This window comes from Streptomyces sp. CB02959, assembly GCF_002803155.1.
Taxonomy (GTDB): Bacteria; Actinomycetota; Actinomycetes; order Streptomycetales; family Streptomycetaceae; genus Streptomyces.
Genome location: NZ_NNBP01000009.1, coordinates 1 through 115,343 on the forward strand (window position 1 = coordinate 1; position 115,343 = coordinate 115,343).

The 115,343-nt window shown below is 72.0% G+C and carries 84 protein-coding genes, 1 tRNA gene, 4 pseudogenes and 1 riboswitch (1 of these 90 running past the window's edge); of the genes and pseudogenes, 38 read left to right on the forward strand and 51 right to left on the reverse strand.

Translation table 11 applies throughout. The features are described 5' to 3' along the window. Positions 1–58: 58 nt before the first annotated feature. Positions 59–1,381 (reverse strand): MFS transporter, encoded by a 1,323-nt coding sequence (locus CG747_RS16165; protein ID WP_100602440.1) that lies wholly within the window; start codon positions 1,379–1,381, stop codon positions 59–61. A gap of 201 nt (positions 1,382–1,582) precedes the next feature. On the opposite strand from CG747_RS16165, the gene CG747_RS16170 reads away from it, so the two are divergent. Continuing rightward, positions 1,583–1,945 carry a helix-turn-helix transcriptional regulator gene (locus CG747_RS16170; RefSeq protein WP_100602441.1) on the forward strand — a complete coding sequence of 121 codons (363 nt, stop codon included), beginning with the start codon at positions 1,583–1,585 and terminating at the stop codon, positions 1,943–1,945. Between the two features lie 90 nt (positions 1,946–2,035). Here CG747_RS16170 and CG747_RS16175 read toward each other — a convergent pair whose 3' ends face one another. Then, entirely contained in the window at positions 2,036–2,467 is a 432-nt protein-coding gene (locus CG747_RS16175) for a nuclear transport factor 2 family protein (RefSeq protein ID WP_100602442.1), read from the reverse strand. A 271-nt stretch (positions 2,468–2,738) separates the two neighbouring features. Here CG747_RS16175 and CG747_RS16180 point away from each other — a divergent pair. Then, positions 2,739–2,812: transfer RNA gene (locus tag CG747_RS16180), tRNA-Met, on the forward strand. Between the two features lie 177 nt (positions 2,813–2,989). Continuing rightward, the gene (locus CG747_RS47320) at positions 2,990–3,181 is read left to right on the forward strand and encodes a hypothetical protein (protein WP_146022092.1); all 192 of its coding nucleotides are present in this window, start codon (positions 2,990–2,992) and stop codon (positions 3,179–3,181) included. Positions 3,182–3,367: 186 nt separating this feature from the next. On the opposite strand, the gene CG747_RS16185 is transcribed toward CG747_RS47320, so the two are convergent. The 4 genes from CG747_RS16185 to CG747_RS16205 form a co-directional block, all read right to left on the reverse strand. After that, a complete protein-coding gene (locus CG747_RS16185) occupies positions 3,368–4,477 on the reverse strand; it encodes a polyprenyl synthetase family protein (protein ID WP_100602443.1) in 1,110 nt (369 codons plus the stop codon). Between the two features lie 266 nt (positions 4,478–4,743). After that, positions 4,744–7,392 (reverse strand): MFS transporter, encoded by a 2,649-nt coding sequence (locus CG747_RS49465; protein ID WP_257980453.1) that lies wholly within the window; start codon positions 7,390–7,392, stop codon positions 4,744–4,746. 187 nt (positions 7,393–7,579) lie between these two features. Continuing rightward, positions 7,580–8,446 carry an RNA polymerase sigma-70 factor gene (locus tag CG747_RS16200; RefSeq protein ID WP_100602688.1) on the reverse strand — a complete coding sequence of 289 codons (867 nt, stop codon included), beginning with the start codon at positions 8,444–8,446 and terminating at the stop codon, positions 7,580–7,582. A 17-nt stretch (positions 8,447–8,463) separates the two neighbouring features. Then, positions 8,464–9,063 carry a carboxymuconolactone decarboxylase family protein gene (locus tag CG747_RS16205; protein WP_100602444.1) on the reverse strand — a complete coding sequence of 200 codons (600 nt, stop codon included), beginning with the start codon at positions 9,061–9,063 and terminating at the stop codon, positions 8,464–8,466. A 185-nt stretch (positions 9,064–9,248) separates the two neighbouring features. On the opposite strand from CG747_RS16205, the gene CG747_RS16210 reads away from it, so the two are divergent. Continuing rightward, the gene (locus tag CG747_RS16210; protein ID WP_100602445.1) at positions 9,249–9,989 is read left to right on the forward strand and encodes a VOC family protein; all 741 of its coding nucleotides are present in this window, start codon (positions 9,249–9,251) and stop codon (positions 9,987–9,989) included. 175 nt (positions 9,990–10,164) lie between these two features. Here the strand turns inward: CG747_RS16210 and CG747_RS16215 are convergent, their stop codons facing one another. Then, positions 10,165–11,079: an endo-beta-N-acetylglucosaminidase H gene (locus CG747_RS16215; protein WP_100602446.1), complete on the reverse strand. Its 915-nt coding sequence runs from the start codon at positions 11,077–11,079 to the stop codon at positions 10,165–10,167. Positions 11,080–11,416: 337 nt separating this feature from the next. Beyond that, a complete protein-coding gene (locus CG747_RS16220; RefSeq protein ID WP_100602447.1) occupies positions 11,417–11,725 on the reverse strand; it encodes a hypothetical protein in 309 nt (102 codons plus the stop codon). A gap of 343 nt (positions 11,726–12,068) precedes the next feature. On the opposite strand from CG747_RS16220, the gene CG747_RS16225 reads away from it, so the two are divergent. After that, complete coding sequence (locus tag CG747_RS16225) at positions 12,069–13,595, forward strand: RICIN domain-containing protein (RefSeq protein WP_100602689.1); 1,527 nt, start codon at positions 12,069–12,071, stop codon at positions 13,593–13,595. A gap of 53 nt (positions 13,596–13,648) precedes the next feature. Here CG747_RS16225 and CG747_RS16230 read toward each other — a convergent pair whose 3' ends face one another. Next, complete coding sequence (locus tag CG747_RS16230) at positions 13,649–14,185, reverse strand: hypothetical protein (protein ID WP_100602448.1); 537 nt, start codon at positions 14,183–14,185, stop codon at positions 13,649–13,651. Between the two features lie 43 nt (positions 14,186–14,228). Next, the gene (locus tag CG747_RS16235) at positions 14,229–15,374 is read right to left on the reverse strand and encodes a hypothetical protein (RefSeq protein WP_100602449.1); all 1,146 of its coding nucleotides are present in this window, start codon (positions 15,372–15,374) and stop codon (positions 14,229–14,231) included. 409 nt (positions 15,375–15,783) lie between these two features. Between CG747_RS16235 and CG747_RS16240 the strand changes: the two genes are divergently transcribed. Further along, positions 15,784–16,503 (forward strand): hypothetical protein, encoded by a 720-nt coding sequence (locus CG747_RS16240; protein ID WP_100602450.1) that lies wholly within the window; start codon positions 15,784–15,786, stop codon positions 16,501–16,503. A gap of 67 nt (positions 16,504–16,570) precedes the next feature. Next, the gene (locus CG747_RS16245; protein WP_100602451.1) at positions 16,571–18,415 is read left to right on the forward strand and encodes an FG-GAP-like repeat-containing protein; all 1,845 of its coding nucleotides are present in this window, start codon (positions 16,571–16,573) and stop codon (positions 18,413–18,415) included. 204 nt (positions 18,416–18,619) lie between these two features. On the opposite strand, the gene CG747_RS16250 is transcribed toward CG747_RS16245, so the two are convergent. Continuing rightward, a complete protein-coding gene (locus CG747_RS16250; protein ID WP_100602452.1) occupies positions 18,620–19,396 on the reverse strand; it encodes a class I SAM-dependent methyltransferase in 777 nt (258 codons plus the stop codon). Positions 19,397–20,047: 651 nt separating this feature from the next. On the opposite strand from CG747_RS16250, the gene CG747_RS16255 reads away from it, so the two are divergent. Together CG747_RS16255 and CG747_RS16260 are read left to right on the forward strand one after the other, a co-directional pair. Continuing rightward, positions 20,048–20,755, forward strand: a complete 708-nt coding sequence (locus CG747_RS16255; RefSeq protein ID WP_257980454.1) for a M24 family metallopeptidase — start codon at positions 20,048–20,050, stop codon at positions 20,753–20,755. A 274-nt stretch (positions 20,756–21,029) separates the two neighbouring features. Continuing rightward, a complete protein-coding gene (locus tag CG747_RS16260; RefSeq protein ID WP_100602453.1) occupies positions 21,030–25,313 on the forward strand; it encodes a bifunctional nitrate reductase/sulfite reductase flavoprotein subunit alpha in 4,284 nt (1,427 codons plus the stop codon). 117 nt (positions 25,314–25,430) lie between these two features. Here CG747_RS16260 and CG747_RS16265 read toward each other — a convergent pair whose 3' ends face one another. Continuing rightward, the gene (locus CG747_RS16265; RefSeq protein WP_100602454.1) at positions 25,431–28,895 is read right to left on the reverse strand and encodes an AfsR/SARP family transcriptional regulator; all 3,465 of its coding nucleotides are present in this window, start codon (positions 28,893–28,895) and stop codon (positions 25,431–25,433) included. 618 nt (positions 28,896–29,513) lie between these two features. Here CG747_RS16265 and CG747_RS16270 point away from each other — a divergent pair. After that, a complete protein-coding gene (locus CG747_RS16270) occupies positions 29,514–30,485 on the forward strand; it encodes a TauD/TfdA family dioxygenase (RefSeq protein ID WP_100602455.1) in 972 nt (323 codons plus the stop codon). Positions 30,486–30,539: 54 nt separating this feature from the next. On the opposite strand, the gene CG747_RS16275 is transcribed toward CG747_RS16270, so the two are convergent. Then, the gene (locus tag CG747_RS16275; RefSeq protein WP_100602456.1) at positions 30,540–31,988 is read right to left on the reverse strand and encodes a cell wall metabolism sensor histidine kinase WalK; all 1,449 of its coding nucleotides are present in this window, start codon (positions 31,986–31,988) and stop codon (positions 30,540–30,542) included. Then, positions 31,985–32,725: a response regulator transcription factor gene (locus CG747_RS16280; protein WP_100602457.1), complete on the reverse strand. Its 741-nt coding sequence runs from the start codon at positions 32,723–32,725 to the stop codon at positions 31,985–31,987. The genes CG747_RS16275 and CG747_RS16280 overlap by 4 nt, the downstream gene beginning before the upstream one ends. 144 nt (positions 32,726–32,869) lie before the next feature. On the opposite strand from CG747_RS16280, the gene CG747_RS16285 reads away from it, so the two are divergent. From CG747_RS16285 to CG747_RS16295, 3 genes are read left to right on the forward strand one after another with little or no spacing between them, the layout of a single operon-like run. After that, a complete protein-coding gene (locus tag CG747_RS16285; protein WP_100602458.1) occupies positions 32,870–34,231 on the forward strand; it encodes a ferric reductase-like transmembrane domain-containing protein in 1,362 nt (453 codons plus the stop codon). A gap of 9 nt (positions 34,232–34,240) precedes the next feature. Beyond that, positions 34,241–34,681, forward strand: coding sequence for an FMN-binding protein (locus tag CG747_RS16290; RefSeq protein ID WP_100602459.1), 441 nt, complete (start codon positions 34,241–34,243; stop codon positions 34,679–34,681). Next, positions 34,674–35,435: an FAD:protein FMN transferase gene (locus CG747_RS16295; protein ID WP_374701779.1), complete on the forward strand. Its 762-nt coding sequence runs from the start codon at positions 34,674–34,676 to the stop codon at positions 35,433–35,435. Before CG747_RS16290 ends, CG747_RS16295 begins: the two co-directional genes overlap by 8 nt. Positions 35,436–35,514: 79 nt before the next feature. Here the strand turns inward: CG747_RS16295 and CG747_RS16300 are convergent. Further along, positions 35,515–36,282, reverse strand: a pseudogene (locus tag CG747_RS16300) (hypothetical protein); the annotation flags it as partial. A gap of 138 nt (positions 36,283–36,420) precedes the next feature. On the opposite strand from CG747_RS16300, the gene CG747_RS16305 reads away from it, so the two are divergent. Beyond that, on the forward strand, positions 36,421–37,239 hold the full coding sequence (locus CG747_RS16305; RefSeq protein ID WP_100602461.1) for a class I SAM-dependent methyltransferase: 819 nt from the start codon (positions 36,421–36,423) through the stop codon (positions 37,237–37,239). A 159-nt stretch (positions 37,240–37,398) separates the two neighbouring features. Here the strand turns inward: CG747_RS16305 and CG747_RS16310 are convergent, their stop codons facing one another. Continuing rightward, entirely contained in the window at positions 37,399–37,665 is a 267-nt protein-coding gene (locus CG747_RS16310; protein ID WP_180985566.1) for a hypothetical protein, read from the reverse strand. Between the two features lie 345 nt (positions 37,666–38,010). Here CG747_RS16310 and CG747_RS16315 point away from each other — a divergent pair, with 345 nt between their 5' ends. Further along, positions 38,011–39,138: an NADH:flavin oxidoreductase gene (locus CG747_RS16315; protein ID WP_100602463.1), complete on the forward strand. Its 1,128-nt coding sequence runs from the start codon at positions 38,011–38,013 to the stop codon at positions 39,136–39,138. Between the two features lie 517 nt (positions 39,139–39,655). Then, positions 39,656–39,829: pseudogene (locus tag CG747_RS16320) on the forward strand (GNAT family N-acetyltransferase); the annotation flags it as partial. Positions 39,830–39,980: 151 nt separating this feature from the next. Here CG747_RS16320 and CG747_RS16325 read toward each other — a convergent pair. Further along, positions 39,981–40,613: a TetR/AcrR family transcriptional regulator gene (locus tag CG747_RS16325; protein WP_180985567.1), complete on the reverse strand. Its 633-nt coding sequence runs from the start codon at positions 40,611–40,613 to the stop codon at positions 39,981–39,983. Between the two features lie 273 nt (positions 40,614–40,886). Between CG747_RS16325 and mtnB the strand changes: the two genes are divergently transcribed. From mtnB to CG747_RS16340, 3 genes are all read left to right on the forward strand, one after another. Further along, on the forward strand, positions 40,887–41,558 hold the full coding sequence (mtnB, locus tag CG747_RS16330) for a methylthioribulose 1-phosphate dehydratase (RefSeq protein WP_180985568.1): 672 nt from the start codon (positions 40,887–40,889) through the stop codon (positions 41,556–41,558). Beyond that, positions 41,555–41,692 carry a hypothetical protein gene (locus CG747_RS16335; RefSeq protein WP_257980455.1) on the forward strand — a complete coding sequence of 46 codons (138 nt, stop codon included), beginning with the start codon at positions 41,555–41,557 and terminating at the stop codon, positions 41,690–41,692. The genes mtnB and CG747_RS16335 overlap by 4 nt, the downstream gene beginning before the upstream one ends. A gap of 185 nt (positions 41,693–41,877) precedes the next feature. Next, a complete protein-coding gene (locus CG747_RS16340; protein ID WP_100602466.1) occupies positions 41,878–44,187 on the forward strand; it encodes a glycosyltransferase family 39 protein in 2,310 nt (769 codons plus the stop codon). Positions 44,188–44,322: 135 nt separating this feature from the next. On the opposite strand, the gene CG747_RS16345 is transcribed toward CG747_RS16340, so the two are convergent. From CG747_RS16345 to CG747_RS16355, 3 genes are all read right to left on the reverse strand, one after another. Continuing rightward, entirely contained in the window at positions 44,323–45,042 is a 720-nt protein-coding gene (locus tag CG747_RS16345; RefSeq protein ID WP_100602467.1) for a DUF4232 domain-containing protein, read from the reverse strand. A gap of 241 nt (positions 45,043–45,283) precedes the next feature. Further along, positions 45,284–46,132, reverse strand: coding sequence for an NAD(P)H-binding protein (locus tag CG747_RS16350; protein WP_100602468.1), 849 nt, complete (start codon positions 46,130–46,132; stop codon positions 45,284–45,286). Between the two features lie 178 nt (positions 46,133–46,310). Further along, positions 46,311–47,192: an SDR family oxidoreductase gene (locus tag CG747_RS16355; protein WP_100602469.1), complete on the reverse strand. Its 882-nt coding sequence runs from the start codon at positions 47,190–47,192 to the stop codon at positions 46,311–46,313. Between the two features lie 91 nt (positions 47,193–47,283). On the opposite strand from CG747_RS16355, the gene CG747_RS16360 reads away from it, so the two are divergent. Together CG747_RS16360 and CG747_RS16365 are read left to right on the forward strand one after the other, a co-directional pair. Beyond that, a complete protein-coding gene (locus CG747_RS16360) occupies positions 47,284–47,862 on the forward strand; it encodes a TetR/AcrR family transcriptional regulator (protein WP_100602470.1) in 579 nt (192 codons plus the stop codon). 567 nt (positions 47,863–48,429) lie between these two features. Next, entirely contained in the window at positions 48,430–49,077 is a 648-nt protein-coding gene (locus CG747_RS16365; protein WP_100602471.1) for a class I SAM-dependent methyltransferase, read from the forward strand. Between the two features lie 109 nt (positions 49,078–49,186). On the opposite strand, the gene CG747_RS16370 is transcribed toward CG747_RS16365, so the two are convergent. Beyond that, positions 49,187–50,635: an alpha/beta hydrolase family protein gene (locus CG747_RS16370; protein ID WP_219621466.1), complete on the reverse strand. Its 1,449-nt coding sequence runs from the start codon at positions 50,633–50,635 to the stop codon at positions 49,187–49,189. A 253-nt stretch (positions 50,636–50,888) separates the two neighbouring features. On the opposite strand from CG747_RS16370, the gene CG747_RS16375 reads away from it, so the two are divergent. Next, positions 50,889–51,659, forward strand: a complete 771-nt coding sequence (locus CG747_RS16375; protein ID WP_100602691.1) for a bifunctional 2-polyprenyl-6-hydroxyphenol methylase/3-demethylubiquinol 3-O-methyltransferase UbiG — start codon at positions 50,889–50,891, stop codon at positions 51,657–51,659. Between the two features lie 295 nt (positions 51,660–51,954). Here CG747_RS16375 and CG747_RS16380 read toward each other — a convergent pair whose 3' ends face one another. Further along, complete coding sequence (locus CG747_RS16380) at positions 51,955–52,698, reverse strand: cyclopropane-fatty-acyl-phospholipid synthase family protein (protein ID WP_100602692.1); 744 nt, start codon at positions 52,696–52,698, stop codon at positions 51,955–51,957. 390 nt (positions 52,699–53,088) lie between these two features. Here CG747_RS16380 and CG747_RS16385 point away from each other — a divergent pair, with 390 nt between their 5' ends. Continuing rightward, on the forward strand, positions 53,089–55,245 hold the full coding sequence (locus tag CG747_RS16385) for a polymorphic toxin-type HINT domain-containing protein (RefSeq protein ID WP_180985569.1): 2,157 nt from the start codon (positions 53,089–53,091) through the stop codon (positions 55,243–55,245). 5 nt (positions 55,246–55,250) lie between these two features. Continuing rightward, positions 55,251–55,715: a hypothetical protein gene (locus tag CG747_RS16390; protein WP_100602474.1), complete on the forward strand. Its 465-nt coding sequence runs from the start codon at positions 55,251–55,253 to the stop codon at positions 55,713–55,715. Between the two features lie 83 nt (positions 55,716–55,798). Here the strand turns inward: CG747_RS16390 and CG747_RS16395 are convergent, their stop codons facing one another. The 13 genes and pseudogenes from CG747_RS16395 to CG747_RS16450 all read right to left on the reverse strand — a co-directional run bounded on the left by CG747_RS16395 (position 55,799) and on the right by CG747_RS16450 (position 69,153). After that, on the reverse strand, positions 55,799–56,284 hold the full coding sequence (locus CG747_RS16395) for a flavodoxin family protein (RefSeq protein WP_100602475.1): 486 nt from the start codon (positions 56,282–56,284) through the stop codon (positions 55,799–55,801). A 51-nt stretch (positions 56,285–56,335) separates the two neighbouring features. After that, a complete protein-coding gene (locus CG747_RS16400) occupies positions 56,336–57,538 on the reverse strand; it encodes an NAD(P)/FAD-dependent oxidoreductase (RefSeq protein WP_257980456.1) in 1,203 nt (400 codons plus the stop codon). A gap of 97 nt (positions 57,539–57,635) precedes the next feature. Then, a complete protein-coding gene (locus tag CG747_RS50975; RefSeq protein ID WP_374701783.1) occupies positions 57,636–57,821 on the reverse strand; it encodes a hypothetical protein in 186 nt (61 codons plus the stop codon). Then, positions 57,793–58,812, reverse strand: a pseudogene (locus CG747_RS16405) (FAD-dependent monooxygenase); the annotation flags it as partial. The pseudogene CG747_RS16405 and the gene CG747_RS50975, both read right to left, overlap by 29 nt. Positions 58,813–58,885: 73 nt before the next feature. Then, positions 58,886–59,527, reverse strand: a complete 642-nt coding sequence (locus CG747_RS16410; protein WP_100602476.1) for a DUF1707 domain-containing protein — start codon at positions 59,525–59,527, stop codon at positions 58,886–58,888. A gap of 453 nt (positions 59,528–59,980) precedes the next feature. Next, on the reverse strand, positions 59,981–60,646 hold the full coding sequence (locus tag CG747_RS16415; RefSeq protein WP_100602477.1) for a maleylpyruvate isomerase N-terminal domain-containing protein: 666 nt from the start codon (positions 60,644–60,646) through the stop codon (positions 59,981–59,983). 95 nt (positions 60,647–60,741) lie between these two features. Then, positions 60,742–61,818, reverse strand: coding sequence for an iron chelate uptake ABC transporter family permease subunit (locus CG747_RS16420; protein ID WP_100602478.1), 1,077 nt, complete (start codon positions 61,816–61,818; stop codon positions 60,742–60,744). Then, a complete protein-coding gene (locus CG747_RS16425; protein WP_100602479.1) occupies positions 61,815–62,849 on the reverse strand; it encodes an iron ABC transporter permease in 1,035 nt (344 codons plus the stop codon). The genes CG747_RS16420 and CG747_RS16425 overlap by 4 nt, the downstream gene beginning before the upstream one ends. 22 nt (positions 62,850–62,871) lie before the next feature. Beyond that, entirely contained in the window at positions 62,872–63,912 is a 1,041-nt protein-coding gene (locus CG747_RS16430) for an iron-siderophore ABC transporter substrate-binding protein (protein ID WP_100602480.1), read from the reverse strand. Between the two features lie 506 nt (positions 63,913–64,418). Beyond that, the gene (locus tag CG747_RS16435) at positions 64,419–65,069 is read right to left on the reverse strand and encodes a GntR family transcriptional regulator (RefSeq protein WP_100602481.1); all 651 of its coding nucleotides are present in this window, start codon (positions 65,067–65,069) and stop codon (positions 64,419–64,421) included. Then, positions 65,066–66,550 (reverse strand): MFS transporter, encoded by a 1,485-nt coding sequence (locus CG747_RS16440; protein ID WP_257980458.1) that lies wholly within the window; start codon positions 66,548–66,550, stop codon positions 65,066–65,068. The genes CG747_RS16435 and CG747_RS16440 overlap by 4 nt, the downstream gene beginning before the upstream one ends. Positions 66,551–66,558: 8 nt before the next feature. Next, complete coding sequence (locus CG747_RS16445; protein WP_100602482.1) at positions 66,559–67,854, reverse strand: amidohydrolase family protein; 1,296 nt, start codon at positions 67,852–67,854, stop codon at positions 66,559–66,561. Between the two features lie 243 nt (positions 67,855–68,097). Next, entirely contained in the window at positions 68,098–69,153 is a 1,056-nt protein-coding gene (locus CG747_RS16450) for a YncE family protein (protein ID WP_100602694.1), read from the reverse strand. A 143-nt stretch (positions 69,154–69,296) separates the two neighbouring features. Here CG747_RS16450 and CG747_RS16455 point away from each other — a divergent pair, with 143 nt between their 5' ends. Both CG747_RS16455 and CG747_RS16460 read left to right on the forward strand, forming a co-directional pair. After that, positions 69,297–70,232, forward strand: a complete 936-nt coding sequence (locus CG747_RS16455) for a LysR family transcriptional regulator (protein WP_100602483.1) — start codon at positions 69,297–69,299, stop codon at positions 70,230–70,232. Positions 70,233–70,906: 674 nt separating this feature from the next. Then, positions 70,907–72,517 (forward strand): multicopper oxidase family protein, encoded by a 1,611-nt coding sequence (locus CG747_RS16460; RefSeq protein ID WP_100602484.1) that lies wholly within the window; start codon positions 70,907–70,909, stop codon positions 72,515–72,517. A 276-nt stretch (positions 72,518–72,793) separates the two neighbouring features. On the opposite strand, the gene CG747_RS16465 is transcribed toward CG747_RS16460, so the two are convergent. Continuing rightward, the gene (locus CG747_RS16465) at positions 72,794–73,321 is read right to left on the reverse strand and encodes a hypothetical protein (protein ID WP_100602485.1); all 528 of its coding nucleotides are present in this window, start codon (positions 73,319–73,321) and stop codon (positions 72,794–72,796) included. A gap of 316 nt (positions 73,322–73,637) precedes the next feature. Further along, a complete protein-coding gene (locus CG747_RS16470) occupies positions 73,638–75,053 on the reverse strand; it encodes a PLP-dependent aminotransferase family protein (RefSeq protein WP_100602486.1) in 1,416 nt (471 codons plus the stop codon). On the opposite strand from CG747_RS16470, the pseudogene CG747_RS49475 reads away from it, so the two are divergent. The 3 genes and pseudogenes from CG747_RS49475 to CG747_RS16485 all read left to right on the forward strand — a co-directional run. Continuing rightward, positions 75,025–75,729: pseudogene (locus CG747_RS49475) on the forward strand (glutamate racemase); the annotation flags it as partial. The gene CG747_RS16470 and the pseudogene CG747_RS49475 overlap by 29 nt on opposite strands. Next, complete coding sequence (locus CG747_RS16480) at positions 75,726–76,493, forward strand: YitT family protein (RefSeq protein ID WP_257980459.1); 768 nt, start codon at positions 75,726–75,728, stop codon at positions 76,491–76,493. The pseudogene CG747_RS49475 and the gene CG747_RS16480, both read left to right, overlap by 4 nt. Positions 76,494–76,562: 69 nt before the next feature. Then, entirely contained in the window at positions 76,563–77,240 is a 678-nt protein-coding gene (locus tag CG747_RS16485) for a DUF5701 family protein (protein ID WP_100602487.1), read from the forward strand. 124 nt (positions 77,241–77,364) lie between these two features. Here the strand turns inward: CG747_RS16485 and CG747_RS16490 are convergent, their stop codons facing one another. Continuing rightward, entirely contained in the window at positions 77,365–78,408 is a 1,044-nt protein-coding gene (locus CG747_RS16490) for an ornithine cyclodeaminase family protein (RefSeq protein WP_100602488.1), read from the reverse strand. Between the two features lie 227 nt (positions 78,409–78,635). Between CG747_RS16490 and CG747_RS16495 the strand changes: the two genes are divergently transcribed. Beyond that, positions 78,636–79,214, forward strand: a complete 579-nt coding sequence (locus CG747_RS16495) for a TetR/AcrR family transcriptional regulator (RefSeq protein ID WP_100602489.1) — start codon at positions 78,636–78,638, stop codon at positions 79,212–79,214. Positions 79,215–79,850: 636 nt separating this feature from the next. Then, entirely contained in the window at positions 79,851–81,491 is a 1,641-nt protein-coding gene (locus CG747_RS16500) for a SulP family inorganic anion transporter (protein ID WP_257980460.1), read from the forward strand. Positions 81,492–81,511: 20 nt separating this feature from the next. On the opposite strand, the gene CG747_RS48045 is transcribed toward CG747_RS16500, so the two are convergent. Both CG747_RS48045 and bla read right to left on the reverse strand, forming a co-directional pair. After that, positions 81,512–82,162, reverse strand: a complete 651-nt coding sequence (locus tag CG747_RS48045; RefSeq protein WP_180985572.1) for a hypothetical protein — start codon at positions 82,160–82,162, stop codon at positions 81,512–81,514. Positions 82,163–82,283: 121 nt separating this feature from the next. Next, a complete protein-coding gene (gene bla / locus CG747_RS16510; RefSeq protein WP_100602491.1) occupies positions 82,284–83,201 on the reverse strand; it encodes a class A beta-lactamase in 918 nt (305 codons plus the stop codon). Between the two features lie 147 nt (positions 83,202–83,348). On the opposite strand from bla, the gene CG747_RS16515 reads away from it, so the two are divergent. After that, on the forward strand, positions 83,349–84,359 hold the full coding sequence (locus CG747_RS16515) for a LysR family transcriptional regulator (protein ID WP_100602492.1): 1,011 nt from the start codon (positions 83,349–83,351) through the stop codon (positions 84,357–84,359). Beyond that, a complete protein-coding gene (locus CG747_RS16520) occupies positions 84,356–85,291 on the forward strand; it encodes a serine hydrolase (protein WP_100602493.1) in 936 nt (311 codons plus the stop codon). Before CG747_RS16515 ends, CG747_RS16520 begins: the two co-directional genes overlap by 4 nt. A gap of 57 nt (positions 85,292–85,348) precedes the next feature. Here the strand turns inward: CG747_RS16520 and CG747_RS16525 are convergent, their stop codons facing one another. From CG747_RS16525 to CG747_RS16555, 6 genes are all read right to left on the reverse strand, one after another. Further along, a complete protein-coding gene (locus CG747_RS16525; RefSeq protein WP_100602494.1) occupies positions 85,349–89,974 on the reverse strand; it encodes a peptidoglycan-binding protein in 4,626 nt (1,541 codons plus the stop codon). Further along, on the reverse strand, positions 89,964–93,206 hold the full coding sequence (locus tag CG747_RS16530; protein ID WP_146022094.1) for a hypothetical protein: 3,243 nt from the start codon (positions 93,204–93,206) through the stop codon (positions 89,964–89,966). Before CG747_RS16530 ends, CG747_RS16525 begins: the two co-directional genes overlap by 11 nt. Positions 93,207–93,324: 118 nt before the next feature. Further along, entirely contained in the window at positions 93,325–94,413 is a 1,089-nt protein-coding gene (locus tag CG747_RS16540) for a hypothetical protein (RefSeq protein ID WP_100602497.1), read from the reverse strand. A 176-nt stretch (positions 94,414–94,589) separates the two neighbouring features. Continuing rightward, positions 94,590–95,705: a M20 family metallopeptidase gene (locus CG747_RS16545; RefSeq protein WP_100602498.1), complete on the reverse strand. Its 1,116-nt coding sequence runs from the start codon at positions 95,703–95,705 to the stop codon at positions 94,590–94,592. A gap of 88 nt (positions 95,706–95,793) precedes the next feature. After that, positions 95,794–96,522: a polysaccharide deacetylase family protein gene (locus tag CG747_RS16550; protein WP_100602499.1), complete on the reverse strand. Its 729-nt coding sequence runs from the start codon at positions 96,520–96,522 to the stop codon at positions 95,794–95,796. Next, positions 96,519–97,922, reverse strand: coding sequence for a glycosyltransferase (locus CG747_RS16555; protein WP_107490311.1), 1,404 nt, complete (start codon positions 97,920–97,922; stop codon positions 96,519–96,521). Before CG747_RS16555 ends, CG747_RS16550 begins: the two co-directional genes overlap by 4 nt. A gap of 218 nt (positions 97,923–98,140) precedes the next feature. Between CG747_RS16555 and CG747_RS16560 the strand changes: the two genes are divergently transcribed. From CG747_RS16560 to metE, 3 genes are all read left to right on the forward strand, one after another. After that, positions 98,141–98,554 (forward strand): BlaI/MecI/CopY family transcriptional regulator, encoded by a 414-nt coding sequence (locus tag CG747_RS16560; protein WP_100602500.1) that lies wholly within the window; start codon positions 98,141–98,143, stop codon positions 98,552–98,554. Positions 98,555–98,558: 4 nt separating this feature from the next. Next, positions 98,559–99,560 (forward strand): M56 family metallopeptidase, encoded by a 1,002-nt coding sequence (locus CG747_RS16565; protein WP_100602501.1) that lies wholly within the window; start codon positions 98,559–98,561, stop codon positions 99,558–99,560. Positions 99,561–99,763: 203 nt separating this feature from the next. Further along, a riboswitch (cobalamin riboswitch) is annotated at positions 99,764–99,984 on the forward strand. A 190-nt stretch (positions 99,985–100,174) separates the two neighbouring features. Next, positions 100,175–102,484: a 5-methyltetrahydropteroyltriglutamate--homocysteine S-methyltransferase gene (gene metE / locus CG747_RS16570; RefSeq protein ID WP_100602502.1), complete on the forward strand. Its 2,310-nt coding sequence runs from the start codon at positions 100,175–100,177 to the stop codon at positions 102,482–102,484. Between the two features lie 129 nt (positions 102,485–102,613). Here metE and CG747_RS50705 read toward each other — a convergent pair whose 3' ends face one another. Then, positions 102,614–108,430 (reverse strand): TIR domain-containing protein, encoded by a 5,817-nt coding sequence (locus CG747_RS50705; RefSeq protein ID WP_100602503.1) that lies wholly within the window; start codon positions 108,428–108,430, stop codon positions 102,614–102,616. A 248-nt stretch (positions 108,431–108,678) separates the two neighbouring features. On the opposite strand from CG747_RS50705, the gene CG747_RS16580 reads away from it, so the two are divergent. Further along, positions 108,679–109,866 (forward strand): SLC13 family permease, encoded by a 1,188-nt coding sequence (locus tag CG747_RS16580; protein WP_257980461.1) that lies wholly within the window; start codon positions 108,679–108,681, stop codon positions 109,864–109,866. A gap of 22 nt (positions 109,867–109,888) precedes the next feature. Here CG747_RS16580 and CG747_RS16585 read toward each other — a convergent pair whose 3' ends face one another. Genes CG747_RS16585 through CG747_RS16595 form a run of 3 tightly spaced genes read right to left on the reverse strand, consistent with a single transcriptional unit; the run spans position 109,889 to position 112,340 of the window. Next, positions 109,889–110,731, reverse strand: a complete 843-nt coding sequence (locus CG747_RS16585) for an inositol monophosphatase family protein (RefSeq protein ID WP_100602504.1) — start codon at positions 110,729–110,731, stop codon at positions 109,889–109,891. Further along, the gene (locus CG747_RS16590; protein WP_100602505.1) at positions 110,712–111,371 is read right to left on the reverse strand and encodes a hypothetical protein; all 660 of its coding nucleotides are present in this window, start codon (positions 111,369–111,371) and stop codon (positions 110,712–110,714) included. Before CG747_RS16590 ends, CG747_RS16585 begins: the two co-directional genes overlap by 20 nt. An 18-nt stretch (positions 111,372–111,389) precedes the next feature. Beyond that, positions 111,390–112,340, reverse strand: coding sequence for a hypothetical protein (locus tag CG747_RS16595; protein ID WP_257980462.1), 951 nt, complete (start codon positions 112,338–112,340; stop codon positions 111,390–111,392). 862 nt (positions 112,341–113,202) lie between these two features. Here CG747_RS16595 and CG747_RS16600 point away from each other — a divergent pair. Further along, complete coding sequence (locus tag CG747_RS16600) at positions 113,203–114,606, forward strand: amino acid permease (protein ID WP_100602507.1); 1,404 nt, start codon at positions 113,203–113,205, stop codon at positions 114,604–114,606. Positions 114,607–114,813: 207 nt separating this feature from the next. Here CG747_RS16600 and CG747_RS16605 read toward each other — a convergent pair whose 3' ends face one another. After that, positions 114,814–115,343 carry the 3' portion of an antibiotic biosynthesis monooxygenase gene (locus CG747_RS16605; protein ID WP_257980463.1) on the reverse strand. It continues 460 nt past the right edge of the window, so the window shows 530 of its 990 coding nt (coding positions 461–990); its start codon lies off the right edge, out of view — the gene reads right to left on this strand; the stop codon is at positions 114,814–114,816.

The following is a 115,343-nucleotide window of genomic DNA, read 5'->3' on the forward strand; positions in this document are numbered from 1 at the left end:
AAGTCTGGCCCCGCCGCTCACGCGGCGGGGCCAGAACCCCAAGATCTTCATGAGCCTTCTAGGGCGTGTCCCCGCCCCGTACCGCGACCAGCGCCGCGCCCGCCGCGGCCAGGGCGGCGACGGCGAGGCCGAATGCGGTGGCGGCCGCGGGCAGACCGATGGCGTCGCTGAGGTATCCGTCGGCGACGGGGAGGACGCCGGCGAGGAGGTAACCCCCGGCGTTCAGGGCCGCGTTGGCCTCCGCGCGGCGGGCGGCCGGGACCTCGCGGCTGAGCAGGGTGAGCCCGCCCAGCTGGCCGGCGCCCTGCCCCGCGCCGGCCAGCACCACCGCGGCGACCAGGGGCGCGAGGGCGGCGGTGTGGACGGCGGTGACCAGCGCCAGGGTGGCGGCGACGGTGGCCGCACCGGAGGTCAGCAGGACGGTGCGGACGGCCATCCGCCGCAGCGCGAACTGCACGCCGGTGGCCGACAGGAACATCGCCAGCGCCATCCCGCCCGCCAGCGCCCGGTTCGCAGTGCCCAGCAGGCCGGCCAGCAGTGACGGGCCGAGCGAGAGCACGAAGGAGGTGGCGCTGATGCCCGGGGCGAACGCGGCCAGCCCGAGGACGAGATGGCGCCGGTTGGCCCTGGGCACGGCGGGCAGCCGCACCCAGGAGCCGGACGCGGCCGCGCCGGATCCCCGGTCCCGCCGGGGCAGCGGCATCCTGACCACCGACGCCAACGCGGTGACCAGCAGGAGGGCTTCCACGACGAAGACGGTGAGGGTCGGTCCGGGCGCGGTTTCCGACAGCACCCCGGCAAGTACGGGGCCGATCCCGGCGCCCAGGACCATCCCGGTGGACGCCAGCAGCGGCCCGCTGCTCCGGCCGGCCGCGATGTCCGTCACCGCCGCCATTCCGGCCGACACGGCGGCGCCCGTGGCCACGCCGGTCAGCAGGCGGGCGACGACCAGGGCGGCCACCGAGGGCGCGGTGGCGTAGACGAGGCAGGCGACCAGGCCCAGGAGCAGCGCCGGCACCAGGACCGGCTTCCGTCCGACGCGGTCCGAGGCGACCCCCGCCACCAGCAGCGCGCCCAGCAGTCCGACCATGTAGGCCGCGTAGATCAGCGTCAGGGTGCCGGAGCTGAAGGCGAGTTGGCGCTGCCAGACCGCGTACAGCGGCATCGCGGTGTTCGACAGGATGAAGAGGGCGACCACCGGCCAGGCGGCGAACCAGATCTCCCTGGTCGGCGGCGGCGCCGCGGCCCGCATCGCCGCGACCGGTCCGGGCGTCGAACCGGGCCCCGGCGGGAGCGTCGGCCGGGGCGCCGGCACCGCACGGGCCGCGGTCGGGCGTGGCGCACGGGTTCCGGGCTCGGGTGCCGTACGGGTTACAGGCATGGGTGTCCCCTCCTCATCCAGCCTGTACGAGAACTTTCGTACAGGCGGTACGAGAAGATTCGTACAGGCAACTACAGTACGATGCAAGTCGTACTAGGGTTGGACTCGCCGAACGGGAGGAGTGCCGGGATGAGCACAGGGACGTCGTCCACGACAGCGGGGCGGAGCGGATCGCGGTCCGACGGGGCGCACCGGGCCGGTATGTCCCGGCCCGACATCGCCGCGCTCCAGCGACCCGTACCGGCCGACGCACCCGAGCCGCTGCCGGAGCCCGAGCGGGACGCCCTGCGGCTGGAGGTCGTCATGGGCGCGCTGAGCGACCCACTGCGGATGGGGATCGTGCGCACCCTGCTGCTGGAGTCGGAGGACTTCGACCACACCTGCGGGTGGTTCGGGCTCGACCGCCCCAAGTCCTCGCTCACCCACCACTTCCGCGCCCTGCGGGAGGCCGGGCTGATCCGCCAGCGGCAGTACGGACTGGAGCGGCGCAGCCACGTCCGGATCGAGGATCTGGAGGCCCGGTTCCCCGGCCTGCTGGCTCTGGTCGCCGCCTGGCGGGAGTGACCGCGGGCCCGGCGCCGTCCGCCCGCACCGCCACGGGACTCCGCCGGGGCCGGAACGAAGGTCCCGGCAACCGGTTCGGGACGGCTACGGCTACGGCTGGCAGCGCGCATCGGAGGGATCGGCGACCAGGGCGCGCTCCCAGTGCTGGGTGTCGGCGTACTCGCGCATGTTGACGATCTTCCCAGCGCGGACGGTGAAGACGCCGATGTTCCGCTGCTGGTACGGCCTGCCGGTCTTGCCGGTCGCCCACGAGTCCCACTCCACAAGCACCTGCTCCCCCTCACCGAAGACGTTGGTGACCCGCACGCCGACCTCCCGGTCCGGGTCCAGATGAGCGAAGGCCGTCGCCAGGAATCCGTCGATCACCTGGTCCCGCCCCTGCCAGGTGCCCGAGATCGGCAGGTCGCCGCCGTACCAGCAACTGCCGTCCTCGGCCCAGGAGTCCCGGACCACGTCCTGATCGCCGGCCGCCAGCGCGTCGAAGTAGCGCCGCACCACGTCCCTGGGCTCCATGCTCGACATGAGGTACTCCTGTCACTCCGCTGAACCGGGCGGCCGTTCCGCCTGACCACAGTCAAGTCGCAGGCACCGCACCGACCAAGGCGCACTCCGCGAACACACCCTTCACGAAACGCGATCAATGGCCGCCGAAACCGGCCGGGCCCACCACCTCGGGAAGACAGGCACGGCCCATGCCGGCGATCCGCCGACGGCGCCCGCGGAGGCGACCGTCGCCCCAGGCAGAAGCCGATTCGGTTCAGCGGGATCGATGCCGTACAGTTCAACCTACCGACGCGGGGTGGAGCAGCTCGGTAGCTCGCTGGGCTCATAACCCAGAGGTCGCAGGTTCAAATCCTGTCCCCGCTACTCGTTCGAAAGTGAAGGCCCGGTGGATACCGGGCCTTCACTGCGTTCAGGGCGATGCCCGTCTGCCCACGCCGCCGCCATGGTGCCCGTACCGGCCGCGTGGGAACGCGATGCTCTCTGGCGCAGATGAGGGGAGGCCGTGTGGTGACGTCGCCGCCGTCGAATCGTTGGCAAACCATGACAAACACCCGCCGTACACTCACCGGTTTCGCGCTTGCCATGCTGCTGCTCGGCCCCGTGTCCGCACAGGCCGCGGCAGAGCCGAAGGACGACACCCCCGTTCAGGCCCACCTCAAGATGCCTCTGAGCGGCCTGTTCACGGACCACCCCCTCCCGGTCGACTGGAGCATCCTGGGCACCCGCCTCTGACCCGTCGGACGGGCTCCGCGGAAATCCCCGCGGTCCACACGGTCCATCGACCGTTTCGCTCCCCGGCCCGGCCGGGGAGCTTTTCTGTGCACCGGTCCGGGGTGATGCTCCGCGACGACCAGGCCGAATCCCGTGTCCGGCAGTCCGGGCCGCGGTGGCCATGGGACGTGGTGGCAGCGGCCCGGCTCAGGGGCGCGGGTTCGCGTCCTCGTCGGGGGCCCCGGCTATCTGGGCCATGCGCAGCGGCAGGTGCGTGAACAGTCCCACCGCCTCCTCCCGCCACCACTCGCCCCAGCCGGACGCCTCGGCGGCGGCGCGCTCGGCATAGCGCCTCAGGTCGGCGCGGAGTCGGCCGTCGGTGCCCTGGCGGCGGGCGATGTCCCGGACGCGTTCGATGCTGTCGGGCGTGCAGTGGGGATCGCCCAGAACGGCTTCCACGACGGCCCGGTCCGCCGCATCGGCCCGCTCCAGAATGGCGCGGAGGGCGTAGGTACGGCGGCCCGCGCGCAGGTCGCCGCCCGGGGGCTTGCTCAGGGCCGCGTCGTCGCCGAAGAGGTCGAGGTAGTCGTCGCGCAGCTGCCCGCAGACGCCGACCAGGGTGGCATAGCGGCGCAGGCGGGCGTCGTGGCGTTCGAGGTCCTCGCCCGCGGCGAGGAGTCCGAGGCGCAGCGGGGCCAGGACGGAGTACCGGGTCGACTTGTACTCGGTGACGGCGTGCAGGAGTTCTTCGTCCGGCAGGTCCTCGAAGTCCCGCTCCAGGTCGAGGATCTGGCCGGCGACCGCGTCCGTGGCCGCGCGGGACTGCACGTCGAGCATGGCCTGTCGCAGCGGGGCGGGGACGTCCGCCTCCAGCAGCACCCGCAGCGACAGGAACGCGGCGAGGTCCCCGGCCAGCACGGTCAGGCCCAGGGCGGTGCGCTCGTGGTCGGGGAACGCGGTGCGGTAGGCGTAGTAGGTCGAGGGGCCGCCACGGCGCACCGGCGAATCGTCGATGACGTCGTCGTGGATGAGTCCGTGCGTCTGGAGCAGTTCGATGCTGAGCGCGGCCTCCACAAGGCCGGGTACGTCCTCGGTGGTCACCAGGCGGGCCGCCTCGTAGAGCAGGACCACACGGAGCCGCTTGCCGCCGCGCAGGGACAAGTCCCTCAGCAGTTCCAGGCATTGGGGGGTGAAGCGCCCCCGCGGCGGGGTGTCGAAGGTCTCCCCCAGGCGCGTGAAGTACGTCTCGAAGGCCGCGTCGAAGCGGCGCCGGTGCGCGGCGAGGCGCTCTTCGGCGGCGGCTGCCAGGGGGTTCATGAAGTCCTTTCTCCGCATGGGTGCGTGCCCAATGTACGGGTGGGGCGACCGGGTCCCGCCGGGAGGGCGAGCAGGTCGGGTCCCACGGACCGGCAGCCGGCCGCACGCCCCGGGGGCCGCGAGGGGTGACCGCACGAGGCCGGAGCCTGGCGGTTGCCGACGCCGGTCGACGGCCATCGTCGGTGACCGTGACGGTGACGGCGGAGCGTCCGCGCACGCCCGTACGCGTGCGCGTGCGCGTCCCTCGTTGCCTCCGGGGCGTGCGGTCAGTAGGTGCCCTGCTGGTCGTAGGCCGGGAAGGTCGGTCCGGTGGGCTGGGGGGTGGCCGGTCCGGTGGACCTGACGAGCAGCGCCGCGGCCAGGACCGCGAGCAGCGTGACGCCGATCGAGCACCACAGGACGACGGTGTAGCCGCCGAGCGCCGCCTTGTCGACCACCTCCGCCAGCTGCGGCGGAAGCCCTCGCCCGCTGAGGATGCGGCCGTCCCGGGCCGCGCGGACGAAGGCCGGTGAAAGCCCGGGTACCGTCTGAAGTTGGGCGGCGAGCGCGGCGGTGAGGACGCCGCTGAACAGCACCGTGCCGAGCGCCCCGCCCACCTGGCCGGCCGTGCTGGTCACTGCCGCTCCCCCACCGGCGTCCGGCGCGGCGACGCCGGCCGTGGCGAGGTGGTACAGCGGCATCAGGGCCATGCCGAGGCCGAGGCCGGCGAGGAGCATGCCGGGCAGGAGCAGGGTGGCGTACCCGCTGTCGGACGCGAGGAAGGTCAGAAGCAGCAGGCCGAGCGCCGCGAGCAGCAGGCCCGGCACGATCAGGTTGCGCGGCGCTGTGCGGTGCAGCAGGCGGCCGGAGACCTGGGTGGAGCCGATGACGATCGCGGCGGCCGCGGGCAGCACGGCCAGGGCGGTGCCGAACGGGGAGTAGCCACGGTAGTTCTCCAGGTACGCCGTCAGCGTCGGGAACAGCGCGAGCGTGCCGGCACCGGCCAGGAACAAGGTGAGGAGGGAGCCGATACGGCTGCGATCCCTGATGACGTACGACGGGAGGAGTGGGGCGGGGGTGCTGAGCTGCCACCGTACGAAGCTCACCAGCAGGACGGCGCCGACCACGAGAAGCGCCGGCACCAGGAGGTCCGTCCAACCGCGCGTGCCCGCCTCCTGGAAGCCGTAGACGAGGGCGAGGACCCCGCCGGAGCCGAGCAGCAGGCCCAGGATGTCGAGGCGGGGGGCGGTACGGACCGGGCGGTCGTGCACCAGGGCGGCCACGGCGATCACAGCGATCACGGCGAGCGGGACGTTGGCAAACAGGCACAGGCGCCAGCTCAGGTTGAGCAGCCAACCACCGCTGAGCAGACCGACCGTCGAGCCGCCGGCGGCGATCGCGACGTAGACCCCGAAGGCCCTGCCGCGTGCCTTCGGCTCGGTGAAGTTGGCCGCCACCACGCCCAGGGCGGCCGGCGACAGCAGTGCGGCGAAGGCGCCCTGGAGGGCGCGGGCCCAGACCAGGACGCCGGGCGTGGGGGCCATCCCGCCGATCGCGCCGGCCACCGCGAAGCCGACCAGCCCGATGACCAGCATCCGTTTGCGGCCGACCAGGTCCGCGAGGTGCCCACCGAGCAGCAGCAGCCCGACGAAGGCCAGTTCGTACCCGGTGAATATCGCGCTCAGGTCGTCGCCGCGTACGTGCAGATCGGCCATGACGGACGGGATCGCGATGCGCAGGGACGCCGCATCGAGCACGACGAGCAACTGCACGAGGGCGACCGCCGCCAGGCCCCACCAGCGCTTGGGGTGCGGGAACGGCGAGTCCTGGGGGTGGGGCGGGGAAGTGGGTGTGGCCCAGGCGTGCGGGCCCATGCCCGGGGGTGGTCCGAAGCCCTGCGGGGGAACGACGTCCGCCGGGGCGGTGGGCGCGTACGCGGGCGGCGGAGGTACCGGGGGCTGCGGCTGCCCGGACGGGATGCCCGGGTCCGCGAGGGGCGTGGCACCGGGCGTGCCGGCGGTCGTTTCGGGGGCGAAGTCCAGCAACTTGGCGGCATGGCGGCCGAGTTGGGCGAGTACCGCGCCCGGCAGCCACTCCCCCTCGGCGTCCGTGCCGCCGTCCGCCGCCGTGCGGGCTGCGACCTGTTGGAGGGTGGGCCGCCCGGCCGGGTCCTTGTCGAGGCACTGGCGGACGAGATCGAGCAGCGACTCCGGTACGCCGGTCAGATCCGGCTCCTCCTCGGCGATCCGGAAGAGGTGGGCGTTCAGACCGGTCTCGGTGGCGCCGAACAGGAGGCGTCCGGTGGCGGCGTAGACGAGGACGGCGCCCAGGCAGAACACGTCGCTGGCGGGGGTGAGTTCGAGGCCGCGTACCTGCTCGGGCGACATGAAGCCGGGGGAGCCGATCAGCATGCCGGTGCGGGTGTGGAGGCTGTCTTCGGCGAGGCTGTCCATGGCCCGCGCGATACCGAAGTCGATCACGCGCGGTCCGTCCACGGTGGCCAGTACGTTGGACGGCTTGAGGTCCCGGTGGATCAGGCCCGCCCCGTGCACCGCCTCCAGGGCGAGGGCCAGGCGGTTGGCCAGCACTCGCACGGAGTTCTCCGGCAGCGGTCCGAAGTCGTGTGCCACCACGGTGGTCAGGTCGGGCCCCGGGATGTACTGGGTCGCCACCCAGGGCACCGCGGCCTCGGTGTCGGCGTCGAGCACGGCCGCCGTCCAGGAACCGCCCACCTTCCGGGCGGCCGCCACCTCGCGGGCGAAGCGCCGGCGGAACTCCGGGTGCTGTGCGTGCTCGGCCTGGACGACTTTGACCGCGACGGTCCGCCCGGCCTCGGAGCGACCCAGATAGACCAGGCCCATACCGCCGGCGCCCAGGCGGGCGATCAGGCGGTACGGACCTATGTGCGTCGGGTCTGAGGAGATCAACTGGTCCACGGGGGAAAGATAATCCACGGTATGGGCCCCGGTAGCGGCTTCCACACTTCCTTGCCGGAAAAGCACAAGGCCCCACCGCGGCCCCACGATCGCGCGCACCCGTCCGACGCCGTCACCCTGCGCTGATGGTGTCCCGGACGGTGCGCTCACCGTCCGGGACACCCACGACGCCACACCGGCAGCGGACTCACCTGGCGAGTTCCGCCAAGGCGTCCAGCCGGGTCAGCTTCCGCGGGTTGCGCACCACGTAGATCCGGGTGACCCGTCCGTCCTCCACCGCCACGCTCACCGCGGACGGCTCGCCGTCGATCTCGATCCGGCCCGCGGGCGCGCCGTTGAGCCATACGGCCGTCGTCTCGAACCCGGCGACCACCTGGTTCGCACGCGCCAGCAGCGGCGCCACCCGCTCGACCCCGTGGATCGGAGCCGGCGCCGCGGCCACCAGCCCGCCGCCATCGGCGATCAGGACCACATCCGGCGCCATGACCTCCATCAGCTCCTGCAACCGCCCGGTGCGCAACGCGACCAGAAACCGCTCCACCACGGCCTGCTGCTCCGACCGGCTCACCCGCGCACGCGGCCGTCGGGCCGCCACATGCTCGCGTGAGCGCCGCGCGATCTGCCGCACCGTGGCCGCGGACTTCCCCACGGCCTCGGCGATCTCGCCGTACGGCATCGCGAACACCTCGCGGAGCACGAACACCGCCCGCTCCGCCGGCCCGAGCGTCTCCAGCACGGTGAGCATCGCGATCGAGACGCTCTCCGCGAGTTCGACGTCCTCGGCGACATCAGGGCTGGTCAGCAGCGGTTCCGGCAGCCACTCCCCCACGTACTCCTCGCGGCTGCGCGACAACGTTCGCAGCCGGTTGAGCGCCTGCCGCGTGACGACCCGGACGAGGTACGCCCGCGGGTCGCGCACCTGCGAGCGGTCGGCGTCGGCCCAGCGCAGCCACGACTCCTGCACCACGTCCTCCGCGTCGGCCGCCGACCCGAGCATCTCGTAGGCGACCGTGAACAGCAGACTGCGATGGGCGACGAACGGGTCCTCGGTCATGACGAACGGGTCCTCGGTCATGACGAACGGGTCCCCGGTCCTGCCGTCGGTGCCACGCCGGAGTTCTCGGAGCGCGCGGCCAGCGGAACCTCACAGGCCGCGGAGAAGCCCTGCGACTGGATCCCGAGTGCCGTGTTGTTCCTGGTCGCCAGGTTGACGAAGGCGATGAAGGCGGTGAGTTCGATCAGCGCCGCCGAGCCGAGCCGGTCGAGCAGGCTCGCCGACAGCTCGTCGGTGACGGTCGGCGGCGTGCTCGTCATCGCCTCGGCATACTCCAGTACCTCCCGCTCCAGCGGCGTGAACACCTCCGACTCCCGCCACCGCGGCACCTGGCTCGCCTTGGCCAGGTCCAGATTCTGGTTCTGTGCCTGGAAGTAGCCGGTGTCGAGGCACCAACTGCACCCGACCTGCGCCGCGACGGCCATGTGCGCGAACGACTTGAGGCTCTCGTCGGCCGCGGCCCACTTGCCCACCTTGGCCCCGAACTCCAGGTTGTCCATGGCGACTTCGGGACTGTGCCACGTGACCTCGACCGGTTCGGGCACGGCACCGAGCTGCTTGGTCATGCTCTCCGCGAGCTCCGCGGGAAGCTCCGCCTTCGGAACGCGTAGCGCCATGATGTCTCTCCTTGTGCATCGGCTTGTGCATCGGCCGGTACGTCGGCCTGTTTGCCTGTCTGCCATGAAGACACCGCCGGGCCCGAGAATGTGACAACCACCGCGTCGACCTCGGCGGCGTTCGTCGATCTCCGTGCGGCGACGGTGCGGAGGCCGTTGCCGAACGGGCGCATAGGATCGCCGGCATGGCACTGCGACCTGTCCAGGTGAACATCAAGGCTCTTGACGGCTCGGCCGTCGGCCGGTTCTGGGCGGAGGCGCTCGGCTGGCGTGCCTACCACCCCGGTGTGACCACCTACGTCGGCCCCGGCGGCGGCCCCGTGTGGCCGGACCCGGTCTCCCTCTGCATCGACATCGTTCCCGTCCCGGAACCCAAGACGACAACCAAGAACCGGGTGCACCTCGATCTCGCCACCACCTCCGCGGCCCATCAGGCGGAGTTGGTCGCGCGCCTCCGGGCTCTCGGCGCGACGCCCACCCACGTGGGCCAGGGCGACGTGCCGTGGACGGTCCTCGCCGACCCCGAGGGCAACGAGTTCTGCGTGCTGGAGCCGCGGGAGACCTACCGGGACACCGGGCCGATCGCCGCGGTGGTGGTCGACTGCGCGGACCCGCGGGCCATGGCCGGGTTCTGGGGCGAGGCGACGGACTGGACCCTGCACGAGGTGACCGACGACCTTGCGGTGCTGCGCTCCGCCAAGGGCATCGGCCCGTATCTCGAATTCCTCCGCACGCCCGGCGTGAAGACCGGCCCGGACCGCGTCCATCTTGACCTGCTGCCGTACCCCGGTGACGACAAGGCAGCGGAGGTGGCCCGGCTGCGGGCCCTCGGCGCCACCGACCTCGACCTCGGCCAGGGCGACGTCCCGTGGACATGCCTGGCCGACCCGGAGGGCCACGAGTTCTGCGTCCTCGCCCCGTCCTGACACGCAGCCCTGAAGCGCAGCCCTTACGTGGAGCCCTTACGACGAAGAAGCGGCCGGGGAGTTGCCCACCTGGCGGCACTCCCTGCCGTCCGTGCGCAACCACCCCGGCCGCTACCCTCGCCTCGATCCGGCTCCGGATCCGCCGGTGATCCGCCGATGTGCTGTCGGATCGGCGTTACGGGGTGTAGACGGCGTCGCTGCCGTACAGCTCCTTGGTGAAACCGGAGATGTAGTCGTGCTGGTCGGAACCGTCCAGGTCGTAGGTCAGGTACACGCCATAGCCTTCACCCACGGTTCGCCGGGCAAGGTCGGCTGCGGTGCTCGGAGACGTGGCTCCGATCTGGACCGCTGCCGGGGACAGGTTCGCCTTGGGCAGCCGGATGCTCGGTACCTGCCACGACCCGTACCACGGGTTCCACGCGTAGTTGAACTTCGACGAGATGTCCACGCCGCCGTAGGACAGCCGGTCCGCCGACGGGCCGATGCTGTACAGGGAGACGAGCTTGTCGGGCATGTAGTCACGCAGCGCGGAGACCAGGTAGACGAAAGAGCTGTCGTTGGGCTGTCCCGTGCCGTTCTTCCCGTACTCGGCATACTCGTCGTCGAAGTCGATGCCGTCCAGGCCGTACTTGCCGACGGTGTCGGACAACTGCTTGGCGAACGCCGAGGCTGCTTCCTTGGACGGGAAGTTGGCGAAGCCCGCGCCTTCGTGGTTGCCGAGCACCGACAGCATCACCTTGATGCCCTTGGCCTGCAGCGGTCGGATCTCGGTCGCCGCGTTGTCGAGGACGCGCTGGACGTTCTCGTTGAAGTACAGGTAGGCCGACTTCTTGGTGGCGTCGTAGTTGATGTTGGCGGCGAAGATGACCGCGACATCGAAGACGTTGGCGCCGCCCTCGGCCAGGGTGTACTTGCCGACATTGAGCATGCTGTTGCGGTTCACCTCGACATAGGCCACCGAGGTGGGCCCCTTCTTGGCAGTTGCCGCCGCCGCAGGGGTGGTCGCCTTGGCGCCGGCTAAGAGCGCCGCTATGACCAGAAACGCAACCACAACCCTTCGCGTTGCGCCTCGACCAGAACTGAAAGTCATGTACCGATCTCCCGTCGATGGGGGGCACCGTGAACTTGCCCCGGGCGGACGCATCCTAGGCAGGGCGCATGCCCCTGGATCCGCACTCATCCTGCTCGAAGGTGCACCGTTGCCGATCGCTCCCCGCACCCACGGCCCGGAGGACCTGGCGGGGCACGACGGCCGATCCTGTGGCATCCTCCCCGCGGTCGAGCCCCAGGACTCGGAAAAGCCCCGCCCGGCCAAAGCCGAACGGGGCTTTCCACTACCTCACAGGAACCAATGCGCCCGAGTACCCCCGAACTCGGGCTGGTCAACCTACGACCGGCCGGCCCTCTCCCCCTACAGGCCGAACCGACTACTCCACCGCAAACAGCAGCCTGTACTCGGCTCCATCCGCCCGGAAGTGCAGACTGCGCTCACCCGGCGTATCAGTGATCCACTGCCTCCCGGGCCTGCCATCCCCGTCCGGTCCCCCGTCGTCCCAGAGAGAGACGGCAATCCTTCCCGTGAAGTCGCAGTCGTACTTGACGGTGTACATCCGGTCCCCCAACACCGTGCCGTTCCACACGGTGCCGCGATCCTGGACGACAAGCCTCGGCTCGTCGAAGCCGCTCCAGCCCTCAGTCGTGACGCACTTGAGCTTCTCCAGATACAGCTTGGCCATACCGTCCCCTGTGAAGGATCCTTCCCGACACTCCACACTCTGTCGGACCTCGATAAACGATCACTAAACGATCGGGCATGGCATTCATCGCCAAATCGGCGGTACAGCCGCGGCCGGCTCGCCTGAGGTTACCCACGTCGCGACGTTCCAGACCAGACGGATCCGCGAGCAGCTTCACGTCCGGCGCCTTCGGGCCCAACTGCCCTGCCAATAAGGCGCGTTGACGTCGCACTTCATGAGGATCACTCGGAAGTGTACTTGTCAACCCGATGCTCCTGTGACTTTCTGGAATCAACCGACAACCGCCAGTAGTAGGCGGTCGGTTAACGGTGAAGGGATGACGATGAGCAATGCCCAGGCGGCAACCACGGGTGGCGAGGACTCGGCCCCTCCGATCAGCACGGTCGCGGGGACCGGAGTCGCCGGGTTCAAAGGGGACAACGATCCGGCCGTTGCGGCTCAGTTGAACCGCCCGTACGGGATCGCGGTGGACAGCACCGGCACCCTCTACTTCTCCGACCACAGCAACCACCGGGTCCGGAAGATCACGACCGACGGGAAGATCAGCACGGTCGCGGGCATTGGATCCGCAGGCTACCGGGGCGACAACGGCCCTGCCCTCTCGGCCCAACTGAACGGCCCGCGCGAGGTGGCGGTGGACAGCGCAGGCGCCGTCTACATCACCGATGCCGGCAACCACCGGATCCGGAAGATCACAGCCGACGGGACGATCAGCACGGTCGCCGGCACGGGCACCGCGGGCTTCAGCGGCGACGGCGGCCTCGCCACCGCCGCCCGGTTGAACCTCCCGCTCGGGGTGGCGGTGGACAGCACCGGCGTCCTCTACATCGCCGAGTACAACAACCACCGGGTCCGGAAGATCACGGCCGACGGGACGATCAGCACGGTCGCGGGGAACGGGACCGCGGGATCCAAGGGGGACGGCGGTCCAGCGGCTTCAGCCCAGTTGAATCGCCCGTTCGCGGTGGCGGTGGATGGCGCGGGCGACTTCTACATCGCCGATGCCCACAACCACCGGGTCCGGAAGGTCGTGGCCGATGGGACGATCAGCACGGTCGCCGGCACGGGCACCGCGGGCTTCAGCGGCGACGACGGCCCGGCAGCCTCGGCCCAGCTGAACCTCCCGTTGGGGGTGGTGGTGGACAGCGCCGGCACCCTCTACATCGCCGACCACGCCAATCACCGGGTCCGGAAGGTCACGGCCGACGGGACGATCAGCACGGTCGCCGGCACGGGCACCGCGGGCTTCGGCGGCGACGACGGCCCGGCAGCCTCGGCCCAGCTGAACAAGCCGCTGGGGCTCGCTGTCGACTGCGTCGACACCCTCTATGTCGCCGACTACGACAACCACCGGATTCGGAAGATCGCATCGGCGAAGCTGGCCGGGCTGCCCGATTCGGGCACGGTGGTCTCCTGGGCCAACGTCCGGAGCAGGTTGCGGATGGCGGTCCTGCGTGAGTCCACCAAGGACGGCGCCGAGGTCCACCAGGCCCTTGCCACCCCCAGGGCTCACCAGCGGTGGCGGCTGGTCGTGGCGGGCCAGGACAACGGCGACGTCCTGTACAGGATCGAGAACGTACGCAGCGGCAAGGTCCTGGAGGTCGTCGGAGCACAGGAGCTGCACGGGGCGGTGGTCGCGCAACGCGCCTACGAGGGCGGGGACGCACACCACCAGCAGTGGAGGCTGATCCCGGTGGGCTCCGTGACCGGCACCCCGCGGGTGTACGAGATCGCGAACCGGAACAGCGGTCTGCTCCTACGGGTCGACACCAACGCCCGCACCGCGATCCAGCAGCACGGGGCGGAGGGCGACCACCGGGAACGGCAGTGGCAGCTGCTCCCCGTGTGACACACGCGAGGGGGCAGGGGCGAGATCGCCCCTGCCCCCTCGGCATGCGGAAGCTACTCGGAACGGGACGGGCGGTCGGCGGTCGCCTTGGACGCCTTGGGAGCCTGCGCCTCGGGGGCCGAAGGGGCCTTGGGAGCCTGGGCCTCGGGAGCCTTGGGGGACTTGGGAGGCTGGGTGTAGTCGCTCTTCTTCGGCGTGTTCGCCAGGTCCTCGTCCTTCTGGAGGCCGTCGTGCTCCGTCACCGTCGAACTCGACTCCCGCATGCCGGCGGACGCCGCCGTGGACACCGAACCGGGATTCTGGGCGTACTGGGCCTGCGCGCCGGCCGACGCCTGGGTGGTCTGGATGAAGGAGCCGAGGAAGCCCAGGATGGCCCGAGCTTCGGGCGATGTCTCCTGCACGACCTTGGCCCGGGAGGAAGCCCCGTGGATCGAGTTGTTGAACAGGCTCGCGCTCGTGTCGTCGTAGGTGTCGTCGTCGGCGTCCTCGAAGTCGACGCCGGCCCCCGGCTGCGGCTTGGTGCCGTCGGTGGTCACTGAGAAGAGCCCCGCGCCCTTGCCCGCGAAGCCGAAGATGTTGTCGAACACCATGTTTGTCACCCCTGGTCTCGTCGTGGCGGCGCCGCCCGCCCGGTCAAGGCTTCTTGTGCAGCTCTCGTTCGCTGCCGGTCAGGCTCTCGCCGTCGAACATCGTGTGGTGGACCTCCAGGGCGGAGACGACCTCGGCCAGCCCCTTCATACGGAAGCCGCCGGCCGCCAGGTCGAGGTCGCCGATGTCGCGGGCCACCAACCGGTTGAGACCGGGGTGGTCACCGGACTGCGGGGGCGCCAGTACCGCCACCGGCACGTCGTACATCACCGCGAGCAACCCGGAGAAGGTCACCGGGATCTCGTAGGAGTACTGCTTGCGGACACGCCGCTGCGTGACGATGGTCTCCACGCGGGAGCCCGGCGGGACCTTGCCGGAGATCTGCGAGTTCGAGGCCCAGCTGGTGGTCAGGGAGCCGCCGACGGAAGCCTGGATGCCCAGCATCAACTGGGCGTTGAGTTCCGCGTTGCCGGTGGCGCTGCCCATCGTCGTGAACGCCAGCGAATTGGTCACGGAGTTCGCCGCCGAGGCGGTCGCGGAGCCCGTCGCCGAGTTCGTCACCGAGTTCGTCGCGCCCGTCTCGGTGGCGTTCGCGTTGTCCACCCCGATGTCGTCCTTGCTGTTCTCATTGGTCACGGTGTTGGTGTTCTTGTTCTCCAGGCCGTTCTGAAGCTGCGTCTGAAGCTCCGCCCCGACCTCCGCCTGGAGCTGCGTCTGGAGGTCCAGCTGGAGCTGGTTCTGCAGTTGCAGCTGGAGCTCGGCGCTGACACTGCCGCCGAAGGTGAGCTGCGCCTCCCCCTGAAGCGACCATGTGACCTCGTTCGACACGGTGAACTCGACCGAGTCGGTGAAGTCCATCGAGGAATTCTGGCTGCGGTTGACATAGGTGCGCGAGGAGAACGTGTCGGGCGGGGGCTGGCCGACATTGCGCCGCTCCTCGATCAGCGGCTCCCCGAGGTTCATGTAGGCGAGCCACCCGAGTTTGAACGCGGACCCGGGGAAAGTGCCGAAGCTCGACTTGTTCATGGAGAATCCGACGGGCTTGTGCCGCACACCGTAGTCGTCGACGTAGACCAGGCTGGGGTGGTCCAGGATGGACTGCCAGGTCTGCTCGATGTTGAGTTCCCGCAGGTTCTTCTTCGTCAGCGGCTGGCGCTTGACCCGTTCCAGGTTGTACGCGTTGGAAGGCATTCCCCGTCCTCAACTGATCTGGTCGAACCGCGCTCGGCGAAATGTAAACAGACATCTGCGCACGTTCCGAAAATCGAACGTAGCACGGGGTCCATTGCCCGGGAAGGCGCCTCCGCACATCACGCCCATTCGAGTGATAAAGGCTCGACTTCCGTCCTCAACTCGTCCTGGACGGAGGTAAGTTGACTCACCGTCGGCCACTCGATCGATGCCCCTCCGACCGTCCTGTCCGTGAATGTTGCGACCTCAACCGTTTCCTTGGGCGAGGGCATTCGCTTCGGTCATTAAATTCGTTTCGGAGTCGTTTCGATCGAGGGCCATTGGGCCTGCGGTAACGCCGCGGGACAAACCACTGAACTGAGCGCCTGACGCGTTGTTCTCCACATTCAGAACAGGTGAGGTTTCCGCGATGTACACCCAAGAACGCACGGCGATGGCGAATTTGGTGGTCGGCGGCCCGGTGGCGGTGAACAGCTATGACAACGCAATCGTGGCAGCGCTGCTCGAACAACGGCCGGTCATGCTCGTCCACGCCTTCAACGGCGGCTACCTGCGGCCCGCCGAGCTGAAGGAGGAGAGCCACGACAAGGGGGTCAAACTGGCCACCGCGCTCGACCCGGCCACCAAGGAGGCGCAGGGCCACCTCTGGTACATCACCCCCGGCGGCTTCTTCGGGCAGCGACCGCTGTACTTCATCGAGAGCGCCGCGGGCCAGGTGTCGCCGACACCCGCCGGTGCGGGCGGAGCCGACGGCGGGCGCGGCGACGACGGAGCGCCGAAGCCGCGGCGCAGGCGCATCACCGTCAACCAGGACGCCCCCAAGAGCACGGCCGACACCGTCCAGGTCGGCCTCCCCGACAAGGTCGGCGACAAGTGGCGCGGGAAGAACGGCGCACCCGAGGACACCCAGCTCTGGGTCGTCACGGTGACGCCGTGGGGCGGGATCACCTTCGTGCCGATCACCCACCCCGACGCCATCCTCGGGTTCAAGGACCATGCGGTCACGGCCGACAGCGAGACGCGCCTCACCTACAACTGGGGTGGGGACTTCACCGGGACGGTCATCAACACGTTCTACCCGCGGCTGCCCAGCGAGTGGAACGTCCCGTACCACCACGTCTTCACGTGATCCGCGGCCACCGCCGTGCCAGACCCGTCCCGAGCCAACGCCCGCACTGCCTGGAAGAGGCACCACGATGCCCGTGCCCACGGAAGAACTGAAACTGGAGATCGTCAACGCCGCCACGGGGAAGACCCTCGGCGCCAAGGCCGCGCCGAGCGCGGACGGTGCGCTCGTCGTCCGCGACTTCCCCGATGACGGCCCGCGCCCGGAGCAGTGGCAGCTCGCCCCCGTACCAGCCGCGCAAGGCGAGCAAGCACCGGACGACCAGGCATATGTGATCCGCAACGCGGTCAGCGGAAAGGTACTCGACAACCCTGCCGCCAAGGACCGCGGCGTCCGCCAGTGGGACGCCGCCGCCGGCAAGAAGGGCCAGCAGTGGCACGTCGTCCCCGTTGAGGGCGAAGCGGGCCTCTACTTCATCGAGGGCGCGACCGATGGCGCCGTTCTCGACCTCGACGACCCCGGCGAGGACGACACCCGGATCGTCCTGCGCGAGCACGACGACGGCGCGGAGAGCCAGCGGTGGCGGTTCGTCCCGGCCGAGCCCGAGCGCACCAGCGACCCCGTGCTGCGCTGGGCAGCGCTGGGCCACTGGAACGGCCGCCAGTCCTGGCGGCTGGACCGCTCGACCGCGCTGCGGCCGACACCCGACGCGACGCCCTCGTTCAGCAACATGCTGCTGGTCCTTGAGCAGTTCGGGAGCGACAAGGACGCCGGGGAATGGAAGAGCGACGGGGCCAACCGCTCTCCCGGCGGGCAATCGGGCTGGTGGGCCGGGGCCGGGGCGCGGTTCCTCGCCGACACCACAGGAGCCAAGCGGTCGGACATCGTGGGGCTCAAACCCGCGAAGGGCGCCGTGGCATCGTCCGGCAGAGGCGACGGGACGTTCGACGACGAGCGCGTCCTGCACCAGGCCGTGCCCTCCCCGAACCCCGCGGACCTGTGGACCCTCGTGGACACGACGGGCGACGGCCGGCCCGACATCGTCGTGCTTGCCACCGACGGTGTCCGGGTGTCCGCTCAGGACGAGGAAGGGAAGTTCGCGCCCGCGGGCGGCGAGCTGGTCCTCAAGGCGTTCGGACACGGGCAGCAGGCAGGTGGTTGGCTGGCCGACAGGCACCCCCGCTTCGTCGCCGACACCACCGGCGACGGCAGGCTCGATGTCGTCGGCTGCCACGACGACGGCGTCTGGGCCTCCCTCCAAGACGAGGAGGGAAAGTTCGCGCCGATCGCCGACGAACCCGTTCTCCGGGCGTTCGGCCACGACGAGAAGGCGGGTGGCTGGCTGGCCGACAAGCACCCCCGCTTCCTCGCCGACACCACCGGCGACGGCAGGCTCGACATCGTCGGCTGCCACGACGACGGCGTCTGGGTCTCCCTCCAGGACGAGGAAGGGACGTTCGCCGAGCCTTTGTACGTCCTCGACGACTTCGGGGTCGACCAGGGGTGGAGCTCGGTCGAGGAGCACCCCCGGTTCCTGCTCAGGACCACCGAAGGCGGAGCACTGGACATCGTCGGGTTCGGCCCGCAGGGCGTCGTCGTGTCACGCGGGCGCGGCGACGGCACGTTCGAGCCCTCGAAGCTCGTCCTGAACGACTTCGGGCTCGCCCAGGGGTGGACGAGCGGGAAGCACCTCCGCTTCCTCGCCGACGTCACCGGCGACGGCGACCCGGACATCGTCGGCTTCGGCGACGAGGGGGTCTGGGTGTCGCACAGTCGCGGCGAAGGCCGTTTCGAGCAGGCCCAGTTGGTGTGCCGCGGGTTCGGGCACAACGAGGACGCCGGCGGCTGGCGGGTCGACCGCCACCCCCGCTTCCTCGCCGACATCACCGGTGACGGGCGCGTCGACATCGTCGGCTTCGGCGGCCCGGGGGTGTACGTGGCCCGAAACCTCTTCCGCCGCTTCAGGACCCGATAACTCCTGTCACCCCGACCCGATGTGCGGCCTGGCACGCCTTCGCCTGCGAGGCCGCACGTCGGGCAACCGCCGTAACGGGAAAGGATCGAGGGCGAGGCGGAACCGGCAAGCAAAGCTCACGTCCGGCGGGTGGGGCGCTTGCCCGCGGCCCGCGGTGCTCGCTTGGTTTCGCCGGGTACCGGCGTGGCGTTGTCCCTCCGGCGCTCACGGGGTCGCGCGCACGATGACGAGCGATCCTTCGTAGGTCGGCTGCTTGCGCAGGTGGCCGAACTCCTCGTCCCAGGCACCGGAGTCCAGGTCGTGGCGCAGGGTCGTGTCGAAGTGTTCGCGAACGCGGTCGTCGACGAAGCTCCAGGCCGAACACGCCTGGCGGGCCGCCGGGTCGAGCAGCATCTCGGGGCGGCCGTAGTACGCCTCGTTGAAGCCGTCCGTGCAGTCCAGGGGGATGGGCACGGTCTGGACCGTGCTGGTGCCGCCGAGGGCGGCGGCCAGTTCCTCGATGGGCGGGTAGCGGCGGGCCTCGGTGTCGAGGACCTCGGGCGCGTACCGGTACAGCCAGAAGTCCCGTACCAGGTCGGGATCGCAGGTGAGGAGGACGACCGGGCCGCGGGTCACGCGGCGCATCTCGCGCAGGCCGGCCTGGACGTCGGACCACTGGTGCACGCTGAACAGCGTCATCGCCCCGTCGAACTCCCCGTCGGCGAAGGGCAGGTCCTCGGCGACGGCGTCGATCGCCAGGGCGAGCTGCGTGGGCCGCTGGGCGCGCATCGACTCCGAAGGCTCGACCGCCGTCACTTCCCGAGCCGCGCTCTCGTAGGAGCCGGCGCCGGCGCCGACGTTGAGTACCGTCCGGGAGTCGTCCAGGGTCTCCGCGATGAACCGGGCGATGCGCGCGTCCGGGCGGCGGAAGGAGGAGTATCCGGAGCCGATCGCGCCGTAGTCGACGTCGCCGGCGCTGCCGTCGTGGGTTCGTGTGGTCATGGGGCCTTACCTCGCCTCGTGAGCAGGATCAGGGGAAGACGAGCCCACACGCCGCCGGTTGTGTGCCGGTCGGCGTGAACGGGCCCGTGACGGTGCTGGCTGGGAGCGCTATGAGCAGAGCCGGGGCCGTTTCCGGCCGCTGTCGGTGCGTTCGCGGCCGGGTGTCTGCGCGGGCGCGCACTCCGGGGGCGGTGGCGCGCACACGCCGATGTCCGGCAACCACGTGCGGACGTCACCTTCGTACCCGCTGTCGGCCACCTGCCCCGCCTCCTTCACGCCGGTGTCTTTCCCCGCCCATCCTGCATCTGCGGTGGGGATTCAACAATCACCTGCCAATTGCTTGGCCAATCACCCAAATCGCAACGCAGGTGGGCTTGGGATATTGGAGGTAGCGACAGTCGGCACCGGGTCGGGAGGTCCGGCGAGGGGAAACGGGCGCAGAGGAAGGCCGGAGTCTGGCGGGACGGGTGTCCGTTTGGCGGGAATCTTCTTGCACCTGCGGATGCGGCATACGATGATCGAACGAGGGTGTCCGCAACGCCGCCATCCGGCATTGCCGAGCAACCGTCAGCAACGGGCCGGGCGTGTGCAACGCCGCCCCGCTGTGCCGATGCCGGCGGTGCGCCCGCCACCACGGGAGGGAAAGACCTCGTGACAGACGAGACACCCGACGTGCCGGAAGCCCGGCGGGTCGAAGGGCTGGTTGCGGCTCAGGAGAAGGCCATTGCGCTGTTCGCCGAGGTGGAGGCTCGTGGGCTGGTGGTGCCCGGCCGGGGTGAGCGCGAGGTCAGCGACCTGATCCGGGACCTGGCCAACGAGATGTTCGGCACCACCAAGCACTGGCACAAGCGGATCATCCGCTCCGGGCCCAACACCCTCGCGCCGTACCGGGAGAATCCGCCGGACCGGGTCATCGGGTCCGATGACATCGCGTTCGCCGACTTCGGCCCGATCTTCGAGGAGTACGAGGCGGACTTCGGCCGCACGTACGTCTTCGGCGACGACTCGCACAAGCACCGTCTCCGCCAGGACCTGCCGCGTATCTTCGACGCCGGCCGGGCCTTCTTCGCCGCCCATCCGGAGGTCACCGGACGGCAGTTGCACGCCGAGGTCGAGCGCCTGGCCGCGGCGGCCGGCTGGACCATCGGCATCTGGCACGCCGGCCACCTGGTCGGCGAGTTCCCGCACGAGACGAACGACGGCGCCAAGGCCGACTCCTACATCACGCCGGAGAACGACACCCCGTTGCGCCGCACGGACCGGGCGGGCCGGACGTGCCACTGGATTCTCGAACTCCATCTGATCGACCGGGAACGGGGCTTCGGCGGCTTCTACGAACAACTCCTCGACCTCGCCTGACGCCCCGCTCCGCGGTCCGGCGCGCAGGCACCGTCCCCGCGGGGCCCCGGATCGCGCGGCGTGACGGCCCGGCGCCGCCTCCCCGACCGGGTCGCAACGGGCCCGCTCGCCTCACACGGCCCTGTCGGGGCGTGTGCGCGGGGCGTAACCCCGCACACTCCTGTCGTGTGACGGGCCGGAAATTCGATCTTTCTACGGTGCTGGTCATGGGACTGCCCGCCACCGGCGGACGGTCCCGGTCGGGAAGGCACACGCACCGCGGGGTGGGGTTTCGGTGGCATCTGGCTCGAAGGACGGCAGTGTCCGCACGGTCTGCTCGTACTGCGGGGTCGGCTGCGGGATCGTGCTGGACGTGGCGCGGGATCCCGCGGACGGCCGCCGCCGCGCGGCGAAGGCGTCCGGGGACAAGGCGCACCCCACCAACTTCGGCCGCCTGTGTACGAAGGGGGCGACCAGCGCGGACATGTCTGCGGCGCCCGGGCGGATGGCGCAGGCACTGGTGCGGGCCGAGCGCGGCGCACAGCCGGTCGGGACGGACGTCGACGAGGCCATCGCTTCGGTCGCCGGGCGACTGCGGGCGGTCCTGGACGAGCACGGGCCGGACGCGGTGTCGTTCTACGTGTCCGGGCAGATGTCCCTGGAGGCGCAGTACCTGGCGAACAAGCTGGCCAAGGGGTTCGTGCGGACCCATCAGATCGAGTCGAACTCGCGGCTGTGCATGGCCTCGGCCGGGTCCGGTTACAAGCTGTCGCTGGGCGCGGACGGCCCACCCGGCTCGTACCAGGACTTCGACCGTGCGGACGTGTTCTTCGTCATCGGCGCCAACATGGCCGACTGCCACCCGATCCTCTTCCTGCGCATGATGGACCGGGTCAAGGCCGGCGCCAAGCTCATCGTCGTCGATCCCCGCCGCAACGCCACCGCCGACAAGGCCGACCTCTTCCTCCGGATCAGGCCCGGCACCGACCTCGCCCTGCTGAACGGCCTGTTGCACCTGCTGGTCGCGAACGGCCACGCCGACGAGGAGTTCATCGCCGAGTTCACCGAGGGCTGGGAGGAGATACCCGCCTTCCTCGCGGACTACCCGCCCGACCGGGTCGCGGAGCTCACCGGCCTCGCCGAGGACGACATCCGGCAGGCCGCCCGGTGGATCGGCGAGGCCGGTGACTGGATGAGCTGCTGGACCATGGGCCTGAACCAGTCCACCCACGGCACCTGGAACACCAACGCCCTGATCAATCTGCACCTGGCCACCGGCGCCATCTGCCGCCCGGGGTCCGGTCCGTTCTCGCTGACCGGCCAGCCCAATGCCATGGGCGGCCGGGAGATGGGCTACATGGGGCCCGGCCTGCCCGGACAGCGCTCCGTGCTGGTCGCGGACGAGCGCGCCTTCGTCGAGGGCCTGTGGAACGTCCCCGAGGGCTCCCTGCGTCCCGAGGCCGGGCGCGGCACCGTCGAGATGTTCGAGCGGATGGCCGCCGGCGATATCAAGGCGTGCTGGATCATCTGCACCAACCCGGTCGCCTCGGTCGCCAACCGCAGGACCGTCATCGCCGGTCTGGAGGCCGCCGAACTCGTCGTCACCCAGGATGTCTTCGCCGACACGGAGACCAACGCGTACGCCGATGTCGTGCTGCCCGCGACGCTGTGGGCGGAGTCCGACGGCGTCATGATCAACTCCGAGCGGAACCTCACCCTCGTACAAGGGGTGCTCGACCCGCCCGGACAGGCACTGCCCGACTGGCAGCTGATCGCCCGGGTGGCCTGCGCGATGGGGTTCGCCGACGCGTTCACCTACGCCTGTGCGGAGGAGGTGTTCGAGGAGCTCAAGCAGGCGTGGAACCCCAAGACCGGCTGGGACCTGCGCGGTGTCACCTACGAGCGGTTGCGCACCACACCGGTCCAGTGGCCGGCACCGGACGCCGGCGGTCCGGACCGCAACCCGATCCGCTACCTCAACGACGGAGTCAGCCAGACACTGCTGGAGCGCGCGGACGGCACACGCCCCCGCCTGGCCTTCCCGACCGCGAGCGGACGCGCCCGGTTCTTCGCGCGGCCGCACCTCCCACCGGCCGAACTCCCCGACGACGACTACCCGTTCGTCCTCAACACGGGCCGCCTCCCCCACCAGTGGCACACGCTGACCAAGACCGGCAAGGTCGCCAGGCTCGCCAAACTCAACCCCGGTCCGTTCGTGGAGGTCCATCCCGAGGACGCCGACGCGAGGGGGATCGTGGAGGGCGACCAGGTGGAGATCGCCTCCCGCCGCGGGCGTGCCGTCCTGCCCGCCGTGGTCACCGGCCGGGTCCGGCCCGGTACGTGCTTCGCGCCCTTCCACTGGAACGACCTGTTCGGCGAATACCTCAGCATCAACGCCGTCACCAACGACGCCGTCGACCCGGTCTCCTTCCAACCCGAGTTCAAGGTCTGCGCCGTCGCCCTCACCAAGACGGCCGCCCCCACCCCGGAAGCCCGCCCGAGCTCGCGGCCCGAGGCGGCCCCGACGGCCGCCGCGCGGCAACCGGCGCCCGCGGACGCCGTACCCGCCGCCGCCGTACCCGCGGACGCCGTACCCGCCGCCGCCGGCTCCCCCGTCCAGGCACTCGCCGCCCTCTTCGGCATCACCGACCTCGTCCCCGCGCCCCTGGCCGAGCCGGAGCGCCGCTACCTCTCCGGCTATCTCTCCGGTCTCGCCATGGCTCCGCCCGACGGTCGTGTCCCCGTACTGCCGCCCGACGCGCCCTTCGCCCCCGCCTCCGCACGGTGGGTCGACGGCGTCCTCGCCGGCATGTTCTCCCGCGCCGCCGCGCCCGACACCGCCGCGCCTCCCGCCACCGCACCGGCAGCCGACGCGGCCGTACCGCCCCGTCGCCTGGTCATCCTGTGGGCCTCGCAGACCGGCAACGCCGAGGAGTTCGCCGCCACCGCCGCCGCGCACCTCACCGAGACGGGCCGCACCCCCGAACTGCTCCCCATGACCGACCTCGCTCCGGGACAGCTCGCCACCGGCACCGACACCGACCTGCTGGTCGTCACCAGCACCTTCGGCGACGGTGACGCCCCTGACAACGGCGCCGACTTCTGGCGGGCACTGTCCGCCCCGGACACCGGTCCGCTGGCGGGAATCCGGTACGCGGTGCTCGCCTTCGGGGACTCCGCCTACGACGACTTCTGCGGCCACGGCCGCCGGCTCGACGAGCGGTTCGACGCGCTCGGGGCCACCCGGCTCGTCGCCCGCACCGACTGCGAGCCCGACTTCGAGGAGGCCGCCGCGCGGTGGCTCGGCCAGGTGGTCACCGCCCTGGCCGCGTCCGACGACCGACCGGCCGGGGCCGCGGGCGGGGGCGGGGGCGGGACGGCCGCCCCCGATCCCGTCGTCACCACCGCCGGCGCGCCCGCGCCCACCGTCGCCTCCGCGCCGCCGGCTCCCGCACCGGCCGCCCCCACCAAGGCGTCACCGTTCGCCACCCTGCTCATCGGCAACAGGTTGCTGAGCCTGGCCGGTTCCCAGAAGGAGGTACGGCAGTTCGCCTTCGACACCCGCGACGGCGCACTCGCCTACGACGCCGGTGACGCCCTCGGCATATGGCCGGTCAACGGCGCCGGTCTGGTCGCCGAATGGCTCGCCCTCACCGGACTGGACCCCGACGAACCGGTCGCCCTCGGCGGCGCGCAGCTCCCCTTCGAAGACGCGCTGCGCACCCGCCTGGACATCGCCCGGGTCTCCACCGGCCTGCTGAAGTTCGTAGCGGACCGCACCGGCAGTCACGACCTGAAGCGGCTGCTGCGGCCCGACAACAAGGACGCGCTCGCGAAGTGGAGTTGGGGCCGTCAGGCCGCCGACGTCGCCGCCGCGTTCCCGGTACGCGCGTCCGCCGCGGAATGGGCCGCCGTGCTCAAGCCGCTCCAGCCCCGCCTGTACTCCATCTCCTCCAGTCCGCTCGCGCACCCCGGCGAGGTGCGGCTCACGGTGTCCGTCGTCCGCTACACCAACGACCTCGGCCGCGACCGCGCAGGCACCTGCTCGACCTACCTCGCCGACTGTGCGGACGACGGCCCGGTACACGTCTTCGTGCAGCGCTCACCGCACTTCCGCCCGCCCGCCGACCCCGCCACCCCCATGATCATGGTCGGCCCCGGAACCGGTGTGGCGCCCTTCGTGGGTTTCCTCGAAGACCGCCAGGCCCGCGGCCACACCGGCCCCAACTGGCTCTTCTTCGGTGAACAGCGCCAGGCCACCGACTTCTACTACCGCCGGGAACTGGAGACGTACCGGGCATCGGGCCACCTCGACCGCCTCGACCTCGCCTTCTCGCGCGACCAGCGCAAGAAGGTCTACGTCCAGGACCGGATGCGGGAGAACGGTGCCCGCCTGTGGCAGTGGCTCCAGGACGGCGCCCACTTCTACGTCTGCGGCGACGCCGGACGCATGGCCAAGGACGTCGACCAGGCACTCAGGGACATCGCCGCCACCCACGGCGGCCTGGGCGACGACGACGCCACCGCCTACGTCAGGCGCCTCGCCGCAGACAAACGCTACGTCCGCGACGTGTACTGACCGCGCCGCCGACCCCATCGGGGCCGCACAGGCACAGGTGAGGGCCTTCCCACGGCTTTCCCGGCAGTGGCTGGTCATCCGGTGCGTGCGGTGTCGGGGGCGGACAACGGGAGTTGTTCACCCGAACCGGTCCGCCACCCCGTCCCCGCTCGCCAGTCTCTGCACGGCCCGCACCGCGTCCGTCGCGTCGCTTCCCAGGAGGTCGTGGAGGAGCTGGGTGGCGGGCAGCGCGGGGTGCACGTAGACATGCTCCCTGCGTTGTTCGGCGGCCGCGAGCAGGGCGCGGAAGGTGGCCTGTGCTTCTTCCGTGTGCCCGGCGTGGTGTTGGGCCTGGGCGAGCAGTCCCAGGTGGAGCGGGCGGCGTAGGCGCGTTCCGGTGCGGTGCAGTTCGCTGAGCGAGGTGTGCATCAGGGCGAGGCCGTCGACTTCCCGTCCCAGGTGTGTCAGGCCCCATCCTTCGAGCAGGGCGAGCATCGACTTCCAGTAGAGCAGCCCGTGCTCGCCCGCCAGTCGGGAGCCTTCGGCGCCGTTCGAGCGCGCGGTGTGGGCATCGCCCTCCCAGGCAGCCACGACGGCGTTCACGTAGAGGGCGAAGGACCGGTCGGAGGGCCTGCTTTCGTATGCGGTCAGGCGCAGCAGTTCGCGGCGGCGCACCCGTGCGGTCTGCTGGTCGCCCAGGAGCCAGTGGGTGAACGTGTCGTAGGAGCGGCAGGAGACGCGCGGGTCGTGTTGGAAAGTGCGGCCCAGTGAGTGGCCCTCGTGGGCGAAGCGGTCCGCCATGGTGACGGCGTGCTCCAGGGCGTCGAGTGCCTGTGGCAGCAGGCCGCGTACGTGGAGCACGATGCCGTCGCCGTAGGCCGCGCCGAGCACCGCCACCGGCTCGCCGGTTCGCTCCGCGATGGTCCGCAACAGGCCGGAGAACTCTCGTGAGGCGTCGTAGCGGCCACTGACCAGGCACGCCGCCGACAGGGCCCAGAGCACCGAGGGGTCCTCGGGCGCGTCGGTGACCGCGCTGAGGGCCCGGCCGCGGGCGAGCGCCGTCTCGGCTTCGGGGTGGCCGTAGCCGCGGGTGGTGGCGAGGACCTGGCCGAGTTGAATGTGCAGGCGCTGTTCGAGCCGTGCGGCCTCGGGGTCGTCGGGGGGCAGGAAGCCGACCAGGTGCATCGCCCGGCGCAGCCAGGTCTCCACCTGCTCGTACGCCAGGCTCTGTTCGGCGTGTTCGGCGGCGCGCAGCAGCCTGGGGAGCCCCTGCACGGCGGGCAGCGCGCTCTTGGCGTGCCAGGTGTGATGGGCCACCCGTTCGATCTCCTCCTCGCCCACCTGACCGCGCCGGCGCGCGCACAGCGCCTCGGCGACCCGGGCGTGCAGCCGCTGCCGGTCCACGCGCGCCAGTTCGGCGACGAGCGTCTCCTGGACCAGGGCGTGGGTGAAGTGGAGCCGCCCGGAGTGGTGGGGATCCTCGTCGAGGAGTCCGGCGAGGAGCGCCGTCTCCAGCGCCGAGGCGACCGGTGCGTCGTCGGGCGCGACGCGGTGCAGCAGGTCGGTCTCGATCTCGGCGCCGATGACCGCGCACAGCCGCAGCACCGTCAGGACCGGCTCGGGCAGCGCGGCGAACCGCTGGTGCAGCACCTCGCGCACGCCGGTGGGGATGCGGGCCAGGAGGACGTCCGCCGCATCGGGGCGGTGCAGGTCGCGGGCGTCGCCGAGGAGGGAGAGCAGTTGCGTGACGAAGTACGGGTTGCCCTCGCTGCGCCGGTGCAGCACCTCCACGACCTTCGCGTCCACGCCGGGGCCGGCCTGCGCCCCGACCAGGTCGGCGACGTCCTGCCGGGAGAGCCCGCCGAGTCGCAGGGTCTCGGTGCTGGGGCCGCGCAGGACCGCGGAGAGCATCCGACGCAGTGTGGCGTCGGAGTCGACCTCGAACTCGCGCGCGGTCAGCACGATGCCGAGCGCATGGCCCTGGCGGCGGGTGCTCAGCAGCCTGAGCAGGTCCAGGGACGCGGTGTCGGCCCAGTGCAGGTCTTCCAGGAGCAGTACGAGCGGGCGCTGTGTGGCCAGGGTGAGCAGTGCCTCGCAGACCGCGTCGTGGGTGAGGAACCGGGCCTGGACCCAGTCGGCCGCGGAACTTGCCGCGGTGCCTCTCGGGTCGGACGACCACTCGGGCATCAGGGGAGCGAGCAGCGCCCCGAACGGTTGCGTCGCGTTGCGGAACTCGACCGGGCGGGTGGCAGACAGCCGCCGCAGGATCTGCGTCCACAACCAGTAGGGCGGGACGCCCTCGCCGAGGAAGCAGTGGCCCCAGACCACCTCCAGCGCGTCGCTGCCGTCGCCGCCGTCGGCCGCCTCCAGTCGTGCGGCGAGTTCGAGGAGGAGGCGGCTCTTGCCTACACCGGCGGGGCCGAGGACGCCGGCCACGTGTGCCTGGCCGGCGAGCGCGCCGGCCGCCACGGTGGTCAGCCGATGTAACTCCTGGGAGCGGCCGGTGAACGGCGAGCGGGCGGCCGGGCGGCCGCTCGCCGAAGGCACCTCGGCCGCCGCGGTCCCGTCCCCGCCGTCGAACGGATCGGTGCCCGCGGCCGATGCGCGCGCCCCGCCCCGGCCGGGCGCCTCGGCCGCGTCGGCCGTTTCCGGGCTGTCGGTGTCGTGCCGGGGCGCCCGCGCGTAGTCCGACCGGTCGGCTTCCGCGGGCCGTCCGAGCCCATGGGTCGTGCGGGCCGGGGTGTGCCCGTCGGCTCCCGGCACCGTGTCGTCGTGGTGCCGCGTCGCGGGTACCGGTCCCGGAGCGTTTGCGACTGCGAGTCGTTCCGCGGGCCCGAACGGTGCGGGGCGTGGGTTCGGAACAGGCCCGCGGCCCTCTGGTTCCTGGCGCAGAATCGCCGTTCTGATGCGGCGCAGTTCGGCGGCGGCGTCCACGCTGAACTCCTGGGCGAGGTGGGCGCGCGTCCGCTCGTACACCTCCAGTGCCTCGGCCTGCCGTCCGAGCCGGGACAGTGCGGTCATCAGGTGGCCGACAAGGCGTTCCCGGGCCGGGTGCCGGCGGGCCTCCCGGTCCAGTTCGGCGGCGACCTCCTCGGCCGCCCCGAGGGCCAACCGGGCCTCCGCGAAGGCTTCCACGGCGGTGAGCCGGAGTTGGTCCAGCCGTGTGCCCTCGTCGCTGAGCAGCGGGTGGCCGTCGAACTCCGCGTACGGCGAGCCCCGCCACAGCGTCAGCGCCTCGGCGAGGCGGTCCCGTGCGGCGGGCGCATCGGGCCGGTCGAGCAGCCGCCGCCCGTCGGCCACCAGGCGCTCGAAGCGGAAGACGTCGACCTGTTCGGGATCGACTTCCAGGACGTAGCCGGGCGCCCGGTGGCGCAGCAGCGCACGGGGCTCCGGGCCGGCCGCCGGCTGGAGGGCCCGTCGCAGGTGGGAGACGTGGCTCTGCAACGTGGCGACGGCCTGCCGCGGCGGCGCCCCGCCCCACAGCTCCTCGATGAGCGATTCCGTGGACACCACGCGGCCCAGGCGGATGAGCAGCAGGGCGAGGAGGGCCCGTCGGCGCGGTGGGCCGAGCGGCAGGTCGTGTCCGTCACGGCGCACCGACATGGGGCCCAGGACGTTCAGGAGGGGCGGAGCGGGATCGCACGCCGACGGCGACGGCGACGGGCCCGGCGTCGAAGATATGGGCATGTCGCTCCCCATCAGTCTCGCGCGCACGACCGTGCTGACGGGTGCTCGGTGGTCGCGCCGCCAACGTCATATAAAACAGATCTTTGCATACTGAACGGGAGTATTCCACGGCTGTAGTGCAGCAATCGGCAAGGATCCGGCAAGGACCGTGGCAGGGGCGGAGAACGGCCCGTGCCCTTCCCCCGGAACTGGTCAGCGACGTCGGACCACCCTCCCCGAACACTCCGCGCCGCCTCCGCACACCCGATCGACCGGCAGATCGCAAGCGGATGACGGAGGGGCCGCAGGAGTCCGGCCAGGAATTTGCAAGGGCGACGAGGCATGCTCTCGGTTCCGCCGGCCGGTCGAACGACGCGCTGGGAGACCACCGGGGCCGGCACGTGACACGTGGCGGCAGGCACCTGCATGAAGTCGCGCAGTGCGGCGGTACGGCTCCCGTGGACCAACGGCGGCCACGCCGGGCGACGGTACAGCAAGGTGCGCGCATCGACCAGTGATGCACAGGTGGACTCAGCGCAGATGCGGAGATGCGACATGACCGAGCAGCTGGCCAGCAGGCTGCTGGCGGACGGGATCGAAGAGATCGACATCGACTCGGAATGGGTCGACGATCTCCCGGTGTTGCGGGACGTACTGGAGCGGCACTTCGGCTCCGCCGTCGCGGGTTCCCGGCTCACTCCGTCCCCGCAACCCGACGAACTCCGGGCGGCGCTGCTCAACCGCTCGGCGCGATTAGCCGATCTGGTCGAGAGGTTACAAGGCGTCCTTCTCGGCGATGCGAGCGCCGTCGTCGTCAGAAAGATGCACCTGGACCACCTGGACGTCGACGATCGAGGTGTGCTGCTCTATTGCCTGGCCGCCGGAATGGGATATCCCACCGGTGCCGATCCCCGGCGGAATCAGGTCGTATGGCCGGTGACGGCCAGCGCGAGGAGCCGCGAATTCGAGGCCGCCCGACCGGAGTTGGATTTCGAGGCCGAATACCACACGGACTCGCAGTACCATCCCGACCCGGAGCGTTACTTCCTCCTGTACGCGGTGCGGGCGGCGCGGTGCGGCGGCGGCGACAACAGGGTGCGGGCGAACGCCCACATCACGGAATTCCTGGCGGGGACCCCGGAGGGCCGGAAGGCGATGAGGGTGCTGGAGGCCCTCGACGTTCCCTTCCGAATTCCCTCGGACTACACCGACAGTGGCGAGGCCCCGGAGAAGCGGTACACCTTCGCTCCGATACTCGCGGAGCGGAACACGCTGCGGTGGCGCAGGGACACGGTCGAAAAGGGCTTGGCGGAACTCCCCGAGTACGATCACCCGGATCTGCGCGACGCCCTCGGAATGCTGGAGTCGGCGCTGGCCGAGGCACCGCACGAGGTGCGCCTGACCCTCGTCGACGACAGCTTCATCGTCGTCGACAACCACCGCGCGGTGCACGCCCGTACGGAATTCGCCGACCTCGACCGCCACCACCTGGGCATCCGGTTCCACGACACCCAGCACGTTCGCTAGCGCCGGCTGAAGGGATTTCCCGGCCGTTCTGGTGCGGCGTGTGCGAGGAATGCGTCAGGGGCCGTCCGGGCCGAACATCGCCCGAGGGAAGGTGACGGTGAATTCGGTGTGCCCGGGGCGGCTGTTCATCACGACCGCTCCGCCGTGCGCGGTGACCACGGCCTCGACGATGGCCAGCCCCAGTCCGGTGCCGCCCGCCGCCCGCGAACGGCTGTGGTCGACCCGTACGAAGCGGCCGAAGATGTCGTCCTGGAGCTCCTCGGGCACGCCGGGGCCGTCGTCGGCCACCGTCAGCCGGGTCCCCTGGCCGTCGGCCGCCAACCGCACCGTCACGGCGGTCCCGGGCGGGGTGTGCATCCGGGCGTTGGCGAGGAGGTTGCCGACGACCTGGTGCAGGCGGTGTTCGTCCCCCGCCGTGGTCACCACCGTCTCGGGGAGGTCGAGCAGCCACTGGTGGTGCGGACCGGCCGCCCGCGCGTCGTCCGCCGCGTCGAGCACGAGCCGCGTCAGGTCCACCGGCCTGCGCTCCAGGGCGCGGCCGGCGTCGAGGCGGGCGAGCAGCAGCAGGTCGTCCACGAGGTGGCTCATCCGCACGGACTCCGCCTGGATCCGTTCCAGGGAGCGCCGGACCTCGCCGGGCACCGGCCCCTTGTGCCGGAGGGCGAGTTCCGCATGGCCGCGGACGTTGGCCACCGGGGTCCGCAGTTCGTGACTGGCGTCGGCGGCGAAGTGCCGCAGTCGTTCCTCGCTGGCGTGTCGGCGCTCCAGAGCGTTGCCGACATGACCGAGCATCCGGTTGAGGGCGGTGCCGACCTGCCCGACCTCGGTGCGCGGGTCGGCCACCGGCACCGGTGCCGGCATGGCGACCTCGCCACTGGCCAGCGGCAGTTCGGCCACGCTCGCCGCCGTGGTCGTGACGCGGCGCAACGGCCGCAGCGACAGTCGCACCCACAGCACGCCCAGAACGCCGGTCACCACCAGGGCCCCGCCGAACACCGCGGCCTCGACCGCCTCCAACCGGTGCACGGTCTCCTCGACCGGGCGCAGCGGCAGACCCGTGATCAGGACGTCGCGGTCGTCGCCCACGACGGCGTTGACGCGGTACCGGCCCAGTGCGGACAGCCGGATGCCGTGTCCGGAGCCGTCGGTCGGGAGGGTGGCCAGCGCCCGGCGGTCGGCGGCGGACAGCGGCACCGCGGCGTCCGTCCGGTCCCGTACGACGGCCGCCCGGGTCGGGGTGCCGCGCAGCAGCCGGGCGCCGAAGGTGCCCTCGGACTGGCCGCGGGTGTCCGGCTGGTTGTCGGCGTCCGGCCTGGACTCGTGTTCCAGGCTCGCCGCGAACCGTCCGGCGGAGGCGGAGAGCTGCTGGTCCAGGCGACCCACCAGGAACCCTTCGAGCGCGACGACCGTGGTGACGCCGACGGCCAGGCAGGCCAGCGCCAGGAGCGCGACCAGACCCGCGGTGAGCTGGCTGCGCAGGGTGCGCGGGAGGAACCGCTTCACGAGTGCTCCGGCTTGAGGACGTATCCGACGCCGCGGACCGTGTGGATCATCGGGGTCCGGCCGGCGTCGATCTTCTTGCGCAGGTAGCTGATGTAGAGCTCGACGACGTGGGACCGGCCGCCGAAGTCGTAGGACCAGACCCGGTCGAGGATCTGTGCCTTGGACAGCACCCGCCGGGGGTTGCGCATCAGGAACCGGAGCAGCTCGAACTCGGTGCGGGAGAGTTCGATCAGTTCGCCGTCGCGGACGACCTCCCTGGCCTCCTCGTCCATGACCAGGTCCCCGACGACGAGCTGGTCGCCGTCGCCCTCCGGCTCGTGCGCCATACCGGCCCGGCGCAGCAGACCGCGCAGCCGTGCCAGCACCTCTTCCAGGCTGAACGGCTTGGTCACGTAGTCGTCGCCGCCCGCGGTGATGCCCGCGATCCGGTCCTCGACGGCGTCACGTGCGGTGAGGAAGAGCACACAGACCGTCTTCAGTTCCTTGCGCAGCAGGCGCAGCACCTGCAGCCCGTCGATGTCGGGCAGCATCCAGTCCAGGACGACGGCGTGCGGGCGGAAGGTCCTGGCTACCGCGAGCGCGGAGGCGCCGTCGGCCGCACTGCGGACCTCCCAGCCCTCGCCCGCCAGGGCTCCGGAGAGCACTTCGGTGAGGTCCGGCTCGTCGTCGATCACGAGGACGCGTACCGGGGAGCCGTCGGCGCTGTGCAAGGGGGAAGGGGGGCGGTGAGTGTGCATGGTGACTCCAGCATCCCTCCCGTGCGGGTGTGTGCGGGTATGAGCCGGCTCTGAGTTTCCTGTGAATCGTGCGGCGGGTCGTCACTCAGAGGTTCTTCAGAGGTTGCGCTGCGACGCTGGCGCCGACCACGGAAGGAACGACCCATGAGCACCATCTCGCACACCCGCCGCAGTGCCCATGGCGGTGCCTGGCCGCGCCGGCTGGCGTCCGCGGCTCCGTTGCTGGCGCAGGGCGTCATCGGGGCGGGGGCGGTCGGTGTCCTGGCCCTGTGGTGGACCGGCACGGCGTCCGTGGTGGGACCGGCGGGCTGGCTGACGGGCGCCGGCCGGATCACCGGTCTGCTGGCCGGGTACGCCTGCGCCGTGCTCGTCGCGCTGATGGCCCGCGTCCCGCTGCTCGACCACACCCTGGGCACCGACCGGCTCGCGCGCTGGCACGCCACGGGCGGGCGCTACACCCTCTCGCTGGTACTGACCCACACACTGCTGATCATCTGGGGCTACACCCTCACCTCGCAGAGCGACGTCCTGCACGAGACGACCACCCTCGTCCTCGACTACCCGGACATGCTCAAGGCCACCGCCGGCTTCCTCCTGCTGGTCGGCACCGGCGTCCTCTCGGCGCGCGCCGCCCGACGCCGGATGAGCTACGAGACCTGGCACTACCTCCACTTCGCCACCTACCTGGCCGTCTTCCTCACCTTCGGCCACCAGCTCTCCAACGGTGCCGACTTCGTGGGCCGGCGGCCCGCCCAACTCGCCTGGTACGCCCTGTACGGAGCCGTGGCGATGCTGATCATCTGGTACCGCTTCGTGGACCCGGTACGGCGGTCGCTGCGCCACCGGCTCCGGGTCGCCGACGTTCGCCCGGAGGCCCCGGGCGTGGTGTCGGTACACCTCACCGGGGAGCGGCTGACCGAACTCGGCGCCCGGCCGGGCCAGTTCTTCCGCTGGCGCTTCCTGGCACCGGGCCTGTGGTGGACCGCCAACCCCTACTCGCTCTCCGCCCCGCCACTCCCCCACCGGCTGCGCATCACCGTGAAGGACGCCGGCGGGCACAGCGCGGCCCTGGCGCGACTGCGGCCGGGCACCCGGGTCTGGGCCGAAGGCCCCTACGGCGCCTTCACCGAGGCCCGGCGCCGGTCGGCCAAGGTGCTGCTGCTCGCGGGCGGCGTCGGCATCACCCCGCTGCGCACGCTCTTCGAAACCCTCCCCGGCGACGTCACACTCGTCTACCGGGCGCGGCGCCCGGAGGACCTCGCCCTGCGCGCCGAACTCGATGCCGTCGCGGCAGCCCGCGGCAGAGCCGTGCACTACTCCGTCGACGAACCGGCCGGGTACGCCGCGCCGTTGACCGCCCGCGCCCTCAAGCAGCTGATCCCGGACCTGGCCGACCACGAGGTGTACCTGTGCGGTCCGCCCGGCATGACCAGCGCCGCCCGACGCGCCCTGCGCGGGGCCGGTGTGCCCCGGCACCGCATCCACCACGAATCGTTCGAGTTCTGAGGAGCCACCGTGCGCCGAGCCGTACTGACCGCAGCGTCGACCAGCGCACTGGTCGTCCTCCTGCTCTCCCTCAAACCGCACCAGCCCGCCGGCCTGACAGATGACCTGGCCCAGGGCGGCACCCCACCGTCCCCGGCGCCCACCGGCCGTTCACCGCACGGCGCGCATCCGGCCAACGGCACGTACACCGGTGCCCCGGTCAGCACCCGTTACGGCACCGTGCAGGTCGCCGCCACCGTCAACGCCGGCCGGCTGACGGCCGTCAAGGTGCTGCAGGCCCCGTCCGACAACGGCCGCGACCGCGAGATCGCCACCTACGCCCTGCCGCGCCTGACACAGGAGGCGCTGAGCGCGCACGGCGCCGGCATCGACGCGGTGTCCGGCGCCAGCTACACCAGCGCCGGCTACATCCGTTCGCTGCAGAGCGCCCTGGACCAGGCCGGTGCCTGAGCCCCGCCGCGGACTGCGCCACGTCGAGCGGGCCATGGGCACGGTCTTCTCGTTCGACATCCGCGACACCCGCACCCCCGCCATCGATTCCGCCCTGGCCGACGCCGTCGCCTGGCTCCACCACGTCGACGCGGTCTTCTCGACCTACCGTCCCGACAGCGCCGTCAGCCGACTGGCACGCGGCACGACGGCGCTCGACGCATGCCCCGCGGAGGTGCGCGAAGTCCTCGACCTCTGCGAGCAGGTGGAGCGCGCCACCGACGGCTGGTTCAGCAGCACCGCCGACGGCAGCCTCGACCCGACCGGACTGGTCAAAGGGTGGGCGGTCGAACGCGCCGCAGACATCCTGCGGGCCGCCGGCGCCCACCACACCTGCGTGAACGGCGGCGGCGACCTCCAACTCGGCGGCGGGACGGCACCCGGCGTACCCTGGCGCGTCGGCATCGCCCACCCGCACCGCCCGGGCGAACTGTGCACCGTCGTCACCGGACACGACCTGGCCGTCGCCACCTCGGGCACCGCCGAACGCGGCGCCCACATCCTCAACCCCCGCACCCGCACCCCCGTCACCAGCCTCGCCTCGCTCACCGTCGTCGGCACCGACCTCACCACCACCGACGCCTACGCCACGGCCGCCTTCGCGATGGGTCCGGACGCCCGGGACTGGCTGGAGGGGCTCGACGGACACGAGGCGTTCGCCGTCACCCGGAACGGCGGGACCTGGCACACCCGGGGATTCCCCGGAACGCCGTGACGCCGGCCCGGCCGGACGGCCCCGGCCGCGCGCAAGTCACGGACCCCCCGCCGTGCCCCACACAGCCCGGCCCCTCCTGTCAGGAACGGGCGGGGCCCGGCAGAGAGGGCGCGGCCTCGGCGGTCCCCGCCCGGCCGCCGGCCGTCCGCAGCGTCACGGCAGCCGCGACCCCCGCCACCAGTCCGCACGTCAGGGCGGCCGGGACGCCCTCCCCGATGCCGGCGGACAGGCGCAGCAGGCCCCCGTGCAGGCGCGCGCCGTCCATCGCCATCCGCAGCAACTGGCTCGCCAGCAGCCCGAGGACGGTCGCGCAGACCGCGCCCACCGCCATCGCCGGGACCGTGGCCCGGGTGAGCAGTCCGGGCAGCCGCCGCAGTGCCCACCACACCACGACGAGCAGCAGCCCGTCGGCGGCGCGGTACAGGAGCCAGTCACCGAGCGGCGTACCCCCCGGTCCCGCCCAACCACCGAGCAGCAGCCACTGCCGCAGGAGGTCGCCCGGTTCGGAGAGCAGCCCGATGTTCGGGGACACCGCCTGGAGGGCAGCGGCAACCGACTGGTACGAGAGGACCACCAGCGACAGTGCGACCATCGCGGTCCCGGCGGTCGCGGCCAGGCGGGCGGCGCGCGCCGGGGCGGCCTCCTGCGGCAGCGGACCGGCGCCCTTGGCGGTGACCCGCGCCAGGCACACGGTCACCGCCGCCGCGACCAGCCCCGTCAGCACCAGAACCTGCCGCCCGGAGGAGGTCACGCCCGCCAGCTGGGACAGCAGGCGGAAACCACCGTGCCCGCGCGACGCGATCAGCCACGGCGCGGAGACGGTGATCGCCAGGGTCCCGGCCACCAGGACGACGACACCACCGGATCCGCAACGGACGCCCCAACCCCCGCACCCGGCCCCCGTCCGGGACCGGACAACGGCCTCGGACCGTGCACCGGCATCCCTTCCACGGATCGCGGATCACCCCCCTGTTATTTTCGGGCGGTGACGGACTACGAGGTGGCCGGGGAGCCCGGCAAGGGGTATCTGCTCGACAATCAACAGGCCGAGGCCGGGCAGCGGTTCACGGCGTTGGCCGAGTTGTTCGACCCGGTGACGTTCCGGCGGCTGCGGGCGCTGGGCGTTGCGGGCGGGTGGAACTGCTGGGAGGTCGGGGCGGGCGGCCCGAGCGTGCCCGCCTGGCTGGCCGAGCGGGTCGGGGAGAAGGGCCGGGTGCTGGCCACCGACCTCGATACGTCGTGGATGCCGCAGGCCGGGGCGCCGTACGAGGTGGTTCGGCACGACGTGGGCGCCGACGAGGCGCCCGAGGGGCCGTTCGACCTGGTGCACGCGCGGCTCGTCCTGGTGCATGTGCCGGAGCGCGAGGCCGCACTGCGGTCCATGGTGCGGGCGCTGCGGCCCGGCGGATGGCTGCTGGTCGAGGATGCCGATCCGGCGCTGCAGCCGCTGGCCTGCCCCGACGAGTACGGCCCTGAGCAGGAGCTCGCGAACCGGATCCGGCGCGGCTTCCGCGCGCTGCTCGCGGAGCGGGGCGCACAACTCGCCTTCGGGCGGACACTCCCCCGGCTGCTGCGCACGGCCGGATTGGCCGATGTCGAGGCCGACGCGTACTTCCCGATCACTTCTCCGGCCGGAAGTGCGCTGGAGGCCGCGACCGTACGGCAGATCCGCGACCGGTTGATCCAGGGCGGGCTGGCGACGGCCGAGGAGATCGAGGAGCACCTCGCGAACATCGGGTCCGGGCACCTCGACACCGCGACGGCGCCGCTGATCTCCGCGTGGGGACGGAAGCCGTCGGAATAGCCCCGCCCGACGACCCCGCCCGACGGCTCGGCCATCGGCCGGGATCACCACGGGGAACACCATCGCTCCGAACACCGACCGGCTGACTGGCCGGCTGACTGACCGAGGGGCTGACTGCGCGCGATCCGCGCGCAGTCAGCCCCTCGGCCCGCAAGCACGTCAGCCGAGGCCACCCAGCATGGAGCCGCGGTCGCCGAACCCCGTGGAGTCGCGGCCGCCGAACCCCCCGAGGAGCCGGTCCCCCATACCGGAGGAACCGCCGCCGAGGTTCCGCGCGCCCCCGAAGAGGCCGTCATCGTGGCCGTCCGTGGGCTGCTGCTGGGCGGGAACGGGTGCGGCGGCGTGGGCCGGCGCGGCCGTGGCGGCGAGCCCCACCACGGGAAGCGCGGCCAGCAGCGCAGCCGCAGCGAGGCGAGACGGGTTCAACACAGGACAGTCCCTTCGTCGTCGACCATGACAGTGGAAGCCTGTCCACCCGCACCTGCGGGCGTCCGGTACGGGACGGCGAATCACCTGATCGGAGCCCGGGGCCCGACCGGCTTCGCCCCTGGTTACGGCGCACGAACCGGGGCGGGACGGTGTCCGGACAGCCGACCACGGCGCCGCCCACCGACTGCGGGACCACCGACCGCCCCCTGACTCGGGGCGCGTGTCCAGGGTCACAGCCCACCTCGCCGAACAGCAGGAATGCCGACCCGACCGGTGCAGTTGGCAACTACACGCATGCACGGCGTGCGCCCAAGCCTTCCGGTATCTACGAGGAGTACCCCCGTGACCGTCACAGCGTCCTCCAGCTCCCGCGCGGCCGAGATCCTGTCCCGGCCCGTCGCGCTGAACGGCCTGACCGTCCCGAACCGCATCGTGATGGCCCCGATGACGCGCATGTTCTCCCCGGGCGGTGTACCCGGCGAGGACGTGCAGTCGTACTACGCCCGCCGCGCCGCCGCGGGCGTGGGCCTGATCGTCACCGAGGGGACCTACGTCGGCCACGAGTCGGCCGGGCAGAGCGACCGTGTGCCGCGGTTCCACGGGCAGGAGCAGCTGGCGGGGTGGGCGAAGGTCGCCGAGGCCGTCCACGCGGCGGGCGGCACCATCGTGCCGCAGCTGTGGCACATCGGCATGGTGCGCAAGCAGGGCGAGCCGCCCTTCGCCGACGCCCCGGCCGTCGGCCCCTCCGGCATCCGCGTCGACGGCACCGAGGGCACCGGCAAGGCGATGACCCGGCGCGACCTGGACGACGTCATCGGCGCCTTCGCCGAGGCCGCCGCGGCCGCCGAGCGCATCGGCTTCGACGGCGTCGAACTGCACGGCGCCCACGGCTACCTCCTCGACCAGTTCCTGTGGGCCGGCACCAACCGCCGCACCGACGGATACGGCGGCGACCCGGTGGCCCGTACGAAGTTCGCCGCCGAGATCGTGGCCGCGGTCCGCGAGACCGTCTCGCCCGACTTCCCGGTGCTCTTCCGCTACTCGCAGTGGAAGCAGGATGCCTACGACGCGCGACTGGCCGAGAGCCCGGCAGAGCTGGAGGCGATCCTGGCGCCGCTCGCCGCGGCCGGCGTCGACGCCTTCCACGCCTCCACCCGCCGCTACTGGCTCCCGGAGTTCGACGACTCGGACCTGAACCTGGCGGGCTGGACCAAGAAGCTCACCGGCAAGCCCACCATCACCGTCGGCTCGGTCGGCCTCGACGGCGACTTCGTCAGCGCCTTCCAGGGCGAGGGAGCCCCGGTCCAGGGCCTCGACAACCTCCTCGACCGCCTGGAGCGCGACGAGTTCGACCTGGTCGCGGTCGGTCGCGCCCTGCTCCAGGACCCGCAGTGGGCGGCCAAGGTCCTGGCCGACCGGTTCGCGGAGCTGAAGCCGTACGACGCGGCGGCGCTGAAGACGCTGAGCTAGGCAGCTGCGTCCGGACCGCGTGGTTGCGGTCCGGACGTGCCGCCCAGGCAGGCAAACCGGACACTGCCGAGGTGACGAGGCATCAGCCCGGCAACCGCCAGACGAGGGACACGGCGCATACGGGCAGAGCGTTTCGGGCAGATTGAGCGCGACCTCAGCACCTTCTCGGAGAGGCGCATCACATGCACCGCGTCGCAGCTGTCATTCTGGGAACTCTCGCAGTACTCGGCGTTTTCACGACTCCGGCAAGCGCCGCACCCCACGACGGCACCTCGGCAACAGGGTCGTACGACTACGCGTTCTTCAACCCCAGGCTCGACGGCACCAATATGGTCATGAACGGCTAGGCTCCGTCCGGGCGGTCACGTGCGGAGCCGGCGGACGAACGTCATGCCACAGAAAACGAGTTCCGCCGCCTGCGCCGCGCAGCCTACGCTTCCGTGATCGAGGACACCGCATATCCGACGGAGCGTGGGGCCCTGACATGGACGTGAACGGCGGCAGCGGCCCTGCATCGCTCGGCCCGGCTCTGCTGCTGAGCGGGTTGCGATGCCTGCGCGAGCACGGCGCCCGGACCGCTCGGCTGTACACCGGGACCGCGAATCCGTACCGGTCCTACGACCTCTACGAAAGCGTCGGGTTCCGGCGCCGGAACGAGTACGTCCGCTACCGCAAGCCGATCGCCGTCTGATCCGGTTGAGGTGGCTCCGCACCACCTCGACCGGGCGGATTGCCGAAGACCGGGCCCGGATCGACCGGCCTGGCACGCCTCGGCTCACGACGCCGAGCGCCGGAGCCGCTACGCCGGAACGGGATCCTCCGGCTGCCTCTCGGGGCCGACCTCAGGATGTGACGGATCGTGGGGCCAGAGACTTCTCGATGAGTACCGCGGCCATCTCCTGGGCGCGCTCCGCGGCCTCGTCGACCGATTGCATGGAGTTCGCGATGCAGGCGCCCTCGTGCAGGATGAGCAGTTGGCCGGCCAGTTTCCCGGGGGCGTCGGCGCCGGCTTCGGTGGCGAGGTCCTCCAAATACGCCAGCAGCCATGCCTTCTGCTCGCGGGCGACTTCCTGTCCGGCGTGGTCGGCGGGCAGTTCGACGTAGGCGTTGACGAATGCGCAACCGCGCGGATTGCGCTCACGCATCCATGCGCGCAGGGCGTCGAAGGTGGCCAGCAGCTTTTCCTCGGGGGCTCCGTCGCGCTCGTCGACGTACTCCACGAGCGTGGAGCGCCACAGCCCGTCGCGGGCACGCAGGTAGGCCAGGATCAGATCCTCCTTCGAACCGAAACGGTCGTAGAGCGTCTTCTTGGTGACCCCTGCCTCCTCCGCGATCGCCTCTACGCCGACGGCGCGAATCCCCTGCTCGTAGAAGAGTCGAGAGGCCGTTTCGAGGATCTTCACACCGGCGGGAGTCAGGTGCTGCGCACCGCGCCGCTTCCCGCCCCGGCCGGTTGTCCCACTGTCGCCAGTCATGTCTTGACGGTACACGGACCGGTATGGTTACGTCAGTAGCTATACCGGTCTGTATACCTGACATTGACGACGCTGACCTGGGGCTTCTTCATGTTCGGTGACGCCATCAGCCTGGTGAGCGGCTTCGGGATCGCCGTCTGCGTGGGAGGCGTCGACCTGGTGCAGCCCCAGCGCTCACGAAAGGCCGGGGGCCGCGCACCTCGCCCCGATACCCGTCGACGCACCGCGGCCCATCCCCGCACACCAGCCCACCGCCTCACGAGGAGAGCACCCATGAAGCCAGTAGTCATCGGCGAGGACGTCGAACTGCAGCGAGCGCACCTCGCCGCGGCCTACCGCGGCCTCTACCGGCGCGGCTGGATGCCGGGAACGTCGGGAAACATCTCGGTACGGAGCGGCGATGCCGTCGTGATCACGGCCGGCGGCCTGAGCAAGGGCACGATGTCCCACCACGACGTCGTCGTCGTCGAACCCGAGCAGGGGCTCCCACTGCTCGGCGAGAGCGAATGGCCCCCGGCCGAGACCGCCATCCATCTGGCCGTCTACCGGCAGTTGCCCTCGTGCGGAGCGGTCGTCCACGCCCACGCGCCGCATTCCATGGCGCTCGCCAACCTGGCCGGCGCGGCGGGCCCCATGGGCCAAGTAACCTTCACCGATTGGGAGTTGGCCAAGGGACTAGGGGTGGCCGATCCGCGGCTCGTCACGGTTCCCGTCTTCGCCAACCGGCCCGAGGCGCCCCGTATCGCCGAGGACGTGTCGGCCTATCTCGACGAGTCGGGGGCCGACGCTCCGCCCGCCCTGTTCATCGAACGGCACGGCGTCACCACCTGGGGGCGCGACCTCGAAGAGGCCCGCAAGCGGCTGGAGTGCATCGAGGAACTGAGTCGGCTGACCCTGCTGGTCGGCACGTACGGGGCCGGAGCCACGAAGGAGGCGGTGCGGTGACGCTACCGCAGGCGCCTGGAGGAGAACCCGGCCTCAGCCCCCGCGTCGCCCGGGATACGGAGCAGACCACCCCCCGTATCGAGAGCTATGTCCAGCTGCCCAACTTCTTGATCGTCGCGGCCGAGCGTGGGTGAAATAGGACGTCGAACGGTGATTTGAGCAGCGTTCCCGCGCGTCGTCCGGCACGGGTAATGAATTCCACTGCGCGGATTAAAGCCGGGATCAGGTCGGTAAAGAATTTCCCCGCAACCGATGAGAAATCCCTTGGAACAGCCGACGACGGCTCGACCCGCCTCGAACATGCCCAAGACTGCTGCGCATGGCTACGACAGTCCTCGACAGAACCTCCCCCACCGGCGCCACCGCCCGGCGCGCGCCCTGGCGATCACCGGTGGGGCAGCCTGCATACGCGCGACCTGCGCTGCTGGTCATCACCGTGCTCGCCGCCGTGCTCTACGCGTGGGGGATCAACCACAGCCATTACCACACCTTCTACGCGAACGCCGCGCGCAGTATGACGGAGAGCTGGAAGGCGTTCTTCTACGGTTCCTTTGATCCCGGCAATTCCATCACCCTCGATAAGTTGCCGGGATTCCTGTGGCCGCAGGCGATTTCTGCCCGGATTTTCGGTTTCCATCCCTGGGCGCTGACGCTTCCTCAGGTATTGGAGGGGGTGGCGAGCCTTCTGGTCCTGTACCGGGTGGTGCGCCGCTGGGCCGGTGACAACGCGGCGCTGATCGCCAGCGGCGCGTTCCTGCTGACGCCGGTGTCGGTGGGACTGTTCCGCACCGCCGTCGAGGACCCGCTGTTCACCCTGTGCGTGCTGCTCGCGGCCGAGGCCACCCAACGCGCGGCGGAGGACGGCCGGTTGCGCCCGCTGGTGATGGCCGGTGTCTGGGTCGGCATCGGCTTCCAGTCGAAGATGCTGGAGGCGTGGGCGGTCCTCCCCGCGCTCGCCGCGGTGTACCTGATCTCGGCACCGGTCCCCCTGCGGAAGCGGCTGGTGCGCCTCGGGCTGGCCACGGTGGTGATGACCGCGGTCTCCGCCTCGTGGATGGTGGCCGTCGCCCTCACCCCGGCCAAGGACCGGCCGTACGTCGACGGCACCACGAACAACTCCGCGTTCAGCATGGTGGTCGGCTACAACTTCCTCAACCGCTTCGCGTCCCTGGGCATCAGCGCCGCCTCCACCGGCAGCATCAGTGCGACGCGGGGCGGTGGGGGCCACGGCTCGGGTCATGCCGGGGGCCAGGACGGGACTAACGCCGGGGGCCGTTCCGGGGCCCATGCCGGGGGTGCGTCGTACGGCGCCGGGTCGAGCGGAGGCGCGGGCGCACCTCGCGGCGGCGCCCCCCACCCGCGGACCGCCGACGGCAGCGCCACTCCCGGCACTCCTGGTACACACAGCGGACACAGCACACCCGGCACACCCGGCACACAAGTCGGGCAGTGGACGGGCTCCGCCCACATGTCCGCCCAGGCCCATCGCGGTGGAAGCGGCGGCTTCGGCAGCGATGGCCAGGACGGCTGGTCGAAGATGTTCGGCTCGTCGCTCGCGTCGCAGACCGGCTGGCTCTACCCGTTCGCCGCCATCGCCCTCGTCTGCGGCCTGCTCTGGCGCCGGGGCAGGCCGCGCACGGACCGGCTCCGCGCGGGCTTCGTCCTCTGGGGCACCTGGCTGACCACGTACTTCCTGGTCTTCAGCGCAGGCAGCGTCGGCGGCCACACGTACTACATGGGCGTCATCGCGGTACCGCTCGCCGCGCTGACCGGCGGCGGCATCACTCTGCTGTGGCACGCGTACCGGACCGGTGGGCGCCGCGCCTGGGTGCTGCCCGGCGCGGTCGCCGCGACGGCGGCGTGGGGTGCCTGCCTCGCCGCCGAGTTCCCGTCCTTCCTGCCGTGGCTGGCGCCGGCGGTGGGCGTGCTGGGGCTGGTCGCCGTCGTCCTGCTGGCCCTCGCCCGCCCGGGCGGCCCCCGGCACGGCCGACGGCTCGCCCTGGCCGGTCTCGCCGCCTCACTCGCCGCCGTGCTCCTCGCGCCGAGCGCCTGGGCGGTGCAGGTCTTCAACCCGGCGTACGGCAGCTCTTCCATGGGCGCGGTCGGTCCGTCCGGCACACGCGGCGGCCATGGCGGCCATGGCTCGGCGAAGCTGCCAGGCGGTGGGCACATGAAGGGCGGATTCGGCGACTCCGACGGCCAACTCACCGCCAACCAAGGCAAGTTGCTCGCCTACACCACCGCCCACCGGGGCTCGGCCGAGTACCTCTTCGCCACCAACGGCTGGAACAACGCGTCCCCGTACATCCTCGCCACGGGCGCCCATGTCCTCCCCCTGGGCGGCTTCAGCGGCCAGGTGCCCTTCCCCACCAAGGCCCGGTTCCGTCAGCTGGTCGATTCGGGCAAGGTGCGTTACGTCCTGCTCGGTGGCGGCCGCGGCATGGGCGCCATGTTCGGCGGCGGCGGTGGTGGAGGCACGACCTCCGCCACCCGGATCACCGACTGGGTACGGTCCAGCTGCACCCGCGTCCCGGCATCGGCCTACGGCGGCAGGCAGTCCCCGGCGACCGCACCTGCCGCGGAGGGCAACACCACCCAAACCCTCTACCGGTGCGATCCGGCTCGCTGACCGGCCCCCTGCACAGACACCGCCCCCGACTCCGCTTTCACGGATCGGGGGCGGTGCCGTACGAGGCTCCGGACGGTCCTGGTCCTCCAGTTGGGGAGTCTGCTCAGCGGTGCGTCCAGGGGACTTCGCATCAACTCAGTTGGCGATGCCGACCGGGTGGACCTTGATGCTGTCGTCGTACGAGCCGCCCAGCTTCAGCGCGTCCGCGGGCCACTTCAGGGACACGCTGTGGGTCTCGTTCGGCGGCGTCACGATGATGTTCGTCGGGTTGGCGAGACTGTTGCCGCTGAAGTCGACCTTGTACGAGATGCTGAAGGTGGCGGTGTCACCGGGCTTCAGGTCGGTGATGCGGGGCACCTCGCCGCCGCGGTGCACCGGGGCGGAGGTGCCGTCGGCGTCCTTCAGGTCGACACCCGCGAAGCCCGCCGCCGAGCAGGTCTTCCCGCCCGTGTTCGTCATCTGGACGGTGATCTCGCCCACCTTCTGGTCGGGCGAACTGTCCACGGCCTCCATGGTCAGGTCACTCGTGCGGCAGAACTTGGCCTTCCCCCCGCCCTGCGCCGTGCCGCCCCCGGAGTGGGCACGGGAGGGGGCGGAGGTGCCGGAGCCGGACTTCGACTTGCCTGCCTGGGTATCGGCGCCCTGCGTTCCGGTGGAGGAGCCCGCGCCGCTGGATTCGGCGGCCGTGCCCGAGTCCGTACCCGTGCTCGCACCCGTCTGGCCCGCGGGCTTCGCGCCATTGGTGTCCAAGCCGGAGCAGGCGGTCAGGGACAGGGCGGCGCCTGCGGTCAGGACCGCGGCGGCAACGCGCAGGGTGCGGCGACGAGCGGTGCGGGCAGTGGCGTTGGAGCTCATTTCGGGTCCCCCCGGGGGCGTGTGTGTCGTTGTCTCCTCGGTACGTCACCCACTTTGGTCGGGGCCGCTATCGCCAGGCTGCCGCTCCGCTAACACCCAGCTAATACGGTGCCGGCCGGTACTCCAGAGCGGCTGGACCTTGCACCGGCTGCGGCACGGCGCCGGACGCAACCGCCCAATCATGTGCGGCTGGTGACAGGGTTCTCACCGGCACGACCGACACCGCAGGTCAACGACGGGCTCAGCGGAAGTCGTCGGCGTGGTCGACGGCCCACTGGGCGTAGGTGTGCGCCGGCGCGCCGGTGATCTTTTCGGCGATGACGGAGGTCAGGACCGGGACGCCGTTGGCGGCGGCCCACTGACTCACGATCGCCTCGGCCAGGACCGGATGCATTGTTCTGCCCACTTCCGCGCGAGCCTGCTCGTCGGAGACGTGTTCAATCCGGATGCGGCGGCCGAGGGCCTCGCCGATGTGCTCGACCTGCCGTTGCAGGGTCAGGGACTCTGCCCCGTAGACGGTGTAGGCCTGGTGCGCGTGGCCCGGTTCGGTCAGGGCGGTCACCGCGAGCGCCGCAATGTCCTTCTCGTGCACCGGTGCCGACTGTGCGAGCGGATAGGGAAGGCGGACGACGTTGTCGGTGTGGATCGATTCGGCCCACCAGGTGCGGGTGTTGGTCGCGAAGGTCCCCGGCCTGAGGAACGTCCAGTCCATGCCGGACCGTTGGATGGTCTGCTCGATCGTGCGGTTCAGGCGGGGGACCGGGTGGTCGGCATCGAGGTCCAGGACCGACACCGACGAGAGCAGGACCACCTGCCCGATCCCCGCGGCTGTGGCCGTCGCAACGACCTTCTCGATGTCGTAGGGCTTCTGGGGGTCGAGCATTCCGTACAGGAACAGCTTGTCGGCGCCGTCGAGCGCTGCGGTCAGCGTCTCGGGATGTTCCAGGTCGGCGGCGACTGCTTCCCACCCGGGTGTCAAACCCGCGGCTGGGGTTCTGCTGACTGCTCTGACCTGCTCACCGGCGGCCAGCAGGCCATCGCACACGTGACGGCCCACGTTACCGCGAGCGCCGAAGACAACTGCCGTCATGACAGGACCTCCTGTTGGTTGTGGACGTGAATTGCCGCACCGCCGGCGATGCCGTGGAAACCCGCCTTCGCCACGGGCATGTCGACAGTGCGGGGGCGTGTTGCTGCCACGCGGGTGGCGGCCCGGCGGCAGCGGGCTTGGTTGCCGACGATGAGGTGGGAAGCCTCCCGGCCGCCGGTCAGGGCTGGATGTTCTCCAGGTCCTCCAGAAGGCGCGGGTGCTTCGGCTCCCAGCCCAGCGCCTGCCGGGTGTGGGCGCTGGACGAGGGCTGGTCGCTCGCGAAGATCGGGCCGAGAGGGCCGTAGGTCTCCGGTGGGACCGACTCGACCGGCAGGCCCAGCCGTCGGCCGATGACCGCGGCAATGTCACGCACCTGGTCTCCCTCGTCGGCCACGGCATGCCACGAGGTACCGGCTTCCGCCTGCTCCAGGGCGAGCCGGAAGAGAACTGCCGCGTCGAGCGCGTGCACGGCCGGCCAGCGCTGTGCGCCGTCGCCCGGGTAGCCGGACACTCCGGTCCGGCGGGCGATGTCGGCCAGCAGCCCGGCGAATCCGCCGTTGCCCTGGTGGTGCACCGTGCGCGGCAGGCGTACGGCCGTGCTCCGGACTCCGCGCGAGGCCAGGCCCAGGACCGCCGTGACGGCGCGGCCACGACCACCGACCGGCCCGTCGGTCAGCACAGGGTCGGCTTCGGTGGAGGCACGGCTCGGCACCTGGGGCGTACCCGAGCAGGTGACCAAGGGCCGGTCGCTGCCGACGAGTTCCTCGCCGAGGGTCGCGAGGGCGCCACTTTCCTCGGCGACTGCCTTGGCGAGCGCGTCGGGGCTGCTGAAGTCGTTGGCGAATGCCAGGTGGATCACCCCGTCGGCCCGAGCGACGCCGGAGCGAAGGACGTCCAGATCGGCGAGACCTCCCCGGAGGGGCTGGGCGCCGGCCGCCTCGGCGGCCAGCGCGGAGGCGTCGGAGCGGGCGAGTGCGAGGACGCTGTGGCCGTTGCCGAGCAGTTCGGCGACGACGGCGGAACCGATCAGACCGGTGCCACCCGTGACAAAGACGTGCATGGAGCTCTCCCGTCAAGTGATGGGACTCTTGTCCCGTCACTTCACTGTAGCGCAGTGACGGGACAAGAGTCCCATCACGTATGATGAGGCCATGGCTCGATGGGAACCAGGCGCACGCGAACGCCTTGTCATGGCTGCTGTGGACCTGTTCACCGAGCAGGGGTACGACGCCACGACGGTCACACAGATCGCCGAGCGCGCCGGGGTCACCAAAAGCACCTTCTTCCGGCACTTCCCCGACAAGCGAGAGCTGCTGGTGGCCGGACAGGAGACGCTGTGCCGGCTGCTGGCCGAGGGGATCGCCGAGGCGCCCGGAAACGCCAGCCCACTCAAGGCGGTCGCCGCCGGTCTCCAGCGCGCGTCGAGCACGATGGGCCCCATGAATCGCGAGTTGGCCCCTCGCCTGAAGGCTGCCATCGCTGCCAGCATCGAGCTTCAAGAGCGTGACGCCCTCAAGAGCATCAGCCTCGGGGCCGCGATGACAACCGCTTTGGTCGCCCGCGGCGTACCCGATCCGACAGCGGCTCTCGCGGGCGAGTTGGGCCTCCTCGCCTTCAAACGGGGCTACGCCGAATGGTCCGAGGGCGACCGTGATTCCAAGGACGAGCTCGCCGGCTACGTCCTGGCGGCTCTGGACGAGCTGCGCGCGGCGAGCGCATCGCTGGGCTGACCGGGTTTCGACTGTCGGGCGCGCAGGCGGTGCCCGCATCCCTCCAGCCCTCGCGCCGGGCGGCGAAGGCAGCGTTGACCAGGTAATCGGTTGGAGCCGCGGAGCCTTCGCTGGCTACGCTTCCCGGCATGAATCCCGTGATCGACGTCCTGGCTTCTTCCGAGGTGGACTGCCTGGAGCGCCTGCGGGGGCAGCTCCTGGTCCACCACAGCCGGGAGGCGGCACACCTGACGGTTCTCGGTGCGGTGCGTTCGCCCGAGGACTCGTGGCGTCTGCGGCGGGGCCAGTACCTCGAATGGCTGCAGGAGCCGCTCGCCGGTCATCGCGGGCAACGAGGGCGCCCTGCGCTTCTACCAGCGGGAAGGGGCCGTCGACTTCGTGAAGACGCTGGTCATGCCCGTCTCGGGGTGACTGCGCCGCGCGGAGCAGTGCCCGCAACGATGATGTCGCCGTATTCGCAGGAGGGGCAGAGCCCAGCCGACCCCTCGTACCGGCGGCCAACTGTGGGCCGTGACCGAGCGGCTCATCGTTGAAGCACATGCATCCTCCACCCGCTACGGTCTCCGGGTGACCGAACTTCAGACCCTCCGTACCACCCGTGAGTCCTACGACGCCGTCGCACACACCTACGCGGAGCTGTTCCACGACTCCCTGCGCGACCGCCCCCTGGAGCGCGCCCTCCTGAGCGCCTTCGCGGAGCTGGTGCGGGCGAACGGTGACGGCGAGGTCGCAGACCTCGGCTGTGGGCCGGGGTACGTCACAGCCCACTTGCAGGGGTTGGGCCTGAACGCCTTCGGTGTCGACGCCTCCCCCGTAATGGTCGATCTCGCTCGCGAGGCCAACCCCGGACTTCGGTTCGAGGTCGGCTCGATGGCCGCGCTGGACATCGCGGACGGATCGCTGGGCGGTGTGCTCTCGCGGTGGTCCGTCATCCATACCCCGCCGCAGGACCTGCCCGCCGTCTTCGCCGAGATCGCCCGCGTCCTGGCTCCCGGCGGGCACCTGTTGATCGACTTCCCCGCCACCGAAGGCCCCCACCAGGAGACACAGGCCTACGACCATGCGGTGGTGACGGCCTACCGCTGGTCCCCCGACCGTCTCGCCGCGCTCCTGCGCGACCACGGATTGACTGAGACAGCCCGCACCGTGATCGCGCCGAAGCCCACCGACCAGCGGCAGTTCCAAGAGGTCCAGCTCCTCGCCTGCAAGGCGTAGACCTCGATCGCCTGACGGCGTCAGCTCGGGTCGATGGGCCGGGGACCGGGCGGGATCAGCTGGGCAAGGAGGAGTGGCCTCGCCAGTCACACGATCGCCCGGATGCGACCTAGGCGCCGGCCGGGGCGTTCGGGGTGTGGACGTGCCCGGCCAGCCAGGGAAAGGCTTCCGAGAAGGAAGCGGCGGCCAACTGCCAGGTGTGGCCTTCGGGTTGGTAGTGCAGGGTGCAGGAGATTCCCTTCTTGCCGGCGGCCGCGCAGAGCTTCTGCGCGTCGGCCGCCTGGCCGCCCATTCCGTCGCCGGGGATGTCACGTCCGCCGAAGCCCGTGGGGCCCGGGCGGGTCATCGAGCCGCCGTGCCGGTGCCCGCCCTGCCGACCGCCGGTGCCACCCCGGCCGTTGGCGTGCGGGCCGCCCCATTTGCCCCGTCCGCCGGGCTCGCTGCCGGGGCTGCTGTTGACGAACCAGCCCGCGGTGTCGGTGTAGCGGGCGTGCCCCGCCATCACGGTCAGCGGGTCGAACTTCGCCCATGCCGCCGCGCTGCCCCCGTAGAGCTCCTTGATGGTCAGTTGCTTGGTGCCGACGATCGGACCTTCGTCCCCGGCGATGTCCTCGAAGCTGCTGAACAGCTCCGGATGCATGACGGCCAGATCGACCGCGCAGGTACCGCCCATGGAGAACCCGACGACCCCCCAGTCAGCGGCGGCGGACGAGGCGCCGAAGTGTGAGATGACGTAGGGCCGGAGGTCTTCGGTGAGGTGGTCGGCGGCGTTGCCGCGCGGGCCGTTGACGCACTCGGTGTCGTTGTTGAAACTGCCCCCCGAGTCCGCGAACACCAGGATCGGTGCCTGCCCGTGGTGGGACTTGGCGTAGGAGTCGACGGTCGAGATCGCCCCGCCGGTGCGGATCCAGTCGGCGGGCGTGTTGAACTCGCCCCCGATCATCGTCAGCACCGGCAGGCGCGGATGGTGGGCCCCGGTGAACCAGGCGGGCGGGAGGTACACGTACTCCTCGCGGTGCACGAAGTGACTGGCCGTGTCGGGGATGTTCACCCCCACCAGGCGACCGGTGGTCATCGTGCTCCCCTTGCCCTGCAACGCACCCAACTGCGCGGCGTCGACCTGGTCGGGCAGCGGACCGGCGGTGATCTGCGCCCATGCCTCCTGCACGGTCGGGAAGTAGCCCACCCACTGGTTCAGTACCAGTCCCGTGCACAACAGGCCGAGCGGGATCGCCGGCACCGACAGCACCCGGCGCCACCAGCGTGCGCCCCGCCAGCCCAACACGGCGACGGCCAGCGCCGCCGCGGTGATCCCGATCCACACCCACAGCGACATCGGCGCCGGATCGGTGGCGAGCGCGTTGGCGTTCACGTACCACATCGCCAGCAGTGCGACGAGCAGTCCGACACCGGCGGCGACCGGCAGCCACAGGGTTCTCCAACGCCGGGTACGCCAACCGACGACCACGACGAGCAGTACTCCGACGGCGATCTGGATCGTCAGCGGCAGCCAGCCGTCCAGCAGCGAGACACCGGCATGCCAGGCAGGTGCGGGCACGTTTCCGTGCGAGGGGGCAGAGAGATACACAAGCAGCCAGGGTGCCTGTGCTCGGCGAGCGCCCACCATATTCGCCGAATGAGGAAGTGGTGAGAATTCCCTGAGAGCGTGCTGCGGAAGACTGATCGCGGGCGGGCAGGTCAGGGGAGCTTCGAAGGCCGAGGAGAAGGCTGAGGTGACCAAGTCGGTCGGCCGCGCACAGCTGGTCGTCTAAGCTCCGCGTCGACCGGGCAATGGAGGAGGCGACGTGGACATGGGCTTCTCGGCAGGGCAGGAGCAGTGGCGAGCCCGTTTGGGGACGCTGCGGCAGGTCGTACGGCAGGAGGTGGTGTCGCGCCAGCTCGCGGCCCATCTGCCGGACCTGCCACCTCGACGGGTACTCGACATCGGTTGCGGTCAGGGCACCCAGGCTCTGTACTTGGCCCGGCGCGGGCACTCGGTCACCGGACTGGACGCCTCGGACCGGCTCCTTGACGACTTCCGCGCCTCGGTGGCCGCGGAACCGGCGGAGGTCGGCGCACGGGTACGGCTGGTCCGGGGCGACGCCGAGCAGTTGGCCGACACGTTCGCGCCGTCGAGTTTCGACGTGGTGCTGTGCCAGGGCGTGTTGATGTACTTCCCGGACCCGGGTCCCCTGTTGGATGCCGTCGGGCAGGTCCTGGCGCCGGGTGGGATGGTCTCCCTGCTGGTGCGCAACGGCGATGCCCTTGCCATGCGCCCGGGGCTGCTGGCTGACTGGGACAACGTCGAGCGGGCGTTCGAGGGGCAGTCCTACCTCAATCGGATCGGTGTGCAGGCCCGTGCCGATCGTCTGGAGGACCTCACCGCGGCGTTGGCCCGGCGTGGGCTGAGCGTGCGCCAGTGGTACGGGGTTCGGGTGTTCACGGACACTGCCGCGTCGGATGCGGCGCTGCCGGACGCGGCGACGCTCGACGCCGTGCTCCGCTGCGAGGAACGCGCCGGCCGCACCGACCCCTACCGGCGGGTGGCGGCCCTGCTGCACTTGATCGCTGAACGCAGGTAGCGGAGGACGCCTCGGAGGAGGACGTCTCGCCCTTCTCATCTGTCGCACCCACACCGGCGACGTGCCGCCACGTCCCACGACCACCCGCGACGTCCCTCGACGTCCCTCGACGTCCCTCGACGTCCCTCGACGTCCCTCGACGCCTCCTGTCATGCGAACGCGGCCGCCTTGCCGTAGAACCGGCGTGCGCAGCCTGGGAATCGCAGTCCCATGAGACCGTGATTCCCGGACCGCGCAGCGGAGCGGGCTTGTCGGCTGGTCGGCTCGTCGGCCGGAGCTCGGTGTCCGGGCCGGTTCAGGCGTGGCCCGGTGCCTGGCGCAGGACCAGGGACAGGAAACCCCAGGTGTCGCGGTAGACGTGCAGCCACTCGGAGCGGTGGGTGGCGGCTGTGGCGAGCGCGTGCGAACTGTCGGGGTCGGCAGGATGGTCCAGAGCCCACGAAGCCAGTGACCCCCAACAAGCCCATTCGTAGGCGTCCAGCTCCTGGCGCGTGCTGACATGGCCGTGAACGGGAATCCACCCGTCCTCGGCGACGCGGTCCACGGTGGTGGCCAGGTCGGCGAAGTCGCCGAGCATCTCGATGGCTTCCTGGGAAGGGGTGCGCTCCCAGAATCCGTCGCCGATGAGGACCCGGCCGCCGGGAGCCAGGTGCTTGCGTGCCGCCGCGAGCGTGGGGAGCAGACCGCCGAAGGCATGCGCGGCCCCGACGCTGATCACCAGGTCGAACGGCTCCGCGGAAGCGAAGTCCGCGGCCGGCTGGTGGTGGAGGACGAGGCGGTCCTGGACGCCGAGGTCGCCCGCTGCCTGGCGGGCCTGCCCCAGGGCGTCCTCGGAGATGTCCACGCCCTCGGCGTGCAGGTGCGGGCGGGTGGCCAGGGCCCGCAGGAGCCACTCCCCGCCGCCGCAACCAAGGTCGAGGACACGTTCGTCGCCGCGTGGGAGACCGCGGTCCAGCAACTGCCGCACCGAGGCGTCGTCGAGGGGGGACTTGATCGGGTGATCGGCATGGGCGATCCGAGAGATCTCTTCACGATTCACCAGCGCAGCTTGTCAACAACAGGGGGCGCGCGCACGTCGATATCCTCCCGCGGACCACGGCCTTGCGAGGCGGCCGCCGGCAGCCACCTGGTCAGCCCGAACCGGTCGCGGCCGGAGCGGTCGTGGCCGGTCCGCTGGAGGAACGCGCCCTGGAATCCTCGGCATTCATGCTGGACCGCATCGCCAAGGAACTCTCCGCATAGGCGGACGGTCCCACGGGGGCCTGGCCGCCACGGATACGGCCACGACCACGGACACGGGCGCGGGCACGGGCGGCTGTCCATTACTCGCCCGTGTCGGGCCCGGATGGTTGACAGTTCCACCTCCGTAAGGAAACTGACGTTCTATCGCTCACGACCACAGGTCGGACATTCACGGGGGAGTCCAGGCATGAGTGAGGAGCTCGGTGGGGGGTACCCGCACGACCCGATGGCGTCGGCGGGACATCTCGGATGGGGTCAGGCGGCCGTGGGCCCACCGCCCCAGCCGCCGAAGAAGAGCTGGTGGGCGCGGCCTTGGGTACTGGCCGTCGGGGTGTGCGGGCTGGTGCTCGCGATCGTCGCGGGCACGCTGCTGTGGCGCTCGGCACGGCCCGAGAGCCCCGAGGACACGGACGGGAACCGCGCCCCGTTCTACCTCGCGGTGTACAACCTGGCCCGCGAGCCCGCGGCGCACTACACCGGCTCCGCCCTCGACGGCACGACGTGGGATCTGACCGTCACCGACGGGAGCGAGGCACGCGGAACGATCACCGTCGCCGGACGCCGCATCGCGGTCCTGACGGTCGACGGCAAGACGTACGTCAAGCCCCCGAAGGACATGCTGACCGACCTGCCGAGCGGGGTCTCGGCCGATGCGCTGGAAGGCAAGTGGGTCACCGGTGAGGAGCGTCTGACCAGCACGTTGGCGAACGTGCCGCGCTCCCCCGCCGCCCTCGCGGCACGGCTGTGGGCCGGACTCGACAAGGCCGATGACTTTCCGAAAGCCGACGCTGCCGGAGGTGGCGCGAAGAAGGCGTTGTCCGTCACGACACCGGACGGTGTGCTGTCCGTGTCGGCCGCCCCGCCCTACCAGGTGGTACGGCTGGCGTCCGGCGGCGCCAGGACCGGAAGCTCGTCGTCCGGCGGCCCGACCCGTACGGCGCTGGCTTCCGCCGCCCTGCGCCCGACCGGCGTCGCGCACACCGGTTCCGCCCCCCAAATCGGCCTGGGCAACGTCGACTTCACGCCAATGTCGCCCGATGACGTCGGCAAGGCGTACGACGACCTCATCGACCAGACCAAGACCCTCGGCGGCGCCGTCGACCTCGGTATCAGGTTCAACTTCAACCAGACCGGCAATCTGAACTGCGCGGAGTCCTGCACCGTCACGGAGAACGTCGTCACCACGACGACGGCCGCCCCCGGCGCCAAGCTGTCCGGCACGGTCAACGCCTCCATGACGGCCCAGGTGAGCGTCAACGGGCAGTCCGGCGGGGGCTGCACGCAGAGCGCTTCGCTGCCCATCAACGGCGGCGGGACGATGAGTTGCCTGGCCGCGGGGACCGCCCCCGTCGTCCAGCGGATCAAGGCGGAGAAGCAGCGGGAGGCGGATGCCCAGGCCCGGGCGACCCGACGGCCCGTCCGCATCCCGTACTCGCTCAACTTCCGGGCACAGGTCCAGATCACGGCCCTGGCGGTCGCCCAGGCCGAGATCGCCCAGAAGGTCAAGGCCGAACAGGACCGGCGGAACAAGGCAGTCGAGGCCGCCAAGGAGAACGCGGGTCCCAACCCTGACTGCGCACAGGACAGCTTCGTGGCGGGCACCCCGGTCCTGATGGCCGGAGCCGGTACGGAGCCCATCCAGAACCTCCGGGTCGGGGACCGGATCGGCAATTCGATTCCGGGCAATAGCGCCGTTCAGCCGCACACCGTCACAGCGGTCGTGGTCACCGACACCGACCGCGACTTCGTCGAGCTCACCATTGCCGGCCCGCGGGGCAACGGAACGGTCCGCTCGACCGCGCACCACCTGTTCTACGACGTCACCACCTCGAAGTGGACCAAGGCGTCCGCCCTCAAGCCCGGTGACCGCGTCCAGACCACGGGCAAGTCGGTGGCGACCGTTCGGGCGGTCCACGCGTACCGCGCCGCCGTACGCACGTACAACCTCAGCGTCGACGGCGTCCACACCTACTATGTGGTGGCCGGCGACATTCCGGTCCTGGTGCACAACTGCGCGATGAAGCGCGACGCCAAGAGCCTGAAGGGAGTGAAGGTCCCCCGGCAGTACGGGGGCCTGGACACCGCACACGTACGGGACAACCACTTTCCCGGCGGGAAGGGCGTGACGCGCCAGAAGGACCTGTGGCCGGCGAACATGACGAACACCCGGCTGGAGCAGATCGCTCAGCAGGCACTGGGGAACAATCCGCGGGTGGTCGGATACGACCCCCAGACTGGAATGATCCAGGCGGTGGCCACGGTGCAGGGCAAGTTGGTGCAGTTCCAGATTCCCCGAGGCGGCGGCATCATGCGATCCATCTACCCGCTGCAACCCTGGAGTTGACTGAGGTGGGCGGTCTGACGATCTCCGTAGCGGAATGGGAGGTGTCGCGGGAAACGCCGCAGCTCGTCTACGGGCAGATCTGGTTCACGCTCGCGGGCGTGGATTTCCCCGGGGCGCACTGGACCGACTCGCCGACATCGGTTCTCGGGTCGATGTCCGAGGCCCTCGACGATGCCGCATCGGGCGAGGTCGGAGAGGTCTACTTCTTCGACGGGCCCTACTACGTGACGTTGACTCCGCACCCCGCAGGCGGTCGGGACGAGGTCGAGGTCCTGGCGATCTGTGACCGCGCCCAACAGCTCTCCGGCACGGGGGGAGGCACTGTCGAAGCGCGCGGAAAGGTGCCGCTCAACGAGCTGCGACAGCACTATGTGGACGTTGTCGCCGAACGGGAACGATGGGCGCGGCAGCACGGCCACTCCGAAGTGGCCGACGTTCTGTCACGGATGGCTTCGCGAGTCAGACCTTGAAGATGGTCGCCTGCCTCGTCCTCCTGCCGGGCAAGGAGACCCCCCGCCGGACCGGGGCAGGTGCGCGTGAAGCCTCGGTCCGGTCAGGACACCGCGCCGAGCCGAGCGCGTAGCCCTTCGGCGAACGTGCGCGCCGCGTCCAGATCGGTGGCGTTGGGCCGGGCCCTGTTGATACCGCCGACGAGCTTGAAGGGAAGCCAGGTGTCGAAGGCGCGGCACGAGAAGGTGTCGGCCGTTGTGAAGCCCTTCTGGTCGAGGAGTCGCACGAGGGGGCGGGTGAACGGCCGGAACCGCACTTCGGGCAGTCCGCTGGTGGCGAAGACGAAAGCCCTTTGCCGCTGCCTCTTTTGCTCCCCGTTCGGGAGTGACCGGACGAACTGGAGCAGCCATGGGTGGAAGTTCCCCGTGAAGATCCCCGAGCCGAATCCCACGAGGTCGTAGCCGGAGAGCTCCGCGGTGTCGATTTCTTCAGGGGCGACGACCGGGGCCTCCAGTGCCTGGCCCATGACGTCGGCGATCCTCCTGGTGTTGCCATGAGACACCGAGGTGCACACGATGATGGCCTTCATGATGATGCTCCTTCACTTCCATGGGGGCGTGTGGTGCCGGTCGGGTCGAAGTCAGCGTTGGGGGTGGGGTTGGGGTTGGGTTGCCTTCGGAGCCGAGGTCGGAGTCGGGGTCGAGGGTGGGCCAGGAAGCCATCGGTAGGCTCGTGGGAACCGCATGGCGGTGACGGTGTAGCGGCACACCCGCTCTTTGAGCAAGGCCGCCACCCGCCCGGACAGCGCGGAGGCCCGCGGGGTGTCATCCCGGTGCGTGGCCTGGATGAACCCGTCGCGCCGGCCGAGGCTGATCGCCTGTCCGGCCATGCCGATCGATATGGGTGCCGGTCGTTCGCCCCGTATCAACGCGAGCACCGTGTCGGCGCCGTGGGCACCCATGGGCATCGCTGCCTGGCAGCTCATCCGCAGGTGAGCCCCGACGTGCCCAGGTGGTGCGACGGCGTCGCCGGCCCCGACGATCCGTCGGTGGTGCACACACACCAGGGCATCGTCGGTGCGCAGACGTCCGTCGGAGGTCACCGGCAGGCCGCTGCGCAGCGCCAGGTCCGGCACGTCGAACGAGCCCGCCCACACCGTGCAGTCGCTGGGCAGTGGTCCGGCGTCGGTCTCGATGCCGTCCGGGCGGACTCCGGTGACCCGCAGTCCGGTGCGCAGCACGACGCCGGCGTTCGCGAGCCTGCCTTCGATGCTCGCCCGGCTCGACTCGGGCAGCCGGGCGGCGACCGTCCGCGAGACCAACGAGACCTCCAACGACGGGTACCGGTAGGCGATTTCGGCGGCACTCTCGATACCGGTCAGGCCGCCGCCGATCACCACGACACGTGCTCCCGGGGGCAGTTGGCGCAGTCGTGTGCGCAACGCGTCGGCGCCATCGAGGTCGGCGACACTCCACACGTTCTCGGAACCGGCCAGGCCCCGGGCCGATGTGCTGCCCACCGCGTACAGCAGATAGTCGAAAGCGACCGCGTCACCGTCATCGAGCCGCACCGATCGCTTCTCGATCACGTCCACCGTCGCGGTCCGCAGCCGCACGTCACGGTGCAGCAGACCGCTCAGCGGCCGCACCGCGTGCGACTCCCCCGCCGCGTGCTCGTGCAACCTGACGCGTTCCACGAACTCCGGCCGGGGGTTGACCACCGTCACGCGCACCTTCGACCGCCCTACGGCCGCCAGTCGGTTCGCGGCCATCACACCTGCGTAGCCCGCGCCGACAACCACCACCCGCGCCAACGCCACCACCTCCGATCGGATCGTTGTCACGCTTTGAGGACAACGCAGGCGCAGCGATCGTGACAGCGGATGGATGTGACGCCGGTCACACGGGGTGTGGGTGGGGTGCGGTCGTGCGGGTCCGCGTTCAGACTCCGAACCAGCGCTCGGCGGCCGTACGCAGGGCGGCCAGCTCGCCCGGGTCGGGGCGGGGCGAGCCGCAGGCCCAGGCAACGTAGCCGTCGGGGCGGATCAGCAGACCGGTGAGGTCGGCCGCGTCGCCCCGCGCGTTCCCCGGGGCCGCCACCGGAGGCGTAGACGTGGGCGGCGTCACCGACCAGGAAGACCCGGCGGTCGCGGAACCGGTCGGCGACCCGGGTGTTGCCGCCGTCCAGCCGCCGCAGTACGTGCGGGCCCGCTCCGTCCGGCGGGCCGAGCGGCAGGTCGACACCGAGCACCCGGCGGATACTCGACTCCATTTCGGCCAGGCTCATCGGCTCGTCCGTCGCGGGCTGGTCCCACTCGGTGGTGCTGACCAGCGGCGGATGGCCGGGGAACGGTGCGTAGGAGAAGCCGCCCCGGTCGGTGCGGTGGGGCAGGAAGGGCAGGACCGGACCGTGGCCGGGAATGGTGAGGGCGCCGTTGGCGGGGTCGACCCAGTCGGCCGGGACGGTGGCGTGGGCGGTGCGGTTGGTGCGGCGGTCGTAGCTGACGCCGGGGAACCCGATCCCGGAGAGCTTGCGGATCACGCTGCGTGCGCCGTCCGCGCCGACCACGTAGCGGGCGCGGAGCCGCTGGTCGCCGTCCGGGCCGGTGATGTCGAGGGTGACGGCGTCCTCGTCCTGGGTGACGGCTTCGACCCGGTGTCCGCGCCGCAGGTCGACGCCGAGTGTGCGGGCGCGCTCCTCCAGGACCTCGACGATACGGTGCTGCGGGGCGGCCAGGGCGAAGACCGGACTGGCGTCCAGCAGGCCGAGGTCGAGGCCCATCGCGGCGAACATGAAGTAGGCGGAGTTGGGCTGCGGGGGCTCCGGGCTGCCGCTGAGCGGTTCGTGCAGGCCGCGGTGGTCCGCCAGGCGTACCACCTGGCCGAGGAGGCCGTTGGCCTTGGGTTCGGTACTGGGCTGCGGGAGCTGCTCCAGTACGGTCGGGCGGATGCCGGCCAGGCTCAGTTCGCAGGCCAGCATGAGCCCGTTCGGGCCGCCTCCCACGATGATCACGTCGGATATCACAGAAGATTGCCGGAACGGCAAGTTTCTGCGGGTCGCCTCGGCGAGCAGGCAGTTCCGCACAAGACGGTGCCGCCCAGGAGGGCGGCACCTCATCGCTCCTACGGCCGGGCGGATTCAGGCAGTACGCCGAGGCGGGCCCGAACCGGCCGCCCACACCGCCCTCCCGTCAGGCGGACCCGCGGTGCAACCACTGGCGGAACGTTCGACGCGGGGGCCGCACCACGACGCGACTGTGGGCGATGCGGCCGACCAACTCCACCTGAAGGGTGGTCGGCACCTCGACATCGACCGCCTGGGGAAACTCGACCTTGCCGTAACTCACCGAGAGGGAGTCGGTGTTCACGACCACGCCCGGCCCCGCCACCAGACGCAGGATGCCCCCCTTCATGTCCATCGTGATGCACAGGGCGCCTTGCGTGATCACCGCTTCGGACAGGTCGAGCGTGACATCCGCCCAGGACGACCGGAGTTCCACCCGTCGCGGCACCGCCCAGCGACCGTCACGGCGAAACGAGCCGCCCCGCTGGTCGATCCGGAGCACCTCTCCGACCCCTACCGCGGTGCCATGAGATCCCCCTGCCACGAGCGGCAGATCGACGGTGAGCCCGGCCAGCTCACCGAGCGTACGCGCGGTCAGGGCGACTTCCAGGCGCTCGTCCAACTCGGCGGCGGTCAACCGGCCGTCTCCCCCTGCGCGGCGCAACACGTCCACGGTCCGGTCCCGGTCGGCGTGCGAGGCCCTGAGGGCGAGGGCGGCCGACGCTCCATGGACATGGGGCCGGCCAGTGGGCGCGGTCTCTCCTGGCATGCCTGCCTCCCCGATCTCGTGGACGGTGCCGGCCTCCGGACCCGCCGACCCCCTTTTCGCGAACTTACGTTATATCGCGATACCGCGTCAGCCAAGCTCTTCTCGACGCTTTTCAGCCAGGCGTGCGGGTGGGTGAGGCGTTCCGGGCGGCCCGCGCCGATATCGGTGCGTCGAAGAGCAACGGGCGTTGCCGGCAAAGGGCGTTGAGCGGGGCGGCGGGCCGGTCACGGAGACGCGGCCGGTCATGGAGATGCGAGCCGGTCATGGAGATGCGAGCCGGTCGTGGAGATGCGGTGCCCACGCGCTCGGTGCTGTCATGCCGGGACGGGCCGCGAGGGTGACCGCCGCCGCGGGCCCGCCCCGGCATGGTGATCTCGTACCCACCTTGCGGAACGTCACGCCCAGGGGATCTTGGGAGCGTCCTCGTGGGGGTTTCCGGCGTCGGCCGGCGGGTCAGCCGAGGACGAGCGGGAGTTGCGGTGCCAGGTGGCCCAGTGCGGCAAGGTCGGCCTGCTGCGCTTCGGTCGGGACGCGTCGTCCCGTGCCGACCAGCAGCGCGTCCTGGTCGGAGAACGACAGGGGGAACGCCGCCCCGGCGATCTCCTCCAGCAACTTGCGTGACCGGGCGAGGCTCTCGGCGGGCGGCTCCGCCGCGTCGGGGAGGTGCGCGACCAGGTCGAGGTGGTGCAGGGTCCATTCCAGGACGTACGCGGAGAGGTAGTCGCCCGCGGTGAGCACCTCGTCCTGGGTGCCCACCCGGAGGGCGGGGTCGGCGAGTTCGGCCGCGCGACCGGCGGCGGAGCCGACGTCGTCGAGATGGAACTGCAGCAGCGACGGGTCCTCGTACGCGGCGGCCAGCCGGACGGTCAGCGCGTCGAGCGGATCGTCGCCGGTCGGCGGCGTTTCGGCGACGTTCCAGTAGGTCACCGCGGTGCGCGTGGGTTCCGTGTCGGCGGGCGTCACGAGGGTGATCAGGACGTCCTGGGCGTCGATGATCAGGTGGCTCACCAGGTCCCGTACAAGCCAGCCGGTGCAGCCGGAGGGGCGTGTGAAGTCCTCGGCGGGGAGTTCGGCGACCGCCGTGCGCAACGCCGTCCATGAGCGTGAGAAGAGGTCCACGGCGGCAAGCTAACTACGCGCGGCCCGCCCGGCGACCGAATTTCCCCCGGGTTTGCTCGTCGATCGCGGGGCGGGAGGCGCGGGCCGTCGTCGCTTTACAGGGCGCCGCGGCGCCACTCCCGTAGGAGCAGGTATCCCAGGTACGCGCCGCCCAGGGCCATCGTCCAGATGCCGACGGGCAGTTTGTCGAAGAGCGGGGCGTTCTGCGCCGCCAGATCGGCGAGGACCAGCAGCAGGGCGCCCGAGAGTGCGGAGAGCGCCAAGTGCGGGCCGGTGCCGCGGGTGATCCGCTTGACGATCTGCGGTGCGGTCAGCGCGATGAACGAGATCGGGCCGGCGGCCGTGACGGCCCCGGCGGACAGCACGATCGTCAGCAGCACGGCGCCGGTGAAGGCGCGTTCCGGCCGCGCGCCCAGCGCGGCCGCCGTGGTCTGGCCCATCTCGCTGAGTCCCAGCGGCCGGGACAGCAGCGCGGCGCACGGTGCGCAGAGCAGCAGCACCACGCCGATGGTCAGCGCGTCGCTCCAGGATCGTGCGGTCAGGCTGCCGTTGAGGTACGAGCTCAACACGGTGGCCTGATCGCGTGCGATGGCGTAGACGATGTACTGGATGAAGGCGGTTGCCATGGCGGAGACGCCGATGCCCGCGATGACCAGGCGGCTGGGGTTGCGGAAGCCGCTGCCGGTCGACACGTAGACCAGCGCCATCGCCGCCAGCGCTCCGCCGAGTGCCCCCAGGGCGACCGGGGCGCCCGGGAAGAGCAGGGCGACCAGTGCGGCGCCCGCGCCGGCCCCCGGGCCGAGGCCGATGACGTCCGGGCTGCCCAGCGGATTGCGGGTCACCGACTGGAAGAGGGCGCCGGACAGCCCGAAGGCTGCGCCCGCGGCGACCGCCACCGTCAGCCGCGGTCCGCGCAACCGGTCCAGCACGAAGGAGTCCACGCCGACGGCGTGACCGGTCAGCGCCGCGGGCAGGTCCGGCAGGGCGATGCCCAGGCGGCCCACGGTGAGGGTGGCGGTGCAGGCCACCAGAATCGCCACGACCAGGGCAGCGCCGACCCAGACCATCCGGGCCTGGACCCGCAGGGCGACCGCCGAGCCGAGCCGGATGTGGAGTTTCCGGCTGCCCGGCCGCCGGACTGCCGAGGGGGTGAGGGTGGAGGAAGGGGTCATGAGGTGGCTCGCATCCTGCGAACGGCGATGAGGAGGGCGGGGGCGCCGGCGAAGGCGGTGACGACACCGACCATCAGCTCCTGCGGGCGCACCACCAGCCTCCCGATGACGTCGGCGGCGAGCAGCAGGGTGGGGCCGAGCAGGGCGCTGAGCACGATCTGTCGCCGCAGGTCGGCTCCCAGGAAGGTGCGGGCCAGGTGCGGGACGGCGAGTCCGACGAAGGCGATCGGCCCCGCGGCCGCGGTGGCGGCGGCGCTCAGTACCGTGGCGGTCAGCAGCGCGACGGCCTTCACCCGCTCCGGGCGGGCGCCGAGCGCCGTCGCGGAATCCTCGCCCAGGGCGACCGCGTTCAGGCCGCGGCCGAGCAGCAGGGCGACGGCGAATCCGGCGACGGCCAGCGGCAGCACGCCGCGTACGGCGTCCCAGTCGTGTCCGCCGAGGGCGCCGACGACCCAGTAGCGGTAGCTGTCGAACACCTGCGGGCGGCTGAGGGTGACGGCTTGGATGAAGGCGCTCAGCACGGCGGTGAGCACCGCGCCGCCGAGCACCAGCCGGACCGGGCTGACTCCGCTGCCGAGGGCACCGATGACGTAGACGAACAGGCCGGTCAGCAGGGCGCCGGGCAGTGCCCACAGCAGTGTCTGGGTCTGTCCGGAAGCGCCGGCGAACGCGGTGGCGGCCACCACGCTCGCGGCGGCTCCGGTGTTGACGCCCAACAGGCCGGGCTCGGCGAGCGGGTTGCGGGTCACCGCCTGCATCAGGACGCCCGCCACGGCGAGGCCGAGGCCCACCACGATGCCGAGTGCGGTGCGCGGATAGCGGCTCTCGACGACGGTGCGGGTGTAGGTGTCGCCGTGGCCGGTGACGGCGTCCCAGACCTGGCCCGGGGCCAGGGTCTTGCTGCCGAACATGATGCTGGCGAGGCAGACGAGAACGAGGGCGGCCAGCGCCAGCAGCAGCACCGCCGCGGTGCGCCGGGCGGGCCGGCGCACACGCGCCGGCCGCTCCTCGGTGGCGAGGGTCGAAGTCATGAGTCGGGCCCGTTTCCCGGCGTTACTTACCGGCCTTCTTGACCGCGCTGTCGATCAGGGGCAGGTAGCGCTTGATGCTGTAGGGCACGGTCAGCGGGTTGATCATGGAGGAGGCGGTGACGAAGGAGTTGTCCGAACTCGCCACGACGGCGTCCTTCTTGATGGCGGGCATGGCGGCGTACAGCGGCTGCTTCTCGATGTCGCTGCGGGTCTTGGCGTCGGAGTAGAAGGTGAACAGCAGGTCGCTCTTGTCGAGCTTGTCGGCGTTCTCCAGGCCGATGAGGGACGAGTCGGTGCCCTCGGTCTCCTTGAAGGTGTTGACCACCGGGTCGACCCGGAGTCCCAGGGACTTCACCATCTCCACCCGCTGCTCGGTGGGCTTGAACACGCCCAACGTGCCCGGTCCGGAGGTGTAGATGTAGGAGAAGGTCACGTTCTTGTAGTTCGGCCGGGTGGCGGCGGCCTCGGCGAGCTGCTTCTTGATGCCCGTGACCAGCTCGGTGCCCTTCGCCGGCTGCCCGAGGGCCTTGGCGATGATGTTGATCTGCTGGTCCCAGTCGGTGCTCCACGCCTTGTCCGGGTACGCCACCGTCGGAGCGATGTCCTTGAGGATGTCGTACTGCTTGGCCGTGATACCCGACCACGGCGCGAGGATCACGTCGGGGGCGAGTTCGGTGATCGCCTCGATGTCGAGCTGGTCGCCGCCCTTGAACTGCTTGGGGAGCGGGTCGCCGGACTTCTTGACCGCGTCCTTGATCCAGGGAAGGTAGCCGGACTTGTCACTGCCCCAGGGGTACTCCTCCACGCCGACCGGCGTGTGGCCGAGGGCGATGGCCGTCTCGGCCGACCCCTGGCCGAGGGTGACGATCCGCTTGGGCTCCTTGTCGATCTTGGCGGTGCCCAGCGCGCTCTTGATGGACACCGGGAAGGCGCCGTGCGAGCCGCCCGAAGCGGCGTCGTCGCCCTTCCCCCCGCCACCGCAGGCGCTGACGAACAACAGCAGCGAGGCCGCTGCCGAGGCGGTGAAGAGACGACGCGATACGCGGCGCGAAGCGATGGCCATGCCAGGTCCTTTTCTTCGAGGCAGCACGACGTAGAGCCCGCATGCCTGTGGTTGACAATCCGTCCGGACGGAGAGAGAAGTAACCCCACCCCCAATTCGGCTTAGGTAAGCCTAACCTCTCATCGATCCGGCCACGACCAGTACCCCCATCGCCCCCGCCCGGCATGAACCGTCGGACGTGTTCGGTGGGAAGCCCGAGGACGAACCCCCTGCTCCGCGGAATGCGCTGCGATACGGACGTGCGGCACGCCGGCGATGACAGCGGCGGATTTCGGCCACGCCATCTCGTCGCGGGCCGCGTCGGGGGCTGTGGCGGAGGGCTGTGGCGGAGGCCGTGTCCGGGGCTGTGGCAGCGGGGGTTTCGTACACCCCCTGCGGCCCCACAGTCACCACTTCGCCGAACGGCGCGATGTCGAACACGGTGCGGGAGTACGCCTGATGGCCGCGTTCGGTCGGCAGCCGATCCGCGGCTCGGGGGGCGTCCGGGCGGGGCGCTCTACCCCGGTTCAGTCCTGGCGCTGCTTGCGGCGGGCGGCGGCCGCGCTGCGACCGCTCTCCAGGTGCTTCGCGACCAGCTCCGCGACCCGGTTCTCGTCCCGGTCGGCCAGGGCGTCGTAGAGCTCTTCGTGCTCCTTCGCCATGGCCAGCAGGTCGTCGTGCTGCGCCAGGAGCCAGCGCATCCGGCTGCGCAGGGGGCGTTCGAGCTCGTTGAGCAACTCGTTGTCAGCCAGCGAGATCACCGTCTCGTGGAAGTCGGCCGCCGCCCGCCGGGCCCGGACGGCGTCTCCCTGGCTTGCCGCCGTGAGCTCGGCGTCGAGGTCGGCGCGGAGCCTCGCCAGCCCGGCGCGGGTGCGCCGTTGGGCGGCGAGCCGGAAGGCCAGCGTCTCCAGGGCCGACCGCACCTCGTCGAGGTCGGCGAGGTCGGTCGGCGTGAATTCCCGCACCACGGCCCACGTCCGCGGGCGCGGCGTCACCAGTCCCTCGGTCACCAGTGCCTTCAGGGCGTCCCGGATCGGCAGCCGGCTCACCCCGAGCTCCGCGGCGAGTTCCCGTTCGACCAGCTTGCTGCCCGGCTTGCGGGCACCGTCGATGATCTCGTCGCGCAACTGTCGTGTGACCCGCTCCGACTCGGGCTCGAACCCTCCAGACCCTGTCATGGGCCCATTCTCTCATCGGCCCGTACGGCGTCCGGCGCTCGCCGTCGCGAGCGGCCGAGCGTGGCCGTGGCGGCCGCCGCGAGCAGCAGGACGCCCATGGGGTAGCGGACGGCGACGGTGAACCCGTGCAGGGTGGCCGCCCGCATGCCCCCGTGGAAGGCCGCGGCCGCGCTGGCGGCGACGGTGTTGAAGACCGCCGAGCCGATCGAACCGCCCACCTGCTGAACCGAGTTGACGACCGCGGAGGCGATCCCGGCGTCCTGGGCGGGCACCCCGGTGGTGGCAGCGTTCATGATGGCCAGGAAGCTTCCGCCCAGCCCGACGGAGAAGGTGGCCAGCGCCGGGAGGACGCTCGTCAGGTACGCGGATTCCGGCCCCAGGAGGGTGAGCTGGCACAGTCCGCCGGCCGAGATGCACAGGCCCGCCGTCATCATCACGCGCGGCCCGAAACGGGGCAGCAGGCGGGTGCCGAGCTGGGTGGCCGTCGCCGTCGTCACGATGCTGATCGGCAGGAAGCCGAGGCCGGCGGCCATGGCGGACCACCCCAGCACCGTCTGCAGGTAGTACGTGAGGAACAGCGAGACGGACAGTTGGGACATCATCAGGGCGCCCCCGGCCAGCAGCGCCGCCACGCGGCCGCGGTCGCGTACCAGCTTCGGCGGCAGCAGGGGCACCGCGGCGCGGGTCTGCCGCACGCCGAACGCCACCAGCAGTGCGGCGCCGCCGAGCAACGCGCCCAGCACGGACGGCGCCGCCCAGCCGTCCGCCTCGGCCCGGCTGCAGCCGTAGACCAGCGCGGTCAGCCCGCCGCAGCCCAGCACGGCGCCGCTGACGTCGACACGGCCGTAGACCCGCGGCGAGCGGTCGCGCGGCATCCACGCCGCACCGAGCAGTGCGACGAGCGCGATGGGCACGTTGACCAGCAGGCACCAGCGCCATCCGAACCCCTGGGTGAGCACCCCGCCGAGGACGACGCCCAACGACGCGCCGGCACCGCCCAGCGCCCCGAAGACGGCGATGGCCCGGCGGCGTTCGGCCGGATCGGGGAAGCTCGTGGCGACCAGGGCGAGCGCCGACGCGGCCAGCAGCGCGGCGAACGCGCCCTGCACGGCACGCGCGGCGAACAGTGCCTGGGCCGTGGGGGCCGCGCCCGCGGCCGCGGAGGCCACGGCGAAGCCGACCAGCCCGGACACGAACACCCGGGTGCGGCCCGCGTGGTCGGCGATGCGCCCGGCGAACAGCAGCAGTCCGCCGAAGGCGACGGTGTAGGACGTGACCACCCAAGGGCGGTCGCCGTCGGCCATCCCCAGTTCGGTCTGGAGCGACGGCATCGCCACGCTCACGATGGTGCTGTCCAGCAGGATCATCAACTGGGCCAGGCCCAGCACACACAGCGCCCACCACCGCCGCGGATGCGCGAGCGGCGGGGGCTGCTGCGCGGGGACACGGGGTGGTGAGGTCGGGCGGGCACTCTCGGCCATGGCCGTCCTTACTGGAGGGGCAGCCCTGCGCGCACCACGCGGTACGGCTTCTTGAGCACGGACACGTCGGCGAGCGGGTCGCCGTCGACGACGAGCAGGTCTCCCGCGAAGCCGCGCGCCAGACGCCCCGCCGTCCGTTCCAGACCGAGGAGCCGGGCCGCCTGCGTGGTGGCCGTGCGGATCGCGTCGAGCGCCGACAGGCCCGCCGCGCGCATCAACTCCACCTCCCGGCCGATCGGTTCGACCGCGCCACCGGAGGAGTCCGTGCCGGCCGCCAGCGGGACACCCAGCTCGTGCGCGGCGCGCACCGCTTCCTTGAGGACCGGCAGGTACGCGCGTCCGCGTTCGGCGAGCACCGGGTCGGACTCGTCGACGAGCCCGGCGATGGCGGTCAACGTCGGCGTGAAGTACGTGCCCCTGCGCCGCATGTCGTGCAGAGTGCGCTCACCGACGAACACACCGTGCTCCAGGGACCGGATCCCCGCCCGCACCGCGTCGTCGCAGCCGCGCTCGCTGTAGCTGTGGCACAGCACCCCGGTCCCGCCGCGCCGGGCCGCCGCCACGATCTCGGACAGCTGCTCGTACGAGTAGACCTGCGTCAGCGGGTCCTGCTCCGGCAGTCCGGCGCGCTCGTTCACCCGGGTCTTGATGACGTCCGCGCCGCGGGCGAGGTTCACCTGGACGACCCGGCGCAGCGCCTCGGCCGAGCGGACACCGTCCTTCAGGCGCGCGAGCCGGGTGAGATCCGGGTCGGCGAGCACGGTGTCCCCCAGGTCGGGGGTGACGAACACGCCCGCGGCACGCAACCGGGGGGCCTGCTCGGGAGCCTGGCGGGCCAACTCCCGTACGGCGATGTCCTGATAGAAGTTGGTGGAGCCGCTGCGTGCGCTGGTGGCGCCCTTGCGGACGGCGTCGCGGGCCTCGGCGGCGGTGTTGAGGTGGATGTGCGCGTCGATCAGGCCCGGCAGCACCCACCGGCCGTGCGCGTCGAGGCACGGGGCGGCGGCCGGGACGTCGATCCGCGCCCGCGCCCCGGCGGCGCGCACCACACCGTCGCGGATCACGACGACGGCGTCCTCGGTGACGTCACCGGTCGCCGGATCGACCAGTGTGCCGCCCTCGACGACCAGGTCGCCGGTGCGGGGCGCGCCCCGGTCCGGAGCGCCGGCGGCTCCCCGCGCGGGCGCCGCGGCGGCCTCCGGTGCCGCCGAGAGGGCGGCGGTTCCGGCCAGGGCGGCGGCCCCGGCGAGGACACCGCGGCGAGTGACCCGACTGGGCGGGGGCGGGACGGACTCGACACACATGGCGGGCTCCTCAGCACTCCGATTTCCCTCGATCGCCCAATTGGTATACCGAATCATCGGCAAACGACAAGAGGTTTCGGCGCGCACTTGAGCCACATATGGGACGCACAGGGGCGACTCAACCGCCGATGTTGAATTTTTGGTATCCCATTTCAGGAACCCGTCCCAGACGCCTCCCGCTCAGGTCCCGAGCCCGGGATCACCCCTCGGGAATCGTCCCCCAGGGATCGCCCCTCGGGGAGGTCAGGCCGGCCGTGGGATGTAGGCCAGGCCGTGGGCGCCGGGTTCGCCGAGCTTGGCGAGGTCCAGCCGGGCCAGCCCCCGCAGCGTCTCCAGGTCGACGATGTCGACGGTGGAAGAGGCGACGCAGGCCACGTAGGCGATCCGGCCGTCGGGCGACGAGGTGACGGTCAGCGGGCAGTGCCCCACCTCGAACTCGCCCAACCGCTTGCGGGTGTCGGCGGAGAACACCGTGAGGCGACCCGGCACATGGCGTCCGAGCCGGGACGCCGGGTCGGGCGCCACCCGCACCTCGCCCACGAGCAGCCTGCCCGTCGACGTCAGGTGCACCGGCAGGACGACGTCCTCCGTGGGCAGAGTGTCGACGACGGTCGCCGTCCGGGCGTCGATCACCCGGATGCCGGTGGCCGGCCGCTCCTCATCGCCGTCGAAGAAGGAACCGCCATAGGGCGAGGCGACGAAGACGTGCGTGCCGTCGGCGGAGACGGCGAGTCCCTCACTGCCCGGCACCTCGACCTTCGCGGTGAGGGTCGCCCGTTCGAGATCGACCACCGAGACGAACGGCGCCTCCTTGTTGGTGGCGTAACCCGTTCTGCCCACCGGGTCGATGGCGAACCAGTGCGGGCCGGGCGCGTCCGTGTCGATCCGGCCCAGGGGCCGGCGGGTCCCGGTGTCGATCACCACGACGCCGCCGGGCCGATCCGCCGAGCCCTCCACGCTGACGTAGAGGCGGCCGCGCGCCGGGTCCAGCGCCAGCCCGTGCGGCCCGTGCTCCGGGGCGAGGTCCACGACCTCGACGATGCGGCGGGTGTCGGGGTCGATGACGGTCAACTCGGTGCGCCGGCCGCTGTTCGCGTGGTAGTAGCCCGACCGATACGTCGTCGTGCACCACAGCAGGCGGTGCGTCGGGTCGAAGCACAACTCGTGCGGCTCGGCGAGGACTTCGACCGATCCGAGGTGCCGGTCCGAGGCGGCGTCGAAGAACGAGACCGTCGGCCCGCTCTGGCTGACCACGGCCAGCACGTCGCCTTCTCGACCGGCCCGAGGGGACTGCTGCACAGAGACCTCCTGGAACAGGGTGCAGGGGATGCCCACGCGTCTCCGTGGACATCCCCACTCTCCGCCCGAGAAGATTCCGCGACAATGCAAAGATCGGCACCCAATCATTGCCTCAGGCGTAAAAATGCAGCTCAGGAGCGCTGATGGATCTGAATCTGCTGCGGGCCCTGGACATCCTGCTCCAGGAGAACAGCGTGACGCGGGCCGCGGAGCGACTCGGTACGTCACCGGCGGCCGCCAGTCGCACCCTGGCCAGGCTCCGCCGTGCCGTCGGCGACCCCCTACTGGTCCGTGCAGGCCAGGGCATGGTCCCGACGCCGCGGGCCCTGGAACTCCGGGACGAGGTCGGCGCGTTGCTGCACAGCTGCGACGACGTCCTGCGGCCGGGAGCCGGTTTCGACGCCGTGCATCTCCAACGCACCTTCACCGTGCAGGCCGCCGACCTGCTCCTGGCGGGGCTGGCCGGGACCCTGGCCGAACGGATCCACGCGGAGGCCCCGCACGTCGACGTGGTCTTCCTGCCGGAGGCGGTGGAGGGCGGCCCCGCACTGCGGCAGGGCTGGGTCGACGTCGAACTGGGCGTCCTCGGACACCTGGACCCGGAGATCCGAACCCGACGACTCACCCGGATGACGCTGGTCGGCGTCGCCCGCAGCGGCCATCCCCTCTTCGACGGGCGGATCGACGCCCGCCGCTTCGCCGCGGCCGCCCACATCGGCATCTCCCGGCTCGGCAAGCGCCTGGGACCCATCGACGGCGCACTCGCGGAACTCGGACTGCGGCGCCGGATCGCGGTCGTCGTGCCCAGTCACACCAGCGCGATGATGCTGGCCCGGGACACCGACCTCGTCGCGCTCAGCCTCGCCGACTGGCTCCCCGACACCGTCTCCGCACTGGGACTGCGCACCTTCCCGGTCCCCCTCGACCTGGCACCCCTCGACCTCGGAATGGCCTGGCACCCCCGCAACTCGGCCGACCCGGGGCACCGCTGGTTCCGTGACCGCCTGGCAGCCGCGGTCCTGGGGCCGACGGGCACGGAGGACGACAACGACTCACAACGGGGCGCGATGACGCACTGAGCAGATGACCGGTACGCCTCCGCGGCCTTGAAAGGGGCGTGAACGTCGCGGGTCAACGTGGTTGGTATGACGGCTCGTTGATGGCCTCGGGCCGGTCCGGGGCGTGAGCGCCGCACGGTGCCCCGCCGCCGTTCCGGTTCAACGGTGCCCCCGGCTCCCGTGCGGACGAGGAGGGCCGGCAGAAGCGCGGCTCCGCAATGTCGTCGGTGTCGTCCGGGGCGACTCCGCAACGCCGACCCTCGCGGTCGTGACGACGCATACGGTCGAGCGCCCCACGGCCGGACACGCCGGGGACGGGACACCGACGGTCGGTCCGCACGGTTGAGCCCTCGTGCACGGCCGCGGCCCGGATGGCTCATCACGGCATGACGACGCGCCAAGACGTGTCTGACCATGGCGGCATGACAGCACGCCAGGAAGACAGCCGGCCGGTGGCGGACACCGACGGCCGCGGCACGGGCTCCGCCTCCGCCCGGACAGCCGTGTGCTCTTTTGGCGGCCGACCGTACGGATGGTGGCCCATACGTCCGCCACCGCGCCAGAAACCACTCCCCCGACTGTCGGTGCTGCGCATGGAGGAACGCGCTCCGCCGCTGAGGCCCCAGGCAGTCCGTGCAGCGCCCCCTCGCCGACCACGCATCACACCGACACGATCGCCACGAGGTGCTTTTCCTATGCCCACACACTCCAGACGCGCCCTGCTCGGCGCGGGTATCGCCGCCGCCGGCAGCGGACTGCTGACCACCGGGGCCGCCGCCCTGGACACCAAAAACGGCAGGCATCGCGCCCGCGGCATGACGCACCCGCTTGACCCTCACGACGGCCCCGACGCGCCGGGTTCCAACGGCCCCGATCCCGCGTCCCGCTATGTCTCTCCGGAAGGTCCCGAGGTCGCCAGAACGGAGCGGCACCGGGGGGCGGGCCCCGTACGCCGCTTCACGATGACCGCCGGCGCGGCCAAGTTCGACATCGGCGGCCGGATCGTCGACACCTGGGCATACGACGACCGGCTGCCCGGCAAGGTGATGCGGGTCGACGCGGGCGACAAGGTCGCCATGAGCTTCCACAACCGTCTCCCGCACTCCACCACCATCCACTGGCACGGGGTGCAGATCCGCAACGACATGGACGGTTCGCCCGACATCACCCAGCGCACCGTGAAGGCCGGCCGCTCCTTCGACTACGCCTTCGCGGTCGCCAGGCCCGGCACGTACTGGCTGCACCCGCACGTCGGCGTGCAGCTCGACCGCGGGCTGTACGCCCCGTTGATCGTCGAGGACCCCCGCGAGCCCCTCTCGTACGACCACGAGTGGGTCGTCATGATCGATGACTGGCTCGACGGGGTCGACGGAATGACTCCGGACGCGATGCTGGCCGAGCTGAACAAGAACAAGCCCGGTGGGGCCGGCGGCCACGGCATGCAAAGACACGGCGGCCGGTCGGCGGCCGCCGCGTCCCGGTGGCGCAGACGTGTCAGACACGGGCTGTTCGACGACCCCTCGGACAGCGTGGACCATCCGTTCCACCTGATCAACGGCCGGGCGGCCAGGGACCGGGAGACCTTCCGTGCCAAGCCCGGCGACCGCATCCGGATCCGCCTCATCAACGCGGCCGCCGCCACCGCCTACCGCGTCGCGCTCGGCGGTCACAACATGACCGTGACGCACACCGACGGCTACCCGGTGAAGCACAAGGAGACCGACAGCCTGCTCATCGCGATGGGCGAGCGCTTCGACGTACTGGTCACGGCGAAGGACGGTGTCTTCCCGCTCACCGCGCTCTCCGCGGGCAGCAAGAACCAGACCGCGCAGGCCCTCCTGCGGACCGGTGACGGCGACGCGCCCGACGAGAAGATCCGCCCGACGGAGCTCCGGAGCGGGGGGCTGAGCGCGGACAAGTTCAAGGCCGCGGCATCGGTACGGCTCTCGGACAGGGAGCCGGACCGCACCATCAAGATGGACCTCACCGGCTCCATGGAGGACTGGGACTGGGCGATCAACGGAAGGCCGTACACGGATTCACAGCGGTATGCCGTACACCAAGGGGAGCGGGTACGGATCATCTTCCACAACAAGACCACGATGTGGCACCCGATGCACCTGCACGGACACACCTTCGCGCTCCCCGACGGCGGCCCCCGCAAGGACACCAGCATCGTCCTGCCGGACAAGAAGGTCGCCGTGGACTTCGACGCCGACAACCCCGGCCTGTGGATGCTGCACTGCCACAACGTCTACCACTCGGAGTCGGGGATGATGACCGTCCTGGGCTACAAGACGAAGTGATGACCCCGCCAGTCCCGGCTGACTGGCTCCCGCGCGCCCGGCCCCCGCTACGAACGCGATCCTCGTAGCCACCCGGCCGGTCTCGCCGCGGCCGTCTGCCGCTACCGGCGCTCCATCCGCCTCACCACGCACTACGGCCGCTGGCCGGGCCTCTCCGAGGAGCCCGGCCAGCGGCCTTTCGTTACGACTGCGGGCCGAGCGGACTCCCGCGGCCCGGCCCCGATGAGGCCAAAGGTGTCCCGGCCCCGACTGTGGTGCGGACGCCGGGCTCCAGCGTCACTCGTCGCCCCCGCCTACCGCGCGCACCGGACCTTCCCCACCTTCCCGGCCGTCCGCGCCTTCCTTGCCGCCGTTGTGGTCCCGGCCGCCTCCGTGGCCTTCCCGGCCTTCGTGGCCCTCCTTGCCGCCCTTGCCTTCCTTGCCGCCGTTGCCCTCCCGGCCCTCCGAGCCCCTGCCCTTGTCCTCGTCGTCTCCCCTGCCTTCTCTACCCTCCGAGCCCCGACCCCGGTCTTCGTCCTCTCCCTTGAAGACGAAGGTGTTGTCGCAGCCCACGGACGAGCCCATCCGCGTGCTCTGAGCCCCCGGGGAACCCTCGCCGCCGATCGCGTTGCCCAGAACGCCGTTGAGGATCCCGACCTCGCCGAGGACGTCGACGTTCGCGTCGTGCGACCGGCAGTGGGAGCCCTGCCTGACGTCGATCCCCATGTCGCCCCTCCCGCCGTCTGCATAGGCGGCGCCGGCGCCGAGGAAGCCGAAACCGCCGAGGGCGATGGACACGACAATGGTCTTCTGAAGCTTGTGCATTTCATCTCCGGTGGTCGAATAGCTGCAATCCGTGATATAGCGACTGCGGACAGTTACAAGAGGCTAATACGACGTGCACCGCAAGCATTCGGCGACGCGCCGGATCCCTCGCCGTCGCAATCGACCGGCTGCCCCGACCACGGCCGGCGCAGACACTCCGCCCCAACGGCCCTACCCGACGCTGACGAGAGCCTCAGCTGGGATACGAGGCGGTGGACGAGCCAGTCTCGGGACACCTGGGCGATCAGCGCGCCGGTCTCCATCGGCGGCGTGAGCGAGGCCCGAGGTATCTGGCATGCGGGCAGGATGCTCCCGCTCAGGCGACCCAGTGCGGTCGTCGGGTGCCTGCGGACGGCGGAAGACCGGCGGCGAGCGCGGCGGCCATCCGGTGCACCGCTTCGCGCAGGGTGTCGGCCGGCAGGGTGTAGGGGATGCGGAGGCGTTGTTCGAAGAGTCCGGGGTCGGTGGCGAAGTGGGCGCCGCTCTCGATCCTGACGCCGTAGTCCAGCGCGCGCTCGGCCAGCGCGGAGGCGAGGGGCCCGCCCAGGTCGACCCAGAGCGACAGCCCTCCTGGCGGCAATTCCCAGCTCCAGTGCGGGAGATGCTCGGCGAGGGCGGCGGCCAAGGCAGCGCGCTGTTCGCGCAACTGCGCCAGGCGGGACGGCAGCACGTCCGTTGCCCGCGCCAGGAGAGCGACGGCCAGAAGTTGGTCCAGGACCGAGCCGCCCATGTCGGTGGCGACCCGCTGGGCGGCGAGTTCGGTCACCAGTCGCGCGGGGGCGCGAAGCCAGCCGATGCGCAGACCTCCCCAGTGTGTCTTGCTCATCGAACCGATGGTGATGACTTGACCGGCCCCGCCTGGCGCTGCGTGGGAGGCGAAGGGTGCCGGGGCGGGGACGTCGAGGGCGAGATCGGTCAGGGTTTCGTCGACGACCAGCCAGGTTCCGGAGCGTTGTGCGGCGCGCAGGATCCGGACGCGTTCCTCGTCGGGCATCAGGCAGCCCGTCGGGTTGTGGAAGTCCGTTACCAGATAGGCCAGTTGGGGCACCGCATGGCGCAGGGTGGACTCGACGATCTCCACGTCCCAGCCGGTGTCCGCGACGGGTACCGCCGCGGCGCGGAGCCGGGCCCTGCGCAGGGCGTCCAAGGCGTTCGGATAGGACGGGTTCTCGACCAGGACACGGTCACCGGAGCGGCACAGCAGGCCCATGGTCAGCGTGAGCGCCTGCTGGGCACCGGAGGTCACCAGGATCTGCTCCGGCAGGGTGGCCAGGCCCCGCCGGGTGAAACGCTCGGCGATGGCGGCACGTAGCTGCGGAAGCCCGTAGGGGTGGTACCCCGGGGAGTGCGCGTGCTCGGCCAGTTGGGGCGCGACCTCGCCGAGGGCGTCGGTGAGCGCCCGTTCGGGCAGGCCGGGGGCGGCTCTGGCCAGGTCGATCGCGGTGTCCGGGGCGGCGAGTGCCCGGGTGATGCCGCTGGGCGCACGGTCCTCGGGCAGGGCCGTCCAGGTGCCCGAGCCCTGACGGCTGTGCGCGTAACCGTTCTCGCGCAGCAGGTCGTAGGCGGCGGTGACGGTGGGCCTGCTGGTCTCCAGGGCGGTGGCCAGCGCCCGCTCGGCGGGGAGCCTGACGTGCAGCGCGATCCGCCCGTCCAGGATCAGCCCGCTGAGGGACTGGGCCAGTTGACGGTAGGCGGGGCGGGTACCCGGCGGGATGCCCTGGGGGCCACGCACCCCGCAGGAGCTGACGGCCCGCGCCTTCGTCGTCGCCGAAACGGCCGCCGCACACCGCCCGGACGCGCTGATCGTCGCCTGCAACACCGCCTCCGTACACGCCCTGCCCGCCTTGCGGACCCGCTTCGAGCCGCGACTGCCGGTCATCGGCACGGTCCCGGCGATCAAACCGGCCGCAGCCGGCGGCGGACCGATCGCGGTCTGAGCCACCCCCGCCACCACCGGCAGCCCCTACCAGCGCGGCCTCATCGACGAGTTCGCGCGTGGGGTGAGCGTCACCGAGGTGCCCTGCCCCGGCCTGTCCTCAGCCGTCGAGAGCGGCGACGAGGCCGCCACCATCCGCGCGGTGGCCGACGCGGCGGCCCGCACCCCGGACGACGTACGGGCCGTCGTCCTCGGCTGTACCCACTACGAACTCGTCGCCGACCGCATCCGCGCGGCCGTCCGACGGCGGCCCGGTCTGCCACCTCCGGCACTCCACGGCACCGCCGGCGCGGTCGCCGCCCAGGCACTGCGCCGGATCGGCGCACTCCCCGCACCGCATGCCCCTGCCGAAGGGCCCTTGACCGTGCTCCTGAGCGGGCGCCCGGCGACGCTTCCACCGGCGGCACTGACCTACGAGGAAGGCCGGTTGCTGCAGGGCCTCACCCTTCCGGCGCGGGGAGCTCGTCCATGAACGACAACGCCCCGGCCTCCCACTCCCGCCAGTCCCGCACTCCCGAAGGCTCCGCCGTTCCCCCACCACGCACCCTGCGCCCCGCCCTGCCACCGCTCACCTACGTCCCGCTCGGCCGGCAGCCGTTGAGACGCCTGCCCCAACTGCTCGTCGGCCGCGCCCTGTACGGATTCAGCCTGGCGTTCATGGTCCGGGCCGCGTGGGGCATGAACCCCTGGAGCGTTCTGTACCAGGGACTGGAGCGCCGGACTCCCCTGAGCTTCGGCACGATCAGCGCCCTCCTGGGGGTACTCGTACTCCTGCTGTGGATCCCCCTCAAGCAGAAGCCGACGTTCGGCACCGTCGCCAACATCGTCGTCCTGGCGTACACCTCCGACCTCGGCATCTCGCTCATCCCCCCGCACCCTGGCATCCCGGCCCGGGTCGGTCTCCTCGTCGGAGGCATCCTCCTCAACGGCTTCTCCGTCGCCGTCTACGTCGGCGCGCGCCTGGGCCCGGGCCCCCGCGACGGGCTGATGACCAGCGCATCAGCGTCGACCGGGCGCTCCATCCGCCTCGTCCGTACGCTGATCGAGATCTCGGTGCTGACCGCGGGGTGGCTGCTCGGCGGGAGCGTGGGCGTCGGCACCGTGCTGTACGCGCTCACGGTCGGCTCGATCACTCAGTTCCTCCTGCCGTCGTTCGCCTATCGTGACGGCAGCGCGGACTCCCGCACGCCCCGCCCCCGTCGTCGCCTTCGACGCGCGCCCGGGAACAATCCGTAGAGCCGCCTCGTTGCGCCCAGGACCACAGCTCTTCCGAGTTCCCCGAACCGCGAACCCCGAGGGATTGCCGTGCCCGTAGTCGCACCCACCGCCACCAGCGACCTCACCCTTCCCGGCCTCGCCGCGCAGGCCGAGCGCCTGATCGACCTCGACGTCCACGAGATCGCCGGACTGACCGCCGACGAGCTTCGCGCCTTCGCCGACGAGCACACCGGCGCAGACGGCGCCCTCCTCGCCGTCCACCCGGACCGCGCGCCCGCCTCCGCCCTCGCCCCGCTGCTCCGCCACGCGGACAAGTCCGGCTTCGTCGTCACCGACATGGCCGACGTCGACCGGTTCACCCCACTCGACACCGTCGAACTCCCCAGCTCCCCCCTCTACCTCGTCACCGGCCTCGACCGCGGCGACCACATGGCCAACTGGAGCCCGAACGAGGCGCTGCCCGCCCTCACCGCGGAATCCCGCACGCCGCTGCTGCTCAGCGAGGGCATCCACTGGGTGCTCCAGCAGCCCGCCGCCCTGGAGTCCAACCACTGCTTCATGACCATCGGCTCCCGGCTGCACAAGGCGAACGGCGCCCTGGACGCCCGCACCCCGGCACTCTGGATCAGCAACGGCGTCGGGCGGGACGGTCGCGAGCGGCGCAACGCACCGAAGGTCGGCTGGTGCTGGGCGGGCAACCGGCACACCTGGCTGGGCTTCGCGTCGGCGACGGGCCGCAGGCCCCAGGGGCCGTTGCCGCGGTGAAGTGATCCATCGGACCGCCAAGTGCAGCGTGAGGGGCCGGCAGCCCGGCCCCTCACCGGGCATGGGGCGTTCACGGGCGTGGGGGCGTTCGCCGCGCGGTCATCGGGACAGCGGACGCGGCCCCTCAGAACGTCTTGAGATCCGCGACGCTGCGGACCGGCGTCCCGGTCTTGAGGGCGCGGGCCCGCTCGTACACGGCGACGGCGGCGGCGAGGTCCTGGGTGGCGGCGCCGATCGACTTGAACACGGTGATGTCGTCGACCCGTCGGCGGCCCGGAACCTCCGCCCGCAGCAGCTCGGTCAGGGTGGGGACGGCCGAGACCGCCTGCGCGTCGAGCTCGCGCCAGGCGATGACGTCGCCCGACTCTGCGGCGACGACGTCGGCCCCAACATCGAAGACGACGGCGTCCGCCTGGGTGAAGGTGGGGACGTCGACCTCCCGGCGGGACGGCATCGTCGAGCCGATCGACACGATGTGCTGCCCGGGTCCGATCCACTCACCGCGCAGGGCGACCGGGCCGTCGGCACCGGTGTGGGTCGCCGCGACCACCACGTCCGTCCCGGCAATCGCTGCCTGGGCGGTGTCGACCGGCACCACCTCGATGTCGAGCGCGGCGCCCATCCGTTCGGCGAACGCCTCCCGCCGGAACGGCCGGGGGCTGAACACCTTCGCCCTTTCGATCGAGCGCACGGCGGCCACCGCCGCCAGGTTGGTTTCGGCCTCGACGCCGGCCCCCAGGACCCCGACGGTGGTGGCGTCCTCCCGGGCCAGGTGCCTGGTCGCCACCCCGGAGGTGGCTCCGGTACGCGCGGCCGTCAGGTGGTCGGCGTCGAGCATGGCCAGGACCGCGCCGCTCCCGATGTCGCAGAGGACCACGAGGTAGCGAACGCCCCGCTCGAACGAGCCGTGGAACATCTTGAGGCCGAGCACTCCGGCCTTCGGCATGATGGCCGGCATCACCTTGAAGAACGTGCCCTCGACCGCCAGGTTGGACCGCGGCGGTAACGCCAACTGCGGTCCCGGAGCCTCGCCGAGCGCGGCTTCGACGGCGTCGACGATCGCTGCCATGTCGCAGGACCGGCGCACCTCGTCATCGCTCAGCAGCAGGGTCGTGCCCTCCGACGCCGCGCCGCCACCGCCTGGGGACTGGACCTGATGCAGTTCCATGCTTCTCCTCAAGGGACCCCGAGACCAGGGCGGAGAGGGCGACTTGCGTCCCGGCTCCCCCTCCGTTCTCGGATGGCCCCGGTAAAGGTACGGGTGTTGCTCTGGACACGTCGCGAGCGTAACAGAGTTTGTGACCAGTGGTCACAAATGACGGCGCGACCACCCCCGCTCCCCCGCGCAAGCCTTCACCGCCAACCCGGGCAACGGGGTCTCGTACAGTCCTGACCATGGATGATGCCGCGACAGGCCGAAATCGCCCGGGACGCCCCGCACAGCTCAACCGCGAGCGGATCGTCGACGCCGCGCTCTCGACCGGGAACCTCGACACGCTGACCATGCGGGAGTTGGCCGCTCGCCTGACGGTGTCCCATTCCGCGCTCTACCGCTGGGTCAAGAACCGCGAGCAACTCTTCGACCTCATCAGCGAAGTCATGATCGAGCGCATCCTCCCCGACGACGGCCCCTCCGGGGATGACTGGCGGCCCTGGCTCGCGGACGTCGCCCGGGCCATGCACGACCAGTTCCTCGCCGTGCCCGGCTACGCCACCCGCTCCTCACGACCGCACCGCCACAGCTCGCACTCCTTCGGACGGCTACGGAGCGAGGTCATCGCCGCGTTCACCAACGCCGGGGTCGACCCCGACCTGGCCGAGCAGAGCTGGTACATCTTCATCACCTCGGTCGTCAGCTGGCTGGCCGCCCAGGAGAATCCGCTCGACCTCGGCCACGGCACCCCCCGCTTCGAGCTCTTCCTCGACGTGCTTCTCCGCGGCCTGCCCGCGCGGGAGCCGGGTGCCGAACGATGACCGGCACTGCGACCCGTTCCGTCCCGTCCCGCCCGCCCCTTCACGCTCTTCGGTCCGGCGGTCGGGACGCTGACGCGGGAATTCCCCGCTCCCCCTTTTCGTACGTCACATGATATCGATGTGCTATTGAAAGGGAATTTTCGAACTCCGGCCGGATGGTTGACAGTTCGCCCCCCGGGGTTAATTCCCGAACCCCATTTCCCACTTGTCCCGCCGTAACGCATATGCCAGCTTGAAGAACAGTCAGCCGCATGGATTCGAAGGCAACCATGCCGAACGGCCTGGACAGTCAACCCCACCGGGTGCGCGTTCCCACGCCACTTCCGCATCGGGTGTTTCGCGTTTCGGCCAACCATGCCGGGGATTTCCTTTCCCGGCATGAACGACCAGCGGCATCTTCCGGGAGAGGGCGGGAAACGCGGTGGAGCACCGAAGAAGCACGAGTCGAAGAAGCGCCGCAAGTCGAAGAAGCGCGAGTCGGGGAGACCGGAACGGAAACGTGCCGGTGGGGGCGTGCCGTTCGATCGCCGTGGCAGGCATCCGATGAACCCCGGACGGGGGCGGCCCACGCACCTGGTCCGGGTGGGCCGGCTCAGGATCTCCTCGCTCCTGCCGACCAGGGCCGAGGGAGCGGCGATGCGCCAGGCGCCGCGCAAGGACGTCTTCGCCGGGCTGACCGTCGCGGTCGCCGCCCTGCCGCTGTCCATCGGGTTCGGGGTGGCGTCCGGACTGGGAGCCCGCGCGGGACTGGTCACCGCCGTGGTGGCCGGGTGCCTGGCCGCCGTGTTCGGCGGGGCGCGCCTGCAGATCACCGGACCGAGCGGCGTGCTGGCGGTGGTGCTCGCGCCGATCGCGCAGGCGCACGGAGCGTCCGGGGTGCTCACCACCGGACTGCTCACCGGGACGATGCTCCTCGGTCTCTCGCTGGTACGGGCCAGCCGCTACATGCGTTGTGTGCCCACGCCGGTGGTGAAGGGCTTCATCCTCGGTGCGGCCGTCGTGATCATCGCGCAGCAGGTGCCGCCGGCGTTGGGACGGCACGTTCCGCACGGGGAAGCCGTCGCGGCCAGCGCGGTCGGGGCCGTCAGCGGCTTCTGCACCGATCCGGACTGGCCGGCGCTCTGCATCACCCTGGGGACCCTGGCGGTCAGCCTGCTCGGAGCCCGGCTCCGGCCGGCCCTCCCGTTCCCGCTCCTGGCCGTCGCCGCGGCCACGGTCGTCGCCACGGCGGCGCACCTTCCGCTGGCCCGGATCGGGCATCTGCCCACCGGCCTGCCGGACCCGTCCCCGGGCTTCCTGGCCGCGGGCGAGATCCTCGCGCTGCTGCCCACGGCGGTCACCCTCACGGTTCTGATCGCGTTGGAATCGCTGATGACCGCGGCCGCGGCGGACGCGCTGAGCGGCGGCGAACGGCACGACGGCCAGCGGGTGTTGTTCGGTCAGGGCCTGGCCAATCTGGCGGTTCCGTTCTTCGGTGGGGTGGCCGCCACCGGCACCGTGTGCCGCACCGCCATCAACGTCCGGTCCGGAGCGGTGTCCCGACTGGCCGCACTGACCAACGCCGCCGTCGTGGCCCTCGTCGTCCTCGTCGCCGCCCCGCTGGTGGCCGCGGTGCCGTTGGCGGCGCTGGCCGGCGTCCTCATCGCCACGGCGACCCGCATGATCGACGTCGCCGCGCTGCGTGCCCTCGGCCGGGTCGGGCGCGGCCAGGCCGCGATCGCCGCGCTCACCGGGGCGCTCACACTGGCCGTCGACCTGGTCACGGCGGTGCTCACCGGAACCGCCCTGGCGGTGGTCCTGGCGTTGCGTACGGTGACCGCGACCGCTCGCGTCGAGGAGGTGTGGGTGCCGGTCCAGGGAGATCCGACGACCGGGACGGGACCGTCCCCGGCGGCCTCCCCCGAGGCCCTGATCGTGGTCCACCGCTTCGCCGGGCCCCTGCTGTTCACCACGGCGGACCGCGTGCTGCGGCCGGTGTTCCCGTCGCCGGGCCGGGCGGTGATTCTCGACCTGGAACGGGTCACCGGCCTGGACACCACGGCGATCCTGGCCCTGGCCGAGGTCATCGACCGGCATCTACGGAGGGGCGCCGTGGTCCACCTGTCCGGTGTCTCCGATCCGCACCGCGCCCACCTCGACGCCCTCGGCGTCCTGGCCGCGCTGCCGCCGGGCGCCCTCTTCACGACCGCCGCCGAGGCCGTCGCACACGCCCGGGCCCGGCTGCTTCCGGTCACGTCCACGCCCCGGGAGGCGCCCTCCGCCCCTCCGCAGACCTGAGGTGCGCCCGGCCGACGGCGTCAGTGGCCGAAGGGCGGCTCGAAGCAACCGCTCTCCAGGTAGGGCCCGTTGGTCTGCACTTGGTAGTTGGTCTTCTGCACGAATGCGGTGACACAGGCGTCCGGGTGGACGCGGAGGCCGATCCGGGTACCTTCCGGTGTCACGTAGTGGTCGCCCTCGAAGCGGGGTTCCATGCCCCGTACGGCGAGGTTTCCACCGCTCCGCTCGCCCTTCGGACCGGTCCGCTCCTCCTCGTACCCGAGCCCGACGAGCGCGGCGCGCACGCTCGCGGGGTCCCATTTCCTCTGCTGCCAGAGCCTCTTGAGGACCGGTTCGATGCGGGCGGCCTCAAGCCGCGCGTCCTCCTCGCCGCCGGGGGACATCTCCCGGGGGCGGCGGAAGGCGTTGTTGTCACCGTAGTGCGGGGCGCCGTCGTGGGATCCCGGTTCCACGTAGGGGCCGGTGCCGGACGGAGTGGGAGTGGAAGTGGGAGTGGGCGTCGCAGTGGGGCCGGCGGTGGTGGGGTGTCCGGGGGCGCCGGGTGGGTTCGGGGCGTCGGCGGCGACGTGCTGCCGGCCGCAGGCAGTCAGGGAGAGCGCGGCGCTGAGGAGGAGGGCGCCGGTGACTGTGCTCTTGTGTCTTCGCCTGTGCGGGAACGGGGAGTTGGGCATGTGCGTCACCCTCTCACGGTGCGGATGCGGGGGTGCCCGGCACCGGTGGGCGGTGGCGGGCACCCCCGCATCCGGTGCCGCGCGGCGGACCGCGGTGAGCCGTCCGGCGGAGGGCGGGAGGTCATTCGCCGGGGGCGAGGGTGCGCGCGAGGATGCGTGCCGCTTCCGCGATCAGAGCGTTGTCCACCGGGGCGTCCTTGGTGTCCTTCGACGACAGCACGGCCAGCACGAGCGGCGTCTTCCTGGTGGTCCAGGCGACGCCGATGTCGTTGGCGGCCGCGTAGTCGCCGGTGCCCGTCTTGTCGCCGACGATCCAGCCGTGCGGCAGTCCGGCGCGGAAGCGCTCCGCGCTGGTGGTGTTGCCCTTGAGCCAGTCGACGAGTTGCTCGCGATCGGCGGGGGCCAGCGCCCGGCCCAGCGTCAACTGCCCGTAGCTGGTGCCGATCGCCTCCGGTGTGGTGGTGTCGCGCGGGTCGCCGGGGATGGCGGTGTTGAGTTCGGTCTCCCAGCGGTCGAGTCGGCTGACCGGGTCGCCGATCGACCGGAAGAAGCGCGTGAGGCCGTCGGGGCCGCCGATCTGGCGCAGCAGGAGGTTGGCGGCCGCGTTGTCGCTGTACTGGATCGCGGCCGCGCAGAGGTCCCGGACCGCCATGCCGGTGTCCACGTGCTCCTTGGTCTTCGGGGAGTTCGGGAGGATGTCCGCCGGCGGATAGTGGATCACCTTGTCCAGGGGGGCGCAGCGCGCCTGGTCGCGGAGGACGGCAGCGACCGCGACCGCCTTGAAGGTCGAACACATCGCGAACCGCTCCTGCGCGCGGTAGGCGACGACCTGCCCGGTGCGGACGTTGCGGGCGTAGACGCCCAGGCGTGCCGCGTACCGCTGCTCAAGGTCCCGCAACTCGCCTTCGGCGCCACGCAGTTGGCGAGTGGTGGCCGCCGATGCGGTCGGGGACGCCGCGGCGGTGGCGAGGACGGCGGTGGATGCGGCGAGGCCGGCCTTGAGCAGGCCGCGTCGGGGCAGAGGGGTGGCACTGGTCATGCGCGGAGGTCTCCCGGTTCGTCCGTGGTGAGGTCCTCGAAGCCTCGACCGCGCGGGGCTTCGATGGGAGACAGCGAAGCAGCAGAGCTCCACCCATGTCCAAGAGTGAACATTTAACTCGGCATAACTTATTGATATGAGTACAGGATGGACCTGCTCGCGCACCTTGAGGCGTATGTCGCGGCCGTCGACGAGGCGAGCTTCTCGCGCGCTTCCGAGCGGCTCGGGATCGCCCAACCGCTCCTCAGCCGGCGCATCAAGACGCTGGAGGCACACTTCGACGGCCAGCTCTTCGACCGTTCGCGGCGTCAGGTCGCGACCACCGAGCTGGGTGTTCTGCTGCTGCCGTACGCCCGGGACGTGCTGGACCGGGCCCAGCGGCTGCGGCATGTCGCCCGGTCGGCCCGGCAGTCGGCGGTGCGGGCCGTCGGAGTGCCGGCGGATTGCGGCGCGGCCGCGCTGGCGCGCGTCCTCCGCGCCGGTGCCGAGCACGGCACCACGTTCGGGGTGCGGGAGCTGCCGCCGGAGGAGCGCGCGGCGGGCCTGGCCGATGCCTCGCTGGCGTACGCACTGGTCCGGGTCCCCCCGGAGAACGCCGCGCTGCGGGTACCGCTGGGCTTGGCGACCGCTCCGCCGGACGCACCCGGCGGTGCGCGTCCCGTGTCGTCCGGGGGCCGGCTGCGGACCCGTCGGCGCACGGTCCACCTGGAGGATCTGCGACCGCGGCGCGGGAAGGGCCCGCGGCCCGAGCGAGCGGCCGCGGTGCCGATCCTCACCATGGTGGAGGACCATGTCCCGTACGCGCAGGACCGGCTGCGCCGCGCCGTCGCGCGGGCCGGGCTGCCGGAGGGCACGGTCCGGCCGGCCGGGCCGGTGGCGACCGCACTGGTCGAGACCCTGGCCGGGCAGGCGACGCTGCTGTGCGCCGAGCCGTTCGCCGAGCGGCACGGGGCGAGTTGGGCGCCGCTGAGCGATGCCGCGCTGCACCGCGGGTACGACCCGCGTGCGGCGGACCGCGAACGGGGACCGGCGCAGGTGCCGCACTGGCTGGTCGCGCTGTTGGCCGCCGCGGTCGGTGCCGCCGCGGCCGAGCCGGCAGCGGCGGCGGCCGGGGCAGCGGGCGAGGACGGCGCGTCCCGGTTGGCGGCTCACGGATGAGCGCCGGGCAGGCACCCCGGCCGGTCTGCGTCGCCGACGACGCGGAGCTCTCCGACGTCGCCGAGGCGATCGCCGCGGAGTGGGCGGCCGTCGGCGTCCGCGGCTCGTTCCTGGCCCGGCACATCGACACCGGTGAGCAACTCGGCTTCGACGTCGACGCCTCGGTGCCGCTCGCCTCGGTGGTCAAGGTCCCGCTCGCCCTCGTCGCGCTGGACCGGATCGCGACCGGGGAGCTCGACGCGGCCAGGCCCGTGGTCGTCGACCCCGCGACGAGCAGTGTCGGGCCCACCGGATTGGCGGCGTTCCGGCACCCGGCCACGGTGGCCGTCGGCGACCTGCTCCTGCTGATGCTCTCGGTGAGCGACAACGCCTCCGCCGACACGTTGTTCGACCTGGTCCCGGTGGACAAGGTCGATGCCCGGCTCCGCGCATGGGGGTGCACGGGCCTGCGCGTACGGCATCGGCTGAACCGCATGTACGAGTGCGCCGCCGGTGCCGCGGGCAACGACTTCTCCCTCGCCCTGGAGTTGGCCATCCGCGACGACCACTCGGGCCGGCACACCATCGAGACGCTGGATCCGGCGCATGCCAACGCCGGTACCGCCACCGGTCTGGTCGACCTGCTGCAACGGGTCTGGCGGGACGAGATCGCGCATCCCGGGGCAAGCGCGGAACTGCGCCGTTTGATGGGACGGCAGGTCTTCACCCACCGGCTGGCGAGCGAACTGCGCACGGACACGCTCCGGGTCAGCGGCAAGACGGGCACGTTCCTGCACCTGCGGCACGAGATAGGCGTGGTGGAATCCGAGGTCGGCGACCGGGTGGCGATGGCCGCGCTCACCCGCTCCGACCGCCGGGCCAACCTCGCGCCGGACATCGACCTCGCGATCGGGGCGGGTGCGCGGCGCGCCTTCGAGGCGCTGCGCCGCTGACGGCCTCGGCGTGAGGGGGCTGCGCGTAAGGGTGGTTGAGGGGGGTTCAGGAGTTACTCAGGGGCCCCCGCCGTGGAAGCCTGGGCCGCCGTGGAAGGGAGGACCGCCATGGAAGGGAGGACCGCCGTGGAAGGGAGGACCTCCGTGGAAGGGAGGACCTCCGTGGAAGGGAGGACCTCCGTGGTCACCGTGGCCGCCCGGCCCGTCGTCGCCGTCGTCGCCGCCATGCCCGTCGTGGCCGTCATGCCCGTCGTCCGGGCCGCCGAGCCCCCGCGGGAGGTCGACGGTGTCGCAGTAGATCACCGGGCCGGGGGTGGTGGGTGTGTTGGGTGGGGTGGGGGCGGTTGATCCGTCGGCCGGGATGCCCTCGGTTTCCATGACCAGCAGGCGGAGCGGGGCGCCGCGGCGTTCGGGGGGTATCGGGACCTGGCCGGTGTAGAAGGGCGTTCGGGAGGACTCCGCGTCGATCGAGGTGAGTGCGGTGGCGGTGTCGTCGAGCGTCACCCAGCCGAGGTCCTCGTCGTCGACGGCGCGGTTGCGGCGCTGGAGCGTGGCGGTGATCCGCGGCGGCTGCGAGCCGGTGGGGTCCCAGGAGGGGCCGGTGACGCTGACCGTCAGCGCGTCGCCGAGGGTGACCCGCAGTTCCCGGTCAGGCAGGGTGCGCACCAGGTCGGCGAGGACCACCCGGGAGATCTCGGCTCCGCTGATCGCTTCCGGCTGGAAGCGGACCAGGGCGAGCCGGACGAAGGGCAGGCAGGCGTCCCCGGTGTCCAGGTCCAGGTCGCAGAACCAGCGGCCACCGTCCGCGTCCGCTTCGAACTGCGGGGTGAAGCCCACGACCGTGACCGGAAGCGGTCCGGAGGGCGTGGGGACGGTGAGATTCCCGGACTGCCGCTCCGCGTGGGGGAACGTGGCCGCCGTCGGGGCGACGACGGATGCGGAGCGGTGGATCGGGTCGCGGCCCATCAGGGTGACCCAGGCGTCCCGTGCGGAGGTCGGGTCGCCGCCCGGTGGCTCGCCGAGGACCACGCCGAGCAGTTCGCCGTCACCGGAGGAGAACCAGGGGCGGTCCAGGTACACACGGATTCCGCCGCCGCGTCGGCGGTGGACGAGGGTGTCGGGTGAGCCGTCGACGGGCTCGAAGGCGAGGGTGGGCATGCAGTACAGCAGCCGCGGCGCCGTGGGGGGTGCGCTGCTCGGCACCGAGTGTTCCGCCGGGTCCCCCTCGACGCTCAGCGCGTGCCCGCCGGGCTCGGCGAACTGCGGAGGGAAGCAGTCCCCGAACGCGCCGGCGGCGACGGGGTGGTAGCGCACCGTGCGGTGTTTGGTGTCGCCGAACTCGTGCTTCTGGGGTGCGGGCGGCGACTTGTCCAGGATCTGGGGGTCGGCTTGGATCGTCTTCGCCCTGTCCTCGGCCGCCTTGGTGCTGAAGGTCAGGACGCCGCCGTGCAGGACGGCGGGTTCGGCGCCGGGGACGCCGTCCACGACCGCCCGCGCGGTCAGCAGGCCGAACACCGGGACGGTCATCGGCCGGGTGTCACGGCCGGTGGGTCCGCCGTCCGTCACCTCGGTCCACTCGGCGACCAGGTCGATGCGGCCCGTGGTCCCCACGTCGAGTGCGACGGTACCGGCGAGGTGTTCGGCGGTCGCGCCGGCGGCGCGGCGCGGCGCGTCGGCGGCCAGCTCCAACACCGGTCTCCGGAGCGGCTGTTGGACCGCGTGCACGAGTGTCAGTGTGCGCGGCGGGGTGAACATCCAGTGCCGGCCGGCCGCCGCCAGTGCCATCGCCGCGTCGGCCCGCTGCCGGTCGGCGGTCCGCCCCGCCGCGTCCGCCGGCGTCCCGGCCGTGCCCGGGGCCGCCGGGTCCGTCGGCTCCCGGCACCATGCGGCCACGCCCATGATGTGCTCGTCGAAATCGATCCGGGAGGAGACCCGGACGGTCGCCACGGCGCCCTTCGGCAGCGACACGGTCAGTACCCGGGTCGCCTCGTCGAAGCGGGGCGGTCCGGTGCCTTCGGCCAGCCGCAGCCGGAAGGACCGGGGGCGGTGCCAGACCTCGCCGCCCCAGGGGATCGGGAAGGGCTCGCCGGGGGGCATGCCCGGCAGGTCCAGGAAGACCGCCCCGGTGGCCAACGGGTCCGGCAGATAGGGCAGTTCGATCTGTTCGCCGCTGTGCAGGGCGGTGATCGCCGGGTTCTTGGGGTCCGCCGCCGGTGAGTCGACCGGCTCCAGGTGGACGTTCGGCTGCGACGGGTCGTTGAGCGAACCGCTCTCCCGTACGGCCAGGTCGTAGAGGGTGTTCTGGACGTCGCGGTCGGTGGAGCCGATGGCCGCGTCCAGCCGGCCGTGCCACTCGACGCAGCGCAACGCCGCCTTCGGGGCGACCAGATGGCGTTCGTCGACGCCCTGGTACGGGACGTGTCCGTCCTTCGTGACCAGGGACGAGCGGTTGAAGTCCGCGGCGTACTGCTCCGCCGTGCGGCCCGCCCCGGTGCCGGGGGCGGTGTCGGTGGTGTCGGTGGTGTCGGTGGTGGCGTTGCCGCAGTCGACCGTGAAGCCGCTCTTGCGGCCGAGTTCGGTGAGGGACATGCAGCCGGGGATGCCGTCGGCGTCGCTCCCGGTGAAGCCCTGGTCGCGTTGTTCTTGCGCGTAGGCGGCCCTGGTCCGGTCGCCGAACACGCCGTCCGCGCCTCCGGGGAGGGCGTGGCCGCGGTCGATGAGGGCCTGCTGCACGATGCGGACGTCGTCGTTGGTCTCGCCGAACTGGACGCGGGCGAGGACGACCCGCACCGGAGTGCCCCCGGGGCCCGGCGGAGCGGCCGCCGGCGGCCCGGCCCCCGGGCTGCTGCGGATGACCAGCCGGAAGGCCGAGGCGCCTTCGCCGAACGGCAGTCTGGGGGCCACCGCGGGTGCCGGGACGGCCTCGAACCTGCGGAAGGTCAGCAACCCGGCACCGGGCAGCGCCAGACCGTCCCCCTTCATCAGGTCGTCGGCCTCCGGGAGGTCGGGGCCGTTGCCCGCCAGGTCGACGGTGCGCAGGCGCACCCGGTACGCGTGGCCGAACCGCAGCCGGGGCAGCGAGCCGGGTCGGGCGGTGGCCGTGATCTCCAGGGGCAGTGCCGTCTTCGCGTCGTTGCTGATCGCCACCGGAGCGTTGGGAGGCCGGTCGTCCTCGACGGATCCCTCGTCGGTGTCGAGCACCAGGCCCGGGCGGTGCGCGGACAGCGACCATCCTTCCCAGGTGACCAGTTGCTCGGGTACGGCGAGGTGGCGGTCGTTGGCCTCGGGCGGTGGTGAGACCAGGTTGACCTGGAAGAAGCCCTCGTCGGAGGCGGTGAGCAGGAGCGGTCCGCCCTGCGGCTGCCGGTATTCCACCTCGCGCTCGTGCAGGGAGAACCAGTGGCCCAGCTGCTCGTCCCAGATGTCCAGCCGGTGGCCGCGGATCAGGTCCTCGGCGAACAGCTCGGGGGCGTCCGGGGGTTGTGCGTCGGACGGGGCGGCTCCCGGAGGTGCGGATTCCGGCTCCGGGACGGTCGCGCCGTCCAGCGCCAGTACCCGGGTCAGGGCCGTGTGGTGCTCCGCGGCCTGTCCGAACTCCGCCTTGAGGCCGTCCAGGCGCTTGTCCTTGACGAGCGAGATGCCATGGGTCCGGACGGTGGAGAGCCCCCGGGCGTCCGGCGGGAGGGACAGCAGCTTCAGGGCTGCACCGTCGATGTCGGCCTGTTCGACGGAGAACGTCGCCTCCGGCAGCGCCTCCACACCGCGGGACGGCGGCGTAAGCGGGTCGGCGGCCGTCCGGGACCGGGCGCCGGGGACGAAGACGTGCCGGCCCGGGAGGAAGTCCAGGAGGAAGACGTACCGGGTGCGCAGGGGCGCGTCGTGCGAGTCCGGCCCCAGTGCGGACGTCCAGTGGGGGGTGACGGTCAGGAACCGCTCGCCCGAGGAGACGGGGAGCCGGTCGGCCGGCAGGAGGAAGTCCAGGACCAGGCCGAGGCGCCGGAGCAGCGCGGGGTGGTCGCCGAGCGAGGTGAGCATCTGGTGGAAGTCCACCCGCGGCAGGCTCGGTCGCGGCGGCGGTACGTGTCGGCCGCCGTGCAACGTGGGCGTGCTGCGGGTCGAGTGGAACGTGCGCAGGTCGGTGAGTGCCTGGCGCAGTTCGGCGTCGGGCCCGGTGGCGCCGCCGGCCGCCGCGGTCGCGTCGTCGGCGTCCGCGGGTGCGGTGCCCATCGGGCCGAGCACGTCGCCGGTCGGGGGCGGTGTCTCGGGCGACGAGGTGGCCGTTCCGACGTAGGCGTTCCGGGTGACGGTCCGGACGTCCTTGGCCGAGTAGGTGCGGTACTCCCGCTGGGCCGGGTTGTCGAAGACGAAGGGCTGCACGGGCGTGCGGGCGTCGAAGAGGCTCGTCCACAGGTGCGTGTCGGGGCCCGGGCCTTGCAGCGTCAGCGGCCCGGCGACGGACGAGGACGCGGCGGGCGTGCCGTCCCCGGTGGCGAAGTCGAACGTGGCCGCCCTGACCTTGTCCGGCCAGGTGAGGAAGTCGGGGAAGTGCTCCAGCGTGGTCTCGTCCGCCTGGCCGGGGGTGTCCAGTCGGGGTGCGATGAACACCGACACCCGGGCCTGGGTGCCGTCGTCGGAGAGCCCGGCGGGCAGAACGGTCCAGGTGAGGTGCTGTTCAGCTGCCATGGTCGGCTCCCGCGGGGATCGGGGCGAACGCCTCGCAGTAGACCTGCCAGTCGCCGCGCGGGACGCAGGCGGCGAAGGTCGGGTCGCCCGGCGCGCCGGAGAAGCTCCGCTCCAGGGTCAGTTCGACGGACTTACTGAAGAAGGCGATCCGCACGCTGACCGTGAGGGTGCCGCGGCCGCGGACCACCGACTCGTGGCCGTGCTTCTCGTAGGCGAGCTCCAGGTAGAACTCCACGCACACCGTGACGATGCCCAGTACGGACAGGTGTCCGTTGCAGCGCAGGTATCCGGCCAGGGAGACGTCGGCCTTGTCGAAGACGAAGCGGATGCCCGCCATGACCGACACCCCGCCGCTCGCGACCCCGAGGTCCAGTGCGGCGCTGCCGCCGAACTCTATGGCGCCCTCGACCTCCTCCACGCCGTGGGCGTCGACGAGGAGGGAGAAGTAGCCGCCGCCCGCGAACAGGGAGACGCTGACGTCGAAGGGGTGCTCCCGCTCGGAGACCGAGAAGCGGAACGAGACCGGCCTGTTGTCGAAGGGGATCGCCAGCTCGGCCGAGAGCGCCACGTTGGACAGGGTGAACACGCCCAGGCCGATGGCGGGGAGCGCGAGCTGGTAGCCCGCGGATATACCGCTGGGCTGGACGTCCACGAAGGCGCCGGGGCCGAAGACGTCGGCGGGCAGGGCACTGCGGAGGGTGTTGATGAACTCCAGGTCGTTGCTGAACTTCAGTTCCACACCGCCGGCCGACACCTCGGGCTTCCGGCCCGCTCCGGTCTTGAAGTGCACCTCCGCGAAGTCCACCTGGGCGATTCCGGCGAAGTCCAGCGTGAAGTTGCTCAGGGTGCCCTCGACGGTGGCCTGGGAGACGGCGTCCTTGGAGCGGACGGTGCGGGCGTCCAGGACCAACGAGGCGTGGCGCACGTCGATGAGGTCCGCCGGGTCCTTCTCCCCGTTCTTCATCGGCTGCGCCAAGGAGGGCTTCCACACGTACCGCAGTTCCTTGCCCTGGCCGTCCGCCAGGTCGCGGATGCGCAGCACGGGTGCCGGCAGCAGGCCCTGCGGGGAGCGCAGGATGGCGTCGATCTGGTCGTCGCCGAGCTGCCGCAGGGTGTCGAGGTTGCCCTTGGTGAGGGAGTTCAGGAACCTGCCGAGGTCGATGAAGCCGAGCAGCTTGGCGCCGGCGAAGGCCGCTTTGATGTCGCTGAGCGGAGCCGCGTCGACGATCTCGCCGGTGGCGGGGTCGGTCTTGAAGACGTCCGGTACGACGCCGGCCCGGCTGGTGATCGTCTTCACCGCGGCGTTGGGACTGGCGAGCCCCCCGGCCTGCTCCGCTCCGAAGGCGAGCGGGACCGCGTCGACCAGGTCCAGGTACCCGCCGGCCGGATGCTTCTCCATCGTCTGCCGGAGGTAGGTGTCGTTGAACTGGACCGGAAGGTCTCCGCCGTGCGGGGTGAACTGCTCGACGGCGGGGACCCGTACGGTCGCGGCGGCCACCCGCGGCAGCCCCACCGCGGGGCCTCCCCCGGGGCCGAGGGTGCCGAGCCCGAAGGTCAGGGTGCCGACCGCGTGGCTGGTGCTGCCGGGGGCGTCGTCCGGCGGCTGTGCCATGGCCATCACCTGGCCGCCCATCGACCGGGTCGTGCGGCGTATCCGGAGCTGTTCCTTCGCCGGATCGGTGCTGGGGGCGAACAGCGGCGCCAGCCGTTCCTGCGCGTTCTCCAGTCCGTTGGGCACGAACACCAGCGGCATGGTGAAGCTGATCTTCCGCCCTTCGGTGTCCGTGCCGATCAGGGTGAAGTCGAAGTCTTCGCCGGAACCGCGGAGCCGCACCCAGAACGGATCGGACGGCTGGGCGTTGGGCCGGGGCTGCGGGCCGTGCTGCTGGATCGGCGGAAGGTGCGGTTCGATCAGCGGGGTGATGCGGTCGGTGATGCGCAGCGCGCGGAAGGGCATTTCGCGTCCCGCGTGCGTGTAGCCGGAGCTCGCCCCGTACTGGACCTCCGGCTCCTTGATGACGATGTACTCCTCCAGTTGGAGGTAGGCGACGATGCCGTCGTCCGGGCGCGCCACGAACACCCGCCGGGCCTCGCGCACGTCGAGGGCCTCGTGGCCGGTGGACAGCCGGCCGCGGATCACGACGCGGAGGAACTGGTCCCGCCCCAGGCCCGTGATGTGGTCGTACGCCGCCAGGTCCGGGAAGTGCCGCCCGATCTGCTCGTACCGCGGCTGGTCGGCCGGCGGGGGCGCCTCCCAGGCTCCGTGCAGGTGGGCCGAGGCGCCCTGCGGTGTGACGATGAACTGCTCGGCGTGCAGGGGCGAGGTGGGGACTTCGAGGGGCACGTCGCCGGCCGGGACGGGCAGTTCGACCCGGCTGGTGAGGGTGACGAGGTCCGCGAGGTTCTCGTCCCTGAGCGGGCTGAGTTCGAAGAGCGGGCCCCGGCCCGCGACCGTCGCGAAGGCCCGCAGCAGGACGTCGCCGTCCCGTGCGCCGTGCAGCCGGGCGTGCCACAACGCCGTTCGGCCGTCGCCCTGTTGGGGCGGCGGTGGGGTCGCCCAGTCCACCGGCTCGTCGTAGGTGATCAGCAGCCGGGCGGGGAACTCGATGACGCTTCGGGGGATGCCCTGGAACACCGTCGTTCCCGCCGTGTCCGGGCTCTGCGGGCCCACCGGCACCGTCATCGGCACCAGGCGCGCCCAGTCGAGCAGCGATTCCAGTGTCAGGTCCAGGCCGTCCACGTTGGCCGGTACCGAGAAGGCCAGGCTGGTCGGGTCGGCGGTGAAGGCCCGCATGGGGCCGAGTGCGGGGGTGGTGGTGCCGATCGTCGGGGGCACTTCCTCCCGCACGTGCTGCGGCGGTAGCCCGACGAGGACCAGCGCGGGGGCCGCGGGGTCCCGCCGTACCAGGCGGCGGCCGTCGAAGCGCAGGTTGACCAGGCCGAGGTCGACGACGAGCATGTCCGCCGGCCGCACCACCCGGAACGGCCCCTCCGCGCTGTCCTCCTCGTGCGGTCCGGTGTCCGGGGGCTGGTCGGGGTCGGGATGCGGGCCGGGGTGCGGCCCCGGGTGCGGGCCGTGCGGCGGACCGCCGAAGCCCCCGCCGAACCCGCCCCCGAAACCGCCGCCGGGGCCCCCGTGCCCACCACCGTGACCGTGCTGGGCCTCGGCGGGAGCGCCACGCAGCTCTCCCCAGAGCCTCGGGGCGACCGTACGGGCGGGGTGGAATGACATGGGAACGTCTCATCGCGAGGTCATGGGAGCGGCGGCGGAGTGCGCCGGCTTCGCTCACTTCTCTTCCATGCTCACTCCGGCCGCGGATCCCCGCCACTGGGCCGCGGGACGACGGCGGTCAGGGAATGCCGAGGAACGTCAGCAGGGTCCGGCGCACCATGAACGACATCGCGTTGTGCCGGTCGTTGAGGTTCGCCAAGTTCTGCCAGACGACGAGGAACTGCTGGCCGCTGTCGTCGTGGGAGAGGACCGTCGCCTCGGAGGCGACGTCGCCTCCCGCCGTGAGATTGCCCAGTCCGATCTTGCAGTGGGTGATCGTGAAGCCGGCGCCGAGGCCGTTGACGCCGGGACGCGCTCCGACCGTCAGGAAGGACGGGTCGCCGTTGGCCTGGGCATCGGAGAGCAGGCCCCGCATGTCCGCCACGATGCCGTCGGTGCTGCGCCCGTCGAGCGTCGTCCCTTCGATGAGCAGCGCGAGGAACCGCGCCATGTCGATCGTCGTGGTCGCCTGCGCCGAGGGGCCGTCGTTCACGGAGGGCACCCGCACCGCGGGAAAGGCGCCGGTGAACGTCCCGCCCAGCCAGATGCCCTGTTGGCCGGTCGGGTCGAAGAGGCCGGCCTTGGCCAGGAGGCCGTTGATCCAGCTGTAGCCGAGCGCCTGGATCGTGGCGGAGGCCTGTTGGTTGTTGCTCGGTACGACCATGCCCCGCAGGTTCGTCGTGAAGGTGGCATCGAACGACATCAGGCAGCCGCCGCTGGCGAGCCCCTGCGGTGGCGCGAAGACCGTGGGGTATTTGGGCACCCGCATGGGCTCGGTGATCCCCGGCTCGCTCTGGAACCGCGGCGCGGCAGCCTGGATATCGGTGTTGAAGGCGGTCTTGAGATCGCCGAACACCGTGCTGTCGCCGCAGTCGCCTTCGGTGACCGCGAAATCGGCGGCGCTCTGCCGTAGTTCGAAGGCCGCGATCATGGCCGCCATCTTCAGCAGGCTGCCGGAGAAGTGCATCTCGGTGTCACGGAAGCCGGCGTAGGCGAAGGTCGGCGAGGTGCTGGTCGGATTCTGCACCGCTGCCACCGAGATGGGGCACTTCTGGTGCACCCCCAGCGTCGGGAACGTGGTCGCCGTCAGCGCCTGGGCGCTGGTCAGCGCCAGGGCCATCTGGGGATCGGGGCTCAGCAGATCCGGAAAACGATTGGGGAAGAGCATCACGGCCTCCTCGTCATCCGCCCATGTCACAAGCCTAGTGACCGCTTGGAGGAACGCGAGTTGTCGCGTGGAGGACGGCGGCGACCGCCCGGGACTCTCCCGGAGTCGGCGTCAGCGGGACGGGACCCTTGTCGCGGCCGGCGTCGGCGCAGCGGGCCCGGCCCGGTCGACCGGGGTCAGCTGCGGGCCCCGGCCTGGTGCTGCCTCGCCTGCACCAGGCCGGTGACGAGGTCCGCCCGCTCGGTCATGGCGTCGACCACCAGGTACTCGTGGTCGGCGTGCGCGCCGCCCCCGACCGCGCCGAGGCCGTCGAGCGTGGGCACCCCCAGGGCGGCCGTGAAGTTGCCGTCGCTTCCGCCGCCGACCGCCGTGCCTTCGAGGCCGGGCAGCAACGCCCGTGCCACCGCGAAGAGTTCGGTCGACGCCGACTCGGGCATCGGGGGGCGGCCGATGCCGCCTCGGACCGTGATCTCCGCCCCGTCCACATGCGGAGCCAGTGCCGCGAACGCGGACTCGACGCGGTCCTTCTCGCCGGCCGACTCGACCCGGACGTCGACGACTACGGTCGCCGCCGCGGGAACGACGTTGTCCAGGGTGCCCGCTGACGCGACGGTCGGGGTCACGGTCGTGCCGATGTCGGGGCGGCCGAGCGCGGCGATGTCCAGTACCTGGTGTGCCGCCTCGACCAGGGCGTTGATGCCGGCGGCGGGCTCCAGACCGGCGTGCGACGCCCGGCCCGCGATGGAGACGTGGAACGTGCCGCAGCCCTTGCGGCCGGTCTTCAGGGCGCCGCCGTCCGCGGCGCCCTCGAACACGAGCACCGCGCCGCACGCCAGGGCCCGTTCCTCGATGAGGGCGCGCGAGGAGTGGGAGCCGACCTCCTCGTCGGCGGTCACCAGGATCTCGACGCCCGACCGGTCGTCGAGCGCGGCCAGGCCGTGGATGGCCTGCACCAGTCCGCCGAGCATGTCGAAGACCCCGGGGCCGGTCGCCCGACCGTCCCGGACCGTGAACGGGCGGCGCGCCAGGGTGCCGAGCGGGAACACCGTGTCGTGATGGCCGAGGATCAGAACGGCGGGCTCCCCGCCGCCCGTCCAGTGGACGTGCGGGCCGGCTGCGCTCTCGACGAGGTCGGCGCGTCCGCCGAGGCGGCGCTCGATGACGGCGGCGACCGCTTCGGCCGATGCCTTCAAGGCGTCGACATCACGCGAGGGGGACTCGATGTCGACGAGCGTCCTGAGGTCGTCGAGCATCGCGTCGACACGCACCGGGGTGGACTTGCGCAGCGTCATGGCGCAAGGGTAGCCGCCACGCCGCGGCGGATCTCCGGGCAGTTGGCGTACGCGGGGCCGGAGGCGCGCCGAGGGCGGCGGGGCCCGGTCAGGGCCGGCCGTGGTCGCGGAGTCGACCCACCTCGTAGCCCCGTTCCGCGCAGGTGTCGAGGATGCGCGGGAGGGCCCCGAGGGCGGAGCGCCAGGCACCGGGGGCCGAGGTGCAGTCGGAGTCGTGCAGGAGGATCGTGCCGCCGCCGCGCAGGTCGCGGGTGACCGTGCGGTGGACCGACTGCGGGGTGGCCGAGGCGGTCCAGTCCTTGCCCCAGCAGGTCCACAGGACCGGGGTGAGGCGCAGGCGGCGGGCGGCCAGATGCGCGGCGGTCGACATCACCCCGTACGGGGGCCGGAAGAGCGCGGGGGCGCAGCCGGTGAGGTCGCCTACCGCGTCCCGGGCGCGGGCCAGGTCGTCGTGGGTAGCCCGGGGGCCGCGCAGGAGCAGGGGGCGGTGGAGCCAGCCGTGGACGGCGATCTCGTGTCCGGCGGCGGCGATGTCGCGCACCAGGCCGGGGCTCCGGTGGGCCTGGCTGCCGAGGAGGAAGAAGGTGGCGGTCACCCGGCGTTCGGCCAGCGTCCGGAGGAAGAGGGGGGTGGACCGCGGGTCGGGGCCGTCGTCGAAGGTGAGGGCGACGTGGCCGGCGCTGCCCCGGCCGGCCAGGCGGGGCATGACGCGGTTGCGCAGCGGCCCGAAGGTGGCGGCGACGGGCGCGGCGTGGGCGGCGGCGAGGGCGGGCAGTACGGCGCAGGCGGTGGTGCGGAGCAGGCGGGTGCGGGTCATGAGCGGTGGCCCTCCGGGTGGTGGCCTGCGGGTGCGTGGAAGTGGGCCGCGTCGTCGAAGTCGAGTTCGTGGCCGAGGGCGTGGATGAGGCGGGGGCCGTCGTGGGTGGTGGCGACCGCGGTGCCGATCGCGCCCGCCCAGACGGTGCAGGCCACGACGGCGGTGGTGACGAGTCGCCGGACGGCGGGGCGGGCGCGCCGCCTGGGGGCCGGTGCGATGGCGGGGCGGGCGCCGGTGCGGCTGACGCGGACGATCTCGGCGGCGGGGCCGTCCGGCGCCCCGGCGAACAGGGCGAGGCCCGCCTCGCGTTGGAGGAGTCCGCGCGGTCCGTCGATCAGGTCGCCGAGGACCTCCGCGAGGTCGGCGGGGTCGCGGATCCAGGCGGCGACGCCTGCTTCGTCCAGTGCGGCGGCGTTGGTCAGGCCGTGTCCCGGTATGCAGCGGTAGCTGGCGACCGGCAGGCCGGCGGCGAACGCTTCCAAGGAGGTCAGGCCGCCCGCGTTCTGCACGAGGACGTCGGCGGCGCGCATCAGCGCGGGCATGTCGTCCGTCCAGCCGAAGGCGTGGTCGATGCCGTCGGCGCGCAGCTGTGCGGCCAGCGACTCGTTGCGGCCGCAGGCCACGACCGGCACGGCGGCGCCGCTGTCGCGCAGTTCCCGGGCCACCCGCCGCACCGGTCCGACACCCCAGGATCCGGCGACCAGCAGGGCCAGCGGGGCGTTCGCCGGCAGTCCGAAGTGAGCGCGGGCCGCGCCGCGGGCCCGTGCGTCGGCGGGGCGGAACCGGGGGTCGGTCACCGGTCCGCGCACCCGGACGTCCGGCGCCCCGGCCTGGCGTGCCTGGGCCGCGGGGACCGCGTGCGCCGCGAGGTGGACGTCGACGCCGTCGGCCACCCACAGCGGGTGCACCGAGAAGTCGGTGAGGTAGGTGAGGACGGGGACGGTCAGCCGGCCGTCGAGCCGGAGGTTGCCCAGTACGCGGCTGGCGCCCGGGTAGGTGGAGACGACCGCGCGGGTGTCCGGCGGCAGGGCCCGCAGCATGCGGTCCTCGGCGGTGCGGAGCAGGGCCCGGGCCAGTGGGCCGCCGCCTCCGGCGCGCTCGGTGCTGCGGTGGACGCGCTGGTAGGCCCAGGGGGCCTGGACGAGCATCCGGTGGTAGCCGTCCCGTACGAGCCGGCCGATCCGGGCGGGCAGCAGGTCGAGCAGGTCGAACCGGTCGACGGTGAGGCCGTCCGCGGTGAGCCGGCGGGCCAGTTCGGCGGCGGCGCCGTCGTGGCCTGCGCCGATGCTCGCGGAGACGATCGTGACGCGGTGCGCCGTGGTCGCCGTCGGCGCCGGCCGGGGGCGCAGGGCGGCGGCTGCGAGCGCGCGCAGGTGTGCCGTGCTTCCGAGGTAGAGCATGGTGTGTTCTTCCGCAGCAGGAGCAGGGGACCGAGCGCTCCGCGGTGCAGCCGGAGCGGAGCCGGGCGGCGAAACTCTACAACATGTAGTAGATCAACTCGTACAACATGTAGGAGCTCGTGCGCAGAGCGGTTCGTCCGCGCACCGGAGGCCCGTTTTCTACAAGCCGTAGTAGCTCCGGAGTAGGCTGGGGCGCCGAACGGGAAGGGCGATGAACGGTGCACGAGCGGAAGCACGACGACAGCGGCGAGGCATCCGGCAGGCGGGCCCGCGGTGAGCTGGAGAGCGGCGTACTGGCCGCCCTCTGGGGCGCCGAGCAGCCGCTCACCGCCCGCCAGGCCATGGAGCGGCTGCCCGGCGACCTGGCCTACACCACCGTGCTGACGATCCTGACGCGGCTCTACGACAAGGGCATGCTGGTCCGGCACCGCGCGGGCCGCGGCTACGCCTACGCGCCGGCCCGGGACGAGGCGTCCCACACCGCCGAGCGGATGCGCACCCTCCTGGAGCGCGGCTCGGACCGGGAAGCGGTGCTCACCCGCTTCGTCTCCGAACTCTCCGAGGAGGACGAGCAGTTGCTGCACCGACTGCTCGCCGGACCGGACGCCGACCGCACGGACGAAGGGCGGTGAGCAGGTGACGATCAGCGTGTACGTCCCGCTCCTGATCACCTTCGTCCTCGCCGTGCTCGCCCCCCGTGCGGCACGGCGACTGCCGCCGCGGCCGTCGGCCTGGTCCCTGGCCTGCGCCGCGCTGGTGACCGCGACCGGCTGGCTCGGATCACTGGCCCTGCTGGCGTTCACCGGCCTCGCGCAGATCCCCGAGGTCGCCCGGGAGGGCCACTGGTCGGTGTCCGCGCTGCGCGCCCAGGACCCGGTCTCGCTCGCCGTCGCGGCCCTCAGCGCGGCGGCCCTCGCCTGGAGCGCGGTGTCCCTGGGGGTGGCCGCCGTCCGCCAGGCCCGCCAGGTCCTCCGGGCCCGGCAGGAGTGCGCCCGGATGCACGGCGGCACGGAACTGACCGTGCTCGACGACGACGTCCCGCGGGCCTTCGCCCTGCCCGGCGCACCCGGCCGGATCGTGGTGTCCCGCGGCATGCTGCGCAGCCTCAGCGACGAGGAGTGCACGGCCCTGCTGGCCCACGAACGGGCCCACCTCCGCGGCCGGCACCACCTCTTCCAGGTCGTCTGGCAGCTCGCCACCGCCGCCAACCCCCTGCTCCGCCCGATGGCCGACGCCGGCGCCTTCGTACTGGAGCGCTGGGCCGACGAAGCGGCGGCGGCCCGCGTCGGCAGCCGCACCGTGGTCGCCCGCGCCGTCGGACGAGCCGCCCTGGCCACCTCCGCCGCCGCCCGGCCCGGGACGCTGGCCGCGACCGGCGGCCCGGTGCCCCAGCGGGTACGGGCCCTGCTCGCACCCCCGCCCCCGCCCCGCACCCTGCCGTTCGCGGCGGGCGCCCTGCTGCTCACCGTGTGCTGCGCCAGTCTGGCCAACGCCGCATCCGACAGCGACCAGATGGTCGAGCGCGCCCAGCGGGCACGGTGCCTGGCGCAGGTCATGACCATGGACGCCCCGGGAGTCGAACGCCCTCGGCCGGACGTCGGGGACTGCCGCGACCATCACGGGCACCGGGACCGCTGAAGGCCCCGGTCGGGGTCACTTCCGGAATCCGTGGTGGACGTCGCGGCGGGCTTCCACTGGCTGTCCCGCCCGACCAGCCCGCCGGGCCGGGCAGCGACGCGCGGCTTTTCCCACCGTCGGCCCGGGGCAAACCCGTTGACCGGTTGTCCCATCTCACCTTTCCCGTGCCGGACGGGACCCGACGCGCCACCGGCGAGCACCGTAGGCTGACCGGTGCAGCTGGTTCGCCCCGTCCGCCAGGCGGGAGGCGTCGCAAGAGGGAACCCGGTGGGAATCCGGGACTGCCCCGCAGCGGTGAGTGGGAACGACCGCCGTCATACGCACTGGGCCCGGCCGGGCCTGGGAAGCGACGGCCATTAGGAGTCTCGTACGACACGGGACACGCCCGCGAGTCCGAAGACCTGCCAACTGCCCGTGCGCGAAGGACTCGCGCACGGACATCCCGGTGACCCCGAGGGCGGGCTGGGGGTGCCCCCGGACGAAGTCCGGGGGAGTACATACCAGGCGGACCAGCGCGCCCTGTCGGGCGACGGCGCTCCGTCGGGTCCGTCACCCCTTCGCGCTCTCGTCCCGTTGCCGGGATCTCAGGGATTCATCTCGCGAAGGAGATCTCCGTGACCGTCAACTCCGCAGCCGTGACCGCACGGGCCACCGTGTACGGCTACCCCCGGCAGGGCCGGCACCGGGAGCTGAAGCAGGCCGTCGAGGGCTACTGGAAGGGCCGCGTCACCGCCGACGCCCTCCGCACCACCGCCGCGGAACTGCGCCGGACCCACTGGCAGGAACTGGCGGACGCCGGCATCGACGAAGTCCCCACCGGCGACTTCTCCTACTACGACCACGTCCTGGACACCAGCGTCATGGTCGGCGCGATCCCCGAGCGTCACCGAGCGGCCGTCGCCGCCGATCCGCTCGACGGGTACTTCGCGATGGCCCGCGGCACCCAGGACGTCGCACCGCTGGAGATGACCAAGTGGTTCGACACCAACTACCACTATCTCGTCCCGGAGTTGGGCCCGGACACCGCCTTCGTGGCCGACTCCGCACGGCAGGTCGCGGAGCTCACCGAGGCCCTCGCCCTGGGGCTGACCGCACGGCCGGTCCTGGTCGGTCCGGTCAGCTACCTCCTCCTCGCCAAGCCCGCCCCCGGAGTCGCCGACGGCTTCGATCCGCTCACCCTCCTCGACCGGCTGCTGCCGGTGTACGCCGAGATCCTCTCGGATCTGCGGGCGGCGGGCGCGGAGTGGGTACAGCTCGACGAACCCGCCCTCGTCCAGGACCGCACCCCGGCCGAGTTGAACGCCGCCGCGCGCGCCTACCGCGACCTCGGCGCCCGCACCGACCGGCCCAAGCTGCTGGTCGCCTCGTACTTCGACCGGCTGGGCGACGCCCTGCCGGTGCTGGCCAAGGCCCCGATCGACGGGCTGGCGTTGGACTTCACCGAGGCGGCCGCGGCCAACCTGGACGCGCTCGCCGCCGTCGGCGGCCTGCCCGGCAAGCGCCTGATCGCCGGTGTCGTCAACGGCCGCAACATCTGGGTCAACGACCTGGAGAAGTCGCTGTCCGTGCTGGCCACGCTGCTGGGCCTGGCCCATCAGGTCGACGTGGCCGCCTCGTGCAGTCTGCTGCACGTCCCCCTCGACGCGGCGGCCGAGCGGGACATCGCACCGCAGATCCGGCGCTGGCTGGCCTTCGCCCGGCAGAAGACCGCCGAGGTCGTCACCCTCGCCAAGGGCCTGGCGCACGGCACCGGCGCCATCACCAGCGAACTCTCGGCCAACCGCGCCGACCTGGCGTCCCGCGCCGCCTCCCCGATCACCCGCGACCGGACCGTACGGGCCCGCACCGCGGCCGTCACCGAGGCCGACGCACGGCGCTCCCAGCCGTACGCCGAGCGGGCCGCCGCCCAGCGCGGTCACCTTCGCCTGCCGCTGCTGCCGACCACCACCATCGGCTCGTTCCCGCAGACCGGCGAAGTGCGCACCGCACGCGCCGACCTGCGGGCCGGACGGATCGACACCGCCGGCTACGAGGAGCGCATCGAGGCCGAGATCCAGGAGGTCATCTCCTTCCAGGAGAAGGCCGGGCTGGACGTCCTGGTGCACGGTGAGCCCGAACGCAACGACATGGTCCAGTACTTCGCCGAACAGCTCACCGGCTACCTCGCCACCCGGCACGGCTGGGTGCAGTCCTACGGCACCCGCTACGTCCGCCCGCCGATCCTCGCCGGCGACATCTCCCGCCCCGAGCCGATGACGGTCCGCTGGACGACGTACGCCCAGTCGCTCACCGAGCGCCCGGTCAAGGGCATGCTCACCGGCCCGGTCACGATGCTCGCCTGGTCCTTCGTCCGCGACGACCAGCCGCCGGCGGAGACCGCGCGCCAGGTCGCCCTCGCACTGCGCGACGAGGTCGCCGACCTCGAAGCGGCCGGGACGTCGGTCATCCAGGTGGACGAGCCCGCGCTGCGGGAGACACTGCCGCTGCGGGCCGCCGATCACCCCGGCTATCTGGCCTGGGCCACCGAAGCCTTCCGGCTGACCACCGGCGGGGTGCGCCCGGACACCCAGATCCACACCCACATGTGCTACGCCGAGTTCGGTGACATCGTGCAGGCCATCGTCGACCTCGACGCCGACGTGATCAGCCTGGAGGCCACCCGCTCCCACATGCAGGTCGCCCGGGAGCTCGCCGCCCACGGCTACCCGCGCGAGGCCGGCCCCGGCGTGTACGACATCCACTCCCCGCGCGTGCCGAGCACGGCGGAGGCGGCGGACCTGCTGCGCGCCGGTCTGCGGGCCATCCCCGCCGAGCGCCTGTGGGTCAACCCCGACTGCGGACTCAAGACCCGCGACTGGCCGGAGGTCCGGGCCTCCCTCACAAGTCTGGTCGCCGCGGCCCGGGCGGTGCGCACGGAGCTGTAGTGCGCGGCCCGTGGGCACCGCGCCCGCCCCGGTCCTGGTGACCGGGGCGGGCGCGCCGCGCGGTCCCGGCGCGGACGACTCGTGCGCCCGGCCCGCCGCCGCGGCACGGTCACGCCCCGCCCCGCGGTGTCACAGCTCCGCGTCGAGCGGGAGGCGGTGGACGCCCGGCAGGTACTGGTCCAGTTCGCCGGGGGTGAAGCGGGCCATGCCGACGACGTGCCAGAACTCGCCGGCCACCTCGCCCTCGTACTTGTAGCCGCCCTCGGGGGTCAGCGCCGCCCAGCCGCCGGGGACGCCGATGAGCGTGGCGTGCGGGGTGGGCGGGCCGTCCGGCGCGGGGACGTTCCACAGGCGGACCGTGCCGTCCTCACCGCCGCTGGCCAGGAGGGTGCCGTCGGGGCTGAAGGCGAGGGAGAAGACCCGCCCGGTGTGGCCGGTGAGGCGGGCGGTGCGGGTGCCGGTGCGGGCGTCCCAGAGGCAGATGACGCGGTCGTCGCCGGCGGTGGCGAGCAGCGGCAGCCGGGGGTGCGCGACGGCCGTCCAGAGCCGTCCGTGGTGTCCGGTCAGGACGTGCTCGGGCGCGCCGTCGCGCCAGACGATGGCGGTGCCGTCCCAGGAGGCGCTGGCCAGCCAGTCGCCGTCGGAGCCGAAGGCGACGGCGTAGACGCGGTCGCCGTGGCCTTCGAGTTCGCCCGTCAGGCGGCCGCTCTCCTGGTGCCAGAGGCGGACCCGGCCGTCGTCGCAGCCGGTGGCGAGGGCGGTGCCGTCGCCGCGGAAGGCGATGGACCGCACCCGGCCCCGGTGGTCGGCGAGGGTGGCGACATGGGCGCCGGTGGCGCGCCACCACAGGCGGACCGAGTCGTCGTCGTTGGCGGTGGCGAGCAGCGTGCCGTCGGAGCTGAACGCCTCGGCCCAGGTGTGGTCGGTCTCCACGTCGATCTCGCGGAGGTATTCGCCGGTCACGGCGTTCCACAGGTAGACGTCGCCGTCGTTGCTGGCGGTACCGAGGATCGGGCCGGCGGGGCTGAAGACCGCGGAGATCAACCGGTCGCCGCGGCCGGTGAGTTCGGCGGTGCGGCGGCCGGTGCGGGCGTCCCAGAGGCGGACGATGCCGTCGTTGCCGCTGGTGGCGAGGCGGGCGCCGTCGGCGCTGAAGGCGACGGTGTTGACCCGGCGGCCGTGGCCGCGCAGGATGCGCTGGCCCTGGCCGGTGTCGGCGTGCCAGATCTGGGCGCCGCCGTCGTTGCCGACGGTGACGAGCTGGCTGTCCTGCGGGCGGAAGCGGCAGGCCCAGGCGGAGCCGCGGTGTTCGACGGGCTGCTGGCGCAGCAGGCTGATGGCGCGGTGGCCGCCGGAGAGGGCGACGCGCCACAGGCGGACGGTGCCGTCGCTGTCGCAGGCGGCGAGGAGCCGTCCGCCGTTGCCGAACATCACCTGGTAGACGGCGCCGGTGCACCGCTCCAGGGCTCCGGCGGGGGCGCCGACGACCGGGTCCCACAGCCTGACCTGGCCGTCGGTGTCGCCGCTGACGAGGAGGGTGCCCTCGGGGTGGAAGTCGAGGGTGTAGACGCGGCCGGTGTGGCCGGTGAAGGTGTGCAGCAGGCGGCGGTCGGCGAGGCGCCAGACGCGGACCGTGCCGTGGCCCTCGGCGCCGTGGTCGCCGGTGGCCAGGAGGGTGCCGTCGGGGCTGAACCGGGCGCGGAACACGGCGCGTTCGTGGCCGTCGAGGGTGCCGGTGCACTTCCCCGTGCGGGTGTCCCAGATGCGGAGGTGGGCGGCGGCGTCGCCGGTGACGAGGGTGTGCCCGTCGGCGCTGAACACCGCGGTGTAGACGGGGGCGGTGTGGCCGGGGAGCTGGTGCAGCGGTTCGCCGGTGGCGGCGTCCCAGAGGGTGACCAGGCCGTCGGCGTCGCCGGTGGCGACGAGGGTCCCGTCGTCGTCGAGGGAGACCGGCCAGACGCCGCCGGGGTGGATGTCCAGGCGGTGCAGCTGGCGTCCGGAGACCGGGTCCCACAGGCGTACGGTGCCGTCGGCGCCGCCGGTGGCGAGCACCCGGGAGCGGAACTTCACGGCGTAGACCCGGCCTTCGTGGCCGTGCAGGGTGCGCAGCGCGCGGCCGGTGTCGGCGGCGCAGACCAGCACGCCGCCGTCCTCGCTGCCCACGGCGAGGAGTTCGCCCTCGGGGCTGTACGAGAGGGGTTCGGGCAGCCGGCTGGTGCGCATGTCGAAGCCGTACGGGACGCCGACGGCGGCGGGGCGGAAGCCGACCTCGACCGGCATGCCGGGGGCGAGGGCGGCGGTGCGCAGTTCGGGGGCGGCGCGGACCTGCGGGTCGGTGAGCGGGTCGATGAGCGCGGCGCGGTGCCAGCGGCTGCGGGTCAGGCGGGCGCCGCGCAGGTCGGCGCGGGTGAGGCGGGCGCCGCGCAGGTCGGCGCCGGTGACGTCGGCGCCGGAGAGGTCGGCGTGGTCGAGGCGGGCGCCGTTGAGGCGGGCGTCGCGGAGTACGGCGCCGGAGAGGTTGGCGCCGATGAGGCGGGTGTCGGTGAGGTCGGCGCCGGTGAGGTCGACGCCGGAGAAGTCGCGGCCGGAGAGGTCCTCGCCGGAGAGGCGGGCGGCGCGCAGGTCGGCGCCGGCGGGCACGCGGAGTCGGTCGATGACGCGGACGGCGTTGGCGCGGGCCGCGTCGCTGACACCGGGCCCGGGGGTGTTGAGGACGGTGCGGACCCAGGCGGTGCTCAGGTCGTGGTCGGCGAGGTCGCAGAAGAACTCGGCGGCGAGGGCGCTCAGCGGGCGGGCGGCCAGCAGGGTGCTGTCGCCGTCGGCGAGGCGGTCGGCGGCTTCGCGGGCGATGAGCCATTCGACGACGGAGCCGTGGATGAACTGGAACAGGCCGTCGTCGGTGCGGATCAGCAGGCTGCCGGCGCCGACGGCCTGGGCGCTCTCCTGGGTGGTGAGGGTGGTGCCGGCGAGCCCCGCGAGGGCGGTGCCGACGGTGTCGGTCAGTTCGTCGAGGTGCAGACCGCCGCGGCCGGTCTCCCACAGGCGGCGGGCGAGGGCGGTGACGGCGGCCCAGAGGTGGTCGAGGGTGAGGCCGGGGGCGGCGCCGGGACCGCCCTGACCGCGGCGTTCCTCGTGGGCGAGCCAGGAGGTGAAGACGTCCTCGTAGAGCCGGGCGGGGCTCAGGGCGCGCCCGGCGCCGGCGACGGCGCGCAGCTGGTCGGGGTCGAGGTCGGCGACGAAGCTGAGCAGCCGGGGGTTGGCGCACAGGGCGAGCAGGTCGGGGATGTTGCCGAGGAGTTCGAAGCGGCGGTCGGCGGTCTCCTCGTCGCCGTAGCGGTTGACGAGGTAGGCGCGGATCTGTTCGGGGACGAAGCCCTCGACGGCGAGGATGCGGCGCTGCGGGAGCAGGCCGATGCGTTCGCCGAGGGCGGTGAGGATCTGGTCCTGCGACTTGAAGTGCTGGGTGCGGCTGCTGACGACGATCTTGGCGTTGTCGACGGCGGCGTTGAGGAGGACCTGGAGGTGGTCGGCGGCGCGGTCGTAGCTGACGCGGTTGACGAGTTCGTCGAAGCCGTCGAAGAGGAGGACGACGCGGCCCTGGCCGAGCATGTAGCGCAGGGCGCGCAGGTCGATGGTGTCGACGTCGTGGCCGGCGAGGTGGGCGGCGACGAGCCCTTCGAGGCTGTGCGCGCGGTCGAGGGTGTGCAGGGGGATGAGCAGCGGGGTGAGGTGCGGGAGGCATTCGGGGATGCGGCGGGCCAGTTCGCGCAGGGCGAAGGTCTTGCCGTGTCCGAAGTCGCCGAGGAGCAGCACGAAGCGGCCGTGGTCGGTCTCCAGGAGCTGGAGCATGGCCTCGACGAGGTGGTCGCGTTCGTCGGCGTCGGGGCGTTCGGCGTCGCGGTAGCGCTGCGGGAGGTAGAGGTCGGGGGCGTAGCGGTCGTCGTTGCTGAGCCGGGCGGTCTGGGCGGCGACGTAGGTGCGCAGGTCGAGGAGGCCCTGGAACTCCAGGAAGCTGCGGACGCGGACGCCGCGGCGCCCGGCGCGTTCGCGCAGGGACTGCTCGGGGGGCGGGCCGTCGTGGACCAGCTCGGCCTCGGAGCCGGTGTCGGTGGCGTGGGCCTGGGCGAGGAAGCGGTCGAGTTCGGCGTCGGTGGGGGTGCCGGGGTGGACGGCGATGCGCTGCTGGCGGACGACGCCCTCGTCGCTCCAGGTGACCATGATCTGGGCGAGGTCGTCGGGGGCCGAGCGGGGGACGTCGCGGAGGCGGACGCCTTCCTGGCGGGCGCGGCAGACCTCCTTGACGCGTTCGGCGAGGGAGTCGGCGGGTTCGTCGACGGCGCGGTTGTCGGCGGGCCGGACGTCGGCGGGCGGGGTCACGGTCTCGCCGGGCGGGGCGAAGATCCGTCCGGCGCCGTGCCAGCTGACGGGGAAGACGGCCGGTTCGGTGCCGCCGGCGCCGGTCCAGCGGGTGACGCCGTCGTCGGTGATCCGCAGCAGCTCGAACCCGGCGGGGGCGGCGGGACCGTACAGCGGCAGGGTGCCGTTCTGGAGCGGGAGGTGGTCGTGGGACGGCTCGCCGCCGGTGGTGCGGGGGCCGCCGCTGGGGCCGTGCAGGACGAAGTGGACGCGGGGCGCGGCGAGGCGGGTGAAGGTGTCGACGTCGCGGAGCGTGCCGGGGCCTCCGGGGGCGTCCTGGGGGCGGCGGCGGCCGGTGAGCGGGTGGCGGAGCGCGCCGATGCGCAGCCAGCCCTCCTCCTCGTAGCCGCGCAGCGCCTCGGCGAACCAGGCGGCCTGGTCGCGGCCGAGGAAGCCGTACTGGTCGTCGGGGCGGTGGCTGGCGGCGATGGAGGAGTTGAACCCGGCGACGACGGTGTGGAGTTCGGGCACCGGGAAGAGGGTCCAGGGCTGGTCGCTGTCGAAGACGGTGTCGAGGCCCTCGTAGAGGCCGCGGAAGAGGCGGGTGTAGTGGCGCCACTTGGGCCAGTACGGGGGTTGCGGCGGGATCTCGTCGGCCTCGCAGGTGTGGAAGTAGCCTCGGCAGGCGGCCTGGCTGACGTCCTGGTTCCCGGGGACGACGACGACGCGCTGCGGCGGCAGGTCGAGCTGGGAGCGCAGCCCGGTGAGGAAGCTGAGGGCCTGGTCGCATTCGCGGGGGCTGCCGGAGGCGGTGAGGTCGCCGGTGACGACGAGGAGGTCGGGCGCGGGGGCGCCGGCGTCCTTCAGTTCGACGAGGTCGCCGCGGATCTCCCGGCGCAGCGCGTCCGGTTCGCGGCCGCGGCCGAAGTCGGGGCCGGCGAGGTGCAGGACCGTCAGGGCGCCCTGGTCGCGGACCGCGCCGGGGGCCTGCGGGTACCGGGGCGCGCGGGCGGGGCGGCGGCGGCCGGACCAGCCGGTGCGGCCGAGCGGACGCTGCCGGTCGTCGTCGGCGGCGGTGGCGGGCAGCTGGAAGGAGCCGGTGGCGGTGAGGGAGCCGGGGTAGCCGGGGCGGCGGCCGGGGCGGGCGTGGCCCTCGACGGCCTGGCCGACGCGGGTGAGCAGCAGGCTGCGGGCGGTCGCGGCGTCGGCGACGCCGACCAGGTCGACGTAGGTGATGGTGGCGAGGAGGCCCTCGATGGGGATGTCCTCGACGCGGACGGTGAGCAGCTTGCGCTCGGGCTCCTCCGGTTCGGCGCGGAGCGCGGCCTGCCATTCCATGCGGCCGTAGGTGGAGCGGCCGTAGTGGCCGGAGAGGACGGCGATGACCGCGACGGATTCGCTGACGCCGCGGTCCATGAAGTCGATGAAGTTGGTGCCGGCGACGAAGTCCCACGCCTGGATGACGGTGCGGTACCCGGCTTCCTCCAGGGTCCATGCGATCCAGGACGCCCATTGTTCGTCGGCGGGCGAGTAGCTGATGAAGAAGTCCAAGTCACGTGTCCGGCCGAGAAGTTCCCCGTCAGTCGCCATGTCCCCATCGTAGAGGTCGGGGGGTGGCGGGGCAGGGGGTTGGAAGGATCACGCGGGGTGTCCGTCAACGGGCGGCAGGGCCGCGGCAGCAGGTGGCACCGGGGCCCGAGGTCCTCGCGGCCGCGCGGTCGGCCCGCTGTCGCGGCGGGTGTCCGCACGTCGGCGGCGAGGGGACCGCGGCCGGTCCCGGCGCTCGCGGTCTCCCCTCTCCCCCGCCCCGTCCGGCCGCGTGTGCGAGGCTGTCGGGCGTGCGATTCCTCAAGCGTCTTCATCCCCTGGACTGGCTCGCCGCCGGGCTGCTCGCCTGCGGCCTGGTGTGCGTGGCCACGGGGCTCCTGCCGACCGCGCCGGCCGGGGACGCGATGGCGCGTATCGGGCCGCTGCTGGTCTTCCTGGCGACGGTCATCGTGATGGCCGAACTGACCGGCCGGGCCGAGGTGTTCGACGCGGTGGCGTCCTGGGTGGCGCGGACCGGGAAGGGCAGCTATCCGCGGCTGTTCGGGCTGTGTGTGCTCTTCGCGTCGGTCACCACCATCGTGCTGAACCTGGACACCACGGCGGTGCTGCTGACGCCGGTGATGCTCGCGCTGGCCGGGCGGGTGGGCATCGCGCCGGTGCCGCTGGCGATGACGACGGTCTGGCTCGCCAACACCGCGAGCCTGCTGCTGCCGGTGTCGAACCTGACGAACCTGCTGGCGTCGAACCGGGTCGGGCTCTCCCCCACCGCGATGGCCGCGACGATGGGCCTGCCCCAACTGGCCGCCGTAGCGGTGACCATGGCGTGCCTGTGGGGTTTCTACTGGCGGCGCGGCCGGCGGGGCTCGGAGGCGTACGTTCCGCCCGAGCGGCGGGCGCCGGCCGATCCGGTGCTGTTCCGGGTGTGCGCGCTGGTGTGTGCCGGTTTCCTGCTGGCGATCCTCGTCGCGGACGTGCCGCTGTGGTCGGCGTCGCTGACCACGATGCTGATCGTGGTCGTCGCGTTCGCGGTGCGGCGCCCCGCCGAGCTGCGGTTGTCGCTGGTGCCGTGGCGGCTGCTGGTGCTGGTGCCGGGGATGTTCCTGGTCGTCGAGACGGTGAACGCGCACGGGCTGCACACGCTGCTGACGGCCGCGATCGGGCCGGACGGCGGCCTCGGCGGCATGCTCCGCTCGGCGGGCGTGGGCGCGGGCCTGTCCAACGTGCTCAACAACCTGCCGGTCTACATGGCGGGCGAGGCGGCGGTGCCGGTCGGCAACCACCACCAGTTGCTGGCGCTGCTGATCGGCACCAACGTCGGCCCGCTGGTCACTCCGTGGGCGTCGCTGGCGACCCTGCTGTGGTTCGAGCGGTGCCGCGGCCAGGGCACGGTCATCCCGCTGCGGCGCTTCGCGGGCACGGGGTTCGTGCTGGCCGTGACGGCGACGCTGGCGGCGACGGTGGTGCTGGCCCTGCAGTGAACGGCCGGTCCTCCTCCCCCGCTCAGGCCGCCCGCACGCGTGCGACCACGTCGAGCAGGTACGTCAGGGTGTCGCCGCGGGCGGCGACGAAGCTGCGGTCGGTGTCCGGGCCGCCGGAACCCACCGTGAAGGGGCCGCCGGTCAGGGTACGGAACTCCACGCCCGCCTCGGCGGCCAGCAGGGCGCCCGCGGGGAAGTCGATGCCCTCCGCGCGGTAGCCGACGAAGCCGCCGATCGCACCGCGCGCCAGCATGCTCCAGCCCAGCAGCGGCGCCCACAACTGGAGCACCCGCCGGGTGCGGGACTCCAACTGGCCCCGCAGGCCCGCGGCCACCGGGTCGGCCCGGTCCACCGCATGGCCCTGGGTCCAGGCCACCACCGGTCCGCTGCGCGGCACCGCGCCGGTCGGCCCCGGCAGCGGGTCGGGGCCGCAGGACGCGCCCTGGCCGCGGACGGCCCGCCAGGTGGAGCCGGTGACCGGTTCGTGCACCACGCCGACGACCGGCGCGCCGTCCACGCACAGCCCGATGCCGACGGCGTACGCGGTCAGGCCGATCGCGACGTTGTTGCTGCCGTCGAGCGGATCCACCAACCAGGTGCGGCGGCCGACGGCGTCGAGGAGGCCCGCCTCCTCGGACAGGATCCGGTCGTGCGGGAAGTGCGTCTGGAGGCGGGCGAGGATGAGTTTCTCGGCGGCCAGGTCGAGGTCGGTGACGACGTCGCCCGCGGCGTCCTTGAGGCCCACCGCGCGGGCCGTGCCGAAGCGGCCGCGCAGCAGGGCCCCCGCCTCCTCCGCCGCGGCCACGGCCACCCGCGTCTCGCTCGCGTAGGGTGCGGCGTCCCGGTCACTCGCGCTGCTCGGCATGGATCCTCCTGAGTGCTGTGCGGACGGTCCGTTCGGTGTGTTCCGCACCGCACAGCCGACGCACCGTACGGTGGCCTCGGCCGTGCAGGGGACCCAGGGACAGGTCGGTGTGGCCGGGCAGCGACCGGCCGAGCACCAGGGTGGCGGCGGGCTGCCCGCGGGTGACGACGGTGGCGTGGAACTCCCCGGCCGGCAGGCTGTACGTCTCGCCGCTGCCGCTGGAGGCGGCGGGGCCCGGTTCGCAGTGCACCAGGCGGGAGGTGGGCCGCAGTTCGTCGACGCCCGAGGGGGCGCTGAAGACCTCGAAGATCCGGTGGGTGGGGGCGTGCGCCTCGTCGGTCACGGTGACCGGGAGGTTGCCGACCCGGCCGTAGAGGACGTAGCTGCGCAGCTCCCAGCTGTGGGCGTGCATGGGGTCGGCGGTGGGGTCGGCGGGGGTGCCGGTGCCGAAGAGGTGGACGCAGACGCCGCGGGCGCCGTCGCGGACGAGCGGCAGGCACAGGAAGCCGAGCGGATGGCGGACCGCGCGTAACTCCCTTTTGCCGCAGGCGATGTCCTCCAGGGCGCCGGTGACGCTGGCGCGGGGCGCCTCCCGCGGGGCGCCGGGCCGGAGCAGTCGGTCGAGCGTGTCGTAGTCCATGAGCCGCGCCGAGGCGTCTCACCTCCGGTAGGGGTCCTCAGCGTGCAGGGCTTTCTCGACGATCTCCGCGACGTCGGCGTCGCTGAACACCGAGGGAAGGGGGAGGTCGACGTCGTCGAAGACCGTGCGGACCTCGTCGACGGTCGGCTCCTCGCCCAGGGGGGCGATGCCGCGCAGGTCGAGGCGGACGGCCTGTTCGCGGCTCTGGTGCAGCTCGGTGACGTAGTAGTCGTAGAGCGGCTGGTCGCGGGCGACGAGGAGGTTGACGCGGTTCGGGTCGTCCTGGGTGATGATCAGGCAGGACTCGGAGAGGTCGAAGCGGAGGGTGGGGACGCCCCGGGAGAGGTGGACGCTGATCTCCAGGGTGTCCAGCCGCTGGCGGAACCAGCAGGCGGCCAGGACCGTGGCGTACGCCTCCTTGCGGGTGCGGTCTGCGGTCCAGGCGTCCGCCGCGTCGTCGTTGCGGCGGCGGGCGAAGGTCTGGCGGAAGCGGGCGTAGGCGGCGCAGGCCCGCTCGTCCGCCGGGTTGATGATGTCGATCTTGACGCTGAGCTGGGCGCGCTGGCGGGTGGCGGCCTCGACGCAGCGGGGCAGGGTGACGGCCCGCAGGTAGGTGCCGGTGCCGCCCTTGAAGTACCAGCGGTTGGTCTGTGCGCGGGCCCGCTCCAGCGCGTCGCCGACCTGGTCCCCCGAGAGGGAGCGGACCATGGCGAGGTCCTCCAGGGCGCGGCGGGTGCCCTCGGACGCCTGCTGGATGTCGGACTTGCGGCGCACCCGTTCGGTCATCGAGCCGACCGCGAGCGAGCCGAGTACCAGCAGCGTCGCACCGGACGACACCTTGTCGCTGATGACGTCGCCGAGGACGTCCATCAGGCCGATGGTCAGGCCGAGGCCCACGGCGATCAGTCCGTCCAGGTTTCTGATCGCCCAGGCGACGACGAACTCCACCCGCCCCACACGCTGTTCCACGTCGAGTCCCCCTCCCCGTTCACTGGCATCGTAGGAGGAAGGGGACGGCTCTGGCCAGGGCTACCCGGCGGCCTCAAGATCGTTTCCACGGCGGGGAGTTGCCGCACCCGGGCCCGTGGCGTGGCGCCGGATCCGGCCGGTCCGGGACGAACGCCCTTCCGCGGCCGCGTGGCCGCCGACCACGGCCTCCGGGACGAGCACCGGCAGGAATACCCCGCGACGACCGGGCCGCGCCGCCCTGCGGGCCCGGCGCGGGGAGGGGGCCCGGCGCGGGGAGGGGGCCCGGCGCGGGGAGGGGGCCCGGCCGCGGCCGGATCCGTACGGCTCCGGCCGCGGATCGGGGGATCCCGCGCCCCGTGCGGATACGGTTTCCGCCACCGCCCAGGCATGCGAACGGCCGGGGCGAGGAGGCGTTCGGCGGCCCGGCGAGCGGCCGGACGCCGGACCGCGCCGGCGCAGGGGTCGCGCCCCCGCCGTGGGCCCCCGAGGCGCCCCGGCGTCCGAGACGTCAGCGGCGTGCCGCTCGACGGCGCACTCCCCGGTCACGGTGGCGGGACCGTGCCGGATCCGCACCGGCTTCCCCGCGCCGCGGGCCTTCGCCCGCCCACAGATGGTCGGACGTCCTAGTAAATCCACCCCCGGCCGCACACCGAACCCCCATCCGACGCGAACGGCCGCCCCGTGCCCGCCTCTTGACATAGGACGCGCGAATGCGGGCCGTCCGCCGGCCGGCCGATGCCGTGTCCGGATATTCACCACGCGTGAGCACGCCGTCCGAATAGCGGGCACTCACCCCGTTCACGCAGCGTATCCCCGCAGACTCGGGCCCAATGATCGTCTCAAGCAATGGACAGGCACGCCCATGACTCGGAGTATCACCCGGTCACCCCAGGACTCCCCGCGGGCCGTGCAGGATGCTGCGCCCCCGTTGTCCCACGGCCTCAAACAGCGCCACCTGTCGATGATCGCGCTCGGCGGGGTCATCGGCGCGGGGCTCTTCGTCGGCTCCGGAGTCGGTATCGCCGCGGCCGGGCCGGCCATCGTCCTCCTCTTCGCGGCCACCGGCGCACTGGTCATGTTGATCATGCGGATGCTCGGTGAGATGTCCGCGGCCCGGCCCTCCACCGGCTCGTTCTCGGTCCACTCCGAGGAGGAACTCGGCTCCTGGGCCGGCACCACCTCGGGCTGGATGTACTGGCTGATGCTCTGCGCCGGTGTCGCCGCCGAGGCGACCGCGGCGGGCGCCATCATGCACTCCTGGGTACCGTTCCTCCCCGCCTACGGCTGGGTGGCGGTCTTCATGGTGTTCTTCTGCGCCAGCAACCTGACCGCGGTCAAGAACTTCGGCGAGTTCGAGTTCTGGTTCGCCACCATCAAGGTCACCGTGATCGTCGCCTTCCTGGTGCTGGGCGTGCTCGGCATCCTCGGCGTGTTCGGCACCGCGCCCGGTACGAGCCACCTCACCGGCCACGGCGGGTTCTTCCCGACCGGCGCCGCCGGACTCGCCGCCGGACTGCTGACCACCATCTCCGGTTTCGCCGGCCTGGAGACCGTCACCATCGCGGCCGCGGAGTCCGACCAGCCGAGCCGCAACGTGGTCCGTGCGGTCCGTACCGCCGTCTGGCGCATCGCCGTCTTCTACATCGGCTCCATGGCCGTGGTGGTCACCCTGGTGCCGTGGAACGACCCGAAGGTCGCCACGGTCGGCCCGTACGTCACCGTGCTGGACCGGCTGGGCATCCCGGCGGCCGGCACGATCATGCAGGTCGTGGTGCTGGTGGCGCTGCTCTCCGCGATGAACGCCAACATCTACGGTTCGTCCCGCATGGCGTACTCCCTCGTCACCCGGGGCCAGGGCCCGCGGTTCCTGGGCAAGGTCACCAGGGGCGTGCCGACCGCGGCGGTAATCGCGTCCTGCATGTTCGGCTTCGCGGCCGTGATCGCCGGCATCGTCTGGCCGACCACGGTCTTCGCCTGGCTGCTGAACATCGCCGGCTGCTCGGTGCTGGTCGTCTGGTCCATCGTCTGCCTGACCCAGCTGAAGATGCGCCGCCGCCTGGAGCGCGAGACGCCCGAGCTGCTGCTGGTGCGGATGTGGGGCTTCCCGTATCTGACGTGGCTGGCGCTGGCGGCCATCCTCGGCGTCTTCGCCGTGATGGCCACCTCCTCGGACGGCCGTCAGCAGCTCGTCGGTACCGCCGTCGTGGTCGCGGCGCTGATCGCCGGGGACCGCCTCAGGCAACGGCGCGACCGGCGCACCGCCTGACCGCAAGCGCGGCCGGCACGCACTGTGGCCCGCCCGTGGGAGGAATCCCGCGGGCGGGCCGCAGTGCACGGGGACGGCAGCGGCGCACGGCCGGGCCGCGGGGAACCAACCCACGGACTCGTCGGGCTGCCCGGCGCGCCGTGCGGAGCGGGCGGGAGGCCGGTAGGGGGTGCCCGGGACGCGGCGCCGGGCACCGCGCCGCCCGGCTCAACCGGTGGTCACGGCGAAGACCACCAGGAACACCGCCCAGCACAGCATCACCAGCACGGTGCCCGTCACCTGGGTACGGAGCGACTGCGCCCGACCGGGCATCAGCCAGAAGGCGAGCAGCCTGTTCAGCAGCGGCAGCAGCAGCCACGTCAGGATGGCGACGCTCAACACGTTCGAGAGGAACAGGCCGAGGTATCCGGGCACCCCGAGGGCGGCCAGCCGGGAACCCACGGTGAGGTCCAGGACCTTGACGGTGGGATACAGGGCCAGCAGCACGGACATGGCCTGCTTCCAGTTGGGCGGTGCGCCCTCTTCCACGCTCGTGTCGAAGCGGAACCAACTGCCGAACGCGGACCCGACCTTGCGCACGTCGTAGGAGACGAAGAAGGCCCGGCCCTCGTCCAGGAGTTTTTCGCGTGCCGGGGATTCCAGCCAGGCATCGAGGTGCGGGCGGTTGTCGAATCGGAAGACCGCCACCCATCTGCCCTGGACGCCCTTCACCGGGCGGAACAACTCCGAACCCATGA

Excerpts from the sequence above, each read along its gene's own strand:
- CG747_RS16165 (WP_100602440.1), bottom strand. The coding sequence starts at position 1,381 with ATGCCTGTAACCCGTACGGCACCCGAGCCCGGAACCCGTGCGCCACGC.
- CG747_RS16170 (WP_100602441.1), top strand. The coding sequence starts at position 1,583 with ATGTCCCGGCCCGACATCGCCGCGCTCCAGCGACCCGTACCGGCCGAC.
- CG747_RS16175 (WP_100602442.1), bottom strand. The coding sequence starts at position 2,467 with ATGTCGAGCATGGAGCCCAGGGACGTGGTGCGGCGCTACTTCGACGCG.
- CG747_RS47320 (WP_146022092.1), top strand. The coding sequence starts at position 2,990 with ATGACAAACACCCGCCGTACACTCACCGGTTTCGCGCTTGCCATGCTG.
- CG747_RS16185 (WP_100602443.1), bottom strand. The coding sequence starts at position 4,477 with ATGAACCCCCTGGCAGCCGCCGCCGAAGAGCGCCTCGCCGCGCACCGG.
- CG747_RS16200 (WP_100602688.1), bottom strand. The coding sequence starts at position 8,446 with ATGACCGAGGACCCGTTCGTCGCCCATCGCAGTCTGCTGTTCACGGTC.
- CG747_RS16205 (WP_100602444.1), bottom strand. The coding sequence starts at position 9,063 with ATGGCGCTACGCGTTCCGAAGGCGGAGCTTCCCGCGGAGCTCGCGGAG.
- CG747_RS16210 (WP_100602445.1), top strand. The coding sequence starts at position 9,249 with ATGGCACTGCGACCTGTCCAGGTGAACATCAAGGCTCTTGACGGCTCG.
- CG747_RS16215 (WP_100602446.1), bottom strand. The coding sequence starts at position 11,079 with ATGACTTTCAGTTCTGGTCGAGGCGCAACGCGAAGGGTTGTGGTTGCG.
- CG747_RS16220 (WP_100602447.1), bottom strand. The coding sequence starts at position 11,725 with ATGGCCAAGCTGTATCTGGAGAAGCTCAAGTGCGTCACGACTGAGGGC.
- CG747_RS16225 (WP_100602689.1), top strand. The coding sequence starts at position 12,069 with ATGAGCAATGCCCAGGCGGCAACCACGGGTGGCGAGGACTCGGCCCCT.
- CG747_RS16230 (WP_100602448.1), bottom strand. The coding sequence starts at position 14,185 with ATGGTGTTCGACAACATCTTCGGCTTCGCGGGCAAGGGCGCGGGGCTC.
- CG747_RS16235 (WP_100602449.1), bottom strand. The coding sequence starts at position 15,374 with ATGCCTTCCAACGCGTACAACCTGGAACGGGTCAAGCGCCAGCCGCTG.
- CG747_RS16240 (WP_100602450.1), top strand. The coding sequence starts at position 15,784 with ATGTACACCCAAGAACGCACGGCGATGGCGAATTTGGTGGTCGGCGGC.
- CG747_RS16245 (WP_100602451.1), top strand. The coding sequence starts at position 16,571 with ATGCCCGTGCCCACGGAAGAACTGAAACTGGAGATCGTCAACGCCGCC.
- CG747_RS16250 (WP_100602452.1), bottom strand. The coding sequence starts at position 19,396 with ATGACCACACGAACCCACGACGGCAGCGCCGGCGACGTCGACTACGGC.
- CG747_RS16265 (WP_100602454.1), bottom strand. The coding sequence starts at position 28,895 with ATGTCGGTGCGCCGTGACGGACACGACCTGCCGCTCGGCCCACCGCGC.
- CG747_RS16270 (WP_100602455.1), top strand. The coding sequence starts at position 29,514 with ATGACCGAGCAGCTGGCCAGCAGGCTGCTGGCGGACGGGATCGAAGAG.
- CG747_RS16280 (WP_100602457.1), bottom strand. The coding sequence starts at position 32,725 with ATGCACACTCACCGCCCCCCTTCCCCCTTGCACAGCGCCGACGGCTCC.
- CG747_RS16285 (WP_100602458.1), top strand. The coding sequence starts at position 32,870 with ATGAGCACCATCTCGCACACCCGCCGCAGTGCCCATGGCGGTGCCTGG.
- CG747_RS16325 (WP_180985567.1), bottom strand. The coding sequence starts at position 40,613 with ATGACTGGCGACAGTGGGACAACCGGCCGGGGCGGGAAGCGGCGCGGT.
- mtnB (WP_180985568.1), top strand. The coding sequence starts at position 40,887 with ATGAAGCCAGTAGTCATCGGCGAGGACGTCGAACTGCAGCGAGCGCAC.
- CG747_RS16340 (WP_100602466.1), top strand. The coding sequence starts at position 41,878 with ATGGCTACGACAGTCCTCGACAGAACCTCCCCCACCGGCGCCACCGCC.
- CG747_RS16345 (WP_100602467.1), bottom strand. The coding sequence starts at position 45,042 with ATGAGCTCCAACGCCACTGCCCGCACCGCTCGTCGCCGCACCCTGCGC.
- CG747_RS16350 (WP_100602468.1), bottom strand. The coding sequence starts at position 46,132 with ATGACGGCAGTTGTCTTCGGCGCTCGCGGTAACGTGGGCCGTCACGTG.
- CG747_RS16355 (WP_100602469.1), bottom strand. The coding sequence starts at position 47,192 with ATGCACGTCTTTGTCACGGGTGGCACCGGTCTGATCGGTTCCGCCGTC.
- CG747_RS16360 (WP_100602470.1), top strand. The coding sequence starts at position 47,284 with ATGGCTCGATGGGAACCAGGCGCACGCGAACGCCTTGTCATGGCTGCT.
- CG747_RS16375 (WP_100602691.1), top strand. The coding sequence starts at position 50,889 with ATGGGCTTCTCGGCAGGGCAGGAGCAGTGGCGAGCCCGTTTGGGGACG.
- CG747_RS16385 (WP_180985569.1), top strand. The coding sequence starts at position 53,089 with ATGAGTGAGGAGCTCGGTGGGGGGTACCCGCACGACCCGATGGCGTCG.
- CG747_RS16395 (WP_100602475.1), bottom strand. The coding sequence starts at position 56,284 with ATGAAGGCCATCATCGTGTGCACCTCGGTGTCTCATGGCAACACCAGG.
- CG747_RS16410 (WP_100602476.1), bottom strand. The coding sequence starts at position 59,527 with ATGCCAGGAGAGACCGCGCCCACTGGCCGGCCCCATGTCCATGGAGCG.
- CG747_RS16420 (WP_100602478.1), bottom strand. The coding sequence starts at position 61,818 with ATGACCCCTTCCTCCACCCTCACCCCCTCGGCAGTCCGGCGGCCGGGC.
- CG747_RS16425 (WP_100602479.1), bottom strand. The coding sequence starts at position 62,849 with ATGACTTCGACCCTCGCCACCGAGGAGCGGCCGGCGCGTGTGCGCCGG.
- CG747_RS16430 (WP_100602480.1), bottom strand. The coding sequence starts at position 63,912 with ATGGCCATCGCTTCGCGCCGCGTATCGCGTCGTCTCTTCACCGCCTCG.
- CG747_RS16435 (WP_100602481.1), bottom strand. The coding sequence starts at position 65,069 with ATGACAGGGTCTGGAGGGTTCGAGCCCGAGTCGGAGCGGGTCACACGA.
- CG747_RS16440 (WP_257980458.1), bottom strand. The coding sequence starts at position 66,550 with ATGGCCGAGAGTGCCCGCCCGACCTCACCACCCCGTGTCCCCGCGCAG.
- CG747_RS16445 (WP_100602482.1), bottom strand. The coding sequence starts at position 67,854 with ATGTGTGTCGAGTCCGTCCCGCCCCCGCCCAGTCGGGTCACTCGCCGC.
- CG747_RS16455 (WP_100602483.1), top strand. The coding sequence starts at position 69,297 with ATGGATCTGAATCTGCTGCGGGCCCTGGACATCCTGCTCCAGGAGAAC.
- CG747_RS16460 (WP_100602484.1), top strand. The coding sequence starts at position 70,907 with ATGCCCACACACTCCAGACGCGCCCTGCTCGGCGCGGGTATCGCCGCC.
- CG747_RS16465 (WP_100602485.1), bottom strand. The coding sequence starts at position 73,321 with ATGCACAAGCTTCAGAAGACCATTGTCGTGTCCATCGCCCTCGGCGGT.
- CG747_RS16480 (WP_257980459.1), top strand. The coding sequence starts at position 75,726 with ATGAACGACAACGCCCCGGCCTCCCACTCCCGCCAGTCCCGCACTCCC.
- CG747_RS16490 (WP_100602488.1), bottom strand. The coding sequence starts at position 78,408 with ATGGAACTGCATCAGGTCCAGTCCCCAGGCGGTGGCGGCGCGGCGTCG.
- CG747_RS16495 (WP_100602489.1), top strand. The coding sequence starts at position 78,636 with ATGGATGATGCCGCGACAGGCCGAAATCGCCCGGGACGCCCCGCACAG.
- CG747_RS16500 (WP_257980460.1), top strand. The coding sequence starts at position 79,851 with ATGCGCCAGGCGCCGCGCAAGGACGTCTTCGCCGGGCTGACCGTCGCG.
- CG747_RS48045 (WP_180985572.1), bottom strand. The coding sequence starts at position 82,162 with ATGCCCAACTCCCCGTTCCCGCACAGGCGAAGACACAAGAGCACAGTC.
- bla (WP_100602491.1), bottom strand. The coding sequence starts at position 83,201 with ATGACCAGTGCCACCCCTCTGCCCCGACGCGGCCTGCTCAAGGCCGGC.
- CG747_RS16515 (WP_100602492.1), top strand. The coding sequence starts at position 83,349 with ATGGACCTGCTCGCGCACCTTGAGGCGTATGTCGCGGCCGTCGACGAG.
- CG747_RS16520 (WP_100602493.1), top strand. The coding sequence starts at position 84,356 with ATGAGCGCCGGGCAGGCACCCCGGCCGGTCTGCGTCGCCGACGACGCG.
- CG747_RS16525 (WP_100602494.1), bottom strand. The coding sequence starts at position 89,974 with ATGGCAGCTGAACAGCACCTCACCTGGACCGTTCTGCCCGCCGGGCTC.
- CG747_RS16530 (WP_146022094.1), bottom strand. The coding sequence starts at position 93,206 with ATGTCATTCCACCCCGCCCGTACGGTCGCCCCGAGGCTCTGGGGAGAG.
- CG747_RS16540 (WP_100602497.1), bottom strand. The coding sequence starts at position 94,413 with ATGCTCTTCCCCAATCGTTTTCCGGATCTGCTGAGCCCCGATCCCCAG.
- CG747_RS16545 (WP_100602498.1), bottom strand. The coding sequence starts at position 95,705 with ATGACGCTGCGCAAGTCCACCCCGGTGCGTGTCGACGCGATGCTCGAC.
- CG747_RS16550 (WP_100602499.1), bottom strand. The coding sequence starts at position 96,522 with ATGACCCGCACCCGCCTGCTCCGCACCACCGCCTGCGCCGTACTGCCC.
- CG747_RS16555 (WP_107490311.1), bottom strand. The coding sequence starts at position 97,922 with ATGCTCTACCTCGGAAGCACGGCACACCTGCGCGCGCTCGCAGCCGCC.
- CG747_RS50705 (WP_100602503.1), bottom strand. The coding sequence starts at position 108,430 with ATGGCGACTGACGGGGAACTTCTCGGCCGGACACGTGACTTGGACTTC.
- CG747_RS16585 (WP_100602504.1), bottom strand. The coding sequence starts at position 110,731 with ATGCCGAGCAGCGCGAGTGACCGGGACGCCGCACCCTACGCGAGCGAG.
- CG747_RS16590 (WP_100602505.1), bottom strand. The coding sequence starts at position 111,371 with ATGGACTACGACACGCTCGACCGACTGCTCCGGCCCGGCGCCCCGCGG.
- CG747_RS16600 (WP_100602507.1), top strand. The coding sequence starts at position 113,203 with ATGACTCGGAGTATCACCCGGTCACCCCAGGACTCCCCGCGGGCCGTG.